At 67.5% G+C, this 112,467-nt stretch carries 101 protein-coding genes and 8 pseudogenes (1 of these 109 cut by a window edge); 57 read left to right on the top strand and 52 right to left on the bottom strand.

What is annotated here, in order from left to right:
* A protein-coding gene (gene zigA, locus LGN17_RS14930) for a zinc metallochaperone GTPase ZigA (RefSeq protein WP_226197474.1) crosses the window boundary here: on the bottom strand, nt 1-399 show its beginning. The gene continues 810 nt to the left of window position 1, outside the view; only the first 399 of its 1,209 coding nucleotides appear in the window; the start codon lies at nt 397-399; its stop codon lies beyond the left edge, outside the window.
* A 97-nt stretch (nt 400-496) separates the two neighbouring features.
* On the opposite strand from zigA, the pseudogene LGN17_RS14925 reads away from it, so the two are divergent.
* Nucleotides 497-835, top strand: a pseudogene (locus LGN17_RS14925) (hypothetical protein); the annotation flags it as partial.
* A gap of 16 nt (nt 836-851) precedes the next feature.
* On the opposite strand, the gene LGN17_RS14920 reads toward LGN17_RS14925, so the two are convergent.
* Genes LGN17_RS14920 through LGN17_RS14895 form a run of 6 tightly spaced genes read right to left on the bottom strand, consistent with a single transcriptional unit; the run spans nt 852 to nt 7,078 of the window.
* A complete protein-coding gene (locus tag LGN17_RS14920) occupies nt 852-2,063 on the bottom strand; it encodes an acyl-CoA dehydrogenase family protein (protein ID WP_226197473.1) in 1,212 nt (403 codons plus the stop codon).
* Nucleotides 2,060-2,902 (bottom strand): hypothetical protein, encoded by an 843-nt coding sequence (locus LGN17_RS14915; protein WP_226197472.1) that lies wholly within the window; start codon nt 2,900-2,902, stop codon nt 2,060-2,062. Before LGN17_RS14915 ends, LGN17_RS14920 begins: the two co-directional genes overlap by 4 nt.
* A gap of 54 nt (nt 2,903-2,956) precedes the next feature.
* Complete coding sequence (locus tag LGN17_RS14910) at nt 2,957-3,613, bottom strand: methionine ABC transporter permease (protein ID WP_011353926.1); 657 nt, start codon at nt 3,611-3,613, stop codon at nt 2,957-2,959.
* Nucleotides 3,606-4,793, bottom strand: a complete 1,188-nt coding sequence (locus LGN17_RS14905; RefSeq protein WP_226197471.1) for a methionine ABC transporter ATP-binding protein — start codon at nt 4,791-4,793, stop codon at nt 3,606-3,608. The genes LGN17_RS14910 and LGN17_RS14905 overlap by 8 nt, the downstream gene beginning before the upstream one ends.
* 18 nt (nt 4,794-4,811) lie before the next feature.
* Nucleotides 4,812-6,236, bottom strand: a complete 1,425-nt coding sequence (locus LGN17_RS14900; protein ID WP_226197470.1) for an LLM class flavin-dependent oxidoreductase — start codon at nt 6,234-6,236, stop codon at nt 4,812-4,814.
* 11 nt (nt 6,237-6,247) lie between these two features.
* Entirely contained in the window at nt 6,248-7,078 is an 831-nt protein-coding gene (locus LGN17_RS14895; RefSeq protein WP_226197469.1) for a MetQ/NlpA family ABC transporter substrate-binding protein, read from the bottom strand.
* Nucleotides 7,079-7,488: 410 nt separating this feature from the next.
* On the opposite strand from LGN17_RS14895, the gene LGN17_RS14890 reads away from it, so the two are divergent.
* The 5 genes from LGN17_RS14890 (at nt 7,489) to LGN17_RS14870 (ending at nt 13,691) form a co-directional block, all read left to right on the top strand.
* Nucleotides 7,489-8,853, top strand: coding sequence for a 2-hydroxycarboxylate transporter family protein (locus LGN17_RS14890; RefSeq protein WP_175952536.1), 1,365 nt, complete (start codon nt 7,489-7,491; stop codon nt 8,851-8,853).
* Between the two features lie 127 nt (nt 8,854-8,980).
* Nucleotides 8,981-10,864, top strand: coding sequence for a sensor histidine kinase (locus LGN17_RS14885; RefSeq protein WP_226197468.1), 1,884 nt, complete (start codon nt 8,981-8,983; stop codon nt 10,862-10,864).
* Nucleotides 10,854-12,215, top strand: coding sequence for a sigma-54-dependent transcriptional regulator (locus tag LGN17_RS14880; protein ID WP_226197467.1), 1,362 nt, complete (start codon nt 10,854-10,856; stop codon nt 12,213-12,215). Before LGN17_RS14885 ends, LGN17_RS14880 begins: the two co-directional genes overlap by 11 nt.
* A 22-nt stretch (nt 12,216-12,237) precedes the next feature.
* On the top strand, nt 12,238-12,567 hold the full coding sequence (locus tag LGN17_RS14875; protein WP_226197466.1) for a DUF3579 domain-containing protein: 330 nt from the start codon (nt 12,238-12,240) through the stop codon (nt 12,565-12,567).
* Nucleotides 12,568-12,839: 272 nt separating this feature from the next.
* Nucleotides 12,840-13,691: an alpha/beta fold hydrolase gene (locus LGN17_RS14870; RefSeq protein WP_226197465.1), complete on the top strand. Its 852-nt coding sequence runs from the start codon at nt 12,840-12,842 to the stop codon at nt 13,689-13,691.
* A 176-nt stretch (nt 13,692-13,867) separates the two neighbouring features.
* Here the strand turns inward: LGN17_RS14870 and LGN17_RS14865 are convergent, their stop codons facing one another.
* Complete coding sequence (locus tag LGN17_RS14865; protein ID WP_226197464.1) at nt 13,868-14,308, bottom strand: PACE efflux transporter; 441 nt, start codon at nt 14,306-14,308, stop codon at nt 13,868-13,870.
* 102 nt (nt 14,309-14,410) lie between these two features.
* Between LGN17_RS14865 and LGN17_RS14860 the strand changes: the two genes are divergently transcribed.
* Nucleotides 14,411-15,301: a LysR family transcriptional regulator gene (locus LGN17_RS14860; RefSeq protein ID WP_226197463.1), complete on the top strand. Its 891-nt coding sequence runs from the start codon at nt 14,411-14,413 to the stop codon at nt 15,299-15,301.
* Between the two features lie 72 nt (nt 15,302-15,373).
* On the opposite strand, the gene LGN17_RS14855 is transcribed toward LGN17_RS14860, so the two are convergent.
* Nucleotides 15,374-15,805: a Tautomerase enzyme gene (locus LGN17_RS14855; protein ID WP_226197462.1), complete on the bottom strand. Its 432-nt coding sequence runs from the start codon at nt 15,803-15,805 to the stop codon at nt 15,374-15,376.
* A gap of 125 nt (nt 15,806-15,930) precedes the next feature.
* Here LGN17_RS14855 and LGN17_RS14850 point away from each other — a divergent pair, with 125 nt between their 5' ends.
* Nucleotides 15,931-16,527: a TetR/AcrR family transcriptional regulator gene (locus LGN17_RS14850; RefSeq protein ID WP_226197461.1), complete on the top strand. Its 597-nt coding sequence runs from the start codon at nt 15,931-15,933 to the stop codon at nt 16,525-16,527.
* A 93-nt stretch (nt 16,528-16,620) separates the two neighbouring features.
* Here the strand turns inward: LGN17_RS14850 and opcM are convergent, their stop codons facing one another.
* Genes opcM through LGN17_RS14830 form a run of 4 tightly spaced genes read right to left on the bottom strand, consistent with a single transcriptional unit; the run spans nt 16,621 to nt 23,523 of the window.
* On the bottom strand, nt 16,621-18,156 hold the full coding sequence (gene opcM / locus LGN17_RS14845; RefSeq protein ID WP_226197460.1) for a multidrug efflux transporter outer membrane subunit OpcM: 1,536 nt from the start codon (nt 18,154-18,156) through the stop codon (nt 16,621-16,623).
* A 10-nt stretch (nt 18,157-18,166) separates the two neighbouring features.
* Nucleotides 18,167-21,367: a multidrug efflux RND transporter permease subunit CeoB gene (gene ceoB, locus LGN17_RS14840; RefSeq protein ID WP_226197459.1), complete on the bottom strand. Its 3,201-nt coding sequence runs from the start codon at nt 21,365-21,367 to the stop codon at nt 18,167-18,169.
* 45 nt (nt 21,368-21,412) lie between these two features.
* Nucleotides 21,413-22,630 carry a multidrug efflux RND transporter periplasmic adaptor subunit CeoA gene (ceoA, locus tag LGN17_RS14835; RefSeq protein WP_175952547.1) on the bottom strand — a complete coding sequence of 406 codons (1,218 nt, stop codon included), beginning with the start codon at nt 22,628-22,630 and terminating at the stop codon, nt 21,413-21,415.
* A gap of 32 nt (nt 22,631-22,662) precedes the next feature.
* Nucleotides 22,663-23,523, bottom strand: a complete 861-nt coding sequence (locus LGN17_RS14830) for an alpha/beta hydrolase (protein ID WP_021156405.1) — start codon at nt 23,521-23,523, stop codon at nt 22,663-22,665.
* A 174-nt stretch (nt 23,524-23,697) separates the two neighbouring features.
* Between LGN17_RS14830 and ceoR the strand changes: the two genes are divergently transcribed.
* Nucleotides 23,698-24,702 carry a putative multidrug efflux transcriptional regulator CeoR gene (gene ceoR, locus LGN17_RS14825; protein ID WP_226197458.1) on the top strand — a complete coding sequence of 335 codons (1,005 nt, stop codon included), beginning with the start codon at nt 23,698-23,700 and terminating at the stop codon, nt 24,700-24,702.
* 480 nt (nt 24,703-25,182) lie between these two features.
* Nucleotides 25,183-25,476: a DUF4148 domain-containing protein gene (locus LGN17_RS14820; RefSeq protein ID WP_226197457.1), complete on the top strand. Its 294-nt coding sequence runs from the start codon at nt 25,183-25,185 to the stop codon at nt 25,474-25,476.
* A gap of 220 nt (nt 25,477-25,696) precedes the next feature.
* On the opposite strand, the gene LGN17_RS14815 is transcribed toward LGN17_RS14820, so the two are convergent.
* The 3 genes from LGN17_RS14815 to selD all read right to left on the bottom strand — a co-directional run bounded on the left by LGN17_RS14815 (nt 25,697) and on the right by selD (nt 28,751).
* Nucleotides 25,697-26,776 (bottom strand): purine-nucleoside phosphorylase, encoded by a 1,080-nt coding sequence (locus LGN17_RS14815; protein ID WP_226197456.1) that lies wholly within the window; start codon nt 26,774-26,776, stop codon nt 25,697-25,699.
* Nucleotides 26,777-27,023: 247 nt separating this feature from the next.
* A complete protein-coding gene (locus tag LGN17_RS14810) occupies nt 27,024-27,614 on the bottom strand; it encodes a LysE family translocator (protein ID WP_226197455.1) in 591 nt (196 codons plus the stop codon).
* 72 nt (nt 27,615-27,686) lie between these two features.
* Nucleotides 27,687-28,751 (bottom strand): selenide, water dikinase SelD, encoded by a 1,065-nt coding sequence (gene selD / locus LGN17_RS14805; RefSeq protein ID WP_226197454.1) that lies wholly within the window; start codon nt 28,749-28,751, stop codon nt 27,687-27,689.
* Between the two features lie 114 nt (nt 28,752-28,865).
* On the opposite strand from selD, the gene LGN17_RS14800 reads away from it, so the two are divergent.
* The gene (locus LGN17_RS14800) at nt 28,866-29,702 is read left to right on the top strand and encodes a DMT family transporter (protein ID WP_226197453.1); all 837 of its coding nucleotides are present in this window, start codon (nt 28,866-28,868) and stop codon (nt 29,700-29,702) included.
* Between the two features lie 34 nt (nt 29,703-29,736).
* Here the strand turns inward: LGN17_RS14800 and LGN17_RS14795 are convergent, their stop codons facing one another.
* On the bottom strand, nt 29,737-30,840 hold the full coding sequence (locus tag LGN17_RS14795) for a porin (RefSeq protein WP_226197452.1): 1,104 nt from the start codon (nt 30,838-30,840) through the stop codon (nt 29,737-29,739).
* Nucleotides 30,841-31,189: 349 nt separating this feature from the next.
* Between LGN17_RS14795 and LGN17_RS14790 the strand changes: the two genes are divergently transcribed.
* The 3 genes from LGN17_RS14790 to LGN17_RS14780 are packed head-to-tail and all read left to right on the top strand — an operon-like array spanning nt 31,190 to nt 34,424.
* Nucleotides 31,190-32,089, top strand: coding sequence for an N-formylglutamate amidohydrolase (locus LGN17_RS14790; RefSeq protein WP_226197451.1), 900 nt, complete (start codon nt 31,190-31,192; stop codon nt 32,087-32,089).
* Complete coding sequence (locus LGN17_RS14785; protein ID WP_226197450.1) at nt 32,086-32,859, top strand: IclR family transcriptional regulator; 774 nt, start codon at nt 32,086-32,088, stop codon at nt 32,857-32,859. The genes LGN17_RS14790 and LGN17_RS14785 overlap by 4 nt, the downstream gene beginning before the upstream one ends.
* 29 nt (nt 32,860-32,888) lie before the next feature.
* On the top strand, nt 32,889-34,424 hold the full coding sequence (locus LGN17_RS14780; protein ID WP_226197449.1) for a YfcC family protein: 1,536 nt from the start codon (nt 32,889-32,891) through the stop codon (nt 34,422-34,424).
* Nucleotides 34,425-34,544: 120 nt separating this feature from the next.
* Here LGN17_RS14780 and LGN17_RS14775 read toward each other — a convergent pair whose 3' ends face one another.
* Entirely contained in the window at nt 34,545-36,056 is a 1,512-nt protein-coding gene (locus tag LGN17_RS14775; protein ID WP_226197448.1) for a PLP-dependent aminotransferase family protein, read from the bottom strand.
* A gap of 120 nt (nt 36,057-36,176) precedes the next feature.
* On the opposite strand from LGN17_RS14775, the gene LGN17_RS14770 reads away from it, so the two are divergent.
* Together LGN17_RS14770 and gabD are read left to right on the top strand one after the other, a co-directional pair.
* A complete protein-coding gene (locus LGN17_RS14770) occupies nt 36,177-37,466 on the top strand; it encodes a 4-aminobutyrate--2-oxoglutarate transaminase (protein WP_175952562.1) in 1,290 nt (429 codons plus the stop codon).
* Between the two features lie 89 nt (nt 37,467-37,555).
* Nucleotides 37,556-39,025, top strand: a complete 1,470-nt coding sequence (gene gabD, locus LGN17_RS14765; RefSeq protein ID WP_226197447.1) for an NADP-dependent succinate-semialdehyde dehydrogenase — start codon at nt 37,556-37,558, stop codon at nt 39,023-39,025.
* 119 nt (nt 39,026-39,144) lie between these two features.
* On the opposite strand, the gene LGN17_RS14760 is transcribed toward gabD, so the two are convergent.
* Together LGN17_RS14760 and LGN17_RS14755 are read right to left on the bottom strand one after the other, a co-directional pair.
* Nucleotides 39,145-40,689, bottom strand: a complete 1,545-nt coding sequence (locus LGN17_RS14760) for a PAS domain-containing methyl-accepting chemotaxis protein (protein ID WP_226197446.1) — start codon at nt 40,687-40,689, stop codon at nt 39,145-39,147.
* A 414-nt stretch (nt 40,690-41,103) separates the two neighbouring features.
* Entirely contained in the window at nt 41,104-42,648 is a 1,545-nt protein-coding gene (locus LGN17_RS14755) for a PAS domain-containing methyl-accepting chemotaxis protein (protein WP_226197445.1), read from the bottom strand.
* 311 nt (nt 42,649-42,959) lie between these two features.
* Here LGN17_RS14755 and LGN17_RS14750 point away from each other — a divergent pair, with 311 nt between their 5' ends.
* Entirely contained in the window at nt 42,960-43,817 is an 858-nt protein-coding gene (locus LGN17_RS14750; protein WP_226197444.1) for a class I SAM-dependent methyltransferase, read from the top strand.
* The gene (locus LGN17_RS14745) at nt 43,814-44,374 is read left to right on the top strand and encodes a GNAT family N-acetyltransferase (protein WP_226197443.1); all 561 of its coding nucleotides are present in this window, start codon (nt 43,814-43,816) and stop codon (nt 44,372-44,374) included. The genes LGN17_RS14750 and LGN17_RS14745 overlap by 4 nt, the downstream gene beginning before the upstream one ends.
* Before the next feature lie 196 nt (nt 44,375-44,570).
* Here the strand turns inward: LGN17_RS14745 and pcaF are convergent, their stop codons facing one another.
* Entirely contained in the window at nt 44,571-45,773 is a 1,203-nt protein-coding gene (gene pcaF, locus LGN17_RS14740) for a 3-oxoadipyl-CoA thiolase (protein ID WP_175952576.1), read from the bottom strand.
* A gap of 188 nt (nt 45,774-45,961) precedes the next feature.
* On the opposite strand from pcaF, the gene LGN17_RS14735 reads away from it, so the two are divergent.
* Entirely contained in the window at nt 45,962-46,789 is an 828-nt protein-coding gene (locus tag LGN17_RS14735; RefSeq protein ID WP_413227024.1) for an IclR family transcriptional regulator, read from the top strand.
* A gap of 279 nt (nt 46,790-47,068) precedes the next feature.
* Here LGN17_RS14735 and LGN17_RS14730 read toward each other — a convergent pair whose 3' ends face one another.
* Nucleotides 47,069-48,184, bottom strand: a complete 1,116-nt coding sequence (locus LGN17_RS14730) for a succinylglutamate desuccinylase/aspartoacylase family protein (RefSeq protein ID WP_226197442.1) — start codon at nt 48,182-48,184, stop codon at nt 47,069-47,071.
* Nucleotides 48,185-48,243: 59 nt separating this feature from the next.
* Nucleotides 48,244-49,017, bottom strand: a complete 774-nt coding sequence (locus LGN17_RS14725; protein WP_226197441.1) for a transporter substrate-binding domain-containing protein — start codon at nt 49,015-49,017, stop codon at nt 48,244-48,246.
* A gap of 136 nt (nt 49,018-49,153) precedes the next feature.
* Between LGN17_RS14725 and LGN17_RS14720 the strand changes: the two genes are divergently transcribed.
* Nucleotides 49,154-50,074 (top strand): LysR family transcriptional regulator, encoded by a 921-nt coding sequence (locus tag LGN17_RS14720; RefSeq protein ID WP_175952580.1) that lies wholly within the window; start codon nt 49,154-49,156, stop codon nt 50,072-50,074.
* Between the two features lie 46 nt (nt 50,075-50,120).
* Here LGN17_RS14720 and LGN17_RS14715 read toward each other — a convergent pair whose 3' ends face one another.
* Both LGN17_RS14715 and LGN17_RS14710 read right to left on the bottom strand, forming a co-directional pair.
* Nucleotides 50,121-51,452, bottom strand: coding sequence for an MFS transporter (locus LGN17_RS14715; protein WP_226197440.1), 1,332 nt, complete (start codon nt 51,450-51,452; stop codon nt 50,121-50,123).
* Between the two features lie 58 nt (nt 51,453-51,510).
* Nucleotides 51,511-52,701, bottom strand: coding sequence for a M20 aminoacylase family protein (locus LGN17_RS14710; RefSeq protein WP_226197439.1), 1,191 nt, complete (start codon nt 52,699-52,701; stop codon nt 51,511-51,513).
* A 228-nt stretch (nt 52,702-52,929) separates the two neighbouring features.
* Between LGN17_RS14710 and LGN17_RS14705 the strand changes: the two genes are divergently transcribed.
* The 3 genes from LGN17_RS14705 to LGN17_RS14695 all read left to right on the top strand — a co-directional run bounded on the left by LGN17_RS14705 (nt 52,930) and on the right by LGN17_RS14695 (nt 55,261).
* Nucleotides 52,930-53,568: a TetR/AcrR family transcriptional regulator gene (locus LGN17_RS14705; RefSeq protein ID WP_226197438.1), complete on the top strand. Its 639-nt coding sequence runs from the start codon at nt 52,930-52,932 to the stop codon at nt 53,566-53,568.
* Between the two features lie 45 nt (nt 53,569-53,613).
* Nucleotides 53,614-54,597, top strand: coding sequence for an MDR family oxidoreductase (locus LGN17_RS14700; protein ID WP_226197437.1), 984 nt, complete (start codon nt 53,614-53,616; stop codon nt 54,595-54,597).
* An 85-nt stretch (nt 54,598-54,682) separates the two neighbouring features.
* On the top strand, nt 54,683-55,261 hold the full coding sequence (locus LGN17_RS14695) for a peroxidase-related enzyme (protein WP_226197436.1): 579 nt from the start codon (nt 54,683-54,685) through the stop codon (nt 55,259-55,261).
* A 177-nt stretch (nt 55,262-55,438) separates the two neighbouring features.
* On the opposite strand, the gene LGN17_RS14690 is transcribed toward LGN17_RS14695, so the two are convergent.
* Both LGN17_RS14690 and LGN17_RS14685 read right to left on the bottom strand, forming a co-directional pair.
* Complete coding sequence (locus tag LGN17_RS14690) at nt 55,439-56,314, bottom strand: SDR family NAD(P)-dependent oxidoreductase (RefSeq protein ID WP_226197435.1); 876 nt, start codon at nt 56,312-56,314, stop codon at nt 55,439-55,441.
* Between the two features lie 174 nt (nt 56,315-56,488).
* Nucleotides 56,489-57,067 carry a TetR/AcrR family transcriptional regulator gene (locus LGN17_RS14685; RefSeq protein ID WP_175952587.1) on the bottom strand — a complete coding sequence of 193 codons (579 nt, stop codon included), beginning with the start codon at nt 57,065-57,067 and terminating at the stop codon, nt 56,489-56,491.
* A 202-nt stretch (nt 57,068-57,269) separates the two neighbouring features.
* On the opposite strand from LGN17_RS14685, the gene zwf reads away from it, so the two are divergent.
* Complete coding sequence (zwf, locus tag LGN17_RS14680) at nt 57,270-58,745, top strand: glucose-6-phosphate dehydrogenase (protein ID WP_226197434.1); 1,476 nt, start codon at nt 57,270-57,272, stop codon at nt 58,743-58,745.
* Nucleotides 58,746-58,832: 87 nt separating this feature from the next.
* On the opposite strand, the gene LGN17_RS14675 is transcribed toward zwf, so the two are convergent.
* Entirely contained in the window at nt 58,833-59,774 is a 942-nt protein-coding gene (locus tag LGN17_RS14675; RefSeq protein WP_226197433.1) for a LysR family transcriptional regulator, read from the bottom strand.
* 111 nt (nt 59,775-59,885) lie between these two features.
* On the opposite strand from LGN17_RS14675, the gene LGN17_RS14670 reads away from it, so the two are divergent.
* From LGN17_RS14670 to LGN17_RS14640, 6 genes and pseudogenes are all read left to right on the top strand, one after another.
* A complete protein-coding gene (locus LGN17_RS14670; protein ID WP_226197432.1) occupies nt 59,886-61,088 on the top strand; it encodes an MFS transporter in 1,203 nt (400 codons plus the stop codon).
* A 29-nt stretch (nt 61,089-61,117) separates the two neighbouring features.
* Nucleotides 61,118-61,273: pseudogene (locus tag LGN17_RS36710) on the top strand (adenylate cyclase); the annotation flags it as partial.
* Between the two features lie 255 nt (nt 61,274-61,528).
* On the top strand, nt 61,529-62,335 hold the full coding sequence (gene dkgB, locus LGN17_RS14655) for a 2,5-didehydrogluconate reductase DkgB (protein ID WP_226197431.1): 807 nt from the start codon (nt 61,529-61,531) through the stop codon (nt 62,333-62,335).
* A 62-nt stretch (nt 62,336-62,397) separates the two neighbouring features.
* On the top strand, nt 62,398-63,513 hold the full coding sequence (locus LGN17_RS14650) for an alkene reductase (RefSeq protein ID WP_226197430.1): 1,116 nt from the start codon (nt 62,398-62,400) through the stop codon (nt 63,511-63,513).
* 22 nt (nt 63,514-63,535) lie between these two features.
* A complete protein-coding gene (locus LGN17_RS14645; RefSeq protein WP_226197429.1) occupies nt 63,536-64,537 on the top strand; it encodes an aldo/keto reductase in 1,002 nt (333 codons plus the stop codon).
* A 159-nt stretch (nt 64,538-64,696) separates the two neighbouring features.
* Nucleotides 64,697-65,218, top strand: coding sequence for a DUF3455 domain-containing protein (locus LGN17_RS14640; RefSeq protein ID WP_226197428.1), 522 nt, complete (start codon nt 64,697-64,699; stop codon nt 65,216-65,218).
* Nucleotides 65,219-65,335: 117 nt separating this feature from the next.
* Here LGN17_RS14640 and LGN17_RS14635 read toward each other — a convergent pair whose 3' ends face one another.
* Nucleotides 65,336-66,001 carry an O-methyltransferase gene (locus LGN17_RS14635; RefSeq protein ID WP_226197427.1) on the bottom strand — a complete coding sequence of 222 codons (666 nt, stop codon included), beginning with the start codon at nt 65,999-66,001 and terminating at the stop codon, nt 65,336-65,338.
* A gap of 48 nt (nt 66,002-66,049) precedes the next feature.
* Between LGN17_RS14635 and LGN17_RS14630 the strand changes: the two genes are divergently transcribed.
* From LGN17_RS14630 to LGN17_RS14620, 3 genes are all read left to right on the top strand, one after another.
* Complete coding sequence (locus LGN17_RS14630) at nt 66,050-66,727, top strand: TetR family transcriptional regulator (RefSeq protein ID WP_226197426.1); 678 nt, start codon at nt 66,050-66,052, stop codon at nt 66,725-66,727.
* Nucleotides 66,728-67,256: 529 nt separating this feature from the next.
* Nucleotides 67,257-68,645, top strand: coding sequence for an NCS2 family permease (locus LGN17_RS14625; protein ID WP_226197425.1), 1,389 nt, complete (start codon nt 67,257-67,259; stop codon nt 68,643-68,645).
* A gap of 214 nt (nt 68,646-68,859) precedes the next feature.
* Nucleotides 68,860-69,453: a hypothetical protein gene (locus LGN17_RS14620; protein WP_226197424.1), complete on the top strand. Its 594-nt coding sequence runs from the start codon at nt 68,860-68,862 to the stop codon at nt 69,451-69,453.
* 41 nt (nt 69,454-69,494) lie between these two features.
* Here the strand turns inward: LGN17_RS14620 and LGN17_RS14615 are convergent.
* Nucleotides 69,495-69,689, bottom strand: a pseudogene (locus LGN17_RS14615) (hypothetical protein); the annotation flags it as partial.
* A 119-nt stretch (nt 69,690-69,808) separates the two neighbouring features.
* Here LGN17_RS14615 and LGN17_RS14610 point away from each other — a divergent pair.
* From LGN17_RS14610 to LGN17_RS14600, 3 genes are all read left to right on the top strand, one after another.
* The gene (locus LGN17_RS14610) at nt 69,809-70,729 is read left to right on the top strand and encodes a LysR substrate-binding domain-containing protein (RefSeq protein WP_226197422.1); all 921 of its coding nucleotides are present in this window, start codon (nt 69,809-69,811) and stop codon (nt 70,727-70,729) included.
* A gap of 225 nt (nt 70,730-70,954) precedes the next feature.
* Nucleotides 70,955-71,737, top strand: coding sequence for an ABC transporter substrate-binding protein (locus LGN17_RS14605; protein ID WP_226197421.1), 783 nt, complete (start codon nt 70,955-70,957; stop codon nt 71,735-71,737).
* A 225-nt stretch (nt 71,738-71,962) separates the two neighbouring features.
* On the top strand, nt 71,963-73,078 hold the full coding sequence (locus LGN17_RS14600; RefSeq protein WP_226197420.1) for a succinylglutamate desuccinylase/aspartoacylase family protein: 1,116 nt from the start codon (nt 71,963-71,965) through the stop codon (nt 73,076-73,078).
* Nucleotides 73,079-73,217: 139 nt separating this feature from the next.
* Here LGN17_RS14600 and LGN17_RS14595 read toward each other — a convergent pair whose 3' ends face one another.
* Complete coding sequence (locus tag LGN17_RS14595) at nt 73,218-74,024, bottom strand: MetQ/NlpA family ABC transporter substrate-binding protein (RefSeq protein WP_226197419.1); 807 nt, start codon at nt 74,022-74,024, stop codon at nt 73,218-73,220.
* A gap of 308 nt (nt 74,025-74,332) precedes the next feature.
* On the opposite strand from LGN17_RS14595, the gene LGN17_RS14590 reads away from it, so the two are divergent.
* From LGN17_RS14590 to LGN17_RS14545, 10 genes are all read left to right on the top strand, one after another.
* Nucleotides 74,333-75,490, top strand: a complete 1,158-nt coding sequence (locus tag LGN17_RS14590) for a porin (protein WP_226197418.1) — start codon at nt 74,333-74,335, stop codon at nt 75,488-75,490.
* A gap of 207 nt (nt 75,491-75,697) precedes the next feature.
* Nucleotides 75,698-75,958, top strand: a complete 261-nt coding sequence (locus tag LGN17_RS14585; protein WP_011548992.1) for a DUF2866 domain-containing protein — start codon at nt 75,698-75,700, stop codon at nt 75,956-75,958.
* 124 nt (nt 75,959-76,082) lie between these two features.
* Complete coding sequence (locus LGN17_RS14580) at nt 76,083-76,466, top strand: DUF6232 family protein (protein ID WP_175965085.1); 384 nt, start codon at nt 76,083-76,085, stop codon at nt 76,464-76,466.
* Between the two features lie 209 nt (nt 76,467-76,675).
* Nucleotides 76,676-76,903: a hypothetical protein gene (locus LGN17_RS14575; protein ID WP_034181704.1), complete on the top strand. Its 228-nt coding sequence runs from the start codon at nt 76,676-76,678 to the stop codon at nt 76,901-76,903.
* A 245-nt stretch (nt 76,904-77,148) separates the two neighbouring features.
* Nucleotides 77,149-79,416 (top strand): TonB-dependent hemoglobin/transferrin/lactoferrin family receptor, encoded by a 2,268-nt coding sequence (locus tag LGN17_RS14570; RefSeq protein ID WP_226197417.1) that lies wholly within the window; start codon nt 77,149-77,151, stop codon nt 79,414-79,416.
* A gap of 49 nt (nt 79,417-79,465) precedes the next feature.
* Nucleotides 79,466-80,557, top strand: coding sequence for a hemin-degrading factor (locus LGN17_RS14565; protein WP_226197416.1), 1,092 nt, complete (start codon nt 79,466-79,468; stop codon nt 80,555-80,557).
* On the top strand, nt 80,554-81,471 hold the full coding sequence (locus tag LGN17_RS14560) for a heme/hemin ABC transporter substrate-binding protein (protein ID WP_226197415.1): 918 nt from the start codon (nt 80,554-80,556) through the stop codon (nt 81,469-81,471). The genes LGN17_RS14565 and LGN17_RS14560 overlap by 4 nt, the downstream gene beginning before the upstream one ends.
* A gap of 15 nt (nt 81,472-81,486) precedes the next feature.
* A complete protein-coding gene (locus tag LGN17_RS14555) occupies nt 81,487-82,575 on the top strand; it encodes a FecCD family ABC transporter permease (protein WP_226197414.1) in 1,089 nt (362 codons plus the stop codon).
* Between the two features lie 19 nt (nt 82,576-82,594).
* The gene (locus LGN17_RS14550; RefSeq protein WP_226197413.1) at nt 82,595-83,416 is read left to right on the top strand and encodes a heme ABC transporter ATP-binding protein; all 822 of its coding nucleotides are present in this window, start codon (nt 82,595-82,597) and stop codon (nt 83,414-83,416) included.
* A gap of 119 nt (nt 83,417-83,535) precedes the next feature.
* The gene (locus LGN17_RS14545) at nt 83,536-83,922 is read left to right on the top strand and encodes a VOC family protein (protein ID WP_226197412.1); all 387 of its coding nucleotides are present in this window, start codon (nt 83,536-83,538) and stop codon (nt 83,920-83,922) included.
* An 86-nt stretch (nt 83,923-84,008) separates the two neighbouring features.
* On the opposite strand, the gene LGN17_RS14540 is transcribed toward LGN17_RS14545, so the two are convergent.
* Entirely contained in the window at nt 84,009-84,620 is a 612-nt protein-coding gene (locus LGN17_RS14540; RefSeq protein WP_175965093.1) for a trimeric intracellular cation channel family protein, read from the bottom strand.
* Between the two features lie 8 nt (nt 84,621-84,628).
* Complete coding sequence (locus LGN17_RS14535; protein WP_226197411.1) at nt 84,629-86,749, bottom strand: penicillin-binding protein 1A; 2,121 nt, start codon at nt 86,747-86,749, stop codon at nt 84,629-84,631.
* A gap of 238 nt (nt 86,750-86,987) precedes the next feature.
* On the opposite strand from LGN17_RS14535, the gene LGN17_RS14530 reads away from it, so the two are divergent.
* Complete coding sequence (locus LGN17_RS14530) at nt 86,988-87,782, top strand: aminoglycoside phosphotransferase family protein (RefSeq protein ID WP_226197410.1); 795 nt, start codon at nt 86,988-86,990, stop codon at nt 87,780-87,782.
* Between the two features lie 314 nt (nt 87,783-88,096).
* Here the strand turns inward: LGN17_RS14530 and LGN17_RS14525 are convergent, their stop codons facing one another.
* On the bottom strand, nt 88,097-88,993 hold the full coding sequence (locus LGN17_RS14525; RefSeq protein ID WP_226197409.1) for a helix-turn-helix transcriptional regulator: 897 nt from the start codon (nt 88,991-88,993) through the stop codon (nt 88,097-88,099).
* Between the two features lie 73 nt (nt 88,994-89,066).
* On the opposite strand from LGN17_RS14525, the gene LGN17_RS14520 reads away from it, so the two are divergent.
* Nucleotides 89,067-89,564, top strand: a complete 498-nt coding sequence (locus LGN17_RS14520) for a hypothetical protein (RefSeq protein WP_226197408.1) — start codon at nt 89,067-89,069, stop codon at nt 89,562-89,564.
* Between the two features lie 511 nt (nt 89,565-90,075).
* On the opposite strand, the gene LGN17_RS14515 is transcribed toward LGN17_RS14520, so the two are convergent.
* The 5 genes from LGN17_RS14515 to LGN17_RS14495 all read right to left on the bottom strand — a co-directional run bounded on the left by LGN17_RS14515 (nt 90,076) and on the right by LGN17_RS14495 (nt 94,257).
* Nucleotides 90,076-90,912: a bifunctional allantoicase/(S)-ureidoglycine aminohydrolase gene (locus LGN17_RS14515; RefSeq protein ID WP_226197407.1), complete on the bottom strand. Its 837-nt coding sequence runs from the start codon at nt 90,910-90,912 to the stop codon at nt 90,076-90,078.
* Between the two features lie 870 nt (nt 90,913-91,782).
* Nucleotides 91,783-92,220 (bottom strand): hypothetical protein, encoded by a 438-nt coding sequence (locus LGN17_RS14510; RefSeq protein WP_175952616.1) that lies wholly within the window; start codon nt 92,218-92,220, stop codon nt 91,783-91,785.
* A 374-nt stretch (nt 92,221-92,594) separates the two neighbouring features.
* On the bottom strand, nt 92,595-93,254 hold the full coding sequence (locus tag LGN17_RS14505; protein WP_226197406.1) for a methyltransferase family protein: 660 nt from the start codon (nt 93,252-93,254) through the stop codon (nt 92,595-92,597).
* A 162-nt stretch (nt 93,255-93,416) separates the two neighbouring features.
* Nucleotides 93,417-93,581 carry a hypothetical protein gene (locus LGN17_RS14500; RefSeq protein WP_011353821.1) on the bottom strand — a complete coding sequence of 55 codons (165 nt, stop codon included), beginning with the start codon at nt 93,579-93,581 and terminating at the stop codon, nt 93,417-93,419.
* Between the two features lie 256 nt (nt 93,582-93,837).
* Nucleotides 93,838-94,257: an HIT family protein gene (locus LGN17_RS14495; RefSeq protein WP_043181059.1), complete on the bottom strand. Its 420-nt coding sequence runs from the start codon at nt 94,255-94,257 to the stop codon at nt 93,838-93,840.
* A 262-nt stretch (nt 94,258-94,519) separates the two neighbouring features.
* On the opposite strand from LGN17_RS14495, the gene LGN17_RS14490 reads away from it, so the two are divergent.
* Nucleotides 94,520-95,920 carry a serine hydrolase domain-containing protein gene (locus LGN17_RS14490; RefSeq protein ID WP_226197405.1) on the top strand — a complete coding sequence of 467 codons (1,401 nt, stop codon included), beginning with the start codon at nt 94,520-94,522 and terminating at the stop codon, nt 95,918-95,920.
* Nucleotides 95,921-96,009: 89 nt separating this feature from the next.
* Here the strand turns inward: LGN17_RS14490 and LGN17_RS14485 are convergent, their stop codons facing one another.
* The 6 genes from LGN17_RS14485 to LGN17_RS14460 form a co-directional block, all read right to left on the bottom strand.
* Nucleotides 96,010-96,633 (bottom strand): glutathione S-transferase family protein, encoded by a 624-nt coding sequence (locus LGN17_RS14485; protein WP_226197404.1) that lies wholly within the window; start codon nt 96,631-96,633, stop codon nt 96,010-96,012.
* Nucleotides 96,634-96,705: 72 nt separating this feature from the next.
* The gene (locus LGN17_RS14480; RefSeq protein WP_226197403.1) at nt 96,706-98,205 is read right to left on the bottom strand and encodes a TIGR01777 family oxidoreductase; all 1,500 of its coding nucleotides are present in this window, start codon (nt 98,203-98,205) and stop codon (nt 96,706-96,708) included.
* Nucleotides 98,202-99,086 carry a thiol-disulfide oxidoreductase DCC family protein gene (locus tag LGN17_RS14475; RefSeq protein WP_226197402.1) on the bottom strand — a complete coding sequence of 295 codons (885 nt, stop codon included), beginning with the start codon at nt 99,084-99,086 and terminating at the stop codon, nt 98,202-98,204. Before LGN17_RS14475 ends, LGN17_RS14480 begins: the two co-directional genes overlap by 4 nt.
* A gap of 100 nt (nt 99,087-99,186) precedes the next feature.
* Nucleotides 99,187-99,657: a DUF2269 family protein gene (locus tag LGN17_RS14470; RefSeq protein WP_226197401.1), complete on the bottom strand. Its 471-nt coding sequence runs from the start codon at nt 99,655-99,657 to the stop codon at nt 99,187-99,189.
* Complete coding sequence (locus tag LGN17_RS14465; protein WP_226197400.1) at nt 99,654-100,961, bottom strand: SDR family oxidoreductase; 1,308 nt, start codon at nt 100,959-100,961, stop codon at nt 99,654-99,656. Before LGN17_RS14465 ends, LGN17_RS14470 begins: the two co-directional genes overlap by 4 nt.
* 88 nt (nt 100,962-101,049) lie before the next feature.
* The gene (locus LGN17_RS14460) at nt 101,050-101,583 is read right to left on the bottom strand and encodes a GbsR/MarR family transcriptional regulator (RefSeq protein ID WP_011353812.1); all 534 of its coding nucleotides are present in this window, start codon (nt 101,581-101,583) and stop codon (nt 101,050-101,052) included.
* 164 nt (nt 101,584-101,747) lie between these two features.
* On the opposite strand from LGN17_RS14460, the gene fabV reads away from it, so the two are divergent.
* Complete coding sequence (fabV, locus tag LGN17_RS14455) at nt 101,748-102,950, top strand: enoyl-ACP reductase FabV (protein WP_226197399.1); 1,203 nt, start codon at nt 101,748-101,750, stop codon at nt 102,948-102,950.
* A gap of 73 nt (nt 102,951-103,023) precedes the next feature.
* Nucleotides 103,024-103,260, top strand: a pseudogene (locus LGN17_RS14450) (TetR/AcrR family transcriptional regulator); the annotation flags it as partial.
* Nucleotides 103,261-103,294: 34 nt separating this feature from the next.
* On the opposite strand, the gene LGN17_RS14445 reads toward LGN17_RS14450, so the two are convergent.
* Nucleotides 103,295-103,873 carry a hypothetical protein gene (locus LGN17_RS14445; protein ID WP_226197398.1) on the bottom strand — a complete coding sequence of 193 codons (579 nt, stop codon included), beginning with the start codon at nt 103,871-103,873 and terminating at the stop codon, nt 103,295-103,297.
* 284 nt (nt 103,874-104,157) lie between these two features.
* On the opposite strand from LGN17_RS14445, the gene LGN17_RS14440 reads away from it, so the two are divergent.
* On the top strand, nt 104,158-105,087 hold the full coding sequence (locus LGN17_RS14440) for a DMT family transporter (protein ID WP_226197397.1): 930 nt from the start codon (nt 104,158-104,160) through the stop codon (nt 105,085-105,087).
* Nucleotides 105,088-105,090: 3 nt separating this feature from the next.
* On the opposite strand, the gene LGN17_RS14435 is transcribed toward LGN17_RS14440, so the two are convergent.
* Both LGN17_RS14435 and LGN17_RS14430 read right to left on the bottom strand, forming a co-directional pair.
* Nucleotides 105,091-105,876 carry a YhfC family intramembrane metalloprotease gene (locus LGN17_RS14435; RefSeq protein WP_226197396.1) on the bottom strand — a complete coding sequence of 262 codons (786 nt, stop codon included), beginning with the start codon at nt 105,874-105,876 and terminating at the stop codon, nt 105,091-105,093.
* 11 nt (nt 105,877-105,887) lie between these two features.
* Nucleotides 105,888-106,418 (bottom strand): GNAT family N-acetyltransferase, encoded by a 531-nt coding sequence (locus LGN17_RS14430; RefSeq protein WP_226197395.1) that lies wholly within the window; start codon nt 106,416-106,418, stop codon nt 105,888-105,890.
* Between the two features lie 186 nt (nt 106,419-106,604).
* On the opposite strand from LGN17_RS14430, the pseudogene LGN17_RS14425 reads away from it, so the two are divergent.
* The 3 genes and pseudogenes from LGN17_RS14425 to LGN17_RS14415 form a co-directional block, all read left to right on the top strand.
* A pseudogene (locus LGN17_RS14425) lies at nt 106,605-106,760 on the top strand (polyketide cyclase); the annotation flags it as partial.
* A gap of 116 nt (nt 106,761-106,876) precedes the next feature.
* Nucleotides 106,877-107,353 carry an SRPBCC family protein gene (locus tag LGN17_RS14420; RefSeq protein ID WP_226197393.1) on the top strand — a complete coding sequence of 159 codons (477 nt, stop codon included), beginning with the start codon at nt 106,877-106,879 and terminating at the stop codon, nt 107,351-107,353.
* Nucleotides 107,354-107,461: 108 nt separating this feature from the next.
* Nucleotides 107,462-108,100 carry a 2-hydroxychromene-2-carboxylate isomerase gene (locus LGN17_RS14415; RefSeq protein WP_226197392.1) on the top strand — a complete coding sequence of 213 codons (639 nt, stop codon included), beginning with the start codon at nt 107,462-107,464 and terminating at the stop codon, nt 108,098-108,100.
* Between the two features lie 30 nt (nt 108,101-108,130).
* Here LGN17_RS14415 and LGN17_RS14410 read toward each other — a convergent pair.
* Nucleotides 108,131-108,274 (bottom strand): annotated as a pseudogene (locus LGN17_RS14410) (LysR family transcriptional regulator); the annotation flags it as partial.
* On the opposite strand from LGN17_RS14410, the pseudogene LGN17_RS14405 reads away from it, so the two are divergent.
* A pseudogene (locus LGN17_RS14405) lies at nt 108,261-108,704 on the top strand (MFS transporter); the annotation flags it as partial. The pseudogenes LGN17_RS14410 and LGN17_RS14405 overlap by 14 nt on opposite strands.
* A 483-nt stretch (nt 108,705-109,187) precedes the next feature.
* A pseudogene (locus LGN17_RS14400) lies at nt 109,188-109,352 on the top strand (phosphoesterase); the annotation flags it as partial.
* Nucleotides 109,353-109,455: 103 nt separating this feature from the next.
* Here LGN17_RS14400 and LGN17_RS14395 read toward each other — a convergent pair.
* From LGN17_RS14395 to LGN17_RS14385, 3 genes are all read right to left on the bottom strand, one after another.
* A complete protein-coding gene (locus tag LGN17_RS14395; protein WP_226197391.1) occupies nt 109,456-110,115 on the bottom strand; it encodes a glutathione S-transferase family protein in 660 nt (219 codons plus the stop codon).
* A gap of 125 nt (nt 110,116-110,240) precedes the next feature.
* Entirely contained in the window at nt 110,241-111,311 is a 1,071-nt protein-coding gene (locus LGN17_RS14390; RefSeq protein ID WP_226197390.1) for an MBL fold metallo-hydrolase, read from the bottom strand.
* Nucleotides 111,312-111,462: 151 nt separating this feature from the next.
* On the bottom strand, nt 111,463-112,116 hold the full coding sequence (locus LGN17_RS14385) for a peroxiredoxin (protein WP_226197389.1): 654 nt from the start codon (nt 112,114-112,116) through the stop codon (nt 111,463-111,465).
* Nucleotides 112,117-112,467 lie beyond the last annotated feature (351 nt).

The following is a 112,467-nucleotide window of genomic DNA, read 5'->3' as shown; positions in this document are numbered from 1 at the left end:
GACTTCGCCGAGGCTGCGGCCGTCCTCGCCTTCGAACGTGAACGTCTCGGCCACCGGCAGCGGCTCCGAGATGCCGGTCGATTCGATCACGAGCTGGTCGAACCGCCCTTCGCGCGCGAGCCGGTCGACCTCGATCAGCAGATCCTCGCGCAGCGTGCAGCAGATGCAGCCGTTGCTCATCTCGACCAGTTTCTCGTCGGTGCGCGACAGCCCCGCGCCGCCGTCGCGCACGAGCGCGGCGTCGATGTTGACCTCGGACATGTCGTTGACGATGACCGCGACGCGCCGGCCCTCGCGATTGTTGAGGATGTGGTTGAGCAGCGTCGTCTTGCCGGCGCCGAGGAAGCCGGACAGGACGGTCACGGGAAGCCGCGTGGACGGATGGAGTGCGGTACTCATCGGGCGATTCCGGAAGAGGACATTGAGGACAGAATGATATATTGTATCGCAACGATATAACATATCATTTCGGGCGTCCAGCAGGCCGGTCACACGGTGGCGACTCGCGCTCCCGGCGGGGCAATCGATCACGTCCGGCGTGTCGCGCAACGCGGGCGGTTCGACGATCGTGATGCAGAGCCGCAACAACGGCACGGCGGAACAGACCGGCAAGACCTACAAGGCGTTCTGGTACGTGCCGGCAGTGGGCCGCTGGGTCAAGTCGGTCGAGGAGTACTACGACGCGAACGGGATGCGCAACGCGCGCTATTCGAACGAACTGGTGTCGTTCAAGCGCGCCGGCGTGGAAAGCGGCGCACCGCCGGCCAGCCAGCCTGCGCTCGCACCCGCCCCCGTGGCCGTGCCGACGGAGGCCCCGCCGCCCGTCGACCAGTAACGGTGCGCGCGCTCACTTACGTATAGAGCGACGCCGGCGGCAACGCCCCGGCCAGTGCGAACCGGCCCACGTCGCGCAACCGGTAGTCGAGCGGATCGTGCAGCGTATGCGTGCGCGCGTTCCGCCAGAAGCGGTCGAGGCCGAGCGACGCGGCCGTCGCGCGTGCGCCGCATGCGTCGAACAGCGCCTCGCCGTTCTCGAGCGCCGCGCGCTGCGCGACGATCTTCGCCTCCGATACCGCGAGCGCCACCTCGGCGCGCTCGTCCGCCGTCAGCGCATCCTGCCGCGCCCACGCGCGCTGCAACGCGGCGGCCGCGCGATCGGCCAGCGCCGCCGCGGCAACGGCCCGCACGCGCATGTCGCCGAAGCGCTGCAGCGTGTACGGATCGTCGCTCGCCTGCGCGACATCCGACTGAATCCACGGGCGGCCATGCTTCAGCACGTAGTCGCGCGCTTCCGCCAGCGCACCTTCCGCGAGCCCGACGAACAGGTTGGTCAGCACGAGCTGCGACACGAGCGTGCGCAGCGTCGCGCGCGGTGTCGGCGGTGCCTCGGAACGGTGCAGCACCTCGTCCGCCGCAAGCGTCACGCCGTCGAAACTCACGCTGCCGCTATCGGTCTGGCGCTGGCCGATCGGATCCCAGTCTTCATTGACCGTGATCCCCGGACGATCGGTCGGCACCACGCCGAACACCGTGCGGCCGGTGTCCGGATCGTGCGCGGACACCGTCATGCGCTGCGAGCCGCGCGTGCCCGAGCAGAAGCCCTTCACGCCATCGAGCCGGTAGCCGCCGTCGGGCGTCGCCGTGGCCACGAGTCGCGTGTCGAGCGGATTGACCGCATTGCCCCACCACCATTGCTGCTCGACCGTGCCGCGCAGATAGCGCTCGCGCTGCGCGGCGTTGCCCCACACGTCGACGCTCACCACCTGCAGGCACTGGAATCCGACGAGATGCGCGAGCGCGCTGTCGACGCGCGCGATCTGCCGGATCGCGTCGTAGATCCCGGGCCATGCGGCTTCCTGCCCGCCAAACGCACGCGGCACCGCGAGCGTCAGCAGCCCCGCATCGGCGAGCCACTGCTTCTCTTGCGCCGCATGACCGCCCGCGCGGTCGCGCGCGGCGGCAGTGGCGCGCAACGCGTCGATCGCCCGGGCCAACCCGGCGCGGTCGAAGGCAGGTACCTCGGTATCGGGCGCGAAGGTCGCCGGGCCACGGGGATCGTTCATGCGACGGCTTCCTGCGCAACCGCCTCCCCCGACAGCGGCACGAGCGCGTCGAGCTTGCGGCCGGTCAGCCGCGACAGGATCTCGCGCCGCCAGTCGTCGTAGATCGCGCGGTATTCGGCGATATCCGCGCCGAACACGTGCGCGGTGTGCGCGTACTCGTCGTGCAGATAACCGTCGAGCCGCGCCTGCGTTTCCTCGTCGGCCGCGATCACGCGATCGATCAGCGCGTCGCGCTCGGCGGCCGGCAGCGCCTTCAACGTATCGAACCACCACTGGACGATCTGCACGCGATGCCATTCCTCGTCCGGCCGGATCCGGTTCTCGCCATGCTCGCGCATCGCGGCATCGCCGATGCGGCCGGTCTTGCGCTGAATCCACAGCTTCGCGAGGATGTGCAGCTCGTAATGCCATTCGAACGCGAGAAAGCCCGCGACGTCGCGCACCGCGATGTCGCCGATGCGCGCCCAGTGCGCGGCGACGAGCCGGTCGACTTCCGGCAGCGGATCGCGCCCCGTCAGTTCGGTCACGCGTTCGCGGCCGATCACCGCGTGCGCGCCGTCATCGCCGAGCTGGCGCGACAGGATCAGCTGGAAATGCGGATCGTCGCGGAACAACGTATCGATCGCCTTCGCGACGACCTGCACGATGAACAGGTCGTGCGACGCCATTTTCGTGTAGTAGTCGGCGACGGTGGCCAGCTCGTCGTCGTTGCGCGGCTCGCGCGGCGGTGTGGCAAGCTTGGCCGGGAAGTCCGGACGATGGCGTCGCGCCACGTCGAGAAACAGCGCCTCCTCGAATTGTCCGTTCCATTCGCGCGGCGCGCCGATGGGCAAGGTCATAGGGTTCTTTCTCTCAGGATCATGAATGAAGCGAGCGGACGCTTGTGGCGCCGCTCAGGTACGCCGGGTCACACGTCGGACCAGGCGGTCGCCCGTGATTTGCACGGCCGAGACGAGCGCGATCAGGATCACGATCACGGTCGCCATGACGGTGGTGTCGAAACGCTGGTAGCCGTAGCGGATCGCGAGATCGCCGAGGCCGCCCGCGCCGACGGCGCCCGCCATCGCGGTCGAGCCGATCAGCGCGACGACGGTAATGGTGAAGCCGCCGAGCATGCCGGGCAGCGCTTCGGGCAGCAGCACGTGCCAGACGATGTGGCGGCGCTTCGCGCCCATCGCGAGCGCGGCCTCGATCAGCCCGCGGTCGACTTCGCGCAGGCTCACCTCGGCGATCCGCGCGAAGAACGGGATCGCGGCGATCGACAGCGGCACGACGGCCGCCCAGACGCCGATCGTCGTGCCGATCAGCACGCGCGTGAACGGCAGCAGCGCGACCAGCAGGATGATGAACGGCGTCGAGCGGAACACGTTGACGAGCGCGCCGAGCACCGCATTCACGCCGCGCCGTTCGTAGATGCCGCCGGGCGCGGTCGTCACGAGGATCACCGCGAGCGGGATGCCGATCAGCGCGGCGATCGCGGCCGACGCGGCGACCATCGACAGCGTGTCGCGGATCGCGTCGAGCAGTTCGGGCCACCAGAGGTCAAACATAGCCGAGCACCTCCGCGTGATTCGCGTGGCGGCGCGCGCGTTCGAGCAGCGCGGCAACCGCGCCGCCGCGACCCGGCGATTGGCCGGCGTCATCCGCGCGCGGCGCTGCCGCGATCACGAGCCGCCCCTGTGCATGCCCCTGGATGCGCTCGATCCCGCCGTGCAGGAAACGCACCGAGCCGCCGAGCGCCGCCGCGAGCGCGCCGACATCCGGCTCGCCGCCACTCTCGCCCGTATAGCGGACGTCGAGCACGACCTGCGCACCGTCGGGCAGCGCGGCCTGCTCGGGCAGCGGCTGCACGCGCGCGGCCAGTTCGGCCGGCAGGTCGTGCACGAGCGTGCTGAGCAGCGCGCGCGTCGCGCCGTGGCGCGGATCGCCGAACACGCGCCACACGGGGCCCGTTTCGACGACTTCGCCCTGTTCGATCACCGCGACCGTGTCGCACACCGCGCGGATCACTTCCATCTCGTGCGTGATCAGCACGATCGTCAGCCCGAGGCGGCGGTTGATGTCGGCGAGCAGCGCGAGGATCGACTGCGTCGTCTCCGGATCGAGCGCCGACGTCGCCTCGTCGCACAGCAGTACCTCCGGATCGTGCACGAGCGCGCGGGCAATGCCGACGCGCTGCTTCTGGCCACCCGACAAGCTGGCCGGATACGCGTCGCGCTTCGCGGCGAGGCCGACGAGCTCGAGCAGCGCCTCGACCTTGCGCACGCGCTCGGCCTTCGGCACGCCGGCGATCTTCAGCGGCAGCGCGACGTTCTCGAACACTGTCTTCGCGGACAGCAGGTTGAAATGCTGGAACACCATGCCGGTACGGCGCCGCAGCGCGACGAGCCCGTCCTCGTCGAGCGCGCCGACGTCGACGCCCTGCACGCGCACGCGGCCCGAGCTCGGCCGTTCGAGCCCATTCACGAGCCGCAGCAACGTCGACTTCCCGGCGCCGCTGCGGCCGATGATCCCGAATACCTCGCCGCGCCGCACGTCGAGCGTCACGTCGCGCAACGCGGCGGCCTGGCCGCGCGGCGTCGCGAACACCTTGCCGACCTGCTCCAGCGACACGGCCGCTGCGCCGGCCAAGTCGGCCGACGCTGCCGCTTCATCCTGCGTCGCGGCAGCGGCGCCGGCGCGCGCGGCCGACGTGTCGATGAAACCCAGCGTATCGAACAATTGCGTCATCACTTCGCCCCGTCAGGTTCACGCATGCGCGGGATGCGCAGCGGGATGGGCGGCGTCACGCGCGCGGGCCGGCCGGTGCTGTGCACCGGTGTGCCACGCGGGCAGGCGCGGGCCGGCGCCGAACAGCTTCTCGCGCAGCGTCGGCGCGGGATCGTAGTCTTCCTTGTAGATGCCGCGGTTCTGCAGCTCGGGCACGACCCAGTCGACGAAATCCTCGAACGACTCGGGCATCACGGTGCGCGTCAGGTTGAAGCCGTCGATGCCGGTCTCGTCGATCCACGACTGCAGCTCGTCCGCGACCTGCGACGGCGAGCCGACGATCGGCGCATAACGGCCGCCGAGCGACATCTGCTCGAGCATCCGCCGCACGGTCCACGCGCCGGTCGTGCTCTTGCGCGAGATCGCGTCGACGGCCGACTGGATCGAATCGGTCTTCACGTACGAGATCGGCTCGTCGAGGCCGTACTTCGCGAAGTCGATGCCGGTCGAGCTCGCGAAATGCGCGAGGCCGGCTTCGGGGCTCGCGTAGCGCCGGTATTCGTCGAACTTCTCGCGCGCGAGCCGCTCGGTTTCGGCCGTCACGACGCTCACGCCCGCGAAGATCCGGATCGACGCCGGGTCGCGCCCCTGCCGTGCGGCGGCCGCGCGGATGTCGAGCGCCGCCGCGCGCGCGGCGGCCTTGCTTTGCCCGTTCACGAACACGCATTCCGCGTGACGGCCGGCGAACTCGACGCCGCGCGCGGATGAACCGGCCTGGTACAGCACCGGCGTGCGCTGCAGCGACGGCTCGCTCAGGTGAATCGCGTCGAGCGAATAGAACGGCCCGTCGTGCTTCACCCGCCGCACCTTGCCCGGCTGCGCGAACACGCGCGCCTGCGCGTCGCGGATCACCGCGTCGTCGTCCCAGCTCTGTTCCCACAGCTTGTAGACGACATCCATGTAGTCGTCCGCGCGCTCGTAACGGTCGTCGTGGCCGATCTGCTGCGCGAGGCCCATCCCGCGCGCGGCGCTGTCGAGATAGCCGGTGACGATGTTCCAGCCCACCCGCCCTTTCGTCAGGTGATCGAGCGTCGACATGCGGCGCGCGAACAGGTACGGCGGCTCGTAGGTCAGGTTCGCGGTCACGCCGAAGCCGAGATGGCGCGTGACCTGCGCCATCGCGGGCACCAGCAGCAGCGGATCGTTGACGGGCACCTGCACCGATTCGCGCAGCGCGGCATCGGGGCCGCCGCCGAACACGTCGTACACGCCGACGATGTCCGCGAGGAAGATCCCGTCGAACTTGCCGCGTTCGAGCGTCTTCGCGAGGTCGGCCCAGTAGTCGAGATCGGTGTAGTGCGCGGAGCGGTCGCGCGGATGCGTCCACAGCCCATGGTTGATGTGCCCGACGCAGTTCATGTTGAACGCGTTGAGCAGGATCTTCTTGCGGTTCGCCGTCGTCATGCCCGCCTCCGTCACCACGCGATCGCGTACAGCGAGCCGAACGCGTTGTCGAGCGCACGGCGCACGGCCGGCGAGTGCTGGTAGATCGCGATGAACTTGCGGATGCGCGGATCGTTCACGCTGTCCGGCCGCACGACCCACTGGATCGCGAAGATCTTGTTCTCGGTGCCGTCGAACAGCAGCGCGCTGTTCGGGTCGGTCGTGCCGGCGAGCTTGATGAAGCTCGGGTAGCCCTGCGCGAGATCGACGTCGTCGAGCGAGCGCGCGAGCTGCGACGCCTCCAGCGGAATGATCTTCAGGTGCTTCGGGTTCGCGACGATGTCGTGCGTCGTCGCGCGGTAGTCGGCGCCCGGCTTCAGCGTGATGAGCCCTGCGCGCTGCAGCAGCAACAGCCCGCGCCCGCCGTTCACCGGATCGTTCGCGATCGCGACCTTCGCGCCGTCCTTCAGCTCGCTGAAGCTTTTCACCTTCTTCGAATAGAGGCCGATCTTCATGATCGTGCCGGGCGCGATCGACACGAAGTTGTAGCCGCCCTGCCGGTTCGCGTTCTCGAGGAACGGGATGTGCTGGAAGTAGTTGACGTCGATGTCCTTGTTCGCGAGCGCCGCGTTCGGCGTATTCCAGTCGGTGAATTCGACGATCTTCACGTCGAGCCCCTGCGCCTTCGCCTCCTTCGCGGCGACCTTCAGCGCTTCGATCTGCGGGCTGGTCGAGATGCCGACCTTCAGCGGCGCGGTGTCGGCGTGCGCGCCATCGAGCAGCGCGACGCCAAGCAGGGTGGCGGCCAGCAGACGCGCGACGCGGCCGGCGGAAAAGCGGGCGGAAAAAACGGCATGCAGCATGGAAACCACTCTCCTGTCCAAAGACGGTATCGACGGATGAGCGACGCCGCGGCGAACGCATGGGCGTTCTCCGGACCGGGGTCAAACGCGTCGGAAAAGGATCAGCCGATGATAGAGAGCGGCGCGGAGACGGTCTACGAAGCGATTGTGCGAAGAAAATCGCGCGCGGCGATATGGCGGGCGGCCGCACCGGATCGGGCGTCAGGCCGAAATCTCGGCCTGGGCGCCGGGCGAATTCCGAAATCTCGGCCAGCCGGTCGCACCCCTCATTCGGCAGGAAAAATAAATCCCTTGCAAATCAAGGTATTAAAAATATTCCGGCCGGCCGGATTTCTGGCACGGAGGTTGCGTAATAGACGGCACACGATGCCGCGAAGCGATGCAGGCATTCCAACATCAGGAGACACGTCTTGCAGACCTCTATCCATACCCCGCCCCATCCGGAGCCGGTTTCCGGCGCCGTCGCCCCCCCGCGCGAGCGCTTCTGGCCGGAAGGCTGGTGGAAACTGATGGAAATCCGCATCGGCATCATTCCGCTGCCCGTCTACTTCATCCTGCTCGCGCTGATCGTCGGCTTCTCGGTGACCGGCAAGGTGCCCGGCGAGATCTCGATGGCGATCGCGGTGCTTGCGTTCTTCGGCTTCACCTGCGCGGAACTGGGCAAGCGCCTGCCGCTGTTGCGCAACATCGGCGCGGCCGCGATCTTCGCGACCTTCGTGCCGTCGGCGCTCACGTACTACCACGTGCTGCCGAAGCCGGTGCTGAACCTCACCGTCGAATTCACGAAGTCGACCAACTTCCTGTACCTGTTCATCGCGTCGATCATCGTCGGCAGCATCCTGAGCATGGATCGCCGCGTGCTGATCCAGGGTTTCCTGAAGATCTTCATCCCGCTCGCGGCCGGCTCGGTCGCGGCCGCGATCGTCGGCACGGCGGTCGGCACCGCGCTCGGCCTCGGCGCGCGCCACACGCTGCTGTACATCGTCGTGCCGATCATGGCGGGCGGCGTCGGCGAAGGCGCGATTCCGCTGTCGATCGGCTATTCGGAACTGATGCACCTGCCGCAAGGCGAGATGTTCGCGATGGTGCTGCCGCCGGTGATGCTCGGCAGCCTGACCGCGATCATCCTGTCGGGCGCGCTCGACATGCTCGGCAAGCGCTTGCCGCACCTGACCGGCAACGGCCGCCTGCAGGTTGGCGAAAGCGGCGACATGACGCCGGAAAACGAAGAGATTCGCGGCCACGTCGACGTGACGCACATCGCGGGCGCCGGCATCACGGCCATTACGCTGTACCTGGTCGGCCTGATGGCGCACAAGCTGTTCGGCCTGCCCGCACCGGTCGCGATGCTGTTCCTCGCGGTGCTCGTGAAGCTCGCGCGCGCGGTGTCGCCGCCGCTGCAGGAAGGCGCGTTCGTCGTCTACAAGTTCTTCTCGACCGCCGTCACGTATCCGCTGCTGTTCGCGATCGGCGTCGCGATGACGCCGTGGGACAAGCTGACCGCCGCGTTCACGATCGTCAACGTCGTCACGATCGTGTCGACCGTCGCGACGCTGATGGGCACCGGTTTCGTGGTCGGCCGCCTGTTGAAGATGTACCCTATCGACACCGCAATCGTGAACGCCTGCCACAGCGGGCAAGGCGGCACCGGCGACGTCGCGATCCTGACGGCCGCGAACCGGATGCAGCTGATGCCGTTCGCGCAGATCGCGACGCGTATCGGCGGCGCGATCGTCGTCACGGTCACGCTGATCCTGGTCGCACACTTCGGATGACGCGCCGCCGCGCGCACCGTCGCGCAGGCCGCTTCGCACGCGCCGCCGCCGGCCCCGCCGGCGCGCGGCGCGCGTCGTTCAGGGCGTCGTGTCGGGCGTCCCGCCGTGCGGACGGTTGCGGGCTTCGATGAGGGCGAACGTGCAGAAGAGCTTCAAGGGAATCCCGTGGTGGGGCTGGGCATCGGCCGGCGTGCTGTACATGTGCGTCGCAGCCGCGGCCGTCGATTTCGCGTGGGAACGCGCGATCGACGCGCTCGAGGAAGCCGGCGCGCACCGGCTCGACCTGTATGCGTCGAGCCTGAAAAGCGAACTCGGCCGCTTCGAGATCCTGCCCGGCCTGGTCGCGCGGCAGGACAGCGTGCGCACGATGCTGAAAACCGCGCCGAACGACGCCCCCGAGCTCGTGCACACGGTCGACACCTACCTCGAAGCCGTGAACCGCGACGCGGGCAGCGGCGCGGTCGACGTGATCGACCTGCAGGGCGACGTGATCGCCGCCAGCAACTGGAACGAGACGCTCAGCTTCGTCGGCACCAACGTGTCGTACCGGCCGTATTTCAAGGACGCGCTCGCGCGCGGCAGCGGCCGCTTCTTCGGCATCGGCACCAACACCGGCGTGCCGGGTGTCTACTTCGCCAGCGCGGTGCGCGACGACGGCGTGCCGATCGGCGTGGCCGCCGTCAAGATCAGCGTCGATCCGCTCGAATCGGCGTGGCGTGCGCCGGGCGTCGCCGCGATGGTCGTCGACAGCAACGGCGTGGTCGTGATCTCGACCGAACCCGCGTGGAAATTCACCGCGCTGCGCCCGATCACCGCGCAGCAGCAGCATGACATCCAGGTGTCACGGCAATACGCGGGCCGCACGGTCGACGCGCTGCCGTACCGCCGCATCGGCGACCGCAGCGCGGCCGCGTGGTTCGGCACCTTTCCCGATACGCGTCACAGAGGCCGCACCACGCGCTATCTCGTGATGTCGCGCCCGGCGCCGCAGGCCGGCGATTCGCTGATGGTGCTGCTCGACATCGCGGGCGCGCGGCGCCAGCAGCAGACGGCCTTCGTGTTCGTCACCGGCGCGTTCCTGATCGCCGCGCTGCTCGCCGGCTACGCGATCCAGCGCCGCCGGGCGATCGTCGCGCGGCTGAACGCGCAGGACGCGCTGCGGCGCGCGAACGACCAGCTCGAGCTGACCGTCGCGCAGCGCACGGCCGCACTGACGGCCGCGAACGAACGGATGCAGCGCGAGATCGTCGAGCGCGAGCGCACCGAGCAGCGGCTGCGCGCGTCGCAGCAGGAAGTCGTGCACGCGGGCAAGCTCGCGGTGCTCGGGCAGATGGCCGCCGGCCTCACGCACGAACTGAACCAGCCGCTCGTCGCGATCCGCACGCTGTGCGACAACGCGCGCACGTTCTTCGAGCGCGGCCAGCCGGCGCCGGCGCTCGCCAATCTCGAGCGAATCGGCAAGCTCGTCGACAGCATGGCCGTGCTCACCGGCGAGCTGAAGACCTTCGCGCGCAAACCCGACGTCGAACGCGTCGCGGTCTCGCTGAACGAGGCCGTCGCGCATGCACGGCTCATCTACGACGCGCGGATCCGCGACGAAGGCGTGCAGCTCGACGTGAACATCGCGCCCGGTACCGCCGTGTCGGCCGAGTCGAGCCAGCTGCAGCAGGTGATCGTCAACCTGCTCGGCAACGCGCTCGACGCGGTGCACGACGCGCCCGTGCGCCGCATCGTCATCGAGGCCGCGGGGCCGGACGAAGCCGGCCGCGTGCGCCTCACCGTCGCCGACAGCGGCGCGGGCATCGCGCCCGAGGTGCTACCGCACCTGTTCGAGCCGTTCGTCACGACCAAGCCGCGCGGCCAGGGCCTCGGGCTCGGCCTCGCGATCACGTCGCGCATCGTCGAGGCGTTCGGCGCGAAGATCGCCGCGACGAACCGCGACGAAGGCGGCGCGCAGTTCAGTATCGAATTCGCGGCGGCAACGCTGCAAAGGACAGAGCATGGAAGATGAGATTCGGGTGCTGGTCGTCGAGGACGATGAAAACGTCCGGATCGGCGTCGAGCAGGCGGTCGCGCTTGCCGGCTTCGCGGTCGATGCGTTCGCGTCGGCCGCCGACGCGCTGCATCACGTCGCGCCCGGTGCGCCGGTCGTGATCGTGTCGGACGTGCGGATGCCGGGCATCGACGGGCTGCAGCTGCTCGATCGCGTGATGGCCATCGACGCGCAGATCCCGGTCGTGCTGATCAGCGGCCATGCCGATATCTCGACGGCCGTCGGCGCGATGCAGGTCGGCGCGTACGACTTCATCGAGAAGCCGTTTTCGTCGGACGTGATTGCCGGGCGCGTCGCGCGCGCGGTCGAGAAGCGCCGCCTGACGCTCGAGGTACAGGGCCTGCGCGCGGCGCTGAACAACTGGCAGGGCATCGAGGCGTTCGTGCTCGGCAAGTCGCCCGCGATGGCCGACGTGCGCAAGAAGATCCTGCGCCTCGCCGATACGTCGGTGTCGGTGCTGATCACCGGCGAAACGGGCACCGGCAAGGAGCTGATCGCGCGTAGCCTGCACGACTTCGGCAGCCGGCGCGACGCGCATTTCGTCGCGCTGAACTGCGGCGGCCTGCCCGAGCAGGTGTTCGAGAGCGAACTGTTCGGTCACGAAGCCGGCGCGTTCACCGGTGCGATCAAGAAGCGCATCGGCAAGATCGAATGGGCGGACGGCGGCACGCTGTTCCTCGACGAGATCGAGACGATGCCGATTCCGCTGCAGATCAAGATGCTGCGCGTGCTGCAGGAGCGCGTGGTCGAGCGGCTCGGCGCGAACGAGCTGATTCCGGTCGACTGCCGCGTGGTCACCGCGTCGAAGGCCGATCTCGCAGAACTCGCGGCCGACGGCCGCTTTCGCGCGGACTTGCTGTATCGCCTGAACGTCGCGCAGATCGAGCTGCCGCCGCTGCGCGAGCGGCGCGAGGACGTGCCGCTGCTGTTCGAGCATTTCGTGCTCGCGGCCGCGCGGCGCTTCGGGCAGCCGGCGCCGGTCGTCACGGCTGCGCAGGTATCCGAACTGATGACGCACGCGTGGCCCGGCAATGTGCGCGAGCTGCAGAACGTGGCCGACCGCTTCGTGCTCGGCCTGACCGGCGACAGCCTGCTGTCGTCCGGCGGCACGCCGGCCGCGGGCGGCACGCTCGCGGAACAGCTCGCGTATTTCGAGCGGATGCTGATCGAGGACGCGCTGCAGCGTCATAACGGCAACGTCGCGGAGGCGAGCGAAGCGCTCGGGATGCCGAAGAAAACGCTCTATCACAAGCTGCGCAACCTGCGGATTCCCGCGCGCGGCGACGCGGCAGCCGATGGCGGCGAGTGACGCGAACGAGGACACGCACAGCATGGATCGCATCGAAGTCACCGAACAAGGCCGCATCACCGGCCACCTGATCCGCGGCGTCACGCGCGCGCGGAAAACCTTCCGCCCGAGCGACTGGCCCGAGCGCCTCGCGGGTGTCATCACGCTGTTCGTCGGCGAACGGCGGCCCGGCTATCCGTGCGCGCTGTCGCGGCTCGCGATGCCCGTCGTCGACGGCGGCATCAAATGCCTGTTCGTGTCGGACGAATTGCGCACCGTGTGCGCGGACGCATTCGACTTCGCGATGCAGTTCGCGGCCGACAACGACCTCCCCGTCGAGCTTCAGAGCGCGCCCGCGCTGACGGTGCGCTGACGCGCGGGCCGCTTTCGCGGCTCGCATGCTTCCCGTTTTCCAAAGGTGCGATGCGCAGGTGCGCAGGTCGCCGCACGCCCTTTTTTCGGCCATTCCGGCGCTGCGACCCACCGTTAGACGATTGAAAGTATCGATACCCGTCCCCTTCCGACAAGGGTTTCCGGCCGAGCCATCAATAAAATTGATCGTCACGATGAAAATTATGCGTTTTCCTTGCAGGTCGCCGTGATGCATAGTTGCGTCGTGTTGACGCACCTTTGAGTCTTTCAGTCATGAACATGCGAATCGAGCCGTCCGTGCTCGCGAACCCCGACCTGCAATTTGCGACGCTTTCGTCAGGCATCAGCCTGCCGTATGTCGAGCGGGGCAGCGGCGCGCCGATGGTGTTCGTGCACGGCTCGCTGTGCGATTACCGCTACTGGGATCCGCAGCTCGCATCGCTGTCGGCCCACTACCGCTGCATCGCGCCGAGCCTCAGCCATTACTGGCCGGCCGTCGAAGCGGGCATCCAGGACGAGTTCAGCTGGCAGAACCACGTCGACGAGCTCGCCGAATTCATCGATGCGCTCGATCTCGGCCCCGTGCACCTGGTCGGCCACTCGCGCGGCGGCAGCGTCGCATTCAACGTGGCGCGCCAGCATCCGCACCTCGTCGAGTCGCTGACGCTCGCCGATCCGGGCGGCCCGCTGCAACAGCCGGGCGTGCGCGAAGCCGCGCTGCCGGCCGCCGCGATCGCGCTGCGCACGAAGGCCGTGAACCTGATCGGGCAAGGCGACGTCGAAGCGGGCCTCGAGATGTTCGTCGATTCCGTGAGCCTGCCGGGCGCATGGAAGAAGAGCACGTCGCGTTTCCGCACGATGGCGATCGACAACGCGAGCACGCTGCCGAAGCAGCTGCGCGACCCGCTGCCCGCGTATTCGCAGCACACGGCCGGCGACATCGCGTGCCGCACGCTGCTGATCGACGGCCAGCGCAGCCCGAAGATGTTCCGCAACAACGTCGACACGCTGTCGCAGTGGATCGGCAACGCGCAACGGCAGACCGTCGCCGGTGCGTCGCACGGGATGAACGCCGCGAGCCCGGCCGTGTTCAACCGCTTCGTGCACGAGTTCGTCGCCGCGTAATTTCCCGGGCGGCGTTCGTTCCGCCCGGTTTTCCTGCTTCATTCGGAAACGGTGCGGACCGGCCCCGCACCGCTTTCCTGTCGCCCGCCGCACGTCACCGGCGTATCCGCCGCGCGGATCCAGACACCTCTGCACGATCCGCGTCCGCGTGCCGGACACCGGCGCGGCGCATCGCATCACGCCGCCGGCTCAGCCTTCCGCGTCACCGCATCGGGCAACCCGAACACGCTGTCGAACGCCCAGTTGTACGTGAACGTGAAGATCGGGAAGAACACGATCAGCACGGCGTCGTACAGGAACGCCTGCAGCAGCGACACGTCGAGCCACCACGCGATCAGCGGGATCAGGAACGTCACGAGCGCGACCTGGAAGCCGATCGCATGCAGCACGCGGCGACCGACCGTGCGCGTCGTCGCCGCACGCTTGCGCTCCCACGCCTCGAACGCGAGGTTGTACAGGAAATTGACGGTGACGCCCGTCGTCGAGATCATCACCCCCATCACACCGCTCGTCGCCACGCTCGCGCCGCTCAGCATGCCGAGCACCGACGAGGCGATCAGGATGCCGAGCACCTCGAACATCACGACGTAGACTATGCGTCTCTTCCACCCTTGCATGATGACCATCCACCTTCCATCGAACAAGGTGGCGAGACTATCAGCGGGTAGCACGTCCGCAAAAGTCAGGTCCTTTCAATTTTTCTGACAGGAAGCCCTCGCATGCTGACCAGCGACCACATCGACATGCTGCTGACCGTCATCGACAAAGGCTCGTTTTCCGCCGCCGCACGTGCGCTCGGCCGCACGCCGTCGGCAGTCAGCATGGCGATCGCGAACCTCGAGGCCGAACTCGGCCTCGTGCTGTTCGACCGCGGCACGCGCGAACCGACGCCGACCGCCGCGATGGCCGCGCTGCTGCCCGACGCACGCTCGATCGCCGAACGGCTGCTCGCGCTGCGCGCGCACGCGCAGCACCTGTCGGAAGGCGTCGAGGACACGCTGCGGCTCGGGCTCGCGGCGGAACTCGACGGCGCACCCGTCGCCCGCGCGCTGACGGCCGTCGCCGCGAAGTATCCGGCGCTCGCGATCGGCATCGTCACGGCGCCGCAGGACGCGATCGTCGACGCGCTGCATCGCGGCGCTGTCGATCTGTGCGTCGCGTACGGCGGGCTCGACCTGCATCCGCAGGAACAGATCCACGCGCTGTGGACCGAAACGCTCATTGCAGTCGCCGCGCCGAGCCATCCGCTGATCGCCGAAGCCGCGCATCCCGAGGCGATCGAGCGACTGTCGGGCTTTCGGCAGATCGTGATCGCCGATCCGGAGCGGCCGCTGACCGACATTCGGCCGGTGATCGGCAACCGCACGTGGAAGGTGACCGACATGGCGACCGCGATCGCGCTGGTGAAGGCCGGTCATGGCTGGGCGAACCTGCCGGCCTCCGTGATCGGCCGATACGTCGCCGACGGCGAACTCGCGCCGCTCGTGTTCGCGAACATCCGCAACGGGCTGCCGCTGCCGGTTTACCTGCGCCGGCCGAAACACACGGGGCTCGGCAAGGCGGCCAGCGAACTGGTCCGCGCGCTGCGGGCCGCCGGCGATGAAAAATGACCGGCGTGGCGGCGAACGCCGCCACGCCGTCGGTCAACGCATGACGGCTTGACCGTTAGTTGCGAGTTGCGATTAGTGCGCTGTCACCGCCGCACTCTGGATCGAATCGACGAGCGCCGCGTTGTCGTAGCGTCGTCCGGCAATGCCCCATCCACCGTCGACCGCATGGACGACGTTCACCCAGACTTGCGCAGGCGTCAGCCGCCCGCCCGCACGGCGCAGCACGATCGCGGTCGCCCGTTCGACGAATTGCCGTTGCCGGTCGGGCGCCGCCAGCGCCACCGCGGGCAGCTTCAGCTCGACGAACGCGGCTGGCTCCGCGCGTCCGTGCACGAAGGTCCGGTGCCGCGGCAGCACGTTGAGCGTGCCTACCACGTTCGGCGCCAGGAACGCATTCCCGGTCAACCCCTCGACTTCCAGCAGCGCATCGGTCAACTCGGCAAACACCGGCCCTTCGTCGTCCGGCGTGAAAACCCCTTCGGATACTGTCAGCGTAATCGGCATCGCACTTTCTCCTGGTCAGGTCATCGGTTGGGTGACGTGATATAAATATCAGTCACTCTCTATACGATAGACACTGATCACTCTCTTTGCAAGATAAAGAGCGATCGCTCTGAAGCGAGCCTGTCATGCGTTATACCGTCGAGCACAAGCACGAAACCCGCACGCGCATCCTCGATGCCGCGAGCCGCCTGTTCCGCCAGGAGGGGTATGGCGGTTCCGGCATCGGTCCGCTGACGAAGGCGGCGGGTGTCACCAACGGCGCGTTCTACGGCCATTTCAAAACGAAGGGCGAAGCGTTCCGGCAGGTCGTCCTCGATGGCCTCGACCAGCTCCGGCAGGGCGTCGCGACGCTCAAGGCCGAGCACGGCGCGCACTGGCGGCGCACGTTCGTATCGTTCTACCTCGGCCCGCGGCGCACGTGCGAACTCGGCGAAAGCTGCGCGCTGCCCAGCCTGTCCCCGGAAGTGATGCGCGCCGACGACGAAACGCGCGACGCATACGCGCACGCATTGCGACAGATCGTCGACGAAGTGTCGTCCGGGATGGACAACCCACCCGACGACGATCGCGCGATCGCGCTCCTTGCGCTGCTGTCGGGCGGCGTCACGCTCGCGCGCGCGGTGCGCGACCCCGAGCTGGCGCAGCGCATCGCCGATGCGGTCGGCCGGTACGCGGTGGTGATCGCCGAACGCGCTGACGTGCAGCCCGAGCAACAGAAGTAACCAGCCGCCAACAAAAAAACCCGATCCGCGTCGCCACGGATCGGGGTTCTTTGATCGACCACTTGTTGCAACGGCCCGCCTCGGGCCGGCGCGTCAACGCGCGGCCACCTCCGCCTTGACGGACGCCGCATCGCCGACCGCCGTCGGCGCCGCCCCCCACCCGCCGCCCAACGCGCGGATCAGGTTCACGGTCGACACGGCCTGCGCACCGGTCAACTGGTTCGCCTGCAGTTGCGACTGGAGCACCGAACGCTCGCTGTCGATCACGTCGAGATAGGCAACCTCGCCTTCCTGATACTGCATGCGCGACAACGTCGCCGCACGGCGCGACGCATTGACGGCCGCATCCTGCGCGCGGATCTGGTCGTCGAGCAGACGCAGGTCGGCGAGATTGTCCTCGACCTCGCGGAACGCGACGAGCACCTGCTGCCGGTAGTTCGCGACCTGCTCGTCGTACTGCGCGCGCGCCTGCTGCACGCCGGCCGCACGGCGTCCGCCGTCGAACAGCGGCAGCGTCAGCGCGGTGCCGGCGAACGGCCCGAGCAGGAACGTGCGGCTCGACCACAGGAACAGGTTGCCGAGCGTCGACGCTTCATAGCCGAACGCGCCCGTGATATCGAGCTTCGGGAAATACGCGGACTTCGCGAGGCCGATCCGCGCGTTCGCGGCCGCCATCGCACGCTCGGCCGCCGACACGTCCGGGCGGCGCTCGAGCAGCGCGGACGGCAGGCCCGGCGGAATCTTCACCGCGACCGGCACGATCGGCGTCTCCTTGAACCCGAAATCCGCCGGCGCCTTGCCGAGCAGGATCGCGAGCGCATGCTCGGACGCCGCGCGCCGGCGCGCGACGCCGACTGCATCGGCCTGTGCGCTGGCCAGCTCGTTCTTCGCGCGCGACACGTCGAGTTCGCTGATGTCCCCTTCGTTGAAGCGGCGCTGCACGAGCTTCAGCGCCTGCTCGCGCAGATCCACGGTGCGGCGGTACAGATCCTGGTCCGCATCGAGCTGACGCAGTTCGAAGTAGTTCTGCGCGACGTCCGCCTGCAGCGCGAGCTGCACCGAACGGAACAGCGCTTCGCTCTGCGCCTGGTCGGCGCGCGACGCCTCGACGTTGCGGCCGACTCGGCCGAACAGGTCGGCTTCGTACGACACCGTGCCCTGTGCGCGCCACAGCGTCGCATTGGTCGGGCCCGTGCCCTGCGGCTGGAACTGCGACGCCGACGACAGCCCTTCGCGCGTCGGCCCGAAACCGGCGCCGACTTGCGGGAACCACTGCGAGCGCGCCGAACGCGTCGCCGCGCGCGCTTCCTCGACACGTGCGGCGGCGGCCTTCAGGTTCTGGTTCGCGGCAAGCGCCTGCGTCTCGAGCGAATCGAGCACCGGGTCGCCGAACACCTTCCACCATTCGCCGCGATGTTCGCCGTCCGACGGCTCGGCCGTCTTCCACGTGCCGGCCTGTTCGCCCGCGGCGAGCGTCGGCGCTTCCTTGAACGCGGCGGGCGTCGGCGCATCCGGGCGCTTGTAGTCGGGGCCCACCGCGCACGCGGCGAGCAGCGTCGCGAGCAGGGTGCTCGCGGCCGCCACCTTCGCGAAGCGCATCAGGCCATTCGTGTTGTGCATGTTGTCCATCGTCTTATCCTCAAGCATCCGAAGCCGGCACGCCCGGGGCCGTCACGCCGTAGCCGGCCGAGTCCTTGCCGGCGACGTGAATCTTGCCGCCCGCGAGCGTGCGCAGCACGACGTAGAACACCGGCGTCAGCATCAGCCCGAACAGCGTCACGCCAAGCATCCCGAAGAACACCGCGACCCCCATCGCATGGCGCATTTCCGAACCGGCACCCGTCGACGTGACGAGCGGCACCACGCCCATGATGAAGGCGATCGACGTCATCAGGATCGGGCGCAGCCGCAGCCGGCTGGCCTCGATCGCGGCCTCGAGCGGCGTCCTGCCGTCGTGTTCGAGTTCACGCGCGAATTCGACGATCAGGATCGCGTTCTTCGCCGACAGCCCCACCAGCACCATCAGGCCGATCTGCGTGAAGATGTTGTTGTCGCCCTGCGTGAGCCACACGCCGGTCAGCGCCGACAGAATGCTCATCGGCACGATCAGGATCACCGCGAGCGGCAGCGTCAGGCTTTCATACAACGCGGCGAGCACGAGGAACACGAGCAGCACGCTGATCGGGAACACGTACATCGCCGAATCGCCGGCAAGAATCTGCTGGTACGTGAGGTCGGTCCATTCGAACCGCACGCCGCGCGGCAGCGTCTCGTGCGCGATGCGCTCGATCGCGGCCTGCGCCTGGCCCGACGAGAAGCCCGGTGCCGGGCCGCCGTTGATGTCGGCCGCCGTGTAGCCGTTGTAGCGCACGACCATTTCCGGGCCGAACGTCGGCGTCACCGTGACGAGCGACGACAGCGGCACCATCTCGCCCTTGTCGTTGCGCGTCTTCAGCTGCAGGATGTCGTCCGCGCGCTGGCGGAACGGCGCATCGGCCTGCACGCGCACCTGGTACACGCGCCCGAAGCGGTTGAAGTCGTTCACGTACAGCGAGCCGAGATACACCTGCATCGTGTTGAACACGTCGGTCACGGGCACGCCGAGCTGCTTCGCCTTCACGCGGTCGAGATCGACGTTCAGCTGCGGCACGTTGATCTGGTAGCTCGTGAACAACGGGCCGAGTTCAGGCGCCTGCTGCGCGCGCTTGATGAAGTCGTTGGATGCATCCGCAAGCCGCGCATAGCCGACCGCGCCGCGATCCTCGATCTGCATCTTGAAACCGCCGAGCGTACCGAGGCCGAGCACCGGCGGCGGCGGGAACACCGCGACGAACGAGTCCTTGATCGCGCCGTACTGCTGGTTCAGCGCGCCGGCGATCGCACCGGCCGACAGCGCCTTGCCGTGCCGTTCGGAGAACGGCTTCAGCGTGACGAACACGATGCCCGCGCTCGAGCTGTTCGTGAAGCCGTTCACCGACAGCCCCGGGAATGCCACCGCGCTCTCGACACCCGGCTGCTTCAGCGCGATCGAGCCCATGTCGCGGATCACCTTCTCGGTGCGGTCGAGCGATGCGCCGTTCGGCAGCTGCGCGAACGCGATCAGGTACTCCTTGTCCTGCGCGGGCACGAAGCCGCCCGGCACGACCTTCGACACCAGCACGGTCGCGCCCACCAGCACGAGGTACACGCCGAGCATCAGCGTCTTGCGCGACAGCACGCCACGCACGCCGCGGCCGTAGTTCTCCGCACCGCGGTGGAACACCTTGTTGAAGCCCCGGAAGAAGCCGCCGAGCACGCGGTTCATCACGCGCGTGAGCCAGTCTTCCTTGTCGCCGTGGCCCTTCAGCAGGATCGCGGACAACGCCGGCGACAGCGTCAGCGAGTTGAACGCCGAGATCACCGTCGAGATCGCGATGGTCATCGCGAACTGCTTGTAGAACTGGCCGGTCAGGCCCGACATGAACGCGAGCGGCACGAACACCGCGACGAGCGTCAGCGCGATCGCGATGATCGGACCGCTCACTTCCTGCATCGCCTTGTAGGTCGCCTGCCGCGCGTTCATCCCGCTCTCGATGTTGCGCTCGACGTTCTCGACCACCACGATCGCATCGTCGACCACGATCCCGATCGCCAGCACCATCCCGAACAACGACAACGCGTTGATCGAATACCCGAACGCGAGCAGCAGCGAGAACGTGCCGATGATCGACACCGGCACCGCGATCAGCGGAATCAGCGACGCGCGCCAGGTCTGCAGGAACACGATCACGACGATCACGACCAGCGCGATCGCTTCGAGCAGCGTGTGCACGACGGCCTTGATCGACGAACGCACGAACTGCGTCGGGTCATAGACGATCTTGTAGTCGACGCCCGCCGGCATGTCCTGCTTCAGCTCGGCCATCGTCTTGCGCACTTCGTCCGAGATCTGCAGCGAGTTCGCGCCCGGCGACTGGTTGATCGCCATCGCGACGGCCGGCTTGTTGTCGAGCAGCGAGCGCAGCCCGTATTCTGACGCGTCGAGCTGGATCCGCGCGATGTCGCGCAGGTGCGTGACGCCGCCGTCCGGCGTCGTCTTCACGACGATGTCGCCGAACTCGTCTTCCGTCTGCAGACGGCCGCGCGCATTCACCGACAACTGCAGCGGCGTGCCCGGCAGCGACGGCGATGCGCCGATCACGCCGGCCGCGACCTGCACGTTCTGCTCGCGGATCGCCTGCACGACGTCCTCGGCCGACAGCCCGCGCTGCGCGACCTTCTGCGGATCGAGCCACACGCGCATCGCGTAGTCGCCCGAACCCCACAGCTGCACCTGGCCGACGCCCTGGATCCGCGACAGGCGATCCTTCACGTTGATCAGCGCGTAGTTGCGCAGGTAGGTCATGTCGTAGCGGTTGTCCGGCGAGATCAGGTGGACCACCATCGTCAGCGTCGGCGAGCTCTTCACCGTCGTGATGCCGAGCCGCTGCACGTCTTCCGGCAGGCGCGGCAGCGCCTGGTTCACGCGGTTCTGCACGAGCTGCGTGGCCTTGTCCGGATCGGTGCCGAGCTTGAACGTGACGGTGATCGTCATGTTGCCGTCGCTGTTCGCCTGCGACTGCATGTAGAGCATGTCCTCGACGCCGTTGATCTGCTCTTCAAGCGGCGACGCGACCGTCTCGGCGATCACTTTCGGGTTCGCGCCCGGATACTGCGCCTTCACGATCACCGAAGGCGGCACGACTTCCGGATATTCCGAGATCGGCAGCAGGAACATCGCGATCACCCCGCCGAGCAGAATGATCACCGATAGGACTCCTGCGAAGATCGGTCGGTCGATAAAGAATTTTGAAATGTTCATGTGTGGCTCTGTCTGGTTGAACGCGGATACGAAGCGGCGGGCCGCTTACGAATCCGCCTTCGCCGGTGCGGCCGGCTTCGCGGTGCTCGCGAGCGGCGCGGACGGTGCGTCACCGCCCGTCATCGGGACCATGTGCGGCTTCACCTGTTCACCGGGGCGCACGCGCTGCGTACCGTTCACGACCACGCGATCGCCGGCGGAGAGCCCGCTCACGATCACGCGCTGGTTGCCGTGCTGCATCCCTTGCTGCACTTCGCGGTACGACACGCGGCCCTGCTGGTCGACGACGAACACGAACTTCTTGTCCTGGTCGGTGTTGATCGCCGCGTCGTCGACGAGCAGTGCCTCGTGCGGCGCGCTGCCGCCCACCTTCACACGCGCGTAGAGGCCCGGGACGAGCGCGCCATCGGCGTTGTCGAAGCGCGCGCGCACGCGGATCGTGCCGGACGACGTGTCGAGCCGGTTGTCGACCGAGTCGATCTCGCCGCTACGCGAGTAGCCCGTTTCGTTCGCGAGACCGAGCTCGACCGGCACCTTGCGGCCGCTGCGCGCACCGCTGATGTATTGCAGATAGGTCTGCTCGTCCGCGTCGAACGATGCGTAGATCGGCGACACCGACACCAGCGTCGTCAACGGCGCGGCCGATGCACCGGCCGACACGACGTTGCCGAGCGTGATTTCCGCGCGCGACACGCGGCCCGACACCGGCGCGGTGATCCGCGTATAGCCGAGGTTGATGCGCGCCGTTTCCAGCGCCGCTTCGGCAGCCTTCAGGTTCGCCGCCGCCTCGCGCGCCGCATTCTGCTTCTCGTCGTAGTCGCGTTTCGCGATCGCGTTGTCGCCGATCAGCCGCTGCGCGCGCTGCCAGTCGGTCTGCGCGTAGCCGTTGCGCGCCTGCGCGGCCGCGAGCTGCGCAGCCGCACGATCGGTTTCGGCCTGGTACGGGCGCGGGTCGATCACGAACAGCACGTCGCCCTTCTTCACGAGCGCGCCGTCCTTGAAGTTCACCGCGACGATCGTGCCCGACACTTGCGGGCGCACGTCGACTTTCTCGACCGCTTCGAGGCGGCCCGAATAACTCTGCCAGTCGGTCACGGTCTGCGGCACGACGGTCGCGACGTCGACTTCGGGCAGCGGCGCTGCCGCTTTCTCCGGTGCGTTTGCGTTCACGCGCATCGCGCCGAACGTTCCGAGGCCGACGACGGCGAGCGTCACGATCGCCGCTGTCGCGATTCGGGAACGGGAGGTGCGTAGGATGGCCATGTGGATCTCCAGTAAACGTGGATTGGTTTTGGTTATTCGGAACGGTTCGGCTGGCGCGCCTGGAAGCGGCACTGGAAGAAGCGCACGGCTTCCTCGAATGCGGCTTCGTGCGTCGCGAGCGCGGCGTGCGTGATGTCCGGATAGCGGATCACCTGCGTGAGCACGCCCGACGAGATCAGGCAGCCCGCATACTTCTCCGCTTCGACGTGCAGCACGTCGTTCTGCGCGGTGACGACGAGCGTCGGCGGCAGCCCCGCGAGGCGCACCGATTCGAGCGGCGCCGCGTACGGGTGCATCCGTTGCGCGGCCTGCGGCAGGTACGCGCGATAACATGCCGCGCATTCGCGCGCGGTGATGTCCGATGCGAGGCGCTCGGCGTCGCCGATGCGCGTCATGCTCGGGTCGAGCATCGGGCCGAACAGCGCCTGCGCGGCGATCGACACTTCGCCGCGATCGCGTGCGATGAATGCCAGGCAGTTCGCGAGCTGGCCGCCCGCGTCGTGACCCGCGACACCGATCTTCTTCGGGTTGCCGCCGAACGCGCGGGCGCGCGTCGCGGCCCACACGGCGGCGCGATACGCATCCTCCGGCGCGGCCGGAAAAGGAAAGGCCGGCGCGAGCGAATAATCGACCGACACGACGAGCGCTGGTAAGCGTTCTGCTAAAAAACGCGCGGCGAAATCGGCGTCTTCGAGCGAACCGCGGACGAAGCCGCCGCCGTGGAAATAAAGCACTACCGGCAACCCGGTCTTGTCCGGGCGGCGGTACAGGCGCAGCACGATGTCCTGCGCGTAGCCGGGAATTTCCACTTCGGCGACCGTCAGCGCCGCGCCCGCCGTGGCTTGCGCGGGCAAAGCGGCTTTCAGGAATTTGCTGAATTCAGAAGCGTCCATGACGATGCAGCATCCATTTCGAGATGGAACGAATTCTGGGTCCGGCAGACATTGGGATAAATGCCTATAATCCGGCAACACAATTCAACGCCCCCGAACAATCCGAGGCTGCGTTTACCCACGAGGTAGCGCAGCCTTGTCGTTCCGGAGGCTCATTAGATTGCGGAGGTTGTGATGGACCGGCTTCAGGCCATGCAGGTGTTTACTCGCGTCGTCGATACAAGCAGCTTCACCAAGGCAGCAGAAACGCTCAGCTTGCCGCGAGCGTCCGTCACGACGATCATCCAGAATCTCGAAGCGTTCCTCGGTGTGCGGCTGATGCACCGGACCACGCGCCGGCTGTCGCTCACGCCGGACGGCGCCGCGTACTACGAACGATGCGTGCGGATCCTCGCGGACGTCGAGGAAACCGAGGCGAGCTTCCAGGCGAACAACCGGAAGCCGCACGGAAAGTTGCGTATCGACATGCCGGGTTCGATCGGACGGCTGCTCGTGATTCCGTCGCTGTGCGAATTTCATACGCGCTATCCGGACATCGACCTGCAGCTCGGCCTGTCCGACCGGCCGGTCGACCTGCTGCAGGAAGGGGTCGATTGCGTGATCCGCGTCGGCGCACTGCAGGACTCGTCGCTCGTCGCGCGCCGGGTCGGCCTGTTCGAATGCGTGACGGTCGCGTCGCCCGACTATCTCGAGCGCCACGGCGAGCCGCAGACGATCGACGACCTGAACCAGCACAAGGCCGTCAACTACTTCTCGAGCCGCACCGGCCGCACGATCGACTGGACGTTCCTGATCGAAGGCAAGGAAGTCGAGATGAAGATGGAAGGCATCGTGTCGGTGAACGACGCGGATGCGTACGTGACCTGCGGGCTCGAAGGCTTCGGGCTGATCCAGCCGCCGCTCTTCATGGTGCTGCCGCATCTGCGCGAAGGCCGGCTCAAGGAAGTGCTGCCCGGCGTCAAGCCGCTGCCGATGCCGATCTCGGTCGTGTATCCGCACAGCCGCCATCTGTCACCGAAAGTGCGCGTGTTTGTCGACTGGGTCGCCGAAGTGTTCGACCGCTGCCCGCTGCTGAGCGGCAAGGGCAGCCTCGACGCAACGTGCAGCAAGCGCACGTTCGAGGAAGCCGAGCGCGCACCGGCGCTCGACACGCCGGTCATCAACGAGTGGGTCGCGTAACGCCTGAACCGCGCGACTGAATCGCGCATCTGAACGACACGCGCGGGCTGCGAGGCCCGCGCGTTGCCCCGCCACCGCGCCCCGCCTCCGTGCCCCGTTTCCCGCCCGGCGCACCCGATCCTTCCCGAATCCGCAGCGAACCTTTGTGCCATGCGACGCAATCGTCCGCATGCGTCGTCGCGCACCGTCGTCGCTCCCGTGGGTGGCCCGCTGCAAGCGGGTTCGAGCGGTTTCCGCATAACCCTGCCAGGTGTACGGATGTCGATTGTTCCACTGACGCGACAATTCAATTCGCATCTGCCACATTTATCGCGACGGAACAGATACCTAGAGTAAACCCTGTCGCGCACCTCGTTGCGCATCGAACAGATCCCGCTTGATGGGACCGGAGTCAGCGCGCTGGCGCCAACTCCGAAATGCCTTGCACGGGATCCGAGTCAGCGCTGAAGCGCTCACTCACATCGACACAGGAGTTTCGCCATGAACCGCCGCCATCTTCTCTCCGCCCTCGCCCTCACGCTCGCCGTGTCCGCACCGGCCTTCGCCGATTCGGGTACGCCGCATGCCGGCGACTACGGCAATACGTCGTGGTACTCGCAGCACTACGGCCCGCGCACGCGCGCCGAAGTCAGCGCGGAAGTCGAGCAGGCACGCAAGGACGGCACGCTCGCGTATCTGCGCAAGGCCAATTCGTATCCGCAAGGGCTCGAACTGGCACAAGGGGCGTATCGCTCGATGCCCGAAAGCAACCAGCTCGCCGGCGGAGGCCGGTAAACGCGCAACGCCGCGCAACGGGTTGCCCCGTGCGCGGCGTCGCGATTCCCTTATCGACGACTCGCCGAGTCAGTCAGTTGGATAGTGAATTGCAGGAGCACATGATGAACGATCAACTTCCTTCGCCGCTCGATCACTGGGACGACACCACGCCGGTGTGGACGCCGTTCCGTTCGGCCCCGCACGCGCACTGATCGCCGGCTGGGTCGTCACCCGGCCTTTACCGGCGCGGCACCCCGTCGCGCCATTCGCCCCAGTGCGTCACGATGTCCTGAACCAGCGGATTGCCCGCGCGATACAGGTTTTCGGTCGCCGGGGCGAAGCCGCCCTGGTCCGCGTAGTTGAGCAGGTTGTCGGCACTCGTCTGCCCCGCATACGGCCGGTCGAAATCCGACCCGGTACGCAGCACCGCGACGCGCGACAGGTCGACCCGCTTCACGCTCGCCGCGCGCTTGAGCGCTTCATACGTCGCGTTGTCTTCCTGCGCGGTCATGCAGTAGGTCCCCTTGCCGTCGGTCAGGATCTTCGTCCACTGGCGCGCGCGTTCGCCGATCAGTGTGCCCGAGAACCACGTGTTGCCCGATGACGTGTCGCACTGGATCACCGTCGGCGGCCGGTTCGCCGGCGCGTAGTTGAACTTCGCGCGTGCGGCCTGCGCCTGCGCGCTGTCGGCAAGCACGACGTTGCGCGACAGCGCGACCGCGGCGTCGGTCAGTTGCGGATTCAACTGGAACACTTCGGTGCGATAGTCGAGCGGCGGCTTGTCGTTCGGGCTCTTCGTGTTGATGCCCAGGAAGCCGGTATTCCAGCCGGCCGGAATCTCGCGTGCATCGAGTTCCCACTGCAGGCTGAAATCGACGAGGTACTTCGACCACGCGGCCGAACCGACCGTGCCTTGCGCGGGGTCGACGCCCGCGATGCCGGAGATCAGGAAGTACGTGCGGCGCAGATCGAAACGCTGCGAGAACGTGAGCGCCATGATCGTCGCCGACGCGTTCGCATAGCCCATGCCGGTCGTGACCACGCACACGTCCTGCTTGTTGCAATGCACGTTCGGGTAGTCAGGCGACAGACCGGGCACGGCAATGTCGCGCCACGGGCCGAGCCGGTCGAGCCAGGCCTGGCCCTCCGGACCGAACATCGTGATGATCATGACCTTGACCGGGCGGCCCTGTGCACCGGTCTCGGAAAATGCAGTGTTGCCCGCGTTGTTGCCCTGGTTGTCCTGCGCGATCGACGGCGCGGTTGCGCAGGCTGCGAGCGAGAATGCGGCGGCGGAAAGAATGGAGCGAGTCAGCATCGGCGTTCCTTGTTTCGAGGATGTTGGGTGAGAACGGCTCTCGTAGACTGCGCGACGGAGTATAGAACGCGCGTGCCCGATGCGGAACCCGACTACGAAACGGCGCCGGTGCGTCGGTGCGGATGCGGTGTGCGCGGAAATCGTGGCGGACATGCTCTCCGCCCGACGACATACCGTCAGGAATACTATCCGGTTGATCGACACCGGCACGCCAATCGCACCTGCATGCGCATCGCCCGGCGAACCGCTACAACCGCGCCAGCCCCACCATCCCGTAACCCAGCACGACCAGCGCCGCGACCACATGGCTCACCGCAAGAAGCCCCGGCGACTTCATGATCCGGCCGATCACGCTGCCGCCGAATGCGAACACGAGTTGCCCCGCGAGACTGCCCGCAAACACGCTCGCGGCACCGAGCAGCCAGTGCCGATGCGCACCGGCGGCAGCCGTTGCATAGCCATAGAACAACAGGATCGTGAGCGGGTTCGCCAGCGTGACGAAGAACATCGATGCGAACGGGCGGCTGCCCGGCGGTCGCGCGTCACCATCGAGCGTGCGGCGACGATCCCGCAGCGCCTGCCACAGCATCCGCGCCCCCATCGCGAGCAGCACGAGCGCACCGGCCAGACGAAACAGCGACAGATGCGAGGCGAGCGTGCTCGCGAGCATCGCGCCGAGCGTGAACGCGACGACCGCATAGCAGCCGTCGGCCGTCGCGACACCCACCGCCGCGCGCACGCCGCTCGCGGTGCCGGCGCGCATCCCGTAGTTCGCGATCATCAGTGCAACGGGCCCGACCGACAGCGCGATCATCAGCCCGAACAGGAAGTCGTTCATCGATCGTCGATGTCTTCGATGAAAAGCATCGATTCCAGCGACCGCAAAATCATCCGGTGTGGCGCTTCGGCGTTACGCGACATCGACGCGCGCCGGCCCGTCCACCATCTCGCCGATCACGCCCGCGCGGTCGAAGCCATCGGCACGGAAGCACGCGAGCACGTCGTCGACGGCCTCGGGCGCGCACGCGACCAGCAAGCCGCCCGACGTCTGCGGATCGGTCAGCAACGCCTGCGCGACGGGCGGCAGCGTATCGGCCAGTTGCACGTCCGCGCCGTACGCGGCCCAGTTGCGGCCCGACGCGCCGGTAAACACGCCATTCGCGACGAACGCCTCGACGCCCGCGAGCCACGGCAGCGACGCATAGTGCACGCGCGCGGTGAGGTGCGCGCCGCGCGCCAGTTCGAGCGTATGGCCGAGCAGCCCGAAGCCCGTGACGTCGGTCAGCGCATGCACGCCCGGCAGCGCGGCGAGCTCGGCGCCCGGCCGGTTCAGCTTGGTGGTCGTCGCGACCATCTGCGCATAACCCGCGGCATCGAGCTGGTTCTTTTTCAGCGCGGCCGACAGCACGCCGACGCCGAGCGGCTTGCCGAGCACCAGCACGTCGCCCGCGCGCGCCGCCGCATTGCGCTTCACGCGCGACGGATGCACGACGCCGATCGCCGCGAGCCCGTAGATCGGCTCGACCGAATCGATCGAATGGCCGCCGGCGACCGGAATGCCGGCGTCCGCGCACACCGATTCGCCGCCGCGCAGCACGGCCGCGATCGTCTCGTGCGGCAGCACGTTGATCGGCATGCCGACCAATGCGAGCGCGAGGATCGGCTTGCCGCCCATCGCATAGACGTCGGACAGCGCGTTGGTCGCGGCGATGCGGCCGAAGTCGAACGGATCGTCGACGATCGGCATGAAGAAGTCGGTGGTCGCGACGATCGCCTGCTCGTCGTTGAGGCGGTAGACGGCCGCGTCATCGGACGTCTCGGTGCCGACCAGCAGATCCGGGAACAGCGCGGGCGGCGTCGCGCGCTTCAGCAGCTCGGACAGCACGCCCGGTGCGATCTTGCAGCCGCAGCCGCCGCCATGCGACAGGCTCGTGAGGCGCGGAACGGCAGGCTGGGCTTGAGTGGCTTCGGTCATTGTCGGCATCCGGTGAATAACAGCACTCCATTATCGACAATTCCATGCGAGCGCGCCCGATACCCACATAATGACGGCGCCCCTCCGCTCCCGCCCCTGTCCGCACCTTCGTTCATGGACCACCTCTTCATCGGCCTCGTGCTGTGCTCCGCGTTGCTGCACGCCATCTGGAACGCCTTCCTCCACGTCAGCGAAGACCGGCTCGTCCAGCTCGGCACGATGTCCCTGCCGTATTTCGTGTTCGGCGTCGCCGGCGCCGCCCTGCTGCCCGCACCGGCGCCCGCCGCATGGCCGTATATCGCCGGGTCGGCCGCGCTCGAGGTTGCGTACTGCTTCACGCTGGCGCGCGCCTACCGCAGCGGCGAGTTCGGGCAGATCTACCCGATTGCGCGCGGGATCTCGCCGCTGCTCGTGTCGATGCTCGCGCTCGTATTCCTCCACGAACAGCCAACACCGCTCGGCTTCGCAGGTATCGCGCTCGTGTCGTTCGGCATCATGTCGCTCGCGCTGCGGCGCGGCTTCCGGTTCTCGGGCGAAGGCGTGCCGTTTGCGCTGCTCACGGGCGTGTTCATCGCCGCATATTCGATCTGCGACGGCATCGGCTCGCGCGTGTCCGGCAGCGCGCTCGGCTACATCGCGTGGGTGTACGTGCTGTGGAGCGTGCCGCAGTTCGTGCTGGTCTGCGCCGTGCGAGGCGGCCCGCGCGCGGTGCTCGGCTCGCGCACCGCACTCGCGCAGGGCGCGATCGCCGGCACGCTCTCGCTCGCGGCGTACGGCATCGTGATCCTCGCGTACCGGTACTTGCCGGTCGGGACGGTGTCGGCGCTGCGCGAGACGAGTTCGATCTTTGCCGTCGCGATCGGCTGGCTCGTGATGCGCGAGCGGCCCGGCGCGCAGCGGCTCGCCGCGTGCGCGCTGGTGGTCGCCGGTGCGGCGCTGATCCGGTTGTAAGCGGAAAGCGCCCCGCCCGCGGCCTGCCGCCGCGTCAGAACTTGTGGCGGATCCCCGTCACCGCGACGATCTGCGTGCGTGTGCTCGACGGATTCGAGATCCCTTCGATCGCGGCCACCGTATTCGACGACGCACGCTGGTAGAACGCGTTCACGTAGATATCGGTGCGCTTCGACAGGAAATATTGCGCGCCGACACTCGTCTGCAGGTAGTGCGAGCTCGGCTTCGGCCCCTGCGACGCAAGCACCTGCGTATAGGTTTCGCCGAGCGCGAACTGCAGCGCAGGCGTCATCAGGTAGCGCACGCTGCCCTCGTAGTTGTTGAAGCGCATCGCGCCGCCCGTCTGCAGGTTGAACAGCGAGCTCGTGTACAGCAGCCCGAACGTCGCGGCCCCCCACGCATACGCGCCACCCGCGCCCCAGATCTGCTGGCGCGTCACGCCCTTGACGAACGTGTAGTAGTTGTCGGATGCCGCCGCGCCGGTGGTATCGAGCGCCGGATGATCGACGCGCACGTAGGCCGCGCCGAGCTGCAGCGGCCCGTTCTCGTAGCTCGTGCCGATACTCCACACGCGGTTTTGCGCGAACGACGTCGAATTCGAGAAGCCGTACAGGCCGACCGCGCGCAGCCCGTACCAGGTGGGCGTCTGGTACTGCACCGAGTTGTTGGTGCGGAACGTGTTGTTCAGGTCGTCGGTGTCGAACGGATGCAGCGCGTACTGCGTGAGCGCGGTGGTCGCGCCGATCTGCAGCGGCTCCAGCACTTCCTGCGCCGCGTTGTACTGGCGGCCCATCGTCAGCGTGCCCCAGCGGTCGTTCTCCAGCCCGACGTATGCCCGGCGACCGAACAGCCGGCCGCCCTGGCTCGCGGCGCCGCTCTCGATGTTGAAGCCGTTCTCGAGCCGGAACACCGCGCGCGTGCCGCCGCCGAGGTCCTCCTTGCCGAGCAGCCCGAAGCGCGTGCCCTGCTCGTTGCCGCCGGTCGCCTGCCACGCGGCGTGGCCGTTCTGGTTGTTCGTGTACGTGATCCCCGCATCGACCACGCCGTACAGCGTCACGCTCGACTGTGCGTGCGCGTGCATCGCACCGGCCGCCGTTGCGATACCCGCCAGCGCAACCACCATCCCTTTTCGCTTCATCTCCGCCCCCTTTTATCGGTTGAATATAGAGAGCGATTTATTTCGCTCGAAACGTGTTTTATTGAATAAAACATCGTCTTATTTATTGTTGAATTCGGTGATTTGAAGCGTCAAGTGACGTCAAAAATCGTACGCGGGGGTCGAATTCACCTGAATCGCAAGGCGTTTCAAGGAATGAAACAAGCCCAATAATCACGGGCATGACAGGCCGATCAAGGCGCGCAATCCCGGTACTGAAAAAAGCCCTTGACCGTGATTTTCAGTCGTTGTGAAATATTGATACGCTGTTTTAATGATTAAAATATTCGAACGAGACGCCTCGAGAAACTAGGTAAAGAACCTGATCCCCATGCTGACGTTTAATTGCAACAACGCGACTGTCGACGCATCGCCTGCCTATTTCGTCGCGACGCCGACGGTGCCGGCGCTGCCGATCGTCGTCGACTCGCCGCACAGCGGCATCGCGTATCCGCCGGACTTCGCCACCGTCGCACCCGACGACGCGATCCGCACGACGTGGGACGCGTACATCGACGAACTGTGGGCCGGCGCCCCTGCGCGCGGCGGCACGCTGCTCGGCGCGACGTTTCCGCGCGCGTACATCGATCCGAACCGTGCGGAAACCGATATCGACGCGACGCTGCTCGCCGAGCCGTGGCCCGAGCCGCTGTCGCCGCAGCCGTACACGCAGCGCGGGATGGGGCTGATCCGGCGCGACGCGCTGCCCGGCGTGCCGCTGTACGACCGCAAGCTGTCGCTCGCGGAGGTACGCCACCGGATCGACGCGTACTACCTGCCGTACCGCCGCGCGCTCGCCGGCATCGCCGAGCCGCTGCATGCGGCGCACGGCGCGCTGTGGCACATCGACTGCCATTCGATGAAGTCGCGCGGCAACGCGATGAACGTCGACGCGGGTGCGTTGCGGCCGGACGTCGTCGTCAGCGACCGGCGCGGCACGACCGCCGATCCGGCGTTCACCGAGTGGACCGCGCAGTGGTTCGCGGGCGCCGGCTATCGCGTGCAGGTCAACGACCCGTATCAGGGCGGCGACCTGCTGACCGCACTCGCCGATCCCGCACGGCAACGCCACGGCATCCAGATCGAATTCAACCGCGCGCTGTACATGGACGAGGCCGCATTCGCGAAACATGCAGGCTTCGCCACGCTGAAGCGCTCGGTCGACGCGTACCTCGACGCACTCGCCGATTACGTCCGCGCGCGCATCGCACCGCAGGGAGGCCCCGCATGACGACCTACATCGTCGACGCCGTCGACAGCGCGCTGAAGCTGCTGACCTACGTGGCCGAGCATCCGAACCTCGGCGTGACCGAGCTGGCGTCGCAACTCGGCATCAACAAGTCGCGCACGTACCGGATGCTGTGCACGCTTGAACTGCATCGCTTCGTCGTGCAGGACCCGCGCACGTCCACCTATGCGCTCGGCCCGCAGGCGTTCGTGATCGGCGTGGCCGCATCGCAGCAGAACGCGCTCGTGCGCGCCGCGCACCGGCACATGCTCGCGCTCAACCAGGCGATCAACGAGACCATCGTGCTGCGCGTACGCGAAGGGCTCGAATCGGTGTGCGTCGCGCGCTGCGAAACGACGCACGCGGTGCGCACCGTCGGCGCGGTCGGCAATCGCCGGCCGATCCATTTCGGCGCATCGGGCAAGGTGCTGCTCGCATTCGCGCCCGGCGCGGTGCGCGACGAATATCTCGCGCAACTGCGCCGGAACGGGCAGGCCGACGACCCGGCGACGCTCGCCGGCGAACTCGACGCGGTCGCGCGCAAGGGCTACGCGGTGAGCAGCGGCGAAGTGACGCCCGGCGCGGTCGGGATCGCCGTGCCGGTGCGCGACCTGACGGGCGCAACGGTCGCCTCCGTCAGCGTGACGGGGCCCGAGGTGCGCGTGAGCCACGCCGACATTCCCGACTATCTCGAACGCCTGCAGGCGTGCAGCCTCGCCATTTCCGCCGAACTCGGCTACGTCCCGGCGCGCGCCGCGCTGCAACCGGCCTGACGGCCCGCTTCTTCTTCGACGAGGATCCGATGTCCGCCCCTTCTCCGAACCCGGCCGGCGCGCACGGCGCCGACACCCCCGCACTCGCGGCTGACGATCCGGCGGCCGGCGCTCCGGTGGCCGGCATTCCGGCGGCCGGCGATCCGGCCGCGCCCGCCGGTCACACGCCGCATCCGCACGGCAAGATGCTGCATCCCGTCGTGATGATGCTGTGGGTGCTCGCCGCGGCGATTGCGCTCACGTGGGTCGTCGACTCGGGCCAGCTCGCGCGCAACGGCCGGCTCGTCGTGCCGGGCACCTATCACGTGGTGCCGAAGACCACCGCCCTCGCGACGCTCGTCGCCCCGGCCGTCAGTCACAGCACGTCCGCTCAAGCGCTGCCGGCAAGCCTCGTCTCGGCGTTCGTCGCGGTGCCGCAAGGGCTGCTGAAGAACGCGCCGCTGATCGTGATGGTGATGTTCGTCGGCGGGATGTTCGGGGTGATGCGCCGCACCGGCGTGGTCGACGCGGGCATCGACCGGCTGCTGCAGCTCACCGGCAACAACGCATACCTGCTGACACCGATGCTGATGATCCTGATCGGGCTCGGCAGTACGCTGCTCGGCTTCATCTCCGAGTACCTCGTGATCATTCCGATGGTGGTCGTGATCGCGCGGCGCCTCGGTCTCCCGGACCTGTTCGCGGTCGCCCTCGTCGCGCTCGCCGCGAAGATCGGCTATATCGCGTCGGTCACGAACCCGCTCGCGCTGGCCGTCGCGCAGCCGCTCGTCGGCGTGCCGCTGTTCAGCGGCGTCGCGCTGCGCGCCGCCGTATTCGTCGTATTCCTGACGATCGGCATCCTGTACCTGCTGCGCTACGTGCGCAACACCGGCTATCGGGCCGGGCAGACCGCCGCGGGCCATGCCGCGCACGCGGCCGCGAAGCTGTCGCTGCGCCACAAGGCGACGCTGGTCGTGTTCGCCGCCGCCGTCGCGATGCTGATCTACGGCACGCGCGAGCTGAAGTGGGGCAACGTCGAGCTGGCGGCGTTCTACACGGCCGTGAGCATCGCGACGGCCATCATCGGCGGGCTCGATTCGCGCAGCGCGGCCGACGCGTTCGTCGACGGGATGAAGAACATGATGCTCGCCGCACTGCTGATGGGGCTCGCCGCTTCCGTCGAACTGCTGCTGCAGAACAGCCTCGTGCTCGACACGCTGATCAACTTCTTCACGCGGCTCGCGGACGGGCAGTCGCCGGTGTGGGTCGCGAACGGGCTGATGGGCGTGCAGATGGTGCTCGACGTGTTCATTCCGTCGGTGTCGGGCAAGGCCGCGGTCAGCATGCCGATCATCGGGCCGATCGCGCAGCTCTCGGGTGTGAGCGGCCAGACGTCGGTGCTCGCGTTCGTGCTCGGCGGCGGATTGACGAACCTCGTCACGCCGACGTCCGGAATGCTGCTTGCGTACCTGGCCACGGCGCGCGTCGATTTCGGCGCGTGGATCCGCTTCGTGCTGCCGCTGTTCCTGACGCTGCTCGCGCTGTCGTGCGTCGTGCTGACGTTCGCGGTGTGGATCGGGTATTGAGATTCGCGGCAGGTACTGCAGGACGCGCATGCTCTCCCGGCCGTCGAGCGAGCATGACGCCGCCCGGCCTCGATGGCGGCCGCGAACATCGCAACGCGATGCCGCAACCGCAGGCGCCGTTCAGGCCACCTCGACCGCCTTGCCAAACGCCCGCTCGTCGATCGCCTCGGCGAGCGTCGCGAACGCAGTCGCGATCTCGTCCTCCGGCACGCACGCATAGCCGAGCAGCAACCCCGGTGCCGCGCGATCCCGATCCGCGTAATACCCCGACAACGGCCGCACGACGATATTGCGTTCGAGCGCGGCCTGCGCGACCGCGCGATCGTCGACGCCTTCCGGCAACTGCGTGACCAGATGCAGCCCCGCATCGCTGCCGAGCGCGTGCAGGGTGTCGCCGTAGCGTTGCGCGACCGCGTCGAGCAGCACCTCGCGGCGCTGCCCGTACAGCGTGCGCATTTTGCGGATATGCGACACGAAGTGCCCTTCCGCGATGAATTCGGCGAGCACCGCCTGCTGCAGCAACTGCCCTTCGCGATACAGTTCGGCGCTCGCGGTCGCGAAGCTTTCCGCGAGCGGCTCCGGCGCCACCAGATAGCCGACCCGCAGCCCCGGGAACAGCGTCTTGCCGAAGCTGCCGACATAGATCACCTGCCCGGCGGTATCGAGCCCCTGCAGCGACGCGAGCGGCCGGCTGCCGTAGCGGAATTCGCTGTCGTAGTCGTCCTCGATGATCCAGCAGCCGTGCTGGCGCGCGTATTCGAGCAGCATCCGCCGCCGCGCAAGACTCATCACCATCCCGAGCGGATACTGGTGCGACGGCGTGACGAGCATCAGCTTCGGCGGTTCGGCGAGATCGGCGGCGCTCGGCGCGATCCCTTCGTCGTCGACCGGGATCGGCCGCGTCGTCAGCCCCGACACGTTCAGCACGCTGCGCACGCCCCAGTAGCACGGATCCTCGGTCCAGATCGCGTCGCCCGGATCGGTCAGCAGCCGCACCGCCAGGTCGATCGACTGGTGGATGCCGGTCGTGATCACGATCTGCTCGGGCGTGCAGCGCACCGAGCGCGACGTGCGCAGGTAGTCGGCCAGCGCCTCGCGCAGCAGCGCGAGCCCACCGCCCGGCGCGTAGGTCAGCAGGTCGGGGCGCAGCCGCCGCCAGTACTTGTTGTGCAGCCGCGTCCATACACGCGCCGGAAATCGCGACACGTCGGGCACGCCCGGCATGAACGCGCCGCCCTGGCGCTTCGACACGCCGGCCCCTTCGACGAGCCGCGTGCCGCGCGCGGACAGCCGCCGCGCGGACGGCTGCACGAGCGCCGGGCGAGCCGTGGCCGCGTCGGTCGGCGCGCCGACGATCTCGTCCGGCGCGCTGTCGGCGACGAACGTGCCGCGGCCGGTCGCCGAGTTCACATAGCCTTCGAGGGAAAGCTGTTCGTAAACCTGCGTGACCGTGTTGCGCGCGATCCCGAGCTCGGCGGCCAGCAGCCGCGACGACGGCACGCGCGTGCCGGCCGGCAGTTCGCGCGACAGGATCGCCTGTTGCAGCAGCCGGTGCAGCTGCCGGTAGATCGGCTGTTCGCCGCCGCGCACGAGGCGCTGCGCGAGCCAGTCCGACAACACGCTCGCGCGCATGATTGGCTCCTGAATATTTATTGAAATGGCTCTGATTGCCAGAGCCAAATGTGATTATAGTCGCCTCCATGGGCTGTCGAAGCGCCCGATTTTCTACTCACCGGAAAGAACATCAAGGAGATGACCGTGAAGAATGCCGACCTGCAGGCCCGCAAGAACGCCGCCACCCCGCGCGGCGTCGGCGTGATGTGCGATTTCTACGCAGCCCGCGCCGAGAACGCGGAGCTGTGGGACGTCGAAGGCCGCCGCTTCATCGATTTCGCCGCGGGCATCGCGGTGCTGAACACCGGCCACCGCCACCCGAAGATCGTCAAGGCGATCGCGGATCAGCTGAACCACTTCACGCACACCGCTTACCAGATCGTCCCGTACGCGTCGTATGTCGAGCTGGCCGAGAAGATCAACGACCGTGCGCCGGGCGATTTCCCGAAGAAGACCGCATTCTTCACGACCGGCGCCGAAGCCGTCGAGAACGCGATCAAGATCGCGCGTGCGGCCACCGGCCGTCCGGGCGTCATCGCCTTCTCGGGCGGCTTCCACGGTCGCACGATGATGGGCATGGCGCTGACCGGCAAGGTCGCCCCGTACAAGCTGAACTTCGGCCCGTTCCCGGGCGACGTGTTCCACGCCCCGTACCCGAATGCCGTGCACGGCGTGACGACCGCCGACTCGATCAAGGCGATCGAGATGCTGTTCAAGGCCGACATCGATCCGAAGCGCGTCGCCGCGATCATCTTCGAACCGGTCCAGGGCGAAGGCGGCTTCAACCCGGCGCCGGCCGAATTCGTGCGCGCGCTGCGCAAGATCTGTAACGAACACGGCATCCTGCTGATCGCCGACGAAGTGCAGACGGGCTTCGCGCGTACCGGCAAGCTGTTCGCGATGCAGCACTACGACGTGCTGGCCGACCTGATCACGATGGCGAAGAGCCTCGCGGGCGGCATGCCGCTGTCGGGCGTCGTCGGCCGTGCGGACGTGATGGACGCGGCAGCGCCCGGCGGCCTCGGCGGCACGTACGCGGGCAACCCGCTGGCCGTCGCGTCGGCACACGCGGTGCTCGAGATCATCGACGAAGAGAAGCTGTGCGAACGCGCGACGCAACTCGGCGACGTGCTGAAGGCGAAGCTGAACGCGCTGCAGGCGGACGTGCCGCAGATCGCCGACGTGCGCGGCCCGGGCGCGATGATCGCGGTCGAGTTCCTGAAGCCGGGCTCGGGCGAGCCGGACGCGGAATTCACGAAGCGCGTGCAGGCGCGTGCGCTCGAGCGCGGCCTGCTGCTGCTCGTGTGCGGCGTGTACTCGAACGTCGTGCGCTTCCTGTTCCCGCTGACGATCCCGCAAGCCGTGTTCGACGAAGCGCTCGTGATCCTCGAGGAAGTGCTGAAGGAAACGGTCGGCGTGCCGGCCTGAGTTTCCGTCGACTTCAATCGAATGCGCCGCCGCCGTCTTTACGACGGCGGCGGCCGTTTCATCCGTCCTTTTCGAAGCAGGTGATTCACATGAGCACGGTTCAGGAAACCCTGGCACTGAAAGACCCGTCGCTGTTCCGCCAGCAGGCGTACGTCAACGGCGAATGGCAAGGCGCGACGAACGGCGAGACGTTCGAGGTCCGCAACCCGGCGACGGGCGGCCTGCTCGGCACGGTGCCCGCGATGGGCGCGGCCGAGACGCGTCACGCGATCGAAGCCGCGAACGCCGCATGGCCGGCGTGGCGCAAGAAGACCGCGAAGGAACGCGCTGCGATCCTGCGCAAGTGGCACGACCTGATGATGGAAAACGCCGACGACCTCGCGCTGATCCTCACCACCGAGCAGGGCAAGTCGCTGGCTGAAGCGAAAGGCGAGATCGGCTATGCCGCATCGTTCCTCGAATGGTTCGCGGAAGAAGGCAAGCGCGTATACGGCGACACGATCCCGACGCCCGCGAGCGACAAGCGCATCGTCGTGACGAAGGAGGCGATCGGCGTGTGCGCGGCGATCACGCCGTGGAACTTCCCGGCGGCGATGATCACGCGCAAGGTCGGCCCGGCGCTCGCCGCAGGCTGCCCGATCGTCGTGAAGCCGGCCGAGGCGACACCGTTCTCCGCGCTCGCGATGGCCGTGCTGGCCGAGCGCGCGGGCGTGCCGGCCGGCGTGTTCAGCGTCGTCACGGGCGACCCGAAGGCGATCGGCGGCGAACTGACGTCGAACCCGATCGTGCGCAAGCTGTCGTTCACCGGCTCGACGCCGGTTGGCCGCCTGCTGATGTCGCAATGCGCGGCGACGGTCAAGAAGGTGTCGCTGGAGCTCGGCGGCAATGCCCCGTTCATCGTGTTCGACGATGCCGATCTCGACGCCGCCGTGCAGGGCGCGATCGCGTCGAAGTACCGCAACAGCGGCCAGACCTGCGTGTGCACGAACCGCTTCTACGTGCACGAAGCCGTGTACGACCAGTTCGCGCAGAAGCTCGCGGCGGCCGTCGGCCAGCTGAAGGTGGGCCGCGGCACGGAGCCGGGCGTCACGCAAGGCCCGCTGATCAACGAAGCGGCCGTGTTGAAGGTCGAGGCGCACATCGAGGACGCGCTCGCGAAGGGTGCGACCGTCGTGACGGGCGGCAAGCGCCACGCGCTCGGCCACGGCTTCTTCGAGCCGACCGTGCTGACGGGTGTCACGCCGGCGATGAAGGTCGCGAAGGAGGAAACGTTCGGGCCGCTCGCGCCGCTGTTCAAGTTCGGCAGCGACGATGAAGTGATCCGCCTCGCGAACGACACCGAGTTCGGCCTGGCCGCGTACTTCTACAGCCGCGACATCGGCCGCGTGTGGAAGGTCGCCGAAGCGCTCGAATACGGGATGGTCGGCGTGAACACGGGCCTGATCTCGAACGAAGTCGCACCGTTCGGCGGCGTGAAGCAATCGGGCCTCGGTCGCGAAGGCTCGCACTACGGCATCGACGACTACGTCGTGATCAAGTACCTCTGCCTCGCCGTCTGACGTAACGGTTCAGGGCCTGCCGCTTCGGCGACGGGCCCTGACCGCCCGGCCGGAACCGGGCGGTCCGACGCGGGCCGGCGTCCCTCTCCGTCGTGCCTGCGTCATCTCTTCCGCCGCGCTCACCGAAACACGTTCACCGCCTCCACCAGCCGCGTTGCCTGCTGCTTCAGGCTCTCCGACGCCGCCGTGCTCTGCTCGACCAGCGCCGCGTTCTGCTGCGTGATGTTGTCCAGATGCACCACCGCCTGGTCGACCTGCGTAACCCCCGTGCTCTGTTCAGCCGTCGACGAACTGATCTCCGCGATCAGGTCCGACACGCGCTTCACCTGCGTGACGATGTCCTCCATCGTCTTGCCCGCGCCGTCGACGATCCGCGCACCCGATTCGACGCGCTCGACGCTCGCACCGATCAGCGTCTTGATCTCCTTTGCCGCGTTCGCGCTGCGCTGCGCGAGCGCCCGCACCTCACCGGCAACCACCGCGAAGCCGCGCCCCTGATCGCCGGCCCGCGCGGCTTCGACCGCCGCGTTCAGCGCAAGGATGTTGGTCTGGAACGCGATGCCGTCGATCACGCCGATGATGTCCGAGATCTTCCGCGAGCTGGCCGTGATCTCGTTCATCGTCGCAACCACCTCGCTCACGGCCGCCCCGCCACGCCCCGCCGCCTCGCTCGCGGACACCGACAACTGGTTCGCCTGCAGCGCCGTCTCCGCATTGCTCGACACGGTCGCCGTCATCTCGGCCATCGACGCGGCCGTCTGCTGCACGCTCGTCGATGCCTGCTCGGTGCGCGCGCTCAGGTCGTTGTTGCCCTGCGCGATCTCGTTGCTCGCGCGCTGCACGTTCAGCACCTGTTCGCTGACGTCGTCGACGAGCCAGCGGAACATCAGCCCGAGCTGGTTGATCGTGCGCAGCGTCATGCCGATCTCGTCGACCCGATTCATTCGCACGCCGCTACGGCTCTCGCCGGTCGCCACGCGCAACGCCTCGTCGCGCAACTGCATGAGCGGACGCGCAATCTGCGCATCGAGCCACAGCCCCGCAGCAGCCGCAGCGCCGGCCGTCACCGCCGCGAACGCCCCGAGCCCACCGCCGGCCAGCCCGCACGCCCACCCGCCGGCCACCACGACCGGCGCGAGCACGCACAGCGACAGATGGAGCCGCGCGCGCACCGACATCGTCTGGAACAGCGACGTGAAACCGGCCACGCCCTTGCGGACGATCAGCCCCTTGTGAAAATGCCGGTTGCCGGCCCGCCCTTCGCGGAATTCCTTGTAGAGCGCCTCCGCAGCCGCGATCTCGTCGCGCGTCGCCTTCGTGCGCACCGACATGTAGCCCTTCGGCTCGCCGTTGCGCATCACCGGAATCGCGTTCGCGCGCACCCAGTAGTGATCGCCGTTCTTGCGGCGGTTCTTCACGAGCGCGGTCCACGGCTCGCCGCCCTTGAGCGTCGCCCACATGTCGGCAAACGCCTCCTTCGGCATGTCCGGGTGGCGCACCACGTTGTGCGGCTGACCTTCGATCTCTTCGGGGGAAAATCCGCTGACCTGGATGAATGCCGCGTTCGCGTAGGTAATGTAGCTGTTCGCGTCGGTGGTCGACATCAGCGTCGCGTCATCAGGAAAATCGAATTCGCGTTGCGTGACGGGCTGGTTGTTGCGCATGGTGTGGAACTCCGGGTAACGGATCTTGCGTCCGCTTGTCGATTGATTCGCGACCCCGCGCATTTCGGTCTATCCGCATGCGCGTAGATCTGACACCTGCGCTTTCGGCACATTCCGCGAAAACATGATGGTGTATTCGGGAAAATATGCATTAAAAATGCATAATCTTTCTTTTACCAAACAATTTGTTTATGGATGAAACTAAACACCAGACCAGGAAACGGTTTGACGGCCATTCGTCTGATCATTCGGCGCAATTTACCCAATATCAGGCCGACGCATAAACGCAAAATATTAAATAAGAATATTTCTCGTTTTGTGCATTTTGATTGAATGGAAAAACCGGAACGCGTATTGCGCACGGCAATCACGATGCATGGATCGGGCGCGCACATTGCGTGCGCGCCCCGACGATCAGCGGAACACGTTCACCGCATCCACGAGACGCGTCGCCTGCTGCTTCAGGCTCTCCGACGCCGCCGTGCTCTGCTCGACCAGCGCCGCGTTCTGCTGCGTGATGTTGTCCAGATGCACCACCGCCTGGTCGACCTGCGACACGCCGGTGCTCTGCTCGGCCGTCGACGAGCTGATCTCCGCGATCAAATCCGACACGCGCTTCACTTGCGCGACGATGTCCTCCATCGTCTTGCCCGCCTCGTCCACCCGCCGCGCGCCCGACTCGACGCGCTCGACGCTCGCGCCGATCAGCGTCTTGATCTCTTTCGCCGCATTCGCGCTGCGCTGCGCGAGCGCCCGCACCTCGCCGGCGACCACCGCGAAGCCGCGCCCCTGTTCGCCTGCGCGTGCCGCTTCCACGGCCGCGTTCAGCGCAAGGATGTTGGTCTGGAACGCGATGCCGTCGATCACGCCGATGATGTCGGCGATCTTGCGCGAGCTGGCGGTGATGTCGCTCATCGTCGCGACCACCTCGCCCACCGCCTGCCCGCCGCGCCCGGCCGCCTCGCTGGCCGACATCGCGAGCCGGTTCGCCTGCAGCGCGGTCTCCGCGTTGCTGTCGACGGTCGCCGTCATCTCGGCCATCGACGCGGCCGTCTCCTGCACGCTCGACGCCGCCTGCTCGGTGCGCGCGCTCAGGTCGTTGTTGCCCTGTGCGATCTCGTTGCTCGCGCGCTGCACGTTCAGCACCTGCTCGCTGACGTCGTCGACGAGCCAGCGGAACATCAGCCCGAGCTGGTTGATCGTGCGCAGCGTCATGCCGATCTCGTCGACGCGGTTCATCCGCACGCCGCGCCGGCTTTCACCGGTCGCGACGTTCAGCGCCTGCTCGTGCAGCCGCTTCAGCGGACGCACGATCTGCGCATCGAGCCACAGGCCGGCCGCCGCCGCCACGCCGACCGTCACGCCGGCAAACGCCGCGAGGCCGCCACCGGCCAGCCCGCACGCCCAGCCCGCGCCGACGACCGCCGGCGCGAGCACGCACAGCGCCGAATGCACGCGCGCGCGCACCGACATCGTCTGCGACAGCGACGCGATCCGCAGCAGCCCCGTGCGGATCACCAGCCCCTTGTGGAACCGGCGCCGGCCGGCCTTGCCTTCGCGGAACGCGCGATACAGCGCGTCGGCGGCCTCGGACTCGTCGTGCGGCGCCTTCGTGCGTACCGACATGTAGCCCTGCGGCTCGCCGTTGCGCATCACCGGAATCGCGTTCGCACGCACCCAGTAGTGATCGCCGTTCTTGCGGCGGTTCTTCACGAGCGCGGTCCACGGCTCGCCGCCCTTGAGCGTCGCCCACATGTCGGCAAACGCTTCGCGCGGCATGTCCGGGTGGCGCACCACGTTGTGCGGCTGGCCGACGAGTTCCTCGTTCGTGAAGCCGCTCACCTGCGCGAACGTCGTGTTGGCGTAGGTGATGATGCTGTCTGCGTCGGTTGTCGACATCAGCGTGACGTCGTCGGAAAAATCGAATTCCTGTTGGGTAACGGGCTGGTTATTGCGCATGCAAGGCTCCGAAAAGCGGATCTGTCGTCCGCACCGCGCTGACTTCACGCTCAGTAGCCGAAAAACGGTTTATCGCTTTACGACAGTCTTCATCGTACTGTCGGCATATTGGGGAAAAACCTTACCCTTTCTTCGCATAAAATATTCAATTCGGCGGCTGCCATGATTTAGATCAAATAATCCGGCAATAATCGCGGCGCGTGTCCATCCGCATGTCACGCCACGCTGCACGGCATCCCATTGCCGTCAGCCGTTGCACGCGGCGAAACGATTCCGTTTATCCTGCTCCATTCAATCGGCATTCGAATTCGATGAAAAAGGCATTGCACGAACTGAATCGGCTGTCCTGGAATACGGCGACAGTCGCACATAACAGTCACAAGGGCGATCAGGCCGCGTTCTTCCGCGACGGCGGCTCGACACTCTTTCCGGAGGAACGCGAACTGCTCGGCGACATCCGCGGGCTGCGGCTCCTGCACCTGCAGTGCAACGCGGGGCAGGACACACTGAGCCTCGTGCGCGACGGCGCGGATGCGACGGGTGTCGACATCTCCGACGAAGCCATCGCGTTCGCACGACAACTGTCGACCGACGCGGGCCTGCCCGCGCGTTTCGAGCGCGCCGACGTGCTCGACTGGATGCCCGAGGCCGCCGCGCGCGGCGAGCGCTTCGATCGCGTGTTCACGTCGTACGGCGCGCTCTGCTGGCTGTCCGACCTGAACGCGTGGGCACGCGGGATCGCCGCGCTGCTCGCGCCGGGCGGCCGTTTCGCGATGGTCGAGTTCCATCCGTTTGCGCTGGTTTTCGACGAACGCTGGAAGCTGCACTACGACTATTTCAACGGCGACGCGACCGAAGAACCGACAGGTGTCGGCGATTACGTCGCCGCATCCGGCACGGGGCTCGGCGCGCTGCACGACCATCCGGGCGTCGTCGACTTCGCGAACCCGCATCCGAGCTACGAGTTCATGTGGGGTATCGGCGAAGTCGTGAACGCGCTCTTATCGGCCGGGCTCGCGATCGACCGCCTGACCGAATATCCGTATGCGAACGGCTGGAAGGGCTTCGACGGCATGCGCGAGCTGGACGGCCGCCGGATGGTGCCGCCCGACGGCATGCCGCGCCTGCCGCTGATGTTTGCGATCGCCGCGCATCGGGAGGCCGCATGACGCGCCGCACCGCCGTCGAACGCGACGCGCTTTCCGCCCGCCTGCTCACGCGCGACGATGTGCCGCTCGTGTGGACCATCGACCGGCGCGAGATCATCGAACACCTGTATGTGCTGCGCGACGGCGCGCTCCATCTCGTTCCCGACTTTTACGACGTCGCGGGCTGGCCCGACGGCGAAGCCGACCACTACACGCCGATCCTGCTCGACTGCCACGATCGCGGCGGCTGGTGCCTCGGCCTGTTCGACGGCGCACGGCTCGTCGCGGCGGTCGTCGTCGACAGCGAGCCGCTCGGCCCGCACCGCGACATGCTGCAGTTGAAGTTCCTGCACGTGAGCCGCGACTGGCGCGGCTGCGGGCTCGGCGAGCAGCTCTACCGCGCGGCCCGCGAGCAGGCGCGCGCGATGGGCGCTGCACGCCTGTATGTGTCCGCCACGCCGTCGCAGAACACGATCGACTTCTACCTGCGGCTCGGCTTCACGGTCAGCGCATCGCCCGACCCGGCGCTGTACGCGCTCGAGCCGGAAGACATTCATCTGGAAGGACCGACCGCCTGACGCACCGGCACGCGGGCGAAGAAGCGTTCGCGGACACCGGGATCGACGCGCGCGATGCGCGCCTCATGCGGTTGTCGCAGGCCGGTTAACGACGATGCGCGGCACGAGAAGCTCGTGCCGCGCATCGATTCGGAAACGGTAACGCGGTCAAGCAGCGAAGCAGGCCGTACCCGGCCGCTTCGCCACGAGACGCGGGTCAGACGCGTTCGATCGCGATCGCAATGCCCTGGCCGACGCCGATGCACATCGTGCACAGCGCAAAGCGGCCGTTCGTGCGATGCAGCTGATACATCGCGGTCGTCACGAGACGCGCGCCCGACGCGCCGAGCGGATGGCCCAGTGCGATCGCGCCGCCGTTCGGGTTCACGCGCGGATCGTCATCGGCCACGCCGAGCATGCGCAGCACCGCGAGACCTTGCGATGCGAACGCCTCGTTCAGTTCGATCACGTCGAACTGGTCGATCGTCATCCCGAGCCGGGCGAGCAGCTTCTGCGTGGCCGGCGCGGGGCCGATGCCCATCACGCGCGGCGCGACGCCGGCCGTCGCGATCCCGAGCACGCGTGCGCGCGGCGTCAGGCCGAAGCGCTTCGCGGTGGCTTCGTTCGCGAGCAGCAGCGCGGCGGCGCCGTCGTTGACGCCCGATGCGTTGCCGGCCGTCACCGAGCCGTCCGGGCGCACGACGCCCTTCAGCTTCGCCAGTGTTTCGAGCGACGTCTCGCGCGGATGCTCGTCGCGCGACACCACCACCGGATCGCCCTTCTTCTGCGGAATCGTGACCGCAACGATTTCCTCGGCGAGCGTGCCGTCCTGCTGCGCACGCGCAGCCTTCTGCTGGCTGCGCAGCGCGAACAGGTCCTGATCGGCGCGGCTGATGTTGTAGTCGACCGCGACGTTCTCGGCCGTCTCCGGCATCGAATCGACGCCATGCAGCTGCTTCATCAGCGGATTGACGAAGCGCCAGCCGATCGTCGTATCGTAGATGTCGGCCTGGCGCGCGAATGCACTCGCGGCCTTGCCCATCACGAACGGCGCGCGCGTCATGCTCTCGACGCCGCCCGCGACCATCAGCGCGGCCTCGCCGGACTTGATCGCACGCGCGGCCACGCCGACCGCATCCATCCCCGAACCGCACAAGCGGTTGATCGTGGAACCCGGCACGCCCTGCGGCAGCCCCGCGAGCAGCGCCGACATGCGCGCGACGTTGCGGTTGTCCTCGCCGGCCTGGTTCGCGCAGCCGTAGATCACGTCGTCGATCGCCGTCCAGTCGACGTCGCGGTTGCGCTCGACGAGCGCCTTGAGCGGCACCGCGCCCAGGTCGTCGGCGCGCACGCCGGACAGTGCACCGCCGTAACGCCCGATCGGCGTACGGATCGCATCACACAGAAAAGCTTCGGTCATCAGTGTCTCCGGTCCCAGGGCAGGCTGGGGAATGAACAGGGCGCGCCCCTTGCATTGCCCGCCGGGATGCGCTTAAATGTTCTATATACGAACATAAGATCGTGTATCGAACGTTCAACGCATCATAGGGAGTGCGGGGACGACCTGTCAAGCGCCCGCTCCGCCGTGCGGTTGGCGTGTCGGGCCCCATGCGCTATCTTCTCGGCTGCACGATATTCCACCCGCTCATGACAACCGAAGACACCCAGACGAAACCCGGCGACTCCTATGTGCAGTCGTTCGCGCGCGGCCTCGCGGTGATCCGCGCGTTCGACGCGGCACGCCCGGAGCAGACGCTCACCGAGGTCGCATCGGCCACCGGCCTGACGCGTGCGGGCGCGCGCCGGATCCTGCTCACGCTGCAGACGCTCGGCTACGTCGAGGCCGACGGCCGGCTGTTCCGGCTCACGCCGAAGATCCTCGAGCTCGGCTTCGCGTACCTCACGTCGATGCCGTTCTGGAATCTCGCCGATCCCGTGATGGAGCAGTTGTCCGCGCAGATCCACGAGAGCTGCTCGGCGGCCGTGCTCGACCGCACCGAGATCGTCTACGTGCTGCGGGTGCCGACCCGCAAGATCATGACGATCAACCTGTCGATCGGCAGCCGGCTGCCCGCGTACTGCACGTCGATGGGCCGCGTGCTGCTGTCCGCGCTCGACGACGCCGCGCTCGACGAAACGCTCGCACAAAGCGGCATCCGCGCGCATACGCCGCGCACGATCACCGACCTCGGCGAACTGAAGGCGGCGATCGCACAGGTGCGCCAGCAGGGCTGGGCCGTGGTCGACCAGGAACTCGAAGTGGGACTGATGTCGCTGTCCGCGCCGATCCGCAACCGGCGTGGGCAGATCATCGCCGCAATGAACATCAGCGGCAACGCACAGCGGCATACGGCGAAGCAGATGGTGAAGGAGTTTCTCGGGCCGCTGCAGCAGGCCGCGCAGACGGTGTCGGAGCTGGTCGCGCGGCGCGGGTGAGCGAAGGGGCGCGCGCCACGCGCGGCGGGCCGCGCCTGCACGGCGCTTCCCCCGCGAACCGGGCCAACGTCCGGCTCGATGACCGGATCGGCGACACCGCGATTCTCGAAAAAAAGACGGGCGGCACCCGGCCGCCCGCTCAATACTCTGACTCTGTTGCAACGTTCTTCTCACGGAACACGGAGCAAACTCCGCGCGACACAATTTAGTGATGCGCGCAAAACCGGTCAATTTGACAAGAACGAAATTACATCGCACACCGGTAGGACACCGCGCCGCTCATGCACCGAGCAACATTCCCTTGCGCACCGGCACCGTGCCCGTCACGCGGCCGAGCGGCGCACCCGCCGTCACGAAACGGATCGCGCGGCGCATGTAGAACACGCCGTCGGTGCCGCTCGAGATCGTCGTGATCGCGTCGGTCAACGGATCGACGATGTCGAACAGCGGATCGCCGGCGCGGATCGTCGCGCCGATCGCGGCGCGGTGCACGAGTATCCCGCTCACCGGCGCGTAGAACTGCTCGCTGCCCGCGAGCGGCGTGGCCGGCGCGGCGAGCGGCGGCAGCGGCGCGCGCTCGCCGTGCACCGCGCCGCGCCACACAAGATAGTCGACGAGCGCATCGGCATCGCGTTCCGCATGTTCGTACGTCACGTCGCGCTGGCCGCGGCACTCGACCGTCACGGCCACGGCGCCGGCCGCCATCGGCGTGCCGGCCGGCAAGTGCTGCCGCAATTGCGACCACAGCAGGTGATGCGCATCGTCGAACGCGTGCCCGCCCGAATCTTCGGCGAGCAGCGACACCTCGGCGCCGAGATAACGCGCGAGCGGCTCGACTTCCGGCCATGCGGTGTCGCTCGTGTACACGTGCATCACCGCTTCCAGCGAACAATGCAGGTCGATCACCACATCGGCGTCGAGCGACAGTTTCAGCAGCGCCAGCTGCAGCGCATCGAATTCGGTGCGCGGCGCGATCTCGTCGAGCGCCGAGCCCACGCATTCGCGCACGATCGCGCGATTGCGTTCGCCATCGTCGCCGAGGCGGTCGCGCGCACGCGCGGCGATCTCCGCGAGCGGCAGGAAGCCGCGATTGAAGTTGCGGCCGCTCGCAAGATCGAAACGGCCGATGAACTGCCCGAGCAGATGATGATTGAGGCCGACCGGGTTCGCGACCGGCACGAGCACGATCTCGGCCGCGAGCCGGCCTTCGGCATCGAGCTGCGCGAGCCGCTGCTTCAGCACGAACGCCGCGAGCATCGCGGGCGTCTCGTCCGCGTGCAGCGCGGCCTGCAGGTAGATCTTGCGGCCGGTGCCGGCCGGCCCGAAATGAAAGCTCGTCAGCGTGCGCTGCGTGCCGATCGACGGCGACAGGAGCGGCGTGGTGCGAATCTGCATCGATGGTCTCGAACGGATGAAAACGGGGCAGCAGGTGAAAACGACGGTAAGCGCGGCGCTCAGTCGCCGTACGGGTTGAAGTCGAAATACTTCTTCGCGATCCGCTCGTACGTGCCGTCCTTCAGCATCGACGCAATCGCGCCGTCGATCGACGCCTTGAGCGCCGTATCCGACTGCCGCATGCCGATGCCGACACCCCGATCGCCCATGTCGAGCGGCGCGCCGACGAACGCGAAGCCCTTGCCCTTCGGCGTGCGCAGGAAACCGTAGTCGGCTTCCACGGTGCCGAGCAGCGCCGCATCGAGGCGGCCGTTGGCGAGATCGGCGAACACTTCGTCCTGGCTCTTGTACGGCACCACGCTGACGCCGGCCGGCGCCCAGTGCGCGAGCGCCCACGATTCGAACTGCGTGCCCGACTGCACGCCGACGTGCTTGCCCGCGAGCGACGCGGTCGTGCTGTCGACGCCGCTGCCGGGCCGTGCGACGAGCCGCGACTTGAAGCGGAACAGCTTCGACGAGAACAGGATCTGCTTCTCGCGCTTCTCGGTGATCGCCATCGACGACAGGATCGCGTCGATCTTGCGCGCCTGCAGCGCGGGAATCATCCCCGAGAATTCGAGCTCGACCCACTGGCAACGCAACTGCGCGCGGCGGCAGATCTCGTTGCCCAGATCGACATCGAAGCCCTTCAGGCTGCCGTCGGGCGCCTTCGAATCCATCGGCGGATAGGTCGGATCGATGCCGAGGCGCACCGGGCGCGCATCGAGCGCGTGCGCGGCGCCGGCCGCAAGCGCAAGGCACAGGGAAACGAGCGGAATGAGGGTGCGTTTCATGGTCGACGAAGGGCGGGACGAGGGACAAACGGCGCGAGCCGGACTGTTTGTGATCGTAGTGCGCCCGCGCCCCCGCCGGAATCGCCCGCTGCCTTATCATGATCACATTTCCCGATCACCGGCCTCGCGCTTGCCCATGGCGTTCACGCTCTCCCAGCTCCGCATCTTCCAGGCCGTCGTCGAGCACGGCAGCCTGCGCGCCGCCGCGCGCGCGCTCGATCTCGCGCAAAGCGGCGTCACGCAGCAGCTGCAGAGCCTCGAGGCGACGCTCGGCGCGACGCTGTTCACGCGCACCAATCGCGGGATCGTGCCGACGGCCGTCGGCCAGCGGCTGCTCGCGCGCTCCGGTTCGATCCTCGGCGAATGCGAGCAGGTCGAGCGGGAGATCCGGCAACTGAGCGGCGCGTACGAAGGCACCGTCACGCTCGGCCTCGTGGCCGAGCCGCTGATCGACGCGTTCGCGCCCGTGCTGAGCGCGTTCCGCGCGCGCTTCGACAAGGTCGACGTGCACCTGCGCACCGGCACGTCGCGGATGATGATCGGCTGGCTGCGGGAAAGCGCGGTCGATTTCGCGATCGCGCTCGTGGCGAAGCAGACCGACACGACCGATCTCGCGGTCACGCCGCTGCGGACATCGGCGCCGGTGGTCGTGTGCCGCAACGGGCATCCGGCGATGCATGCGCAGTCCCTCGCCGAACTGGCCGACTACGCGTGGGTGTCGACGCGCTCGCCGAACCTGAGCGCCGACCCCGTCGTCAACCGCCTGCTCGCGTACTTCGACCTGCACGGCCTGCCGCCGCCTAGGATCCTCGCCACCGTCGAAGGGATGTTCGAGACGCTGCAGCTCGTCACGCAGACCGATTGCCTGTCGCTCGAAACCGAAGCCGTGACGCGGCACGGGCCGTTTGCCGGCGCGCTCGCGAAGGTGCCGGTGCGCGAACAGGCCGAATCGCAGGACATCTGTCTGCTGCAGCGCGCGGCCGTGCCGCTCACGCCGGCCGCGCAGGAACTCGCGACGATGCTCGCGTCGTACCTGAGGGTGGTGCGCGGGCGGTAAGCGCGTATCGCCGCTTGCCGCCCGTCGTGCTGCGCGATGCTTTGCGTCAGTCGATCGAATCCCGCGCCGTCTCGCGCAGCATCGCCACCGCGATCAGCGACAGCACCACGCACGCGGCCACGTAGCCGGCCGGCGCGAGCTTGCTGCCGGTCGTCTTGACGAGCCACGTCGCGATCAGTTGCGCGCTGCCGCCGAAGATCGTCACCGCGAGCGCATACGCGATCGAGATGCCGGTCGCGCGCACGTGGCGCGGCAGCGACTCGCACATCAGCGCCATCTCCGACGCCGAGCCGAGCGAATAGAACAGCAGCATCAGCGCGGTCAGCGGCAGGATCACCGACAACGTCGGGTGATGGTTCATCAGCCAGAACGCCGGGAACAGCAGCGCGACCAGCACGCCGCGGCCGACGAAGATCGGCAGGCGCCGGCTGCCCAGCCTGTCCGACAGCCAGCCGAACAGCGGGCACGTGACCAGCATCACGCAGCCCGACGCGACACCGACGAACATCGACAGCTTCGTCGGCAGGCCGAGCGTGTGGATCGCATAGGTCGGCATGTAGAACGTCAGGATGTAGGTCGATACCGTGCCGCCCATCACCGTGAGCATCAGCAGCAGCACCGTGCGCGCGTGCTTCGAGAACAACTCGCGCAGCACGCCGCGTTCGATGCCGTGATGGCTGTCGCCGGGCGCATCGTCGGCGAGCCGGCGGCGCAGGACCATGCCGACCGGCGCGATCAGCACGCCGACGAGGAACGGCAGCCGCCAGCCCCAGCTCTCCAGCGCGTCCTTGGTCATCGTGTTCGACAGCAGCGCCGCGAAGCCCGAGCCCATCAGCGCGGCGCCGCCCTGCGTCGCGAGCTGCCAGCTCGCGCGGAACGCACGGCGCGACGTGCCGCCCTGTTCGAGCAGCGTCGACGTCGCCGCGCCGAATTCGCCGCCCTGCGAGAAGCCCTGCATCAGCCGCGCGAACACGACCAGCAGCGGCGCGGCCACGCCGACCTGCGCGTACGTCGGCGCGATCGCGATCAGGCCCGTGCCGAGCGCCATCAGCATGATCGTCAGGTTCAGCGCGGCCTTGCGCCCCTTGCGGTCCGCGTAGACGCCGAGCACGACGCTACCGAGCGGCCGCGTGAAGAAGCCGGCCGCGAACGTCGCGACCGACAGCAGCAGCGACGTGGTCGGGTCGCTCGACGGAAAGAACAGCTTGCCAATCAACACCGCGAAGAAGCCGTACACGGTGAAATCGAAAAATTCCAGCCAGTTGCCGATCACGGCCGCGGCGATCGCGCCGCGCCGCGTGACGGCCGGTGCGCCCGGCCCGCCGGTTTCGGCAGCCCCCGTCGACGCGGGGTGCAGCGCGAGATGGTCTTTCTGCATCGTTATCGTCTCCTCTCAATGCGGCCGGCCGCGCCGGCCGCTCGCCCCGCCGCCGGCCTCACCGCCCCAGGTAACGCTCCACGAGACGCGTCCAGTACGCCGCGCCGATCGGCAGGTTGCGATCGTTGAAATCGTATTTCGGGTTGTGCACCATGCAGCCGTCCTCGCCTTCGCCGTTGCCGAGCCGCACGAACGAGCCCGGCCGCTGCTGCAGCATGAACGCGAAATCCTCGCTGCCCATCAGCAGGTCGGTCTGCTCGACCACGTGCGCGTCGCCCACGAGCTCGCGCGCGACCTGCGCGGCGAAATCCGTTTCGGCATCCGAATTGACGACGACCGGATAGCCTTCGATGTACTCGACGTTCGCGGTCGCGCCGTAGCTCGCGGCCTGCGTTTCGGCCAGCTCGGTGATGCGGCGCTTGAGCAGCGCGCGCACGTCGGGGCTGAACGAGCGCACGCTGAGTTCAAGGCGCGCTCCGTTCGGGATCACGTTGTTCGCGGTGCCCGCGTGCATCGAGCCGACCGTGACGACCGCCGGCTGCGCGGGGTCGACATTGCGCGCGACGATCGTCTGCAGCGCCATCACGATGCTCGCCGCGACGACCACCGGGTCGACCGTCAGGTGCGGCCGCGCCGCGTGGCCGCCGACGCCTTCGATCGTGATGATCGCCTTGTCGCCGGCCGACATGAACGGGCCGCGCCGCGTGAGGAACACGCCGGGCGCCACGCCCGGATGGTTGTGCATGCCGAACACGGCGTCGCACGGGAAGCGTTCGAACAGGCCGTCGTCGATCATCTTCTTCGCGCCGCTGTCGACGCCATGCTCTTCCGCCGGCTGGAAATACAGGTGCACGGTGCCGGAGAAGTTGCGTGTCTTCGCGAGGTGCTGCGCGGCGCCGAGCAGCATCGTCGTGTGGCCATCGTGGCCGCAGGCGTGCATCTTGCCGTGCGTGCCGCTCGCATAGGGCAGCCCCGTCGCCTCGATGATCGGCAACGCGTCCATGTCGGCGCGGATGCCGATGCTGCGCGTGCCGTCGCCCACGCGCAGCGTGCCGACCACACCCGTCTTGCCGACCCCGCGCGTCACCTGCCAGCCCCACTGTTCGAGCTTGTCGGCGACGAGCGCTGCCGTGTCATGCTCTTCGTACGCGAGTTCGGGGTGGTGATGGATGTGGTGACGGATCTCGCGCAACCCGCCGGCGGCGGGCATCAGATCCTCGACTTCGGTGAATCGGGTATCGGTGGTCATCAAGGGGCTCCTGCTGTTTGTCTGCGTGTCGGCCACACGCGGACGGTGCGTGCGGGAAAGCGAGCCACTATAGCGAGCCGATATCGGTTCAATAAGATGCTGAATTTTTCACCGCGATAAGATTTTTTAATCAGGGTTAATACTGGTACGACTTACCGGATCGGCCATGCTCGGCACGCTCGATACGCGACCCGTTGATTTTTGAGACGAACGGTCTATTATTCGCACATGGACGTTCGAACTGATCCGCCTCGCCGTCGCGGCAGGCCACCGAAACAGCACGAGGACCTCGTCGCCACGCGGGACATGCTGCTGCGCACCGGGCTGGAGGTGCTCACCGAGAAGGGCTTTTCGGCCAGCGGGCTCGACGAGATCCTCGGTCGCGCCGGCGTGCCCAAGGGCTCCTTCTATCACTACTTCGACAGCAAGGAAGCGTTCGGTCTCGAACTGATCGACCGCTATGCCGACTTCTTCGCGCGCAAGCTGGACCGTCATTTCAGCGACCCGGCACGTTCGCCGCTGCAGCGCGTGCACGCGTTCGTCGACGATGCCCGGGACGCCATGGCCCACTACGCCTACAGCCGCGGCTGCCTGATCGGCAACCTCGGGCAGGAAATGTGTGCGCTGCCCGAAAGTTTCCGCGCCCGCCTGCGCACTACGTTCGAGGACTGGCAACGCCGCCTCGCCGAATGCCTGGCCGCCGCGCAGCAAGCCGGCGAACTGGCCGGTTCGGCCGATCCCGCCGAGTTGGCCGCATTCTTCTGGATCGGCTGGGAAGGCGCCGTGCTGCGCGCGAAGCTGGAGCGCAGCGACGGGCCGCTGGCGCTGTTCGCGCAGTTTTTCTTCGATGCACTGCGCCGCCGCTGAATTTTTTTGCCATTAACTAGACGATCGGTCTAGAAAGGAGGACACATGTTTCAAGGCATCGTGATCGACAGGCATGAAACCGGCCAGCAGGCCCGGCTCCAGACGCTGGACGACGCGCAGTTGCCCGCGGGCAACGTCACGGTACGCGTGGGCTATTCGACGCTGAACTACAAGGACGGGCTGGCGATCACCGGCAAGAGCCCGGTGGTCCGCACGTTCCCGATGGTGCCCGGCATCGATCTCGTTGGCGAAGTCGAAGTGAGCACGCACCCGGACTATCGCCCCGGCGACCGGGTCGTGCTCAACGGCTGGGGCGTCGGCGAAACGCACTGGGGCGGCCTCGCGCAGAAAGCCCGCGTCGATGGCGACTGGCTGGTGCCGCTGCCGTCCGCCTTTTCGCCGCAACAGGCGATGGCCATCGGCACGGCAGGCTACACCGCGATGCTGTGCGTGATGGCGCTGGAGCGGCATGGCGTGCGCCCGGGCGACGGCGAGATCGTGGTGACCGGCGCGGCAGGCGGCGTGGGCAGCGTCGCCACGGCCATTCTCGCCAAGCTCGGATACCGCGTCGTCGCCGTGACGGGCCGCCCCGCCGATGCCGACTACCTGCGGCAGCTCGGCGCGGCGGAGATCCTGGAGCGGTCGCTATTCAGCGAACCCGGCAGGCCGCTGGGCAAGGAACGATGGGCCGGCGCGGTTGACGTGGCAGGCAGCCACGTGCTCGCCAACGTGTGCGCGACCACGCGGTACCGCGGCGTCGTGACGGCTTGCGGCCTGGCCGCCGGCATGGATTTCCCCGCGACCGTCATGCCGTTCATCCTGCGCGGCGTCACGCTCGTCGGGATCGACAGCGTCATGTGCCCGCGCGCCGACCGCCTGGAAGCGTGGCGCCGGCTCGCGTCCGACCTCGACGTCGAGAAGCTGGGCGCGATCGGTCACCAGGTCGGCCTGGGCGACGTCATCCCGCTTGCAGGGGAATTGATCGCCGGCAAGGTTCGCGGGCGTATCGTCGTCGACGTCAACGCATGACGCCGGTGACGGCCACCGGCGTATCTTTTTTACGCCGGCGGCTCGCGCATCGAGCGCGCCCACGCCACTTTATCCAGGAGACCTCATGACCGCCCCGCATACCGCCGCCATCAGCCGCTTCCCCGTGCCCGCGCTCGACGATTTGCCCGAGGACATTCGCGAACGCATCGCGGCCGTTCAGGAGAAGTCGGGCTTCATCCCGAACGTGTTCCTGACACTCGCGCATCGCCCCGACGAGTTTCGCGCATTCATGGCTTACCACGACGCGCTGATGGACAAGCCTGGCAACCTGAGCAAGGCCGAGCGCGAGATGATCGTCGTGGCCACCAGCAGCGTGAACCAGTGTCAGTACTGCGTGATCGCGCACGGTGCGATCCTGCGCATTCGCGCGAAGGATCCGTTGATCGCCGACCAGGTCGCCACCAACTACCGCAAGGCCGACATCACCGCCCGGCAGAAGGCGATGCTCGACTTCGCGATGAAGGTGTCGCAGGCCGCGCATCAGGTTGGAGAAGCAGACTTCGACGCGCTCAACGCACATGGTTTCGTCGAAGAAGACGTGTGGGACATCATGGCGATCTCGGCGTTCTTCGCCATGTCCAACCGCATCGCGAACGTGACGAACATGCGGCCGAATGCGGAGTTCTACGCGCTGGGACGCTGAGCGCCCTCGCCGTTCGGCAGCGCACACGGGAGCGGCGGCTCGTCGCGCGCGCCGATTGACGTCACGACAGCGCCCGTCGGTCGCATCGGCGCGGCCGGCCGATGCCGACGCGCCGGTGCACGCGCCGGCATCGGTCAGTTGCTCACGCGCACCCGACAGCAACGCCAATGTCAGCGCTCACTCCAGCCCCTTCAGCACCTCCAGCCCGTCCGGCAGCTTCGCATCCGGAAACTGCGTCGACAGCGACGTGTCGCGCCACCGCGCGGCCTCTTCGGCGCGCTGCTTCTCCGCCTGCTCGCACACGAACAGCGCGTCGCCGCCGAGCAGCAAACGCATCGGCACATCCTCGCGGCGCGACAGCTCGACGATCAGCGCCGCGATCCGCGCCGGATCGCCGACTTCGTGGCCGCCGTACGCGCCGAGCAGTTCAAGAATCTTCCCGACCGACGGCCGATAGTCGGGCAGCAGACCGTCGATGCCGCGCTTCGCCTGCGCGGCCCAGTCGGTGCGCATCCCGCCCGGCTCGAGCGTGCAGACGCGCACGCCGAACGGCGCGACTTCCTTCGACAGCACGTCGCTGAACCCGCCGACCGCCCACTTCGCGGCCTGATACGCGGACAAGCCGGCCGTCGACGAGCGCCCGCCGACCGACGACACCTGGAAGATGTGCCCCGCGCGCTGCGCGCGCATCGTCGGCAACACCGCACGCGTCAGGTTGATCACGCCGAACAGGTTCGTTTCGATCTGGTCGCGGAAATCGTCGGCGCCCATCTGCTCAAACGGCACCGTGTGGCCGTAGCCCGCGTTGTTCACCAGCACGTCGATGCGGCCGAACGCGTCGCGGGCCGCCGCGACGGCCCGCGCGGCCGCCGCTTCGTCGGTGACGTCAAGCGCGACCGGCAGCAATCGATCGCCATGACGCTCGGCCAGATCGGCCAGCCGCGCGGGATCGCGCGCGCCGGCCACCAGCCGGTCGCCCGCCGCCAGCACGGCTTCCGAAATTGCTCGCCCCAGGCCGCGCGCGGCCCCTGTTACCAGCCAGACTTTCGACATTTTCCACTCCTTGATCGTGGTGAAACCACAAAAATGAATGATTACTCACTCATTAATAACGACGATGCAGCGGTCGTTCATGACCGCCATCGCCCTGCCTGAAACCCGCTGCCCGTCATCGCCGCGGCACGTGAGCGTGAAACCGCACACGCCGCCTCGACGGCAACCGTTGCCTTATACCGCGTGCAACACGGCCCACAACGCGCGAAACCCGGCCTCCCGGTACGCATCGGCCCGCGCCGGATCGCGCGCGATCGACTCCATCGCCGTTTCCGCGATCGACGTAAACAACGCTGCGCAGAACGCATACGCTTCGTCGGGTTTCAGCGCGCCCGAAGCGGCGACCTGCTCGCGCAGCAGCGCATTGATCCCGCCGAAGCCTTCGGCGCCGGCCGCGCGATGCGCATCGTCGATGCGCCCGCTCACGTTGAGTTGCTGCAGCGCGCGCCGCCCGTCCGGATCCGCGACGCCCCACGACACATAGCCGTTCCATGCATGCCGCACGGCCTGCTCGACCGGCGCGTGTTCCGGAAACCCGGCCATCATCGCTTCGCGCATCCCGGCCTTCAGGCTCAGATACAACGCGTTCAGCAGCGCGTCCTTGGTCTCGAAGTACGTGAACACCGTGCCTTCCGCCACGCCGGCGAGCCGCGCGATGCGCGCGGTCGTCGCGGTGGCGCCGTCCTCGGCGAGCGCGCGTGCGGCCGCGGCGAGGATGGCTTCGTGCTTGTCGGGACTGCGCGGACGGGCCACGTTCGATACTTTTAATGAGTGAGTGCTCAATCATAATGGCAAGATCCTATGGCATGCAAGCGCTGTTACATCCGGGAGAACCCATACGCAATCCATCAAAACCGTGCACTATTAGCGTTTTCACGTACGGGTGCGTTCTCGTATCGGCGCCCGGTACCTCGACGTTCGTTTCATGTTCACCGTTTCAAACCGCGAACCTCCCATGACGAATCAGCCTACCCAGACCGGAGCCGACCGGCCCGTCGACATGATCATCTTCGGCGGCGGCGGCGACCTGGCCGCCCGCAAGCTGTTGCCCGCGCTGTACATGGCGCACCTGCACTGCAACCTTCCGCCCGAGACGCGCATCATCGCGGTCGGCCGCCGCGACTGGGGCATCGACGGCTATCGCAAGTTCGTGGACGAGCAGTCGCGCCCGTTCATCGACGAAAAGGCGTTCGACCCGCAGGCATGGAGCCGTTTCCTCGACCTGTTCAAGTACGTGCTGATCGACGTGAACGCGCCGGACGACTACCAGCGGCTCGCGGAAGCGGCGCGCGGCGATGCGATCCGCGTGTTCTACCTGTCGACGTCGCCGGAGCTGTTCACCACCATCTGCGACAACCTGTCGGCCGCGCATCTCGTCGACAAGCATTCGCGCGTCGTCCTCGAAAAGCCGCTCGGCCACGATCTCGCGTCCGCGAAGGCGATCAACGATGCGGTCGGCAAGCACTTCGAGGAATCGCAGATCTATCGGATCGACCACTATCTCGGCAAGGAAACCGTGCAGAACCTGATGGTGCTGCGCTTCGGCAACCCGATCTTCGGGCCGCTGTGGCAGGCGCCGAGCATCCGCAGCGTGCAGATCACGGTGGCGGAGACGGTGGGCGTCGGCAGCCGCGCGGGCTTCTACGACCATACCGGCGCGCTGCGCGACATGGTGCAGAACCACCTGCTGCAGCTGCTGTGCATCGTCGCGATGGAACCGCCGGTGTCGCTCGACCCGGACGCGGTGCGCGACGAGAAGCTGAAAGTGCTGCGCTCGCTGCGGCCGATGGCGGTGGCCGACGTCGCGCGCGACACGGTGCGCGGCCAGTACACGGCCGGTGCGGTCGACGGCCAGCCGGTGAAGGGCTATCTCGAGGAAGACAACGTGCCGGCGGACAGCCGCGCGGAAACCTTCGTCGCGCTGCGCGCGCACATCAACAACTGGCGCTGGGCGAACGTGCCGTTCTTCCTGCGCACCGGCAAGCGGCTGCAGCGCCGCCAGTCGGAAATCGTGATCGAGTTCGCCGACATGCCGTTCTCGATCATCCCGACCGGCCCGCGCCACTACAGCAACCGTCTCGTGATCCAGCTCCAGCCGGAAGAGTCGATCCAGCTGCAGATGCTCGCGAAGGAACCGGGCAGCGGCATGAACATGGTGCCCGTGAGCCTGAACCTCGACCTGCAGCAGGCGATTCCGGAGCGGCGCGCGGAAGCGTACGAACGGCTGCTGATCGACGTGATCCGCGGCCGCCTCACGCACTTCATGCGCCGCGACGAGCTCGAAGCCGCATGGTCGTGGGTCGAGCCGATCCTCGACGGCTGGAAGCAGCTCGGCGACCGGCCGCGCCTGTACACGGCCGGCACGTTCGGGCCCGCGGCTTCGTCGGCGCTGCTCGCGCGCGACGGGATGTCCTGGTCCGAAGAGGCGTAACCGCCATGCGACGGCGATCCGGCGTACGGCACGCCGGATCGCGCGTCAAATCGCACGGGGCATGACCCGCCCCGTCGTTCCCGCCACCTACCGCGGCTCCATCCACGATGCAGCCTTGCGCCGCCCCGGCGCATCGTTGCCGCTGCCGCCCAGCGCCTCGATCAGGTAGTCGACGAACGACGCGATCCGCGACGAGATCGCGGTATTGCGGTAGTACACCGCGTGGATCGGCTGCTCGACCTCGAGCGTCTGGCGCGCGAGCACCTGCACGAGCCGGCCCGCGTCGCGATCCTGCGCCGTCATGAAGTCAGACAGGCAGACGACGCCCGCGCCATCGAGCGCGAGCTGCCGCAGCGTCTCGCCGCTCGACGACCGGATGTCCGGCTCGATGCGGCGCGGCTCGCCGTCGGTGCCGAGGATCGGCCACACGTTCAGCGATTCGGGCTGCGTGAAGCCGAGCAGCGTGTGCTTGTCGAGATCCTCCACCTTGCGCGGTTGGCCGTGCGCGGCAACATATCCGGGACTTGCAAGGATGCGTATCCGGCTGGTGCCGACGCGCCGGCTGTGCAGCGTCGAATCCTTCAGCCGGCCGATCCGGAACGCGACGTCGGTGCGCCGCTCCAGCAGGTCGATGATGCCCTCGTTGCTGTTCAGCTCCAGCTCGACTTTCGGGAAACGTTCGCGGTAACCGCGCACGAGCGGCACGATCACGTGCAGCATGAACGGCGTCGCCGCATCCACGCGCAGCCGCCCCGACGGCATCTCGCGCCGCGCGAGCATCTGCTCTTCCGCCGTCTCGACCGATTCGATGATCGCGCGCGCGTCCTGCAGGAACGCGCGACCTTCCTCGGTCAGTTCGAGCCGGCGCGTGGTCCGGCGCAACAGCGTGGTCTTCAGCTTCTCCTCGAGCCGCCCGAGCGTGCGGCTCGTCGCCGACACCGTGAGGTCGAGCTGCTGCGCGGCCGCGGTGATCGAACCGAAATCGACCACGGCGGCAAAGGCCTGGAGTTCGTCGAGCGTAATCTTCATCGCGTGATTCTTGATTTCAAATCAAAACAATTTGGTTTATAGACGCGTTTTTCAGCAAAAGTAAAGGCGGCACACTGCGCTCCATCCTCACCGGACCCTGGAGCACCCATCATGCCACTCGCCCTGCTTGCGCTGACCATCAGCGCATTCGCCATCGGTACCACCGAATTCGTGATCGTCGGGCTGATCCCGACGATCGGTGCCGACCTCGGCGTCAGCCTGCCGTCCGCCGGCCTGCTCGTCAGTCTTTACGCGCTGAGCGTCGCGATCGGCGCGCCGCTCCTCACCGCGCTCACCGGCCGCGTGCCGCGCAAGACACTCCTCGCCGCGCTGATGGCGCTGTTCACCGTCGGCAACCTCGTCGCGTGGCAGGCGCCCGGCTACGAATCGCTGATCGTCGCGCGCATCCTCACCGGCCTCGCGCACGGTGTGTTCTTCTCGGTCGGCTCGATCATCGCGACCACGCTCGTACCGAAGGAAAAGGCCGCCAGCGCGATCGCGACGATGTTCAGCGGGATGACGGTCGCGTTCGTCGCCGGCATTCCGCTCGGCACCTTCATCGGCCAGCACTTCGGCTGGCGCGCGACCTTCCTGGTCGTCGCGCTGTTCGGCCTCGTCGCGTTCGTCGGCGCGGTCGCGTTCGTGCCGCGCGGGTTGCCGCAAACGGCGCCGGCGCCGCTCGCCCGCCAGTTCCGCGTGCTCGCGCAGCCGCGCCTGCTGCTGGTCTACGCGATGACGGCCGTCGGCTACGGCGGCTCGCTGATCGCGTTCACGTACATGGCACCGCTGCTCGAGCAGATCGCCGGTTTCACGCCGTCGCAGGTCAGCCTCGTACTCGTCGGCTACGGCGTGTCGGTCGCGTTCGGCAACGTATGGGGCGGCAAACTCGCGGATAGCGCCGGCCCCGTGAAGGCGCTCAAGCGGATCTTCCTGCTGCTCGCGATCGTGCTGCTCGCGCTCGCCTTCACGATCCACGTCAAATGGCTCGCCGTGCTGACGATGCTTGCGTGGGGCGCGGTGGCGTTCGGCAACGTGCCGGGCCTGCAGGTGTACGTCGTCAAGCAGGCGCGGCACTTCGCGCCCGACGCCACCGACGTCGCGTCCGGTTTCAACATCGCCGCGTTCAACCTCGGCGTCGCGGGCGGCTCGGCACTCGGTGGCGTGATCGTCGCGCATGTCGGCCTCGGCCATACGCCGTGGATGGCGGCAGCCGTCACGCTCGGCGCATTCGCGCTCACCGCGCTGAGCGGCCGGCTCGACCGCAGCGCGGGCCTGCCGGAACGCACGGCCGAACCGGTTCAGCTCGCGCACTGAATGCCACCTCGTTGCAGGAATTTGCACACGTGAACGCATCGCCCTCGCCGTTCGCCGGCAAGACGTTCGCCGTGCGCTGCGACGGCCTCACCGCGCTCAACGCGTACGACGATGGCGGCCACCCCATGGGCTACGAGATCACCGAAGGCCCCTGCTCGGGTGCGAAGGGCGAAGTCGCCTGCACGACGGCCGCCGCTCCGGCGTACCCGGCCTCGCACACCACGCGACGCTCGCCCCACGCGCCGACACGCTTGACCTCCGTGCGCTCCGGGTGCGCGACGTGCCGGTGTACGACTCCGCAGCGTAGAGCCCGTGTAAACCACGCCGGATACTTGATTTCAGATCAAATATTTTTGACTTGAAACGGCGTTTATCTCACCAATCCAAAACGCCAGAATGACTTCCATATCGAACCCGTTCCACTCTCCCAGGAGCAGATGATGAGCAAGATTCCCGCATTCGGCCTCGGTACGTTCCGCCTGCAAGGCCAGGTTGTCATCGACTCGGTGCGCAATGGTCTCGAAGTCGGCTACCGCGCGATCGACACCGCGCAGATCTATGGCAACGAAGCCGAAGTCGGCGAAGCGATCGACGCCTCGGGCGTGGCCCGCGAAGACCTGTTCCTCACGACCAAAATCTGGGTCGACAACTACGCGCCGAGCAAGCTCGTGCCGAGCCTCGAGGAAAGCCTGCGCAAGCTGCGCACCGACCATGTCGACCTGACGCTGATCCACTGGCCGGCCCCCGACAACGGCGTCGCGCTCGACACGTTCATGACCGCGCTCGCCGATGCGAAGGCGCAGGGCCTCACGCGCCGGATCGGCATCTCGAACTTCAACATCGCACTGACGAGGCAGGCCATCGCGGCCGTCGGCAAGGATGCAATCGCGACGAACCAGGTCGAGCTGAGCCCGTACCTGCAGAACCGCAAGCTCGTCGGGTTCCTGAACGCCGAAGGCATCCACGTCACGTCGTACATGACGCTCGCGTACGGCAAGGTGCTCGGCGATCCGGTGATCGGTGCGATCGCGCAGCGTCACGACGCGACGCCCGCGCAGGTCGCGCTCGCGTGGGCATTGCAGCTCGGCTACTCGGTGATCCCGTCGTCGACGAAGCGCGAGAACCTCGCGAGCAACCTGCTCGCGCAGACGCTGCGCCTGACCGACGAAGACATGGCGCAGATCGCCGCGCTCGAACGCAACGGCCGCGAAGTCGATCCGGCCGGCCTCGCACCGGCGTGGGACTGAATGCGCCACGCCTCCTTTGATCCGCCAAGGCCCGCAGGCCGCGGCACCGACAGGACATCCCCATGACCCAGGACCCGCTTTTTCAACCGCTGCGACTCGGCGCGCTGACGCTACCGAACCGCATCGTGATGCCGCCGATGACGCGCTCGCGCGCGAGCCAGCCCGGCGACGAAGCCAACGAACTGATGGCCGCGTATTACGCGCAGCGCGCGAGCGCCGGCCTGATCGTCAGCGAAGGCACCTATATCGCACCGCTCGGCAAGGGCTACGCGTGGACGCCCGGCATACACACGCCGTCGCAGGTGGCGGGCTGGCGCAAGGTGACGGACGCCGTGCATGCCGCGCACGGCCGCATCTTCGCGCAGCTGTGGCACGTCGGCCGGCTGAGCCACACGAGCCTGCTCGGCGGCCAGCAGCCGGTGTCGTCGTCGCCGCTGCAGGCGAAAGGCGTGAACGTGTTCGTGGCCGGCGAAGACGGCAGCACACCGGGCTTCGTGCAGGCGTCCGAGCCGCGCGCGCTGACGATCGACGAGATCCGCGCGATCGTCGATCAGTACCGCGCCGCCGCGCGCCACGCGATCGAGGCCGGCTTCGACGGCGTCGAGCTGCACGGCGCGAACGGCTATCTCGTGAACCAGTTCATCGACTCGAATGCGAACACGCGCACCGACGCGTACGGCGGCTCGCTCGAAAACCGGCTGCGCTTCCTGCGCGAAGTCACGCAGGCGCTGATCGAAAGCACGGGCGACGCGTCGCGCGTCGGCATCCGCCTCGCGCCGCTAACGACGCTGAACGGCTGCGTCGACGACGATCCGGAAGCGACCTACCTCGCCGCTGCGACGCTGCTCGGCGAACTCGGCGTCGGCTACCTGCACATCGCGGAAGCCGACTGGGACGACGCGCCGCTGATGCCGGTCGAATTCAAGCAGCAACTGCGCGCCGCGTACCCGGGCGTGCTGATCTACGCCGGCGCGTACACCGCCGAGCGCGCGCGCGACGCGATCGCCGCCGGCTGGGCCGACCTCGTCGCGTTTGGCCGCCCGTTCGTCGCGAACCCCGACCTGCCCGAGCGGCTGCGCGCCGGCGCGGCGCTCGCGCCGCACGACCGCACCACGCTGTTCGGCGGCGGCGAGCGCGGCCTGACCGACTATCCGACGCTGGCCCAGGCCGCGGCCTGAGCCGGCATACCCGAGACTGCTCATGAGAATCACGCTCCCTTCCCGCCTGGGTTTCGGCACCGCGCCGCTGGGCAACATGTACCGGGACATCCCGCACGAAGAGGCGCTGGCCACGGTCGATGCGGCGTGGGAAAGCGGTATCCGCTACTTCGACGCCGCGCCGCTGTATGGCGCCGGCCTCGCCGAGCGGCGTCTCGGCGAAGCGCTTGCCGGGCGTCCGCGCGATGCGTATTCGCTCGGCACCAAGGTCGGCCGGCTCGTACTCGACGAACACGAGGACGCATCGCAACGCGATCTCGGCGAAAAGGGCGGCCTGTTCCGCCACGGGCTGCCGAACAGGATCGTCTACGACTACACCGAAGACGGCACGCTGCGCTCGATCGACGCGAGCCTCGAGCGGCTGCGCACCGACCGGCTCGACACCGTGTGGATTCACGATCCGGCCGTCGATTTTCACGGCGACGCGTGGCACGACGTGTTCGACGTCGCGATGTCGGGAGCGGCCCGGGCGCTCACGCGGTTGCGCGACGAGAAGGTGATCCGGGGCTGGGGCCTCGGCGTGAACCGCGTCGAGCCGTGCGAACTCGCGCTCGAACGCGCGGACCCCGACGGCTTCCTGCTCGCCGGGCGCTACACGCTGCTCGACCATGCAGGCGCGCTCGAGCGGCTGATGCCGGAAAGCGCGGCGCGCGGGCTCGGCATCATCGTGGGCGGCCCGTACAACTCGGGCGTGCTGGCAGGCGGAACCCATTACGAGTATCAGCCGGCCACGCAGGCCATGCTCGACCGCGTTGCGCGCATCCGCCAGATCTGCGAACGATTCGGCGTTGACGTCCGCGCGGCGGCGCTGCAATTCTCGCTCGCGCACCCGGCCGTCGCGGCGGCGATCCCCGGCGCGAGCCGGCCCGATCGCATCGACGACAACCTGCGTCTCGCGGCGGTATCGATCCCGCCCGAACTGTGGGATGCGCTGAAGGCCGGGCACCTGATTGCCGCGCATGCACCGACGCCTGCAGGCGCGTAATGGCGAGCGGTTGCGGCGCAGCATGCGCCCGCGCAACCGCGCGCATTCGCGGCAGCTATCGTCGCGATTGTCATTTCCCGATTGCGGCCCGGACGATCGGCGTCTAGCCTTTACGGGATCGACTCCGCCCCGTGCCCCTGACCTGAAAGGACGCCCGCCATGCCAAGCCGCTCCCCCACACGCGACACGCTGCTGGCCATCGTAGCCGGCGTTTCATTTGCGGCCTGCACGGCGCCAGCGTATGCCGACGCCGGTCTCACGCCGCCCGAACCCGCGACGGCAGTGCTGTCGACCACCGCGACCGGCGTGCAGATCTATGCGTGCGAATACGATCACGACCATCGGCTCGCGTGGACATTCCAGCGCCCGGAGGCGATGCTGTTCGACGCGAGCGGCACGCTCGTGGTCCGGCACGGCGCGGGGCCGTCGTGGGAAGCGCTCGACGGCAGCCGCATCACCGGCAAGAAACTCGCGGAAGCGCCGAGCGCGCGCGCCGGCAGCATTGCGCAACTCCTGCTCGCCGCGACGCCTGCCGCAACGGGCGCGACCGGCACGCTCGCCGGCGTGCGCTTCGTACAGCGGCTCGATACCGTGGGCGGCACGCCGCCGGATGCGGGGTGCTCGACCGAGCATGCCGTCGGTCGCTTCCCGTATTTCGCGCGCTACGTGTTCCTGAAATAACGCACGACGGCGCCCGACGCGCCGGGCACCGTCTCGGTGGTGTCCGACATGCGACGGATTGATCAGTCATCCTATCCTTGATGAGCGGATTCGACCGGCATCCAGGTCGCGCTGCGCTCAGCCGATCCGTATCGACAGCTCGACATCGCCGCCGAACGGAACCGACAGATAGCCGTTCTCCAGCGAGCGCACGTAAGCGAGATAGTCGGGGCTGTATTCGGCATTGTCGGCAACGACGAACGCGCCGGGCCGCAACCGCCGCTCGACGAGTGCAAGGACTTCGGGATACAGCGCCTTCGCGCCGTCGAGCAGTAACAGGTCGACCGAATCCGGTAAATCGGCGGCCAGCGTACGCAGCGCATCGCCCTCGCGAATCTCCACGAGATCGACGAGCCCTGCCGCAGTCAGGTTCGCCCGCGCCCGCACGACCTTCGACGGCTCGAATTCGCTCGTGATCAGCCGGCCCCCGCCGTTGTCGCGCAGCGCGGCCGCGAGATGCAGCGTCGAAATGCCGAACGACGTACCGAATTCGACGATCGACCGCGCGCCGCCGCTGCGCGCGAGCATGTACAGCAGCACGCCCGTCTCGCGGGACACGGCAAGCGGATAATCCTTCAGGCGCGCATACAGATCGGTGTAGCCGGTCTTGCTGCGCATCAGCCGCGCTTGCTCGTCGCGCGACAGGCTGGCGAAGTCCGGGCTCGTCGCGGGCGACGAGGCGTCGGCTTCGTCGAACAGGCGTGCCAGCAGCGAAGCCAGCGGGTCGAGCGTCAGGGTGGTCATGCGAATCTCCGGGTTCGGGTTGAGTGCGTCGTTGCACCCGATTAGAATATGACGAAGTATTCAGGTTTTACTATTCGCATTGGCACATCGCTCATGACCGACCGCCCGAACGCCCGGATTGCCACGCGCAAACAGCCTCGGCAGGCCCGCTCCACCCGGCTCGTCGAGGATGTCCTGCAGGCCGCTGTTCAGGTTTTGGCGAGCGAAGGCGCGCAGCGCTTCACGATGGCGCGGGTTGCGGAACGCGCCGGCGTGAGCGTCGGCTCGCTCTACCAGTACTTCCCGAACAAGGCGGCCGTGCTGTTCCGGCTGCAGCACGACGAGTGGCGGCAGACGGCCGAGATGCTGCGCGGGATGCTGGAGGACGTGAACCGGACGCCGCCCGAGCGGTTGCGCACGGCCGTTCACGCGTTCATCCGTTCGGAATGCGACGAGGCGCGGATGCGCATCGCGCTCGACGACGCCGCGCCGCTCTATCGCGACGCGCCCGAGGCGCAGGAAGCCAAGGCGGCCGGCAACCGCATCTTCCAGGCGTTCATGCGGGAGGCGCTGCCCGATGCACCGGCGGCCACGCGCGCGCTCGCGTGCGACCTGATCACCACCACGCTCACCACGGCCGGCAAGGCGTTTTCGGAAAGCGAGCGCTCGCCCGACGAAATCGACGCGTATTCGAACGCGATGGCCGACATGTTCTGCGCCTATCTCGACCATCTCGCGCACCATTGAGGCCGGGGCGACGACAAGAACCGCCCGCGCGCGATGGCGATGTCGTGCGAATGCAGGTTGCGCACGGCGTCGAACGCCGTCGCCAGCCTCCGTTTCCACCAGCCCGCCCGGCCACAACGCAAGACATTTGTAATTTTCGATGCCTCCCCCGCTTCCCCCCACCCCGTCGACCCCGCATTCAAATAATCGCCTTAACGGATTCGAACTAGGCGTATACACGCGTGTCGTCACGACGGAGCCCCGTTGCACGCCGATATAAGCGCTGAGACATGCGCTGCATGCTCATCCCCCAATGGGACGTGATGGGCGGTTCGCCTAACCTTCGCTACGGCAAAGCGCACGTGACGGGGTCGACACCATAACGCGTCGCACGACGCGACACCCTCGCGATCGTTTCGATTCGCACGTAACGACACGGATCACGCGTCATTCGTCCCCACGACGTTGCCGACAATCCCAACTAGATACGAGACACCCTGACGACGGTTCGCTACGGGCCGTTTCAGCATGCTGATAAAGGAGCAAGCTCATGAGTGATACCCCGGTGCAGCCGACGGTCGGCGTCGGCGCGGAAGAAACTGCCTTTGGCACCAAGGGAGTCATCGACCGGTACTTCGGCATTTCATCGCGCGGCAGCACGCAGCGCCGCGAGATCATTGCCGGCGTCACGACCTTCCTCGCGATGGTCTATTCCGTGTTCGTCGTTCCCGGCATGTTCGGCAAGGCCGGCTTCGACACGAGTGCCGTTTTCGTCGCGGTCTGCCTCACCACCGCATTCGGTTCGCTGCTGATGGGCCTGTGGGCGAAGCTGCCGATCGCGATCGGCTGCGCGATCTCGCTGACCGCGTTCACCGCGTTCGGCCTCGTACTCGGCAAAGGGCTGTCGCCGACGGTCGCGCTCGGCGCCGTGTTCCTGATGGGTCTCGTGTTTACCGGCATTTCCGTCACCGGCGTGCGTTCGTGGATTTTGCGCAACCTGCCCGCGGGCGTCGCGCACGGCACCGGGATCGGCATCGGCCTGTTCCTGCTGCTGATCGCATCGAACGACGTCGGCCTCGTGATCAAGAACCCTGGCGCCGGCCTGCCGGTCTCGCTCGGCCAGATCACCGCGTTCCCGGTGATCATGTCGATCATCGGCCTCGCCGCGATCTTCGGCCTCGAAAAGCGTCGCGTGCCGGGCGGCATCCTGCTCGTCGTGATCGCGATCTCGGTGTTCGGCCTGATCTTCGATCCGAGCGTGAAGTACCACGGCATCTTCGCGCTGCCGTCGCTGAGCGCACCGGGCCATGCGTCGCTGATCGGCGCGATGGACATCAAGGGCGCGCTGTCGATGGCCGTGCTGCCGAGCGTGCTCGCGCTGGTGATGACCGCCGTGTTCGACGCGACCGGCACCATCCGCGCGGTCGCGGGCCAGGCCGGCCAGCTCGACGAGAACGGTCGCATCATCAACGGCGGCCGCGCGCTGACGGCCGACTCGCTCAGCTCGATCTTCTCCGGCTTTCTCGGCGGCGCGCCGGCGGCGGCCTACATCGAGTCGAGCGTGGGCGTGGCCGCCGGCGCGAAGACGGGCCTCGCGGCCGCCGTGGTCGGCCTGCTGTTCCTCGTCGTGATGTTCTTCTCGCCGCTCGCGGGCCTCGTGCCGTCGTACGCCACGGCACCGGCGCTGATGTACGTCGGCCTGCTGATGCTCGGCAGCGTGAGCAAGCTGCACATGGACGACATGGTCGATGCGATGTCGGGCCTCGTGTGCGCGGTGTTCATCGTGCTGACCGCGAACATCGTGACGGGCATCATGCTCGGCTTCTCGACGCTCGTGATCGGCCGCATCGCGAGCGGCGAATTCCGCAAGCTCAACGTCGGCACCGTGCTCATCGCGGCCGTGCTCGTCACGTTCTATCTCGGCGGCTGGGCGATCTGACCGCGAATCGTGCGCGACGTCGCCGGCAGAAGGACGGCGCGCATCGGGACGACATCGTCTCCTCCACCATCGTCGTTGATGGTCTCCAGGCCTGGGAACGCAAGTTTCCGGGCTTTTTTTGTTGTTGCGCGCAGTGCGCGCGCATCGCCGAAACGGCGCGGCACGAATCCGCACCCGGTGGTGCTACGATCGCACTTTGCCTTCAGGAGCCCCCATGGACGCGCTCGGCATCGTCTCCGAATCGAACACCCGGACTTCGGCGCACAAGCCGCCGTTCATCCCGTCGTTCGGTTTCCACGAAGTGCATGAATCGAGGCCGATCGATGCCGCGCCGGCGCGCATCATCGACACGGTCTCCACGCTCGACATGCGCACGGATCCGGTCGTCGATGCGCTGCTCAACGTCCGCGAATTCCCGGCAACCGTTGCCGCGTCGCTGCGCCACGGCACCCCGCGAGTCGAACGCGAACGCTTCGGCCTCCACGCATTCACGCCGCTGCATCGCGACGAAACGTCGCTGTCGCTCGGCCTGATCGGCCGCTTCTGGCGTCCCGACCTCGGCGTGCTGAAGATCGCCGACGCGGCGGCGTTCGTGCAACACGACGACCCGCGCGATGCGAAGCTGGTGCTGTGCTTCGAAGTCGTCGGGCTCGCGTCGGGCGCGCACCTGCTGCGCACCGAAACCTTCGTGCATTGCCCGACCGCCCGCACGCGGTTGCTGTTCACGCCGTACTGGCTCGCGATCCGGATGGCGAGCGGCTGGATTCGACGCCGCACGCTGACGGCGGTCGAGATGGCGCTGGCGTAGCGACTGCCCCTGCCGATGGCCGATTCGCACCGGCCCGCGCATCAAAACAGCTTGATCACGACCAACCCGACGACGATTGCCGTCGCGACCACGACAGCGCCCGCTGCCTGGCCGAGCCATTGCGCGGGTACGACGACGAGATCGTCGCGTTCCATGCGCCGCGGCGTACCGGCCAGCATCCCGTGCAGCACCGACAGCGCGACCACCGCGAGCTTCACCGACAGCCACACCGCGCCTCGGCTCGCGATACGTCACCCCCGTTGCGCAAACCATGCGCACGCAACCGTCAGGATCGCTACAGAATGCCGCCATACCCCGTCGCCCGCCACAGAATCACACTAACCAGATCCGACCGATGACCCGCATCCGCAATCCCCTGAACATCGCGCAGCTCCAGGCGTTCGTCTCCGCCGCGCATCTCAAGAGCCTGCGCGCCGCCGCGCGCGAACTCGGCGTCACGCAGCCCGCGATCACGCATACGATCCGCGAGCTCGAAACCGCGCTCAACGCGGAGCTGCTCGCGCGCAGCGTGCGCGGCGTCGAGCTGACCGCGTGCGGCCAGGCGCTGCTGCCGCGCGCCGAGCAGTTGCTCGGCGATATCCGCCGCACGGTCGAGGCCGTCGAGCAGGTGAAAGGCGAGATGTCGGGGCGCGTCGCGGTCGGCACGATGCCGTCGATCGCGCTGACCGCGCTGCCGCACGCAGTGACGGCGTTCCGCCGGACGATGCCGAACGTCAGCCTGCATCTGGTGGAAGTGACGGTGCCCGACGCGCTCGCGCAGTTGCGCAACGGCACGCTCGACGTCGCTGCGATGCACCATGTGCCCGCGCTCGACCGCGACTTCACGCAATCGCCGCTGCTGTCGACCGAATTCTCCATCGTGATGCGCGAAGGCCACCCGCTTGCGCATGCGCGCCGGTTAGAGGAATTGCTCGATGCCGAGTGGATCGTCACCGTCGGCGCCGAGCAGTTTCCGCACAGCGTGATGGTCGGGATGTTCGAGGCGCGCGGGCTGCCGCTGCCGAAGCGCCTGCTGCGATCGCCGATGTCGTTCGCGGTGACGCTCGGGCTCGTCGCGCGCTCGGACGTGATCGGCTGCTTCACGCGCCCGCTCGCCGCGATGGTCGCGCCGCTCGGCATCCGCACGGCCGAACTCGACGAAAGCATGCCGCGCTTCGACCTGTCGATCATCGCGCGGCGCGACCTGCTGCCCACGCCCGCCGTCACGCAATTCGTCACGTGCCTGCAGCGCGCGGTCAACGAAACGCTCGGCTGAATCGTTCCTGTGCCTGAAACGGCGGCGCCCCCGCGCGCCGCCGCCGGGCCCGGTATCGGGGCTTGTCCTAGGCGCCCTGCCGGTATTTTGTCTTGATAATCTTGCGCACGTCGCACGCCCGCATCGGGTGGGCGAAACGGACAGCCTGTCGCGAAGCCGCGCCGGGCCGAAGGCTTACGGCGCGGCACAACCGCGCACCCATCGAACAAAACGAGGAGTCACCGAGTGAAAAAGATTCTTGCGGCTGTGACCGTAGCCCTGCTCGCCGTATCGGCAGGCAGCGCGTATGCGAAGGACTGGACGACCGTGCGGTTCGGCGTCGACGCAAGCTACCCGCCTTTCGAATCGAAAGGCGCTGACGGCAAGGTGGTCGGGTTCGACGTCGACCTCGGCAACGAAATCTGCCGCCGCATGAACGCGAAGTGCGTGTGGATCGAAAACGACTTCGACGGGATGATTCCGGCACTGAAGGCCCGCAAGTTCGACGGCGTGCTGTCGTCGATGTCGATGACGCCGGCGCGCGAGGAACAGATCGCCTTCTCGGCGAAACTGTTCAACACGCCGACGCGCCTCGTCACGAAGAAGGGCGCCGGCCTGATGCCGACGGCCGAATCGCTGAAGGGCAAGTCGGTCGGCGTCGAGCAGGGCACGATCCAGGAAACCTACGCGAAGACGTACTGGGCCTCGAAGGGCGTGAACGTCGTGCCTTACCAGAACCAGGACCAGGTCTACGCCGACCTGATCTCGGGCCGTCTGGACGGCGCGCTGCAGGACGCGGTGCAGGCTGAAATCGGCTTCCTGAAAACCCCGCGCGGCGCGAACTTCGATTTCGCCGGCAAGGACATCGACGATCCGAAGACGCTCGGCAACGGCGCCGGCATCGGCCTGCGCAAGGAAGACACCGACCTGAAGGCGAAGATCGACGGCGCGATCGCCGGCATGCGCAAGGACGGCACTTACGACAAGATCGCGAAGAAGTACTTCGATTTCGACGTCTACGGCAAGTAATCCGCCACGCAGGCGCACGCCGCGCCTCATCGCAAACGGGCTCCGCAACGGAGCCCGTTTTTTTTCGCGCGCGGCGCCGGCTGCGTTATTTTTTCCGCGCCAACCTGATGATTCTCAAAGAAAATCGACGTGCTCTGGCGCCGGTTTGATGGCGGCGAGGGGGCAACGTACAATCGATCCTCCACGCACACCGGATCATTCGCGGCTGCGCCGCACTCCCCCATCATGCAAACGCAGACCCATCCGCTGATTTCCCCCGCCGTCGGTACCGAACGCCACATCACGAGCTTTCACTACGGCCCGCGCGGCGGCAAGAAGGTCTATATCCAGTCGTCGCTGCATGCGGACGAACTGCCCGGCATGCTGGTCGCCACGCTGCTGCGCCGCAAGATCGCCGCGCTCGAGACGGCCGGCAAGCTGCGCGGCGAAGTCGTCATCGTGCCCGTGCCGAACCCGATCGGCCTGTCGCAACACGTGTTCGGCGATCACCTCGGCCGCTTCGAGCTCGGCTCGATGCAGAACTTCAACCGCAATTTCTATGATCTCGCGGCACTCGTGCTACCGCGCGTCGAAAGCCGCCTCACGCACGACGCGCAGCACAACCTCGTCGCCGTGCGTGCCGCGATGCGCGAAGCGCTCGACGAGCAGAAGCCGCGCACCGAGCTCGACTCGCAGCGCCTCGCGCTGCAGAAGCTGTCGTTCGACGCCGATATCGTGCTCGACCTGCACTGCGACAGCGACGCGGTGATGCACCTCTACACGAACCCCGATCTGTGGCCGGACGTCGAGCCGCTGTCGCGCTATCTCGACGCGCAGGCATCGCTGCTCGCGCTGAATTCGGTCGGCAACCCGTTCGACGAGATCCACAGCTTCTGCTGGTCGGACCTGCGCAGCCGCTTCGGCGACCGCTTCCCGATCCCGAACGGCGCGATTTCCGTCACCGTCGAGCTGCGCAGCGAGCGCGACGTGTCGTACGAGTTCGCCGAAAAGGATGCGCAGGCGATCGTCGAATACCTGACCGAGCGCGGTGTCGTCGACGGCACGCCGGCGCCGCTGCCGCCGCTCGCGCATCCGGCCACGCCGCTCGCGGGCACCGATCCGCTCGTCGCGCCGGTGTCGGGCGTGATCGTGTTCCGCACGCCGGTCGGCGCGATGATCGAGGCCGGCCAGGCCGTGGCCGACATCGTCGATCCGCTGACCGATCGCGTCGTCACGCTGAAGAGCAGCGTGTCGGGCGTGCTGTACGCGCGCCAGATCGTGCGCTTCGCGACGGCCGGCATGGAAGTCGCGCGGATCGCCGGCGCGACCGCGATCCGCACGGGTTCGCTGCTGTCGGCCTGAGCGGCCGGCCCACGCGCCGGAGAACGGCGCGCATCGCGCTCACCCGTGCGCACCAACGAAATCGCCCGCTTGCGCGGGCGATTTGCTTTCCGGAATACCCGGGCGATCCATCCGGCCGGGCGGCGGCACACCTGAGCGCTCAGAACGCCGGCACGATCGCGCCACCGAACTTCTGGTCGATGAACTTGCGCACGTCGTCCGATTCATAGGCCGCGACGAGCTTCTTCACCCACGGCTTGTCCTTGTCCTGCGCACGCACCGCGATCAGGTTCGCGTACGGCCCGCGCAGGTCCTCGATCGCGATCGCATCCTTCACCGGCGTGAGCCCGGCCTTCACCGCGTAGTCGGTGTTGATCGACGCGGCATCGAGATCAGGCAGCGCGCGCGGCAGCTGCGCGGCGTCGAGTTCGACGATCTTGATCTTCTTCGGGTTCTCGGCGACGTCGAGCGGCGTCGCGTTCACGCCGTTGGTACCGGCGCCCGCCTTCAGCTTGATCACGCCGTACTTCTGCAACAGCAGCAGCGCGCGGTTGCCGTTCGACGGATCGTTCTGGATCCCGACCTTCGCGCCCGCCGGCAAGTCCTTCAGCGACTTGAGCTTCTTCGAGTAGAAGCCCATCGGCGCCGTGTACGTGAGCCCGACGTTGACGATCTTGTAGCCGCGCTGCTTGATCTGGCTGTCGAGGAACGGCTGGTGCTGGAAACCGTTCGCGTCGAGATCGCCGGAATCGAGCGCCGCGTTCGGCTGCACGTAATCGTTGAACTCGATGACCTTGATCGCGAGGCCTTCACGCGCGGCGACCTTCGTCACCTCGGTCCAGATCTGCGCGTCGGGGCCGCTCATCGTGCCGATCTTCAGCGTTTGCGGGTCGGCGTGCGCGCCGGGCGCCGCGAATGCCAGCGCCGCGGCGAGTGCGCCGAGGCCGGTCAGGAATGAACGTCGCATGGTGTCCTCTCGTCCCGTGTCGTTTGTTGGAACACGGATCGTGGCATGGGGCCGGAACGCCACCAACCAAGCTTATTTCATGTGTATATTCCGGCCCCTGATCGATTCTCAGCCGAATTCGGTATAACCCCCGATAGCGCAACCGGGCAGAATTCAGTGTCGCATCGACGCCACACATTCTTCATATGACAGTCGCTGTCATATTCATTACGTGGCCTCTCGATAAAGTTGCCGCCGGTCCGTGAAAGCGCCCAGTGAGAGCGCCGGAACCGCAACTGGACACGCCATTCATTCGCTCGGAGAATCCTTTGAACAAGAAACTGTTGACCATCGCCGCCCTGGCAGCAACGGCCGGCACGGCGCACGCACAAAGCAGCGTGACCCTGTACGGCGTCATCGATGCCGGTATCAGCTACGTGAACCACAGCAAGACCGCCAACGGCGGCACGGGCAAGCTGTTCAAGTACGACGACGGCGTTGCCCAGGGTAGCCGTTGGGGCCTGCGCGGCACCGAAGACCTCGGTGGCGGCCTGAAGGCGATCTTCGTGCTCGAAAACGGCTTCAACAGCGGCAACGGCACGATCGGCCAAGGCGGCGCGATCTTCGGTCGCCAGGCTTACGTCGGCCTGAGCCAGTCGCAATACGGCACGGTCACGTTCGGCCGCCAGTACTCGTTCTCGACCGACGTCCTCGGCTCGAACTACTCGACGGGCGGCAACACCGTCGCGGGTAACTACGCGTACCACGTGAACGACATCGACCAGCTCACGTCGAGCCGCATCAACAACGCCGTGAAGTTCCAGAGCGCGAACTACTCGGGCTTCACGTTCGGCGCGTTGTACGGCTTCTCGAACTCGACGGACTTCGCAGGCGCACCGGCCACGACGTCGGGCACGACGACGACGGCAGGCTCGTCGCGCGCATACAGCTTCGGCCTGAACTACGCGAACGGCCCGTTCTCGCTCGGCGCCGCTTACACGGACATCCGCTTCCCGAGCCAGTCGACGCCGGCCTTCTCGACGACGATCGCGAACCTGAGCACGGGCAACGTCCGCGACCTGCGCACGTACGGCGTCGGCGGCCGCTACGTCTGGGGCCCGGCAACGGCATGGCTGCTGTGGACGCGTACGCAGTTCTCGACCGTTTCGGGCGCGGGCGGCACGTTCTACAACGCGTATGAAGCAGGCGCGAAGTACGCATTCACGCCGGCTCTGTCGGGCGGCCTCGGCTACACGTACACGAACGCAACGCAGAACGGCAACTCGTGGCACTGGAACCAGGTCAACGGTATCGCCGACTACGCACTCAGCAAGCGTACGGACGTGTACGGCCTGGTCGTGTACCAGCAGGCATCGGGCAAGGGCGTGCAAGCGCAGATCGGCTCGAGCACGAGCTACTTCAACACGTCGGGCACGGGTTCGAAGAACCAGATCGCCGCACGTATCGGTATCCGTCACAAGTTCTAAAGCATCCGCTTAACTCGCGGATCACGACTGCAAGAAGCGCCCCGCTCCACGCGGGGCGCTTTTTTATGTGCTTTTAAGTTTCGCTTAATTCTGGGCTGAGAGGATGCTCTCACCCCCCCTGTTGGCCGCCTGAGCATCGGCGGCTTTTTTTTTGAACCGCCGACGGCGCCGCCATCGATTGCCCACAAGACAGGATCGGAGGCCATGATGATCGAAGATACCGTTTTCAGCCATCTGCACGCGATTCTGACGTGCCAACACTCGCTGCCGGTCCAGAGTTGCCGCGTATCGGTCGAAATGCAGCGCCCGTGGGGCCGGCCGTATCGCCTCGTCGAATGGACGATGCATCTCGACGCGCCCGCGCGGCGCCAGATCGTGCCGGCCGAATCGACCGACGAAGAGATCGCCGAAGTCGTCGCCTCGCACGTGCCGGGCCGGCTTTACGGCGACGGCCGCCTGCAGTTCTGAACGCCTTCCCGTTCCCCCCGCTTCCCGCATGTCGGCCACGCCGCACGAATCGTGCGGCAGTCGGTCTCGTTTGATGCTGCAACGAAACCTGCTACGCTGCGCGTTTTCGTCCACGCAACACACGATGGAAAACGCATTCAACGAACGTGGCGTGATGATCACGCGCAACGGCCTGTCGGCCGCCGGCCAGGTATTCGCACTGCGTGACATTCGCCAGGTCGATGTCGTCAAGATTCCGAAGAACCGCCTCGTGCCGTCGCTGATCTCGCTGATCGGCGTGGCCGCCGCCGTCGCAGGCGGCATCGCCGGATCGAGCGCCGTGCTCGTCGTCGGCGTGATGCTCGCCGTCGTCGGCTATCTGGCGTGGACCACGCAGGATGTCACGTACCGCCTGATGGTGGAGATGCCCGACGGCAAGCGCGAAGCGTTGTCGAGCGTCGACGTCGAGTTCGTCGAACGCGTCGCGCAGGTCGTGCGCGATGCGCAGGCCGCAACGACGGCCGGCTGATTCCGTTCGCCCTCCCCTGCACGCTTCGATGCGCGGTGTGCAGACGCGCGTGGCGCGTTTCGGCTCGCGGTGCATCGCTGCATCGGGCCGAAGCATCATCATCGAATCGCGTCCCGCCGCATCCTCGCAAGGCCCGCGCCTGCGCTGCGTACGCCGACCGCCTAGTATGGAAAGAGCGGCCCGCCGCCGCATCGTCCGAGGAGGTCGGCATGAACGTTCAATTGCTGTCCGGCATGCTTCGCGCGCAGGAACTGCTGCTCGTGTCGATGATCCGCGCGCTTCCCCTTGACGAACGCCGTGCGCTCGTCGACCTTTACACCGAACAGATCGCGTTCGCCGAACAGGCGGGCCTCGAAAGCCACAGCGATCGCGCGACGCACGATGCGTTCATCGCGCATGCGCGCAACCTGCTGATCCGCATCGAAGCGCTCGCCTAGCGCCGGTGCGCTGGCGCGCTTCTCGCCCATTTCCCGCCGCGGCTCGCCCGAGCCGCGCAGGTAAGCGCTCACCCCCACAGGCCGCTTTCCTTCCTTGTATTGATAATAATTCTCATTTACACTGGTAAAGTTATCAGTTTCCTTTCAATTCGCCGCTCGCCGCCTTCCGTGCGCGGGCGGGCCAGCCAGGTGAACGCGTCACCCAGCCAGCCTCCGGGCTTGTCATCGTCAATGGGAGACCACCTGTGCATTGCTATACGCTGGCGCGGCGGCCGATCTGTGCCGCGCTGTTCGGCGCGTTCGGCCTGTCCGCCGCCTCGGCTCACGCCGATTCGACGCCGCAAGGCGCCACCCCGCCTTCCGCCATCCTCGTCGCCGCATCCACGCGCGGCGATGCGGCGCTGCTCGACCCCGTGACGGTCACGGCCAACCGTACCGCCACGGCCGCGAGCCGCACGGCGGCGTCCGTCTCGGTGATCACCGACGAGGACCTGGAAGAACAGCAGGCCACCAACATCAAGGACGCATTGCGCTACGAGCCGGGCATCACCGTGCGCCGCACCGCGTACCGGCCCGGCAGCGCCGCGCTCGGCGGCGGCCGCGACGGCGATTCGAGCATCAACATCCGCGGCCTCGAAGGCAATCGCGTGCTGCTGATGGAAGACGGCATCCGCCTGCCGAACGCGTTTTCGTTCGGGCCGCTCGAAGCGGGGCGCGGCGACTACGCCGATCTCGACACGCTCAAGCGCATCGAGATCCTGCGCGGGCCGGCCTCGGCGCTCTACGGCAGCGACGGCCTGACCGGCGCGGTGAACTTCATCACGAAGGATCCGCGCGACCTGCTGTCGATCTACAACAAGCCCTACTACTTCTCGTTCCGGCCGAGCTACGACTCGGCCGATCGCAGCATCGGCGCGACCGTGTCGGCCGCGGGCGGCAACGATCGCGTGCAGGGGATGATCATCGCCGACGGCCGGCGCGGCCACGAAGTCGACACGCGCGGCAGCAACAACTCGGCGAGCACGCTGCGCACCACGTCGAACCCGCAGGACGTCTATTCGGAATCGCTGCTCGGCAAGCTCGTGCTGACGCCCACCGCGCGCGATACGATCAAGTTCACCGCCGAAACGGTACAGCGCCGCGTGAGCACCGACGTGCTGTCGGCGATCAGCCCGCCGACCACGCTCGGCCTCACGACCTATGACCGGCTCGAGCGCAACCGCTTCAGCGTCGACTACGACTTCCGCGACGATGCGTTCCGCTGGTTCCAGACCGCGCACGTGCAGTTCTACTATCAGGACGCGAAGCAGGACCAGTACGCGTTCGAGACGCGCGGCAGGGCGGCTTCGCGTTCGCGCGACAACCAGTACAAGGAGCGCACGTTCGGCGGCTCCGCATTCGCCGAAAGCGGCTTCGCGACCGGCCCGTTCGCGCACAAGCTGCTGTACGGCGTCGACGGCAGCGTGTCGCGCGTGACGAACCTGCGCGACGGCACGGTGCCGGGCGTCGGCGAAGCGTTCCCGAACAAGGCGTTCCCCGACACCGACTACACGCTGTTCGGCGCGTTCGTGCAGGACCAGATCGGCTACGGCCGCCTGCTCGTCACGCCGGGCCTGCGCTTCGACACGTACCGGCTGAGCCCGACCGGGAACGATCCGCTGTTCACCGGCAAGGCCGTGTCGACGAGCGCGAACGAACTGTCGCCGCGCGTCGCCGTGCTCTACGAGATCACGCCCGCGGTCATTCCGTACGTGCAGTACGCGCACGGCTTCCGCGCGCCGACGCCCGACCAGGTGAACAGCAGCTTCTCGAACCCGGTGTACGGCTACACGTCGATCGGCAATCCGAACCTGAAGCCCGAGACGAGCGATACGTTCGAATCCGGCCTGCGCGGCAAGGCCGGCACCGGCTACGGCGTCGTGCGCTACAGCGCCGCCGCGTTCACCGGCCGCTACCGCAACTTCATCTCGCGCACGACGATCGCCGGCAGCGGCCGGCCAACCGACCCGTCCGTGTTCCAGTACGTGAACTTCGCCGACGCGCGCATTCACGGCCTCGAAGGCCGCGCCGAATGGGTGATGCCGAACGGCGTCACGCTGAAGACGGCGATGGCGTTCACGAAGGGCTCGACGCAGAACGACGGCGCGGCCAGCCAGCCGCTCAACACCGTCAACCCGTTCTCGGCCGTGTTCGGCGTGCGCTACGAGCCGACCGAGCGCTGGTACGTGCAGACCGACCTGCTGTTCCAGGCCGCGAAACGCGACAAGGACATCGACAAGTCCGACTGTTCGAACAAGGCGTGCTTCGCGCCGCCGTCGTCGTTGGTCGTCGACCTGCGCGGCGGCTACCGCTTCAACAAGCACGTGAGCGCGACGATCGGCATCCGCAACCTGTTCGACCGCAAATACTGGAACTGGTCGGACGTGCGCGGCATCGCGGCCGATTCGCAGGTGCTCGATGCGTATACGTCGTCCGGACGCACGGTCGCCGTCAGCATGAAAGTGGATTTCTGATGCGCGCCGCCCGCGCTGCCACCCCAACCGTTACTTGAAGGAGTCCGACATGATGCAATCCGCCCTTCCCGGTCAACCGGCCACGCCGGCCCGCGCGGCCGCCGCGCTGCGCGACGCGTTCGTCAAGCTCAAGACCGAGCGCCAGCTGCGCAACCGCGACGTCGCGCAGGCGCTCGGCGTCAGCGAAGGCGAGGCGCTCGCCGCGTTCGTCGGCGAGCACGTCGTGCGGCTCGACGCGCGCTTTCCGGCGATGTTCGAGGAAATGCCGCGCCTCGGCCGCGTGATGGCGCTCACGCGCAACGACACGGCCGTCCACGAAAAGGATGGCGAATATGCGCAGATGAGCCATGACGGCCCCGTCGGCCTCGCGCTCGGCGATATCGACCTGCGCATCTTCTATCGCCACTGGGTGTCGGCGTTCGCCGTGCGCGACGAAACCGCGCACGGCCCGCTGAAGAGCCTGCAGTTCTTCGACGCGCAGGGCCATGCGATCCACAAGGTCTACCTGCGTGCACACAGCGACCACGCCGCGTACGACGCGTTCGTCGAACGCTGGCGTGCGCCGTCGCAGGAGCCGGGCCTCGAGGTCGCGCCCGCTGCGCCGAAAACACCCGAGCGCGCCGACACCGAGATCGACGTCGCGGGCTTTCGCGCCGCGTGGGACGCGATGACCGACACGCACCAGTTCTTCGGCATCACGCAGCGCTTCGGCGTGAGCCGCATGCAGGCGCTGCGCCTCGCCGATCCGCAATATGCGTATCCGGTCGAAACCGCGCATGCGCTGCGTCACGTGCTCCAGCAGGCGGCGCAGAGCGGCCAGCCGATCATGGTATTCGTCGGCAACGCGGGAATGATCCAGATCCATACGGGACCCGTCGCGAACGTGCGCGAGGTCGGCGCATGGATCAACGTGCTCGACCCGGGCTTCAACCTGCACGTGCGCGAGGACCTGATCGCCGCCGCGTGGGTCGTGAAGAAGCCGACGAGCGACGGCATCGTCACGTCGCTCGAGCTGTTCGACCGGCAGGGCGACCACGTCGCGCTGCTGTTCGGCGAACGCAAACCCGGCAAGGTAGAACGCGATGACTGGCGCGCGCTCGTCGCGACGTTGCCGACCGCGGCACGCGGGGGCGCGCGGTGAGCGCGCGACCGTTCGATCCGCGCCGCCGCGCGGTGCTGGCGAGCGCGGCGGCCGGCGCGCTCGCGGGCGCGCTGCCCGGCAGCGTGCTCGCCCAGGGTGCGCAGGCCGCGCCGAAACGCGTGGTCGTGATCGGCGGCGCACTCGCGGAAACCGCGTTCGCGCTCGGCGGCGCCGAGACGCCGCGCTACCGGCTCGTCGGCGCCGACACGACCTGCACGTACCCCGACGCCGCAAAGCGGCTGCCGAAGGTCGGCTACCAGCGCGCGCTGTCTGCCGAGGGGCTGCTGTCGCTGCGGCCCGATCTCGTGCTCGCATCGGCGGAAGCCGGCCCGCCCACCGCGATCGCACAGGTGAAAAGCGCCGGCGTCGCGGTGACCACGTTCGACGAACGCCACGACGTCGATTCGGTGCGCGCGAAGATCACGGGCGTCGCGCAGGCGCTCGATGTGGGTGGCGCGGGTGCCGCGCTGCTGCAGCGTTTCGACCGCGACTGGCAGGCCGCGCGCGATGCGGTCGCTGCCCGTGCGCCCGGCGGCGCGCAGCCGCCGCGTGTGCTGTTCGTGCTGAACCACACCGGCAACCAGGCGCTCGTCGCCGGCCAGCGTACGGCCGCCGACGCGATGATCCGCTACGCGGGCGCGCGCAACGCGATGCAGGGCTTCGATCACTACAAGCCGCTGACGACCGAGGCGCTGGCAGCCGCCGCGCCCGACGTCGTGCTGATCTCCGACGAAGGGCTCGCGGCCGTCGGCGGCCGCGCCGCGCTGCTCGCAACGCCCGGCTTCGGCGCGACGCCGGCCGGCCGTGCACAGCGCGTGGTGGCGCTCGACGCGCTGTTCCTGCTCGGCTTCGGCCCGCGCCTGCCGCTCGCCGTCACGACCCTGCATCGACGCCTGTCGGATGCGCTCGCCTGATTCCGGACTGCCCCGATGCCCGCTCACGCTTCGTCTTTCCCCGCCTCGTCGCCCGCGCCGCGCTCCGGCGCCGCGTGCATCGGCACGTCGCGCCGCTTCGCGCGGTTCGCGCTGGTTGCGCTCGCCTGCCTCGTCTGCACGATGTCCGTCGTCGCACTGTGCGTCGGCGCGTATCGCATTCCGCTCGCGCAAGCCTGGGCCGCGCTGACCGGCGATGCGGGCGCGCAGCAGGCGCGCGCGGTGCTGTTCGACATCCGCGCGCCGCGCGTCGCGCTCGCGTTGCTGGTCGGCGGCGGCTTCGGCGCGACCGGCGCCGCGATGCAGGCGCTGTTCCGCAATCCGCTCGCCGATCCGGGGCTCGTCGGCGTGTCGAGCGGGGCCGCGCTCGGCGCGACGACGATGATCGTGCTCGGCCCCGCGCTTTTTGCCGCGCACGTGAACGCGGCCGCGTTGCCCGTTGCCGCATTCGCAGGCGCGCTCGCGGTCGCGGCGCTCGTCTACCGGCTCGCCGCATCGCGCGGCCGGCTCGCGCTGCCGCTGCTGCTGCTCGCCGGCATTGCGATCAACGCGCTGGCCGGCGCGGCGATCGGGCTCCTCACGTTCGTCGCCGATGACGCGCAATTGCGCTCACTGACGTTCTGGAGCCTCGGCAGCCTCGGCGGCGCGCAATGGCCCGCGCTGGCGGCCGTCGCGCCGTGCGTCGCGATCGGCTGCCTGCTGCTCGCGCGCGAACGCGACGCGCTGAACGCATTGCAGCTCGGCGAAACCGAGGCGCTGCACCTCGGCGTGCCCGTGCAGCGGCTAAAGCGGCGCGTGCTCGTCGCGGTCGCGCTCGCAGTCGGCGCGCTGGTGTCGTGCGCCGGCATCATCGGCTTCATCGGGCTCGTCGCGCCGCATTGCGTGCGGCTCGCGTGCGGCCCCGACCAACGCATCGTGCTGCCGGGCGCCGCGCTGCTCGGCGCGTTGCTGACGCTCGCAGCCGATCTCGCCGCGCGCACGGTTGCCGCGCCCGCGGAAATTCCGCTCGGCGTGCTGACCGCACTGCTCGGCGCACCGTTCTTTCTGGCGCTGCTGTGGAAGAGCCGCGGCGCGCTCGGCGGCTAACCCTTTTCTCACGACGACCATGCTGACCGCCCATCACCTCGACGTCGCCCGTCGGCACAACGCGATCCTGCGCGACCTGTCGCTGTCGATCGAACCCGGCCGCGTGACCGCGCTGCTCGGCCGCAACGGCGCGGGCAAGAGTACGCTGCTGAAGACCTTTGCCGGCGAACTCACCGGCGGCACCGCGCCGAACGGCGTGCGCGTGACCGGCGACATCACGCTGAACGGCGAACCGCTCGCGCGCATCGACGCGCCGCGACTTGCGTGCCTGCGCGCGGTGCTGCCGCAGGCCGCGCAGCCTGCGTTTCCGTTCAGCGTCGACGAAATCGTGCTGCTCGGCCGTTATCCGCATGCACGCCGCAGCGGTGCAACGTCACGTCGCGATCGCGACATCGCGTGGCACGCGCTCGAACGCGCGGGCGCCGATGCCCTCGTCGGCCGCGACGTCACGACGTTGTCGGGCGGCGAACTCGCGCGCGTGCAGTTCGCCCGTGTGCTCGCTCAGCTGTGGCCGGACGACGAAGCGACGGAAAGCGGCCCGCGCTACCTGCTGCTCGACGAGCCGACCGCCGCGCTCGATCTCTCGCATCAGCACCGCCTGCTCGAAACCGTACGCGCCGTTGCACGCGAATGGCAGCTCGGCGTGCTCGCGATCGTGCACGATCCGAACCTCGCCGCGCGGCACGCGGATACGATCGCGATGCTCGCCGACGGCACGATCGTCGCGCACGGCACGCCGCGCGACGTGATGACGCCGGCGCATATCGCGCGGTGCTACGGGTTCGCGGTGAAGATGGTGGAGACCGGCGACGGTGCGCCGCCGGTAATGGTGCCCGCGTAGCGCGTGTCGCGTGTCGCGTGTCGCCTGAGCATTGCGCCGCGCGGTGTCATGCATGATCGATAGCAACGACTTTCACGACACATCATTCGCGCTTCGCGCATCCCTTCAACGAGGCCCACGTGCCGCTTCCGATGACCCGCCTCATCCTGTACGTCCAGGACGTCGCGTCGCTCAAGACGTTTTACCAACGATATTTCGATCTGCCCGTCATCGAGGAAATCGAACACGAGTGGATCGTGCTCGGTGCCGGCGCCATCGAGCTCGCGCTGCATTTCGCCGGCCCGGCGTTCCGCCACGCGGTACCTGCCGATGCGGAAGCGCGTGCGCAAGCCAGTCACGTGAAGCTGGTGTTCTCGATCGGCCAGGACATCGGCGCGCATCGCGAGCGGCTGGCCGGCAACGGCGTGACGGTGCGCGATCTCAAGCGCTATGACGGGTTCGCATACACGATGTACGACGGCATCGATCCGGAAGGCAACGTCTTCCAGGTGATGCAGGCAGACTGACGTTCGCTCCGGCCTGGGCGTTCACCGGAGCGCCGTGGCCGGCTCGATCCGTGCCCGCGCGCCAAGCGGGCGGCACGCGCTCCCGCTCAATGCCCGACGTCCGCCGCGCCGAACGTCCGCATCTTCCAGCCGAGCCGCACGGCGAGCATCCGCATCGTGAAGCCCGCCGCGAGCGCGACCACCGTCGCGACCCCGGCATCGATGCCAAGGTGCTGCATCCCGACATACAGCGCCCCAGTCACGAACGCGACGCTCGCGTACAGCTCCTCGCGCAGGATCAGCGGCATCTCGTTGCACAGCAGGTCGCGCAGCATCCCGCCGCACGCGCCGGTGATCGCGCCGGCCAGCACGACGATGATCGGCGCGGTGCCCGTCGACGCGCCGATGTCGCAGCCGATGATCGTAAATGCCGCGAGGCCGATCGCGTCGACGGTGACGAACAGCGTCTTCATTCGCGCGACATGCCGTGCGACCCACGACGCGACGGTCGCCGCGACGAGCGTGATCACAAGGTACTCGGGATGCGCGATCCAGCCGAGCGGATAGTGGCCGAGCAGTACGTCGCGCACGGTACCGCCGCCGAGCGCCGTCACCGCGCCGACGAGCGCGAGCCCGAAGCGATCCATCCCGCGGCGCATGCCCATCAGCGCCCCCGACATCGCTTCCGCGACGATTGCAATCAGATAAAGCGTATGCATGGTGCGCGTCAGTCATCCGTCCGGAAAAGGTCGAGCACACGTTCGCGCTCGGCCGCGTCGACCGCGGCAGGCATCGGCTCGGCAGGCTTGCCGTTGTTGCCCGGCGCGTCCGACGTATCGGCCGCCGCCCCCCCGCCGCACGCGAAGCGGCTGCGGATGTATGACGGCACGTCGGCCGTGCACGTGCCGCGCGTGTATTCGGCGTAGACGAAGTCGCCGTCGACGAGCGCGACGTCCTGCGGCGGGGTCGCCTCGACCGGCGTACGCCCGTCGACGGCCGTCTTCATGTAGTCGAGCCAGACCGGCAGCGCGAGCGATGCGCCGGTCGCACGCCCCATCGGGCGCGGCGTGTCGTAGCCGAGCCACGCGACCGCGACGATGCCCGACGAATAACCGGCGAACCAGACGTCCTTCGAGCCGTTCGACGTGCCCGTCTTGCCGGCCGCGTCGTCGCGGCGCAGCGCCAGCGCGCCGCGCGCGGTGCCGGCCTTCACGACGTCGCGCAGCATGCTGTCCATCACGAACGCGTTGCGCGCCGATACGACGCGCTCGCCTGCCGGCGCCGTCGCCTCGTACATCGCGCCGCCATGACGCTGCTTCACCGACAGGATCAGGCGCGGCTCCATCCGCGTGCCGCCGTTCGCGAACACGCTGTACGCGCTCGCCAGTTCGAGCGGCGTCACGGCGCCCGCGCCGAGCGCGAGCGGCAGCGACGCCGGATTGCGCTGCGCGTCGAAACCGAAGTGCACCGCGTGTTGCTGCACGTAGCGCGCATCGGTGGCCTGCATCAGGCTGACCGCAACGAGGTTCTTCGAGCGCATGAGCCCGCGCCGCACCGGAATGAAGCCCTCGTAGTTGTTGGCGAAATTGCGCGGGCGCCACGGCCGCGCGCCGGTTTCCTCATGCGTGAGCGTGCGCTGCGTATCGTCGACGAGCACGCCCGGGAAGTAGCCTTTCTCAAGCGCCGCCGAATAGACGAACGGCTTGAAGCTCGAGCCCGGCTGGCGATACGCCTGCAGCGCATGGTCGAACACGTTCCGGTTGAAATCCGCGCCGCCGACGAGCGCGAGCATGTCGCCCGTGGCCGCGTCGAGCGACACGAGTGCCCCTTCGAGCCCGTTGCGCGCATCGCGCTTCGCGCGCGGCTGGCGGCTCAGCGTGCGTTCGAGCGACGCTTCGGCCGCGCGCTGGTCGCGCATCGAGATCGTCGTCGTCACGTCGAGGCCGAGCGTGTAGGCGTCGTCGTGAAAACGCTCGACCATCATCCGGCGCGCGCGCTCGGCGACGTACGGCGCGGCGACGATCCCCGGCGGCGGCGTGGTCGCCAGCGCGATCGGCGAGTCGACGGCCGCGCGATACGTCGCGTCGTCGAGCTGGCCGAGCGCATGCATGCGGCCGAGCACGTAGTTGCGCCGCGCGGTCGCGCGCGCCGGATTGACGACCGGGTTGAACGCGGACGGCGCCTTCGGCAGCCCCGCGAGCACCGCCGCCTCGCCCGCGCTCAGCGCGTCGAGCGGCTTGCCGAAATACACGTTCGCGGCTGCCGCGAAACCGTACGCGCGCTCGCCCAGGTAGATCTCGTTCATGTACAGCTCGAGCAGCTTGTCCTTGCTGTATTCGCGTTCGAGCTTGGCCGCCATCAGGATCTCGGCGAGCTTGCGGCTCAGCACCTTGTCGCGCGTCAGGTAAAAGTTGCGCGCGACCTGCATCGTGATCGTGCTGCCGCCCTGCCCCGGCTGCCCTGTCACGACGTTCGCGAACGTCGCGCGCGCGAGGCCGCCGAAATCGACCGCGCCGTGCTGGTAGAACTTCGCGTCCTCGGCCGCGAGCAGCGCCTGCCGCATCAGCGGCGGGATGCGTTCGAGCGGCACGAACTCACGCCGCTCGACGCCGTATTCGGCCAGCAGGTCGCCGTCGCGCGAAAAGATCCGCAGCGGCAGCGCGGGACGATAGACGGCGAGGTGCTCGACGGACGGCAACTGCGTCCAGATGCGCTGGATCGTCCATGCGCCGATGCCCGCGCATGCGAACGTCAGGCCGAGCAGCGCGCCCGCGAGCGTGCGCCACACGCGGCGACGGCGTGGCGGCGGCGCGGGTGGCGATGGCGGGGATGCGGTGTGGTCGGTCATGCCGGGCTCCTTCTTCGATGCTGTGACGGCCGGTGCGCGAGAGGCAACGACTGGTCACGAAAGACGCGCATTGTCGAAGGGATGGCGCGAAACCGGAACATTCTTTAGCCAAAGTTTGGCTGGCTAAATTTTATTTAGGAAAGTGCGGCGGAGCCGTTCACGTCGCATCTGCGACCGTGCGACACATCGTCAGGCGAACCGCGCTGCGCGCGATCCGATTCGGCTGTAGCATCGCGTGATGTTCGATCGATACCTCGGCCTGTGGGGCCTCGTTCCCGACGGCGGCCCGATCCTGACCGCCAGCGGCGGCCTGCTGCCTGTCGTCTGGCAGGGCCGGCCCGCGATGCTGAAGGTCGCTACGTGTGATGAAGAACGTCGTGGCAATGCGCTGATGACCTGGTGGAACGGGCAAGGCGCCGCGCAGGTGTGGCGGCACGACGGCGATGCTGTCCTGCTCGAACGGGCGCAGCCGGCGCCCACGCTGGCCGGTTATTCGGAATCGGGGCACGACGATGATGCGATGCGCATTGCGTGTGATGTCGTCGCGCGGCTGCATGCGCATCGTGCTTCGGCGCCACCTTCGGTTGTGCCGCTGCATGACTGGTTCCATGCGCTGTTGTCGGATGCTTCGAGTAGCGACGTGCTTCGTCGCTCGGCAACGGTCGCGCACCAGTTGCTGGCCGGGCCGCCCATCGACGAAGTCGTCCTGCACGGCGACATCCATCACGGCAACATCCTCCATTTCGGCGAACGCGGCTGGCTCGCGATCGATCCGAAAGGGCTGCGCGGCGATCGCGCGTTCGACTACGCGAACCTGTTCTGTAATCCCTCGCACGATATTGCGGTCGATCCCGCGCGCTTCGAGCGGCGTGTCACGCTCGTGGCCGATGCGGCGGCGTTAGACCGCCGCCGGCTGATGCAGTGGATTCTCGCGTGGTCGGGTTTGTCGGCGGTGTGGTTGATCGAGGACGGGCTGCTACCCGATACGCGTTTGCAGGTCGCTACGCTCGCGGCGACTGCGCTCGGCCTGTAGCAGTACGCGTCGCCCGAGAAAACAAGTTCGTCGCGAATTTACGAGGAACCTGGGGAAGACCGACGGCGGTCGGCCATTTTGCGACATTCGACAACGCATCCTGGATGGGTGGCAATCCGCGTATCGGGGATCGGCACTTTCAAGGGGATCGGGATGGAGGATCGAGTAACGCTACAGTTGGCTGATGAGCCCGTCGTTCGGATCGACGAGAGTCTCGCAATGACCGCAGCCGCATGAAAATGGGCGATAGCGAGATCATTTTTGCTGACAGCTCGACGAAGCGAAGCGACCGCATGGCGTCGTGGGCAGCGCCGTCATTCAGCGGGCGTGATGGATGGCTTCGCTTCTCGAGGTGCGTGGCCGAAGTAGGCCTTGTAGGCACGACTGAAAGCGGCCTCCGACTCGTAACCAACCGACCTTCCAACCTCGCCCACGCGTGCGTCACCTTTCGCCAGCATGTCCCGCGCGACGCTCAAGCGCCATTCATTGCGGTAACGCAACGGCGACTTGCCGACGAGCGCATTGAAACGTTCGCAAAAGTTGGAGCGGGACATGCCTGCGACGGCAGCGAGACCATCGATCGTCAAACCACGTGGCGACTGCTCATGGATGGCCTTCAACGCACGGGCAATACGCTTATCCGCCAATCCGCCTAACCAGTTCGATGCATGACCATGATGAACCCAGGCACGCAACGCACGCACCACCACGAGATCGATCATGCGGGAGACCATCAAGGCGGATCCCGCCTCGTCATTGTCCGCCTCATGCAGAAGAAACTGCATGATGTTCGGCAGCCAGTCGCCTGTCTCCGCCTGGCGAAGGTGGATCATGACGGGTAACGTCAGAAGCAGATCCGGCTGGCTCGCCGGATCAAACCAGAAGTGGCAGACGACCACATTCGCCGGTTGGTCCAGGGCGGAAATGCGCAGGCCGTCAGGTCCGCGCGGCAACAGGAGCAGTTCGCCCGACCGAATCTCGGAAGCGTCTGCCTCATCACCGGCAATTTGCACCATGCCTTCCATGACTGCGTACGCGTGCGCCGCCCGCGCCGACATGTCCAACTGCGCGAATGGCTGCAGCATCGACGAAAAGACGCGGTCGCCTGTCATGCGCATACGCGCAAGAACCTGAGACAGGAGATCACCGTTAGCCAGACCAGCCAACGCCCGATCCGGAAAAATGGTCAAGTTTTTCCCAGGTTCAGTCATGTCAATTCGGGTTTCGTGAGCCTAAAGTAAGCGTCGACCACCAACGAAATCACGCAAGACAAGGATTGAAACCATGTTTGGAATTTCGCCGCTCGGCTGGATACACACTCTCGGCAGTCTACCCGCGATACCCATGGCCGTGTACATGTTCGCGCGCTACGGCAGGATCGTTCCGCAGTCAGTTGCCGGGCGGGTGTACTTCGTTACCATGTTGATTGGTTCTCTGACCGTGTTCGCCATAGCGCATCAAGGTGTCAGCTACATCATCGGAGTCGGAGCCGTCGTGCTGTTACTGGCTGGATATGGCGTTGCGTATCTGCCTCTGCCCGGTCGAGCCGGTATCTACCTGGAAACCTTCTGCCTGACGTTGACCGCATTCGTGCTGATGGTTCCCACGGTTACCGAAACGCTGAAGCGTGTGCCCGACGGACATCCGCTGGTCAGTGATCCGAAGTCGCCACTGCTTCTCGGTGCCCAAGCCGCGCTCCTCGTCGCGCTCGTTCTGGGGCTGATCGCTCAAACGCTTTATCTTCGCAGGAAACCGCAGGCTACCCGTTCGGTGAAAATCTAGAGAAGGGGTGAGAAGCGACGCTTCCGTTGCCGTGCGAATACAACAATAGATATGTACTCCAGATTATATCGACTTGATATTGATCTGACATCGGTGGACTGATCGAAGCTGGCACATGGTATCGAAAGAAGATCGCACCACCAATTCGGATCGTGTGCGCTTCAAGGCAAGTCACCTCGTGCTCATTTCGCATCCGGTGGGGGCCGCGAACCTGATCCTCGATGCGACCGCCGGCCAGTGCAACGCGGGCGCTGGCAGCACGCTTGCGACGCGTCCAGCCCGGTGTTCGGTCCAGTCTACCGCTCGGTGCGAACGGAGTTGGGATCGGCGTACTTCGCCACGTCGACAGTGGTATTTGTCAGGCGAGCGCACGCTAAACGACCGCTTCGGAGATCTACGCATGGCCGCTTCGAGTCGGCAAGCAACGTCCCCATAAACCCACGAATATTCCAAAAAAAATCCCGCCGGCATCCCCCCGGCGGGCTTTCACATCCAACTGCCTGCTCGACGCTTAACGCGCCGGATTCAGCAACAGGTTCATGTGACGGTTCACGTCTTTGTACAGCAGGTAACGGAAGCGCCCAGGCCCACCCGAATAGCACGCCTGCGGGCAGAACGCGCGTAGCCACATGAAGTCACCCGCTTCGACCTCGACCCAGTCCTGGTTCAGTCGATACACGGCCTTGCCTTCGAGCACATACAACCCGTGCTCCATCACGTGCGTTTCGGCAAACGGAATCACGCCGCCCGGCTCGAACGTCACGATGTTCACGTGCATGTCGTGGCGCATGTCGCTCATGTCGACGAAGCGCGTCGTCACCCATGCACCGTTGGTGCCCGGCATCGGGATCGGCTCGACGTCCTGCTCGTTGGTCACGAAGGCTTCCGGCAGCGGGATACCGTCGACCGCCTGGTAATGCTTGCGCACCCAGTGGAAACGCACCGCGGTATCGCTGACGTTGTGCAGCGTCCAGTCCGCGCCCGGCGGAATGAACGCGTAGCCGCCCGGCTTCAGCACATGCTTCGTGCCCTGCAGCGTCAGTTCGGCTTCACCTTCGACGACGAACAGCACGGCTTCGGCGTTCTTGTCCTGCTCGGGCTTGTCGCTGCCGCCGCCCGGGTTCACTTCGACGATGTACTGCGAGAAGGTTTCGGCAAACCCCGACAGCGGGCGGGCGATCACCCACAGGCGCGTGTTCGTCCAGAACGGCAGCCAGCTCGTGACGATGTCGCGCATCACACCCTTCGGGATCACCGCGTACGCCTCGGTGAACATCGCGCGATCGGTCAGCAGATCGGTCTGCGGCGGGTGGCCGCCATGCGGCGCGTAATACGTTGTCTTAGACATAGTGCATCCAGGCAATGGGTTGGTCCGGCCCCGGGCACCAACGACATCGGGCGGCACACGCGCACGCAGGGCACGCATGCGGCGGCGGGACGTCGTTGCCGGGCTGGCTTGAAGGCGCATGCACCTTCGTTCGGTCGGCCAGGCTTCGCGACGGGTTCGTCCGGTTCTTCGGACGCGGCGGCCCATGCTTGTGGGCCGGCGACCGGGCCGTGGCGCTCGCGACCATGCGGCGAGGCGCGGCCAGCGGCACGGTGCGATGCCATACGCGAGCATCGCCGACGATAGCGAAGTCGTTCGCGATCGACCAATTAAATGTTGCGATGGATTCCATTCGATTTCCCACTACCCACCGGCACCCGTGATACGCGGTGAGGCCGCGTGGCGCAACGGTCTGGCCATCAGGGAAATCCTGACGGGCCAAGCAACGCGCACGTTCGCCGGGATGCAAGCGGCGCAGGCGAATGACCGCTGCCATTCCGGTCGCGCACGCGGGTCACGATACATCCGGTTACGCAGATTGGCGTGCGACGACGTGCGCACGGCACCAAGCTGCACCGCGCCAATCATCTGCCGTCGTCAGGCCGGAGAACGGGCCAGCGGGAATCGAACGAAACGCGAATGGTATCGACACTGCCCGGACGCATTCAGTCGCGAGAGTCGATGTAGTCGGAAAACGGGGAGAAGCAGCGAGGAGGGAAATTTGCCAGCCCGTCGATCGGGCATCGGGCTGCGGCCAAAGCGGCCGGAATGGGTTCGCCGATCTGGCCGGCGATGGCGGCCCGGCAAGCCGCCGGGCCGAATCTCGCGTCGGGTGCCGACGCCGTCGGCGCGCCGGTGCGCCGTTCGCGCACCGAGCCGCGCCAGCGGCAATCAGTCCCAGTCGCGGTGGTGACGGTGCTTGCGGTGACGATAGCCGCGATCGCCGTGGTCGCGTTCGTACGAACTGCGCGACATGTGGCCGCCGAGCGCCGCGCCGGCGCCGCCGCCGACAGCCGCACCCAGCAGGCCGCCCGTGCGGCCGCCCATCGCGTTGCCCGCCGCGGTACCTGCGCCGCCGCCGAGGGCGCCGCCGATGATCGCGCCGGTGCGCTCGCGACGGTTCGACGTCACCGCGCCACCCGCGCCGCCGCCGATGGCACCGCCGATCACCGAGCCCGTGCTGCCGCCGAGCGCACCGCCGACCGCTGCGCCGGCTACCCCGCCGAGCGCGCCGCCAAGCGCGTTGTTCATGTCACCTGCCATGGCCGGCAGTGCAGTCGCGCCGGTCAACGCGGCGACGACGAGAGCGGGGGCGATTTTCTTCCACATTCCCGTATTCTTCCTTGTTCGCAATCTGGTTATTGAAGGTCCGCTCGGTACGACGATCTGAATCGATCGACGTCGGGTCAGGCATTGTGCCGAACCGCGGACCAATTCATTTCAATGAGCTTGCGGCGAAGAATAGCACCGGTCCCACATCCTTGCCGCGGACATTCTGGTAACAAGTTGTTTACGAATAAGCGACGTTGAACGCACGCACCGGAATGCCCGCAAACCCGCGCCGGCATTGGCTCCGCGGAGGATCCGGCGCGGCTGGACGACACGCCGGCCATGTGCGGCGTCGCACGTTTGCGACACACGTGGCAACACATCGGGAACGAATCGTGAAGCCCGAAACGACGGCGGGGAAGAAATGAAGGGAGTCAGTACACGCCGGGCAGCAGACGCCAGGTCCGCGCGCAATACGCGTCGTATTCGGCGCCGAATTGCGCACGCAGCAGCGCCTCCTCGGAGCGGATGCGCGCGACGAGCGGCACCATCGTCAGCACGACGAGCAGCACGCCGACGCCCGAGCGAAACGCCAGCGCCCAGCCGACCGAATTGACGAGCAGGCCGAGATAGCTCGGATTGCGGATGCGGCTGTAAATGCCGTCGGTCACGAGCGTATGGCCCGACTGGATCGCGACGAGCCCGCTGAAGCGCTTGCCGAGCACGAATACGGGCCAGATGCGCAGCACGCCGCCCGCGATGTACAGCACGACACCGATCCAGCGCACCGCATCGCCGCCGAAGGTCCAGAAGTCGAGCCGGTCGGTCAGGGCAGGCAGGTACGCCAGCAGTAATCCGCTGATCCCGAACGCCGCGAGCACCCAGCGGTTGTCGCGGTTCTCGCGCTCGCCGCTGCTCAGGTTGCCTTCGGTGAACAGCGCGGCGCCGGCCATCGCGAGCGTCGCGACGACGACGACGGTCAGCGGTGGATGCGAGAAGAAGGCCGCGAACCCGCCGCTGCCGAGCACCGCGAGCCCGAGATAGACGAGCGTGGAGATGCCCGACAGGGCGGCGACCTTGCGGGTGACTGTCATGGCTGCCTCACCGGCATGCGGAATGCACTTTCCTGTGAAGTATAGGAACCGCGCGCACGCCGTGCAGCGCACCGCCGTCATGCGATACGCGAATCCGCGCGAGTCTCCGGCGCCACACGTTGGCGCTGACCGATGCGGCCCGCGCCAACGCCCGGTGCCGGATCAGCGGATGCGGAAGTTGCCGCCGATCCCGACGCTGACGGGCGGCGCGTAATACGCCGGCGCATAGCCATAGTAGGCGGGCGCGGGCGCGTAGCCGTACGGCGGCGCGACGTAGCAGCCGGACAGGCCGCCGATCAGGGCAAGCGTGATGAGAAGTCTGGTCATGGCTCGATTCCCGGCGCGAAAGACGAATGGCACCTCGCGAAAGCCTGGCCGCCGCAAACGGCGGCGGCCGGCACGAAGAGGCGATCCGCCCTTCCTGTCGCTCGATGATGCAATGCGCCGAGTCTAGCGCCGGGTTGGCCGGGCCGAGTTTCGCCGGCGGTTACACGTGTTACCTCGCATGACCGCTGAAACAGGCGATGGCGCGGCGGCCGGCCGGTGCGCCAGGCCGCGCCGTCGCCACGTGCAATCGCACGCGTTACACGAAGCGCGCGCGAATGCGCTGCGCAAGCGCTTCGAGCGTCGCGGCGTCGGCGATCTCGCGCGCATGCATCCGCAGCTCCGCGCCTTCCCAGCGCGGGATCACGTGGAAGTGCACGTGCGGCACCGTCTGGCCGGCTGCCGCGCCGTTGAACTGGCCGATGAACACGCCGTCCGGCTCGAGCGCCGCGCGCACCGCCGCCGCGACGCGCTGCGTCATGCGAATGCCTGCCGCGGCGGCGTCGCCGGACAACTCGAAGATCTGCGCGGCCGGCTCCTTCGGGATCACGAGCACGTGGCCGTCGGCCTGCGGCATCAGATCCATGATCGCGAGGGTCGCGTCGTCTTCCGCGACTTTCACGCACGGCAGTTCGCCGCGCAGGATTTTGGCGAACGGGTTGTTGTTGTCGTAGGACATGGCATTTTCCGATAACGGTTGGACTGGGAGAGTGGGCAAGCGATGCCGCACGATTATCGGCCGACGGCGGGACCGATGCCAACTCGTTCGCCATGCGACGGCGGCCGAATCGTTGCGCGGGACGTGGAAGGCATGACGCGTCACGCACCGGCCGCCGCACGGTCGCCATCGCGCGTCACGCCACCGTGATTGCCACGCATCGCCCGAACCTGCGACACTGCCGGATCGCTGCCTGCCGGCATACCACCGAGGACGCTCGCGCATGACGATCCCCTTCAAGAAGCTGATCCTGGGCGGCGTCGCGCTCGGCGTCGTCGCCGCGGTCGGCTACACGGGCACCATGCTGGCCCGGCTCGCGCCGATCGCGACCGGCTATGCGGCGAAGACGCTGTGTTCCGGCGTGTACGTGTCGGGCCGCCCGGCCGCGTCCGTGATCGACGTCGACATCATGGCCGGCGTGCATCCGCTGCTGAAGCTGGTGCGCCCCTCGATCGACCCCGACCATCATCGCGCGACGGCGACCTTCGCCGGCTTCGCCGGACGTGAAGCCGACTTTCGACCCGGGCTCGGCTGCACGCTCGCGATCGGGCCGTCGCCCGGCGCGTTGCCGGCCGCGCTGCCGCCGCTCCCCGATCCGCCACCCGCGCAGCCGGCACCGGCCACGCCGCCGGCCGGCATCGACGCGCGGAAGCTGCGGGCCGCGCTCGACCGCGCATTCGACGAGCCCGATCCGGCGCGGCCGCGGCGCACGCGCGCGGTCGTCGTGATGTGGCGCGGCCAGGTGATCGCCGAACGCTATGCGCCCGGTTTCACGGCCGACACGCCGCTGCTCGGCTGGTCGATGACGAAGACCGTGACGGCCGCGCTGGTCGGCGTGCTCGTCGCCCAGCACAAGCTGTCGGCGAACGCGTCGGCCCTGCTGCCCGAATGGCGCGACAGCGGCGATCCGCGCGCGGCCATCACGCTCGACGAGCTGCTGCGGATGACGAGCGGCCTGCAATTCAACGAGAACTACGACGACGCGCTGTCCGACGTCGCGTTGATGCTGTACGAGCAGCCCGATACCGCGCGGTTTGCGTCGGCAAAGCCGCTCGCCGCGACACCCGGCACGCGGTGGTCCTACTCGAGCGGCACGAGCGCGATCATCGCGCGCGTGATGCGCGAAGCATTAGGCGGCAGCGAGGACGACTACCTCGCGTTTCCGCGCCGCGCGCTGTTCGCGCCGCTCGGGATGCGCAGCGCGGTGTTCGAGCCCGATGCATCGGGCACGCTCGTCAGTCCGTCGTACATGTATGCGAGCGCACGCGACTGGGCGCGCTTCGGGCAGTTGCTGCTGCAAGACGGCGTATGGGACGGGCAACGGCTGCTGCCGGAAGGCTGGGTGCGCTACCTGACGCGCGCGACGCCGCAGTCCGAGCGACAGGAGTACGGCGCGCAGCTGTGGGTCAAGGTGCCGGAGCCGTTCAACGATCGCGATCCACATGCGGTCGCGATGCCGGCCGACGCGTTCCATGCGGTCGGCCATGAAGGCCAGTTCGTGAGCGTGGTGCCGAGCCGGCAACTGGTGGTGGTGCGGCTCGGGCTGTCGCGGCCGGAATCCGCGTGGAATCACGAGGCGTTCCTCGCACGCGTGCTTGACGCGGTGCCGGCGCCCGGCGCATGACAATGGGCCCGCGGGCCCGTGCATGCCGTTCATGACGCGGACGCGGCGGCGATTGCCACGCCGCCGCGCCGCGCGCTACCTGCGAGACATCACGGGTTCGCGCTGCCCGCGTATTTCTGGAAACCTTCGCGCGTCGCGAGACGCTCGATATAGCGCGAGACCGCCGGGAAATCCGGGTGCTCGAACGGCGTGCCGAACCAGCGGTTCACCGACAGGCCGATCGGAATGTCCGCGAGCGTGAAGCTGTTGCCGGCCACGTACGCGCCGGTCGTTTCGAGCTGCGCGTTCAGCACCTGCATGTGCTTCGTCCAGCCCGCGATCGACTGCGCGATGCCGGCCGGATCCTGGTGATCGGGCGATTTCCGCACGAGGCCGAGGAACGCGCCCACCCACGAGCGGTTCAGGTCGGCACCCTGCCAGTCGATCCATTGATCGACCCGCGCGCGCGCCTGCGGCTCGGCCGGATACAGCGCGTCGCCGCCATAGCGGTTCGCGAGATAGCGGATGATCGTGTTCGATTCCCAGAGCACGAAATCGTCGTCCTTGATGACGGGCACGAGACCGTTCGGATTCAGCGCGAGATACGCCGGATCGTTGGTCGTGCGAAAGCCCGCGCCCCAGTCTTCCTGTTCGAACGGCAGATTCAGCTCGGTGCACAGCCACAGCACCTTGCGAACGTTGATGGACGGGATCTTGCCGAGGATGTGCAGCATGCAGTCTCCTTGTGAGGTCGGATGCGGAGCGCCCGGGACGCACGACACGTCCCGAACGCGTTCATGCCGAATTTATACACGACCACGCGGCACACGACAGGCCGTACGCGAAAAATCCGCATGCGGCCGATTCGTCAGGTCGCGCAGCGCATGCTCGGCCGTCGGGAACCGGAACATGAATCCGTCCTGATGCAGCCGCGCCGGCACCACGCGCTGCCCGTCCAGCAGCAGCTCGGCCATCTCGCCCATCGCGATGCGCAGCGGCGCGGCCGGCACATGCAGCCAGGCCGGGCGGTGCAGCACCTTCGACACGACCTGCACGAACTCGCGCTGGGTCAACGGCGCGGGCGCGACCGCGTTGTAGACGCCGTGCATGCCCGGGTTCGCCATCGCCCGCGCGACGATCCGCAGCACGTCGTCCCGGTGGATCCAGCTCATCACCTGCGCGCCGTCGCCAAATCGCCCGCCCATCCCGAAGTAATGCGGCAACAGCATCGGGCGCAGCGCGCCGCCGGGGCCGAACACGACGCCCAGTCGCAGCACCACCGAGCGAACGCCGTGGCGCGCGAGCGGCTGCGCGGACTGCTCCCACTGCCGGCACAGTTCGGACATGAAGCCGGTGCCGGCGCTGCTGCCTTCGTCGAGCCGCTCGTCGCCAGGACGCACGCCGTAGTAACCGATCGCCGATGCCTGGATCCACGTGCGCGGCTTGACCTCGGCGGTCTCGACCCAGCGCATCAGCGATTCCGTGACGCCGACGCGGCTGGCAAGCAGCACCGCCTGCCGGCGCTTGCTCCAGCGCGCCCCGAGCACCGGCGCGCCCGCGAGATTGATGACCGTGTCGAAACGTTCGTGAGGCTGCAGTTGTTCGACGGACGTGACGCTGCGCACGCGGCCGTGAAACAGGTAGGCCGCGCGCAGCGGATCGCGCGCCAGCAACGTGACCGCATGCCCCGCATCGAGCAGCTGGTTCACGAGGGTTTCGCCGATGAAGCCGGTCCCGCCGGTCACGAGCACGTTCCCCGGCGGCTGCCCCGCGAACGGATTGGCGATCGGCGCGGAACGTGCGATCCGGCAGGCCGCCATCCCGTCGCGGATTCCCGATACCGTCACGCCGACGGCGAACAGGCTCAGCACCCAGCCTCGCCAGCCCAGATCGATCGCCTGCAGCGCGGTCGGCTCGTGCGCCCACGCAGCCAGTTGCATCGCGATCATGCCGAACAGCGCGCCGCCGTTGACGGCCAGCAGCGTATGCAACACGCGCTCGGTTGCCGGCAGCTTGCGGCTCTCATCTTCGACGACGAAATCCCACAGCGTCAGCACCACCTCGACGACGACCACCGCCGCGATTGCCGCGACCCACGCGCCGTGAAAAGCGACGTTCGCGATCGACGCGAACACAAGGCCGTAGAGCACGGAACGCACCGCGTGAATCGCCAGCTCGAGCCGCGCGCGCGGGCGGTGCGGGAGATCCTGCGTGAGTTCGTGGTGATAGAGCGTATCGAATGCGCCCATCGCGCCCTGCACGATCAGCAGGTTGAGCGCCCAGTCGAAAGCAGGCAAGGTGTTCATTCGGTGTCCCTCCTCCACAGCCAGACGAGCGGCGGCACCATCGCGACGAGTGCCGCCGCATCGATCGCCACGTGGCCCGATACATGGGCCTGCATTGAAAACAGCATGTCCTGCGGCGCCCAGATCGACAGGCCGGCCAGCAACCATCCCCACACTTCCCGCCGGCGCAGCCGGTTGCCGAGGTGGACGAGCGCCAGCATCCAGACCGACGCGCACTGCACCGTCGCGCCGATCAGCGACATCCACCAGATCTGCTGCGCCCGCGCCGGTGCGGGCGCCGCGCCCGCCCAGAAGTGCAACTCGATGACGCGGTGATACGCGTCCAGCCATGGCGCGCCGGCCATCCGCGGAACGGCCATGCCGACGAGCAGGTGTGCGATCGCCGCGCCATACATCCAGGTCACCACGATGCGGCGCGCCGCGTCACCCGCCGGACGATCCGTCGCACGATCCGCCGCGGGTTCGGCGGCACGGCCGCGACCGCTACCGCACGTCGCCCCGTCGCACGGCCCGTCGGCGCGATAGCCGAGCCACCGCGACACCGCATGCCGGTTGCGCGCGAAGCGGCGATACAGCGGCGCCAGCGCACCGCGCACGGCCGGCACGCGAAGCAGCCGGACGAGCCAGCGGCGCCCGGTCAGCGCATGGGCGGCCAGGATGCTGTCCACGCCGGTCAGCATGCGTCCGTCGGGCAGGCGCGCGTGCAGCTCGCGATTCAGCGCGGGCAGATCGACGCCCAGCGGCGCGGGATCGAAACCCGGCTCGGCGATATCGACGAAAGCCAGCCGCCGGCGCGCGTCGCGGGCCCCGAGACGCCTGATCTCCGCAACGCATAACGGACATCGTCCGTCGAAGTACAGCACCAGTTCGCTTGAACTCATGATTCGCATTCCTTCTTTTTGTCTGTCGCATGCCTCATGAATCGATCGACTGCTTTCCGTCATGCCGCATCGCCGCTTCCGTGCAGCGGCGGCAGCGCGCTTACATCGGCTTGAGCACCATCAGGAAGTAGACGGTCAGCATCGCGAAGAACGCCGGATAGCCGAGCAGTTCCCAGCGCTTCGCGTAGCGCCAGTACCGTTCCGGCAGCGCGGCCGCGCCGTGCGCATGAGCGAGCTTCGCCATCGCAGCCAGTTCGACCTGCAGCCACACGACCGGCAGCCAGCACGCGCCGGCGATCGCATACAGCACGATCGACGCGACGAGCCACGGCGTATGCCACGGCCAGCCGGCCGTGTGCGCGAGCCAGAGCCCCGATGCCGGCTGGAAGATCACGGCCGGCGTCGTGAACCACCAGTCCGCGCGCACCACGAGCCGCGACACGGCCGCGATCGCGGGCACCGAGCGCGTGCGGTTCGCGAAGAACAGGTAGAACGCGGTGCCGAACCCCGTGCCGACCAGCAGCACCGAGGACAGGATGTGAAGCGCCTTGATGACGAGATAGGTATTCATGCTTGTTCTTCTTCTGAAAAAAGGATCAACAGGATCGCGAGAATCGGCACGTTCTTGAGCACGGGGCCGAACGGTTCGGCGAGCAGGCCCGGCATCGTGACCGCGATGACCGCCGAATACGCGACGATCAGCGCAGCTTGCGCGCCCCACAGGCGGCGCGACGGCGCGACGACGGTTGCGATGCCGAACGCGAAGTCCAGCGCGCTGGCCGCGTAGAGCGCGATCAACGCCGGCAGCCCGGTCAGGTGCGCGGGCGCGAGCAGCGCGAGGCTCGCGTGCAGCGGATGGATGAACGCGCTGGCGATGGCCGTCCAGATCCACACGATCGCAAGCGCGCCGCGCAACAACGGACGACGCCACATCGCAAGCGCGTCGCGACGCAGCGCGGCCGATTCCGCGCCGATGAAGCCGTCGATCCCGCGCGGCGGCCGGCCGAGCATCGCCGTGGCCGCAGCCGGATCGCCCGTGTTCCCGCTGCGCAGCATGGCCCACGTGTCACGCGTGAACATTGCCCCCGGCAGCGTGCCGAGCAGCACGGCCACCGCGCCGGCCAGCGGGCCCGGCAATGCGATGCGGGCGGCCGGCGGAAACCCCAGTGCGGCGCGATAGCGGGCCAGCATCTCGCGGTATTCGATTTCGTCGGCGCCGACCACGTCGATCACCGCGCGGCCGGCCGTCGGCGCATCGACGCATCGCGTGACGACTTCGACGAGATCGTCGACGTGCACGGGGCGCAGCCTCTGATGGCCACCCGCCGGCAGCACCTGCACCGGCAGGCTCGCGAGCATCCGGAACAGCCGCGCCGACGCGCCGGCCGTGCCATAGACGAGCGCGGGACGCACGATCCGGAAGTCGATCGGCAGCGTCTGCAGGAAGCGGTCGGCTGCGTACTTGCTCGCGAAGTAGCGCGTGTCGCCCCGCTCGACGCCCAGCGCCGAGATCTGGATCACGCGCCGCAAGCCGGCGCGGCAGCACGCGGTGAAGAGCGCACACGGCGCGGCGCGATGCACGGCGTCGAGCGTCGCGCCGCGCCGATCGGCGAGGATGCCGACCGCATTGATCACCACGTCGACGCCCCTGAGCCGCGCGAGCCACGCGTCCGGGTCGACGTCCTTCGCGAAGTCGATCGCGACATCGGACGGACCGACCGCATGACGCACGCCGCGCAGCACTCGGTGGCCGCCGGCTTCGAGCTGCGCGCACAGCGCCCGCCCGATGAAGCCGTTCGCGCCGCACACGAAGACGGTCGTGCTGCGCGCCCCGGTGCGGTCATGCGGGCGGCTCGACGGCAAGACAGCGTCCATTTTCATCCTCTCTTTACAGTTATTTCTGTACATACAGAAATAACAATCCCGAAAAAAGCGGGCTGGCTGCCCGCACTGCGTGTCCCGCTTACTTCGACGGCTTGCGCCGGACCGTCTGGCTGATCTTCGCGCCGATGCCGAGCGCCTTCATCAGCGTATCGGGCTTGAGCCGCAGCATCTCGTCCGACCAGGTCGTGAGCGTTTCGACGAACTGCAGCGTGTCGCGGATGCGCTGCTCGGTCTCGCGGCTCTCGTTCGCGATCTCCGGATTCGTCAGGCAATCGCGCAACACCGTGAGCGTCGGCTCGATCTCGCGCTGCCGCCGCCCTTCGACGATCAGCTTGAAGAGTTCCCAGATGTCGGTCGACGTCTCGAAGTGGTCGCGGCGGTCGCCCAGCACATGCACGACCTTCGCCAGCCGCCACGCCTGCAACTCCTTCAGGCTCGTGCTGACGTTGGAGCGCGCCACGTTGAGCGTCTCCGCGATCTCGTCGGCCGCGATCGGCCGGCCGGCCAGATAGAGCAGCGCGTGGATCTGCGAGACGGTGCGGTTGACGCCCCACCGCGAGCCCATTTCGCCCCAGTGGAGAATGAATCGTTCGGCAATCGGTGTGAGTTCCATGACGTGAAATTTAGGCATTTCAGTTATTTCTGTCAAGAGAGAAATAACCGGACGATCCGCCGGGTTCCGGCCACGCCCGCCCGCGATCTGCCGCATCCATTACAATGCGCGGGATTTTCCGAATTCAGGCCGTCCCAGCCTTTCTGACTAGAGTAGAGGTTTCCATGATCATCAAACCGCGCGTGCGTGGCTTCATCTGCGTGACGACTCATCCGGTCGGCTGCGAAGCCAACGTCAAGGAACAGATCGACTACGTGACTTCGCACGGCCCGATCGCCAACGGCCCGAAAAAGGTGCTCGTGATCGGCGCGTCGACCGGCTACGGCCTCGCCGCCCGGATCTCGGCCGCCTTCGGCTCGGACGCGGACACGCTCGGCGTGTTCTTCGAGCGTGCCGGCAGCGAAACGAAGCCCGGCACGGCCGGCTGGTACAACAGCGCCGCGTTCGAGAAATTCGCCGCCGAAAAGGGGCGCTATGCACGCAGCATCAACGGCGACGCATTCTCCGACAAGGTCAAGCAAATCACGATCGACACCATCAAGCAGGATCTCGGCAAGGTCGATCTCGTCGTCTACAGCCTCGCGGCACCGCGCCGCACGCATCCGAAGACCGGCGAAACCATCAGCTCGACGCTCAAGCCGATCGGCAAGACGGTCACGTTCCGCGGCCTCGACACCGACAAGGAAGTGATCCGCGACGTCACGCTGGAGCCGGCGACGCAGGAAGAGATCGACGGCACCGTCGCCGTGATGGGCGGCGAGGACTGGCAGATGTGGATCGACGCGCTGGATGAAGCCGGCGTGCTGGCCGACGGCGCGAAGACCACCGCGTTCACGTATCTCGGCGAGCAGATCACGCACGACATCTACTGGAACGGCTCGATCGGCGAAGCGAAGAAGGATCTCGACAAGAAGGTGCTGTCGATCCGCGACAAGCTGGCCGCGCACGGCGGCGACGCGCGCGTGTCGGTGCTGAAGGCCGTCGTCACGCAGGCCAGCTCGGCGATCCCGATGATGCCGCTGTACCTGTCGCTGCTGTTCAAGACGATGAAGGAAAACGGCACGCACGAAGGCTGCATCGAGCAGGTGTACGGCCTGTTCAAGGACAGCCTGTACGGTGCGACGCCGCACGTCGACGAAGAAGGCCGCCTGCGCGCGGACTACAAGGAGCTCGATCCGCAAGTTCAGGCGAAGGTCGTCGCGCAGTGGAACCACGTGACGAACGACAACCTGTACGAGCTGACCGACTTCGCCGGCTACAAGACCGAGTTCCTGCGCCTGTTCGGCTTCGAGATCGCCGGCGTCGACTACGACGCGGACGTGAACCCGGACGTGAAGATCCCGGGCATCATCGACACCACCGTCTGACGGTACGGCCCGCCGCCCCCGCTGCACGCGCCGCGGGGGTGACGGGCTCGGGATTCCGGTGACGTCAGCGCGGCGCCGGTTCCATGCGCACGGCCTCGCCACGTATCTCGATCGGCTGGAACCGATGGTGGCCGTGGAAGGCGCAACGCCAGCACGGACGCGTCGCGACGCGGCCTTCAGCCGGATGGTCGGCGCGCTCGTGCTGTCGCGCGCGATCGCCGGCACCGATCCGGCGCTGGCTGACGAGATCCTCGCCGCAGGGCCGGACACGCTCACCGCCGAACGCGACGATCCGCTCGCGCCGGCATGACGGACAAGTCGACGCGCTGGGTGCCCTTGCCGCGCTATTCAACCGCCCGCGCGGCCTCCCACAGCGGCTGCCCGCCGAGCGCCGCATGCCACGCATCGAAACGCGCGCGCCACGACTCGAACGGCTCCGCCAGCGGGTGGCGCGGATCGTCGCTGAGCGAATACGCCATCCCTTCGATCAACCAGCGCGGCTTGGTCGCGACGGCCAGGTTGCCGAGTACTTCCGCCTGCCGGTGATGGATCAGCTCGTGCGCGAGAAAGTAGGTCTGCCAGCCGCGCGGTGCGACGATCACGCCGAAATTCCCGAGCGTCAGCGCCGCGCGTTGGCCCAGGCCGAATGCATCCGCACACGCCCGCGTCGAGCAGAACACGACGCGCGGCGCCTCCTGGAATGGGCCAACGGCTGCCGCCGCGCGCGCATAGCCGTCGCGATAAAGCTGTCGCGCGTCGCCGAGCCTCGCGGCATCGTCCGTGCAGATATCGGCGCTCGGGCACGACACGCCGGGGACCAGCGCGGGTGCGACGACGCGCAACGGCTTGACGAGCGCATACGCGGCAATCGGCAGCGCAACGAGCAGGCCCGTGAGGGCGAAAGCGACATGCGAGCGTTTCATCGGGGCGGTGGTTCCGGGGCGTTCTGCTGTAGTTTTCCTGCGTGACTATAACGGACTGGCGATATCTCCGGCCCTGCTTGATTCACGGCCAACGCCCAATTGCCGGCTTGCGCTCGCCGCAACCCGGGAGACATTCCGGCGCTTGCCACTGCGATCTGCCGCTTCGCCGGAACAAAGACTTTTGACGACTTAATAGCGCCTGAATAATATATTGGACGCATTACCGGGCGCACCGCATCCTTGCCCTCAACCGGCCCGCAACGGCCGCACGACAGGGACAGGACATGAACGGAAACGAACGGCTCGCCGGCATCGGCTACGGATTGCTCGCGGCGCTCATCTGGGGCGGCTTTCCGGTCGTCACGCGTCTCGGTGTCACGCATTCGGCCCTCGATGCGTACGACATCGCGTTCATCCGTTTCGCCGTATCCGGCACGCTGCTGCTGCCCGTCCTGCTGCGCAACGGGCTCGGCACGCTGCGCCCGGCGTCGGTCGCGCCGATGGTGATCGGCGCCGGCGCGCCCTACATCCTGACCGTCGCCGCGGCATTGAGCCATGCGCCGGCCGGCTACTTCGCGCTGACGCCCGGCAGCATGATCGCGTTCACGGCGATCCTCGGCCGGCAGGTCGCGCACGAGCGGCTGAGCGCCGCGCAGATCGCCGGCATCGTCACGATCCTGGCCGGCATCGCGCTGGCCGCGTCCGATGCGCTGCGCGGCGCGATCGGGTTGCCTGCCCTCGTGCTGTTCATGCTCGGCGGCCTGCTGTGGGCCGTCTACAACGTCACGACGAAACGCGCCGGCTGCGGTGCGCTGCACGCGACGGCCGTCGTGTCGGTCGGCTCCGCGGTGCTCTACTGCCCGCTCTATCTGGCCGTACGCGGTGGCGCCGTGCTGCATGCGCCGGTCGCTGCCATCGCGACGCAGGCGATCTACCAGGGCGTGCTGATGTCGGTACTGGCGCTCTACTGTTTCAGCCAGGCCGTCGTCGCGCTCGGCCCGGCGATCGGTGCGACCTTCGCCGCGCTGATGCCCCCGCTTGCCACGCTCGAGGCCATGCTGCTGCTCGACGAACGGCCGCATGCGGCGGCGCTGGCCGGCATCGCAATCGTCACGGCCGGCATGGCCCTGAGCCTCGTCAGCCGGTGGCGCACGGGCCATGCGCCGGCCATCCGGCGGCTGAACCCCGCCGCACATGGCCGAACCGGCCCCTGACCATCAGGCAATATGCCCCGTGCTCGCGTCGCCGGCACCCGTCGGCCGGCGGCTCCAGCGAATGCCCAGCAACAGGAGCGCGACGCTGGCTGCGAACAGGATCACCTCGATCAGCACCGTTTCGACATGCCAGTACCGCGTCAGCAGCACGGCGGCGAGGTCGAATACGAAATGGAGCGCAATCGCATACGCCAGCCAGCGTTTCGTCCCGCGCACGAACGTCTGCAACACGATCAGCGACAGGCCGACATGCGCGGCCAGCGCGCTCGTGCGTTCGAGCAGCGCCAGAAACGGCGACGCCAGCGTCATGCCCGCGAACTCCGACCCGATCAGCGACTGCACGCCCTCGGGCACCACGACACCCGCGTACGCGAGCAGATAGCCCGTGCCGAGCGCGAGAAACCCGACGCCGACCAGCAGCATCGCCTCCAGCCCGCCGTGCCCGAGCCCGAGCATCACGGCCGCCGGCGCGTCATGCCGCTTCGGCAGCAGATAGCGGAACGCAACCCAGCGCCCGCATTCCTCGAAAAGCCCGGCCGTCAACGCCGCAAACACGAGCATCGGCAAGTGCCAGCGCGGGTCGTGCGCGAGCCAGCGGTACAGCGGAATCTGCCAGGACATGCGCAATACCGGCTGGAACACGAAGAAGGTCAGCATCCCGTAGAAGAACACGCGCCACGGCACCTGCGTGCGGCAGCGCCACGCGGCCGCGAGCCACGCAGGCGCGAGCAGCGCGACGAGACCGGCCGCCAGCGTGAGGAACACGAGCATCGGTGCAACGGATTGCATCGCGCGCCCGGCTACGCGAGTTGCTTGTGGAAATACGTCGTCGCGCAGAGCGTGCCGTCAGGCATCAGCGCGTAGTTCGGCACGACGCCGACGCGCTGCCAGCCGGCCCGCTCGTACAGCCGCTCGGCGTCGCCGCCCGTCACGGTATCGAGCACGAGCACGGTCTTGCCGGCGTCGCGCGCGGCCGTATCGGCCGCCGCCATCAGCCGCGCGGCGATGCCCTGCCGGCGCGCGTGCCGCGACACGAGCATCTTCGAGATGTCCGCGCGATGCGGCTGGTTCTCGGGCTGCGCGGTCACGACCTGCACGGTGCCGACGATCCGGCCGGCCGCGTCCTCGGCAACGAGCAGGATGCGCTCGCCGTTCGCGACGCCGTCGGCGACCTTCGTCCAGAACGCGACGGCAGTCGTCCGCTCGATCGGCAACATGAAGCTGACGGACGCGCCGCCCTCGACGCAATCGATCAGCACGTCGGCCAGCGCATCGATACAGGTCTTCGCTTCGTCCGCGTCGACACGGCGGACGGTAACGGATTCGGTCATGCCATCTCCGGTAGTCAGTAGTCAGGTGGGCCGCACGCGCGGGTTCGGCGTGCGTCCGGATCGGAAGGAGCACCGGCCGATCGTCGCGGCTCGCGCAACGGCGGCGGGCTTGCGGCAACGCCGCACCCGGTCGGCGCGTGTTACCGCCCCATCATCCTACGCGATGAAAATTTCCGTTGCAGCGCCGTTCGGATGGCCGACGACGCTGCCGGCAGCCGCTACGAAGCGGGCGTGATGCATTCGGACGCCCCCACCCGCGAACGTCATGAAGCGCACGGTTTTTTCGAGGGCTGGAACATCTGCATCACGCAACTCGGCGCCTTCGCGGCCGCGCTGCGCTGAGCGCGGCGGGTGCGCGGTCATTGCATGCCGCGTCGCGCGCGCCTAGGATTCCTGAAGGAAGCGTGACGACACGCCGGCCGCCGGCGCGCACCGTCGCGCGCTTCGCGGGAGGCAACATGTTGCACACGCACACGCATTCGACCCGGGTCAGCCGGCACCTGAACGCCCCGCGCGGCCGCGTCTACCGTGCACTGCTCGATCCGCACGCGGTCGAGCAATGGAAGGTGCCCGACGGCATGACGTGCCGTGTGCATGCGTACGACGCACGCGAGGGCGGCGCGCTGCGCGTGTCGCTGAGCTACGACGCGCCGTCGGCCGGCGCCGGCAAGACCACCGCGCGCACCGATACCTATCACGGCCGCTTCGTCACGCTCGTGCCCGACGAGCGGATCGTCGAGATCGACGTGTTCGAGACCGACGATCCGATGCTGCGCGGCGCGATGACGATCACGATCACGCTGTCCGACGAAGCGGGCGGCACGCGCGTGGAAGCCGTGCACGACGGTGTGCCGCCCGGTGTGCCGGCCACCGACAACGAAGCCGCCTGGCAAATGGCGCTGGCAAGGCTCGCGGCGCTGGTGGAGGCCACGTAGCGGCCGTCCGCGCCGGCGACGGGCTAGCGATGCGGCAGCGCAAAACGCCGCCGCGTGCGACACTGGTCCGCACCCGCCCATCCGGGCCCGTACGAGGAGACTCTCGCGATGAACGCCGCGCGCACCGCCACCTGGTATTTCGATTTCGTTTCCCCGTTCGCCTACCTGCAGCAGGAACAATTCAACCGGTTGCCGCCCGCCGCCGCGTTCGAGCCGCGGCCCATCGTGCTCGGCGCACTGCTCGCACACTGGGGCCAGAAAGCGCCGGCCGAGATCGCGGCGAAACGCGTCTTCACCTATCGCCACGCGCAATATCGCGCGGACAAGCTCGGCATCCCGTTCCGGATGCCGCCCGCGCACCCGTTCAATCCGATCAAGCCGCTGCGCCTCGCGATCGCGATGGGCAATTCGCCTGACGCGATCCGGCGGATCTTCCGGCATATCTGGCGCGACGGCCAGGACGTGTCGACGCCGGAAGGCTTCGCCGCGCTGTGCGAAGCCGTCGGCTTTCCGGAAGGCGTGACCGCCGTCGACGCCCAGCCGGTGAAGGACGCGCTGCGCGCGAACACCGACGATGCGATCGCGCATGGCGTATTCGGCGTGCCGACCTTCGAACTCGACGGTGACCTGTTCTGGGGCGAAGACGCGACCGACATGTTCGCCGACTGCGCGACGTCGCGTGCGTGGCTCGATTCGCCCGAGGTGCGCCGCATCAGCGCGCTGCCCGAAGGCATCCGGCGCGGTTGAAGCCGCCGAGGCCGCCCGGCGCCTATCGCGTCGGGTATGCGGGTAGGTCAGGTAGACGGGCAACGGCGCGGCCTGCCACTCGGGCGCGAGGTGCACGAGTTCGCCGCGCGCGAGGTGGTCGGCCAGCATCCATGACGAGCCGACGCACGCACCCACCCCCAGCAGCGCAGCCGCGGGCGCCTTCGGCCTTGCAGGTGCGGCCGGGGCGCTGGCCGCGCCGATTGCCGGACGCCTGGCCGACCATCATGGCCCCGAACGCGTCACGCGCATCGGCGTCGGCATCGCGACGGTGTCGTTCGCGTCGATGGCCGCCGCACCGTTGATGTCGCCGCATGCGCAGCTCGTGCTGCTCGCGGTCGCGACGATCGGCTTCGACCTGGGCATGCAGGCCACGCTGATCGCGCACCAGGCGATCGTCTACCGGATCGACCCGGCGTCGCGCAGCCGCCTCGATGCGGTGCTGTTCGTCGGCATGTTCATCGGAATGGCGGCCGGCGCCGCGATCGGCAGTTTGTTGCTCGCGCAACTGGGCTGGAATGCGGTGACCGCGCTGGCCGTCGTCACCTCGCTGGCCGCGCTCGCCGTGCGGATCTGGCGCCACTGAATATCTGCATCGCACATACCAGGCGGGCAGGTCCACCGGGCTTGCCCGCCTTTTCTTTTATTTTCGATCAGCGCACGCATGCCGCTGCGCATGCCTGGCAGATTCGTGCGAATTCGGCATGAAAAGCGCCCATTCCGCGCAAGATCCGCACCGGCTCGAACGAATGTCCAGTTCAACCCATTATTTTTCCGGCGGCCGTATGCATCGATGCGAAAACGCCGGACGATCCGATGCGCCCCGCCACGCGGCGCTCACCCATCCGGCCCCACCGCACAGCCCCGTTTTATCAGGGGATTCCCGGTATTTTTTCGCATTTTCTTCGAAATAACGGGTGACATACTTGCCCCCGTTGCGCTCCGGTGCGAGCGCGCTTCCAGATCCTGCCGGCCGCACTTCATGCCCTGCGGTCCGCCGGGGTCGCACGACATGAACCATTTCGACACCACGATCCAGATCTTCGTCACCCGCATCACGTGCGGTCCGCTGATGCATCACACGATCCGCTCGCGCTTCGCGCCGCAGGTGCTGGCGACGATCCGGCGCTTCCCCGCGCCGGCCTATACGCTCGCGTTCCTGCCGTGCTTCGAGCTGATCACGCAGTTCGACGCGTTGCCGACGCTTGCGCAGTCGGCCACCCACACGATGTAACGGGGAGACGCCACGATGGTGCCACTGCTTACGTTCCGCCGTCGCCCCGGCACCCGCTGCCGGCCATGCGCGGCAACCGCGCGCCGCGCGACGGCCGCGCCGATCAGTCGCGATCAGGTGCACCCAGCGGAAAGAACGATCGAAACGGCCGCGCCTCGTCGACCGCGCGCGCGAACGACGGCCGCGCCAGCAGGCGCCGGCGGTACGCAATCACGTTCGCGAACGACGGATCGATCCGGTGCGTCCAGTCAGCGTAGAACAGGAACGGCGCCGCGCCGCAGTCGGCGAGGCTGAAGCGGTCGCCGGCCGCCCATTCGCGATCGGCCATCTTCTTGTCCAGCCACGCATACGACGTCTCCAGCATCGCGCGTGCATCGGCAACACCGCGCGCATCGCGCTCGGCTTCCGGACGCAACGCGTCGTGCACGACCTTCTGCTGCGGCGTCGACACGTAGTTGTCGAAGAAACGATCCATCACCCGCACCTCGAGCGCCGCATGCGGATCGTCGGGCAGCAGGCGCACGGGGCCCGGATGATTCAGGCCGAGATACTCGATGATGATCGACGCCTCGATCACCGTGCGGCCGGCATCGACGAGCACCGGAAAGCGTTTCAGCGGCCACAGCGCGGCCAGTTCCTGCATCGGCTTCGGATCGTCGTGCGCGAGCACGCGATACTCGAACGGCGTGCCGTTCTCGTACAGCGCAGTCAGCACCTTCTGGCAGTAGGACGAAAAGGGGTGGGCGTAAAGTGTCGGCATCATCGTGCGGTCTCTCAGGGGTTTCGGCGCCGCCTGATGCGGCGCCGCATGATCGGATACCTTCACGACGAACGGCACGCGGCCGTTTCGACAGCAACCCGGAATTTTTTATCGTGCGACTCGGGCCGTTACGACCGGCCGTCCGTCACAACGCGCCCTTCGGCACGCCAGCGCAGCATCCCGCCGCCGAGATTCGCGACCGCGTCGAAGCCGGCCCTCCGCAGGATCACGGTCGCCTGTGCGGATCGCCCGCCGGCCCGGCACACGGTCACGACCGGCCGGTCGCGCGCAATCTCGCCGGCGCGTGCGGCCAGTTCGCCGAGCGGGATCAGCGTCGCACCGGGCAGATGGCCGAGCGGGCCCGTGAATTCGTCCGGTTCGCGCACGTCGACGACCTGCACGGCCGGCAGATGATCCTCGAGCCATTGCGGATCGATTTCCCAGAATCCGGCGAACGTATAGACGAGCGGCGCCCAGTCGGCTGCCGCCTGCGCGTCGGGCGCGTGCGCGGCGACGCCGCATTGCAGGTTCGCCGGCACCGCGACGTCGATCTGGCGCGGATGCGCGAGCCCGAGGTTGCGCATGTAGCCCGCGAAATCGTCTTCGCTCAGATCGCCGCCGAGACGCGGATTGAAACGCCGCTCTTCCCCGACGCTCGTCACCGTGAGCCCGCGATAGTCGTGAGCCGGATACAGCAGGCACGCGGCCGGGAGCGTGAAGAGCCGGCCGTGCACCGCGCGATACAGCGCGCGCGGGTCGCCCTGCTGGAAGTCGGTGCGGCCCGTGCCGCGGATCAGCAGGCAATCGCCGGTGAACGCCATCGATTCGTCGTCGAGCACGAGGCTGATGCAGCCGCTCGTGTGGCCGGGCGTCGCGCGCACGGTCAGGTAGCGCGTGCCGAAGGCGCAGCGGTCGCCGTCGTTCAGGTAACGATCCGCGCCCTGCGCGCCGCTCGCGGCCGAGATCGCGATCGTGCTGCCCGTGCGTTGCTTCAGCAGCCATGCGCCCGTCACATGATCGGCATGCACGTGCGTGTCGACGGTCGCGACGAGCCGCAACCCGAGCTCGTCGAGCAGCGCCGCGTCGCGGCGCACCTGCTCGAACACGGGATCGATCAGCAGCGCTTCGCGCGACGTGCTGTCGGCGAGCAGGTACGTATACGTCGACGATTGCGGGTCGAAGAGTTGCCGGAAGATCATCGCGAAGTCGCTCCGTCGCTGGTTGATGCTTGTTTGATGCGTGCTTCATACGGACTTGGTGCGCATTGCCCGGCCCGCGCCGCCGCTGTCGATGTCGCGCGGGCCGCCCCGTCGTGATCCTGCATGGCCGGCATCCGGCCCGCACGGCGCGTCAGCGCGGCTGCGTCACGTAGCGCAGGTACGGCTTCAGCGTCCGGAAGCCTTCCGGATACTTCTGCTTCGCAGCATCGTCCGACACCGACGTCGGAATGATGACATCGTCGCCGGGCTTCCAGTTCACCGGCGTCGCCACCGTATGCTTCGCGTTGAGCTGGAGCGCGTCGAGCAGGCGCAGTACCTCGTCGAAGTTGCGCCCCGCGCTCATCGGATAGACGAGCATCGCCTTGACCTTCTTGTCCGGCCCGATGACGAACACCGAGCGCACGGTCGCGTTGTCGACCGCCGTGCGCGTGCCGCCGCTCGCATTCGGATGAATCATGTCGTACAGTTTCGCGACCTTCAGTTCGTCGTCGCCGATCAGCGGATAGTTGACCGCGTGCCCCTGCGTTTCAGCGATATCCGACACCCACTTCCGGTGATCGCTGACCGGATCGATCGACAGCCCGATGATCTTCGTGTTGCGCTTGTCGAATTCCGGCTTGAGCCCGGCCATGTAGCCGAGTTCGGTCGTGCACACCGGCGTGAAATCCTTCGGATGGGAAAACAGGATGGCCCAGTGGTCGCCGATCCATTCATGAAAGCGGATCGTTCCCTCGGTGGTCTCCGCGGTGAAATCGGGCGCGTCCTCGCCTAGTCGAATCGACATGTTCGTCTCCATCAAGTGGGAATCGTCACGACGCCCGCGTCGCGGCTTGCGCGCGACGCGCGATCGTCCGCGCGCGAAGTGCCGGCATGGCACATGCCGGGTTCCGCGCGTTCCTATAGCGTAGGTCAAAATGCGCGCGCCACCGGCGTGCGGCTTACCGTGGTCGATTCCGACGACGAATGCGGTGCAACCGGACGTTGCGCCGCACCCGGCCGCTGGTACGCACTGACTTACACGACCGGCGGCTCCCGCCTTGCGTTCACTGGAATTCCACCGACATGTCGATGACGATCGATCATCAAGGCTCGCTGCACCTCAAGAGCGCGGAGCCGTGCTGAGGGCCGGCCAGCG

Source organism: Burkholderia sp. AU30280 (assembly GCF_020420125.1).
Lineage (GTDB): Bacteria > Pseudomonadota > Gammaproteobacteria > Burkholderiales > Burkholderiaceae > Burkholderia.
Note: the sequence above shows the minus strand (reverse complement) of the source record. Positions and strands in the feature narration are given on the sequence as shown.

Excerpts from the sequence above, each read along its gene's own strand:
- LGN17_RS14620 (WP_226197424.1), top strand. The coding sequence starts at position 68,860 with ATGGACGCGCTCGGCATCGTCTCCGAATCGAACACCCGGACTTCGGCG.
- LGN17_RS14640 (WP_226197428.1), top strand. The coding sequence starts at position 64,697 with ATGCCAAGCCGCTCCCCCACACGCGACACGCTGCTGGCCATCGTAGCC.
- LGN17_RS14630 (WP_226197426.1), top strand. The coding sequence starts at position 66,050 with ATGACGAAGTATTCAGGTTTTACTATTCGCATTGGCACATCGCTCATG.
- LGN17_RS14475 (WP_226197402.1), bottom strand. The coding sequence starts at position 99,086 with ATGAGTTCAAGCGAACTGGTGCTGTACTTCGACGGACGATGTCCGTTA.
- zwf (WP_226197434.1), top strand. The coding sequence starts at position 57,270 with ATGACGAATCAGCCTACCCAGACCGGAGCCGACCGGCCCGTCGACATG.
- LGN17_RS14430 (WP_226197395.1), bottom strand. The coding sequence starts at position 106,418 with ATGACCGAATCCGTTACCGTCCGCCGTGTCGACGCGGACGAAGCGAAG.
- LGN17_RS14785 (WP_226197450.1), top strand. The coding sequence starts at position 32,086 with ATGACGACCTACATCGTCGACGCCGTCGACAGCGCGCTGAAGCTGCTG.
- LGN17_RS14810 (WP_226197455.1), bottom strand. The coding sequence starts at position 27,614 with ATGAACGACTTCCTGTTCGGGCTGATGATCGCGCTGTCGGTCGGGCCC.
- pcaF (WP_175952576.1), bottom strand. The coding sequence starts at position 45,773 with ATGACCGAAGCTTTTCTGTGTGATGCGATCCGTACGCCGATCGGGCGT.
- LGN17_RS14715 (WP_226197440.1), bottom strand. The coding sequence starts at position 51,452 with ATGCAGAAAGACCATCTCGCGCTGCACCCCGCGTCGACGGGGGCTGCC.
- LGN17_RS14910 (WP_011353926.1), bottom strand. The coding sequence starts at position 3,613 with ATGTTTGACCTCTGGTGGCCCGAACTGCTCGACGCGATCCGCGACACG.
- LGN17_RS14535 (WP_226197411.1), bottom strand. The coding sequence starts at position 86,749 with ATGACCGACCACACCGCATCCCCGCCATCGCCACCCGCGCCGCCGCCA.
- LGN17_RS14710 (WP_226197439.1), bottom strand. The coding sequence starts at position 52,701 with ATGACCACCGATACCCGATTCACCGAAGTCGAGGATCTGATGCCCGCC.
- LGN17_RS14495 (WP_043181059.1), bottom strand. The coding sequence starts at position 94,257 with ATGTCCTACGACAACAACAACCCGTTCGCCAAAATCCTGCGCGGCGAA.
- LGN17_RS14900 (WP_226197470.1), bottom strand. The coding sequence starts at position 6,236 with ATGACGACGGCGAACCGCAAGAAGATCCTGCTCAACGCGTTCAACATG.
- LGN17_RS14770 (WP_175952562.1), top strand. The coding sequence starts at position 36,177 with ATGACCGTGAAGAATGCCGACCTGCAGGCCCGCAAGAACGCCGCCACC.
- LGN17_RS14830 (WP_021156405.1), bottom strand. The coding sequence starts at position 23,523 with ATGGACGCTTCTGAATTCAGCAAATTCCTGAAAGCCGCTTTGCCCGCG.
- LGN17_RS14580 (WP_175965085.1), top strand. The coding sequence starts at position 76,083 with ATGGAAAACGCATTCAACGAACGTGGCGTGATGATCACGCGCAACGGC.
- LGN17_RS14565 (WP_226197416.1), top strand. The coding sequence starts at position 79,466 with ATGATGCAATCCGCCCTTCCCGGTCAACCGGCCACGCCGGCCCGCGCG.
- LGN17_RS14870 (WP_226197465.1), top strand. The coding sequence starts at position 12,840 with ATGAACATGCGAATCGAGCCGTCCGTGCTCGCGAACCCCGACCTGCAA.
- ceoR (WP_226197458.1), top strand. The coding sequence starts at position 23,698 with ATGGACCGGCTTCAGGCCATGCAGGTGTTTACTCGCGTCGTCGATACA.
- selD (WP_226197454.1), bottom strand. The coding sequence starts at position 28,751 with ATGACCGAAGCCACTCAAGCCCAGCCTGCCGTTCCGCGCCTCACGAGC.
- LGN17_RS14885 (WP_226197468.1), top strand. The coding sequence starts at position 8,981 with ATGAGGGCGAACGTGCAGAAGAGCTTCAAGGGAATCCCGTGGTGGGGC.
- LGN17_RS14575 (WP_034181704.1), top strand. The coding sequence starts at position 76,676 with ATGAACGTTCAATTGCTGTCCGGCATGCTTCGCGCGCAGGAACTGCTG.
- LGN17_RS14780 (WP_226197449.1), top strand. The coding sequence starts at position 32,889 with ATGTCCGCCCCTTCTCCGAACCCGGCCGGCGCGCACGGCGCCGACACC.
- gabD (WP_226197447.1), top strand. The coding sequence starts at position 37,556 with ATGAGCACGGTTCAGGAAACCCTGGCACTGAAAGACCCGTCGCTGTTC.
- LGN17_RS14755 (WP_226197445.1), bottom strand. The coding sequence starts at position 42,648 with ATGCGCAATAACCAGCCCGTTACCCAACAGGAATTCGATTTTTCCGAC.
- LGN17_RS14695 (WP_226197436.1), top strand. The coding sequence starts at position 54,683 with ATGACCGCCCCGCATACCGCCGCCATCAGCCGCTTCCCCGTGCCCGCG.
- LGN17_RS14540 (WP_175965093.1), bottom strand. The coding sequence starts at position 84,620 with ATGCATACGCTTTATCTGATTGCAATCGTCGCGGAAGCGATGTCGGGG.
- LGN17_RS14515 (WP_226197407.1), bottom strand. The coding sequence starts at position 90,912 with ATGTCTAAGACAACGTATTACGCGCCGCATGGCGGCCACCCGCCGCAG.
- LGN17_RS14520 (WP_226197408.1), top strand. The coding sequence starts at position 89,067 with ATGTTTGGAATTTCGCCGCTCGGCTGGATACACACTCTCGGCAGTCTA.
- LGN17_RS14525 (WP_226197409.1), bottom strand. The coding sequence starts at position 88,993 with ATGACTGAACCTGGGAAAAACTTGACCATTTTTCCGGATCGGGCGTTG.
- LGN17_RS14510 (WP_175952616.1), bottom strand. The coding sequence starts at position 92,220 with ATGTGGAAGAAAATCGCCCCCGCTCTCGTCGTCGCCGCGTTGACCGGC.
- LGN17_RS14720 (WP_175952580.1), top strand. The coding sequence starts at position 49,154 with ATGGCGTTCACGCTCTCCCAGCTCCGCATCTTCCAGGCCGTCGTCGAG.
- LGN17_RS14800 (WP_226197453.1), top strand. The coding sequence starts at position 28,866 with ATGGACCACCTCTTCATCGGCCTCGTGCTGTGCTCCGCGTTGCTGCAC.
- LGN17_RS14875 (WP_226197466.1), top strand. The coding sequence starts at position 12,238 with ATGGATCGCATCGAAGTCACCGAACAAGGCCGCATCACCGGCCACCTG.
- LGN17_RS14745 (WP_226197443.1), top strand. The coding sequence starts at position 43,814 with ATGACGCGCCGCACCGCCGTCGAACGCGACGCGCTTTCCGCCCGCCTG.
- LGN17_RS14795 (WP_226197452.1), bottom strand. The coding sequence starts at position 30,840 with ATGAAGCGAAAAGGGATGGTGGTTGCGCTGGCGGGTATCGCAACGGCG.
- LGN17_RS14385 (WP_226197389.1), bottom strand. The coding sequence starts at position 112,116 with ATGTCGATTCGACTAGGCGAGGACGCGCCCGATTTCACCGCGGAGACC.
- LGN17_RS14610 (WP_226197422.1), top strand. The coding sequence starts at position 69,809 with ATGACCCGCATCCGCAATCCCCTGAACATCGCGCAGCTCCAGGCGTTC.
- ceoB (WP_226197459.1), bottom strand. The coding sequence starts at position 21,367 with ATGAACATTTCAAAATTCTTTATCGACCGACCGATCTTCGCAGGAGTC.
- LGN17_RS14460 (WP_011353812.1), bottom strand. The coding sequence starts at position 101,583 with ATGGAACTCACACCGATTGCCGAACGATTCATTCTCCACTGGGGCGAA.
- LGN17_RS14705 (WP_226197438.1), top strand. The coding sequence starts at position 52,930 with ATGGACGTTCGAACTGATCCGCCTCGCCGTCGCGGCAGGCCACCGAAA.
- LGN17_RS14920 (WP_226197473.1), bottom strand. The coding sequence starts at position 2,063 with ATGAACGATCCCCGTGGCCCGGCGACCTTCGCGCCCGATACCGAGGTA.
- LGN17_RS14555 (WP_226197414.1), top strand. The coding sequence starts at position 81,487 with ATGCCCGCTCACGCTTCGTCTTTCCCCGCCTCGTCGCCCGCGCCGCGC.
- LGN17_RS14735 (WP_413227024.1), top strand. The coding sequence starts at position 45,962 with ATGCGCTATCTTCTCGGCTGCACGATATTCCACCCGCTCATGACAACC.
- LGN17_RS14625 (WP_226197425.1), top strand. The coding sequence starts at position 67,257 with ATGAGTGATACCCCGGTGCAGCCGACGGTCGGCGTCGGCGCGGAAGAA.
- LGN17_RS14855 (WP_226197462.1), bottom strand. The coding sequence starts at position 15,805 with ATGCCGATTACGCTGACAGTATCCGAAGGGGTTTTCACGCCGGACGAC.
- LGN17_RS14435 (WP_226197396.1), bottom strand. The coding sequence starts at position 105,876 with ATGCAATCCGTTGCACCGATGCTCGTGTTCCTCACGCTGGCGGCCGGT.
- LGN17_RS14415 (WP_226197392.1), top strand. The coding sequence starts at position 107,462 with ATGAACGCCGCGCGCACCGCCACCTGGTATTTCGATTTCGTTTCCCCG.
- opcM (WP_226197460.1), bottom strand. The coding sequence starts at position 18,156 with ATGGACAACATGCACAACACGAATGGCCTGATGCGCTTCGCGAAGGTG.
- LGN17_RS14725 (WP_226197441.1), bottom strand. The coding sequence starts at position 49,017 with ATGAAACGCACCCTCATTCCGCTCGTTTCCCTGTGCCTTGCGCTTGCG.
- LGN17_RS14760 (WP_226197446.1), bottom strand. The coding sequence starts at position 40,689 with ATGCGCAACAACCAGCCCGTCACGCAACGCGAATTCGATTTTCCTGAT.
- ceoA (WP_175952547.1), bottom strand. The coding sequence starts at position 22,630 with ATGGCCATCCTACGCACCTCCCGTTCCCGAATCGCGACAGCGGCGATC.
- LGN17_RS14775 (WP_226197448.1), bottom strand. The coding sequence starts at position 36,056 with ATGCGCGCGAGCGTGTTGTCGGACTGGCTCGCGCAGCGCCTCGTGCGC.
- LGN17_RS14465 (WP_226197400.1), bottom strand. The coding sequence starts at position 100,961 with ATGGACGCTGTCTTGCCGTCGAGCCGCCCGCATGACCGCACCGGGGCG.
- LGN17_RS14790 (WP_226197451.1), top strand. The coding sequence starts at position 31,190 with ATGCTGACGTTTAATTGCAACAACGCGACTGTCGACGCATCGCCTGCC.
- LGN17_RS14635 (WP_226197427.1), bottom strand. The coding sequence starts at position 66,001 with ATGACCACCCTGACGCTCGACCCGCTGGCTTCGCTGCTGGCACGCCTG.
- LGN17_RS14860 (WP_226197463.1), top strand. The coding sequence starts at position 14,411 with ATGCTGACCAGCGACCACATCGACATGCTGCTGACCGTCATCGACAAA.
- LGN17_RS14395 (WP_226197391.1), bottom strand. The coding sequence starts at position 110,115 with ATGATGCCGACACTTTACGCCCACCCCTTTTCGTCCTACTGCCAGAAG.
- LGN17_RS14650 (WP_226197430.1), top strand. The coding sequence starts at position 62,398 with ATGACCCAGGACCCGCTTTTTCAACCGCTGCGACTCGGCGCGCTGACG.
- LGN17_RS14645 (WP_226197429.1), top strand. The coding sequence starts at position 63,536 with ATGAGAATCACGCTCCCTTCCCGCCTGGGTTTCGGCACCGCGCCGCTG.
- LGN17_RS14490 (WP_226197405.1), top strand. The coding sequence starts at position 94,520 with ATGACGATCCCCTTCAAGAAGCTGATCCTGGGCGGCGTCGCGCTCGGC.
- LGN17_RS14485 (WP_226197404.1), bottom strand. The coding sequence starts at position 96,633 with ATGCTGCACATCCTCGGCAAGATCCCGTCCATCAACGTTCGCAAGGTG.
- dkgB (WP_226197431.1), top strand. The coding sequence starts at position 61,529 with ATGAGCAAGATTCCCGCATTCGGCCTCGGTACGTTCCGCCTGCAAGGC.
- LGN17_RS14820 (WP_226197457.1), top strand. The coding sequence starts at position 25,183 with ATGAACCGCCGCCATCTTCTCTCCGCCCTCGCCCTCACGCTCGCCGTG.
- LGN17_RS14505 (WP_226197406.1), bottom strand. The coding sequence starts at position 93,254 with ATGACAGTCACCCGCAAGGTCGCCGCCCTGTCGGGCATCTCCACGCTC.
- LGN17_RS14700 (WP_226197437.1), top strand. The coding sequence starts at position 53,614 with ATGTTTCAAGGCATCGTGATCGACAGGCATGAAACCGGCCAGCAGGCC.
- LGN17_RS14905 (WP_226197471.1), bottom strand. The coding sequence starts at position 4,793 with ATGACGCAATTGTTCGATACGCTGGGTTTCATCGACACGTCGGCCGCG.
- LGN17_RS14420 (WP_226197393.1), top strand. The coding sequence starts at position 106,877 with ATGTTGCACACGCACACGCATTCGACCCGGGTCAGCCGGCACCTGAAC.
- LGN17_RS14690 (WP_226197435.1), bottom strand. The coding sequence starts at position 56,314 with ATGTCGAAAGTCTGGCTGGTAACAGGGGCCGCGCGCGGCCTGGGGCGA.
- LGN17_RS14440 (WP_226197397.1), top strand. The coding sequence starts at position 104,158 with ATGAACGGAAACGAACGGCTCGCCGGCATCGGCTACGGATTGCTCGCG.
- LGN17_RS14500 (WP_011353821.1), bottom strand. The coding sequence starts at position 93,581 with ATGACCAGACTTCTCATCACGCTTGCCCTGATCGGCGGCCTGTCCGGC.
- LGN17_RS14675 (WP_226197433.1), bottom strand. The coding sequence starts at position 59,774 with ATGAAGATTACGCTCGACGAACTCCAGGCCTTTGCCGCCGTGGTCGAT.
- LGN17_RS14750 (WP_226197444.1), top strand. The coding sequence starts at position 42,960 with ATGAAAAAGGCATTGCACGAACTGAATCGGCTGTCCTGGAATACGGCG.
- LGN17_RS14850 (WP_226197461.1), top strand. The coding sequence starts at position 15,931 with ATGCGTTATACCGTCGAGCACAAGCACGAAACCCGCACGCGCATCCTC.
- LGN17_RS14915 (WP_226197472.1), bottom strand. The coding sequence starts at position 2,902 with ATGACCTTGCCCATCGGCGCGCCGCGCGAATGGAACGGACAATTCGAG.
- LGN17_RS14470 (WP_226197401.1), bottom strand. The coding sequence starts at position 99,657 with ATGAATACCTATCTCGTCATCAAGGCGCTTCACATCCTGTCCTCGGTG.
- LGN17_RS14670 (WP_226197432.1), top strand. The coding sequence starts at position 59,886 with ATGCCACTCGCCCTGCTTGCGCTGACCATCAGCGCATTCGCCATCGGT.
- LGN17_RS14600 (WP_226197420.1), top strand. The coding sequence starts at position 71,963 with ATGCAAACGCAGACCCATCCGCTGATTTCCCCCGCCGTCGGTACCGAA.
- LGN17_RS14815 (WP_226197456.1), bottom strand. The coding sequence starts at position 26,776 with ATGCTGACTCGCTCCATTCTTTCCGCCGCCGCATTCTCGCTCGCAGCC.
- LGN17_RS14550 (WP_226197413.1), top strand. The coding sequence starts at position 82,595 with ATGCTGACCGCCCATCACCTCGACGTCGCCCGTCGGCACAACGCGATC.
- LGN17_RS14880 (WP_226197467.1), top strand. The coding sequence starts at position 10,854 with ATGGAAGATGAGATTCGGGTGCTGGTCGTCGAGGACGATGAAAACGTC.
- fabV (WP_226197399.1), top strand. The coding sequence starts at position 101,748 with ATGATCATCAAACCGCGCGTGCGTGGCTTCATCTGCGTGACGACTCAT.
- LGN17_RS14865 (WP_226197464.1), bottom strand. The coding sequence starts at position 14,308 with ATGCAAGGGTGGAAGAGACGCATAGTCTACGTCGTGATGTTCGAGGTG.
- LGN17_RS14895 (WP_226197469.1), bottom strand. The coding sequence starts at position 7,078 with ATGCTGCATGCCGTTTTTTCCGCCCGCTTTTCCGCCGGCCGCGTCGCG.
- LGN17_RS14445 (WP_226197398.1), bottom strand. The coding sequence starts at position 103,873 with ATGAAACGCTCGCATGTCGCTTTCGCCCTCACGGGCCTGCTCGTTGCG.
- LGN17_RS14530 (WP_226197410.1), top strand. The coding sequence starts at position 86,988 with ATGTTCGATCGATACCTCGGCCTGTGGGGCCTCGTTCCCGACGGCGGC.
- LGN17_RS14480 (WP_226197403.1), bottom strand. The coding sequence starts at position 98,205 with ATGAACACCTTGCCTGCTTTCGACTGGGCGCTCAACCTGCTGATCGTG.
- LGN17_RS14730 (WP_226197442.1), bottom strand. The coding sequence starts at position 48,184 with ATGCAGATTCGCACCACGCCGCTCCTGTCGCCGTCGATCGGCACGCAG.
- LGN17_RS14585 (WP_011548992.1), top strand. The coding sequence starts at position 75,698 with ATGATCGAAGATACCGTTTTCAGCCATCTGCACGCGATTCTGACGTGC.
- LGN17_RS14595 (WP_226197419.1), bottom strand. The coding sequence starts at position 74,024 with ATGCGACGTTCATTCCTGACCGGCCTCGGCGCACTCGCCGCGGCGCTG.
- LGN17_RS14390 (WP_226197390.1), bottom strand. The coding sequence starts at position 111,311 with ATGATCTTCCGGCAACTCTTCGACCCGCAATCGTCGACGTATACGTAC.